At 42.6% G+C, this 115,343-nt stretch carries 99 protein-coding genes, 2 tRNA genes and 1 riboswitch (2 of these 102 running past the window's edge); of the genes, 37 read left to right on the top strand and 64 right to left on the bottom strand.

Annotated elements, in window-relative coordinates; genetic code table 11:
• Nucleotides 1-21, top strand: partial view of a thiol:disulfide interchange protein DsbA/DsbL gene (locus QL886_RS07945; protein WP_057757933.1) — the 3' end only. 600 nt of this gene lie to the left of the window's left edge; the window shows 21 of its 621 coding nt (coding positions 601-621); its start codon lies off the left edge, out of view; it ends in the stop codon at nucleotides 19-21.
• Between the two features lie 197 nt (nucleotides 22-218).
• Here QL886_RS07945 and yjgA read toward each other — a convergent pair whose 3' ends face one another.
• The 8 genes from yjgA to mazG form a co-directional block, all read right to left on the bottom strand.
• The gene (gene yjgA / locus QL886_RS07940) at nucleotides 219-731 is read right to left on the bottom strand and encodes a ribosome biogenesis factor YjgA (RefSeq protein ID WP_057757930.1); all 513 of its coding nucleotides are present in this window, start codon (nucleotides 729-731) and stop codon (nucleotides 219-221) included.
• A gap of 49 nt (nucleotides 732-780) precedes the next feature.
• A complete protein-coding gene (gene rapZ, locus QL886_RS07935; protein WP_165598081.1) occupies nucleotides 781-1,746 on the bottom strand; it encodes an RNase adapter RapZ in 966 nt (321 codons plus the stop codon).
• Nucleotides 1,747-1,797: 51 nt separating this feature from the next.
• The gene (gene panC, locus QL886_RS07930; protein WP_290178276.1) at nucleotides 1,798-2,700 is read right to left on the bottom strand and encodes a pantoate--beta-alanine ligase; all 903 of its coding nucleotides are present in this window, start codon (nucleotides 2,698-2,700) and stop codon (nucleotides 1,798-1,800) included.
• A gap of 66 nt (nucleotides 2,701-2,766) precedes the next feature.
• The gene (gene panB, locus QL886_RS07925) at nucleotides 2,767-3,567 is read right to left on the bottom strand and encodes a 3-methyl-2-oxobutanoate hydroxymethyltransferase (RefSeq protein WP_290178275.1); all 801 of its coding nucleotides are present in this window, start codon (nucleotides 3,565-3,567) and stop codon (nucleotides 2,767-2,769) included.
• Between the two features lie 126 nt (nucleotides 3,568-3,693).
• Nucleotides 3,694-4,215 (bottom strand): 2-amino-4-hydroxy-6-hydroxymethyldihydropteridine diphosphokinase, encoded by a 522-nt coding sequence (folK, locus tag QL886_RS07920; RefSeq protein ID WP_290178274.1) that lies wholly within the window; start codon nucleotides 4,213-4,215, stop codon nucleotides 3,694-3,696.
• 1 nt (nucleotide 4,216) lies between these two features.
• Entirely contained in the window at nucleotides 4,217-6,436 is a 2,220-nt protein-coding gene (gene pcnB / locus QL886_RS07915) for a polynucleotide adenylyltransferase PcnB (protein WP_290178273.1), read from the bottom strand.
• A 166-nt stretch (nucleotides 6,437-6,602) separates the two neighbouring features.
• Nucleotides 6,603-6,977 (bottom strand): ComEA family DNA-binding protein, encoded by a 375-nt coding sequence (locus QL886_RS07910; RefSeq protein WP_290178272.1) that lies wholly within the window; start codon nucleotides 6,975-6,977, stop codon nucleotides 6,603-6,605.
• On the bottom strand, nucleotides 6,961-7,827 hold the full coding sequence (mazG, locus tag QL886_RS07905; protein ID WP_290178271.1) for a nucleoside triphosphate pyrophosphohydrolase: 867 nt from the start codon (nucleotides 7,825-7,827) through the stop codon (nucleotides 6,961-6,963). The genes QL886_RS07910 and mazG overlap by 17 nt, the downstream gene beginning before the upstream one ends.
• A 138-nt stretch (nucleotides 7,828-7,965) precedes the next feature.
• On the opposite strand from mazG, the gene QL886_RS07900 reads away from it, so the two are divergent.
• Nucleotides 7,966-9,453: a phosphomannomutase CpsG gene (locus QL886_RS07900; protein ID WP_290178270.1), complete on the top strand. Its 1,488-nt coding sequence runs from the start codon at nucleotides 7,966-7,968 to the stop codon at nucleotides 9,451-9,453.
• 101 nt (nucleotides 9,454-9,554) lie between these two features.
• Here QL886_RS07900 and QL886_RS07895 read toward each other — a convergent pair whose 3' ends face one another.
• The 13 genes from QL886_RS07895 to sdhC form a co-directional block, all read right to left on the bottom strand.
• Nucleotides 9,555-10,940 (bottom strand): UDP-glucose/GDP-mannose dehydrogenase family protein, encoded by a 1,386-nt coding sequence (locus tag QL886_RS07895; RefSeq protein WP_290178269.1) that lies wholly within the window; start codon nucleotides 10,938-10,940, stop codon nucleotides 9,555-9,557.
• 37 nt (nucleotides 10,941-10,977) lie between these two features.
• Nucleotides 10,978-12,657: a glucose-6-phosphate isomerase gene (gene pgi, locus QL886_RS07890; RefSeq protein WP_290178268.1), complete on the bottom strand. Its 1,680-nt coding sequence runs from the start codon at nucleotides 12,655-12,657 to the stop codon at nucleotides 10,978-10,980.
• 3 nt (nucleotides 12,658-12,660) lie between these two features.
• Nucleotides 12,661-13,545 carry a UTP--glucose-1-phosphate uridylyltransferase gene (locus QL886_RS07885; protein WP_290178267.1) on the bottom strand — a complete coding sequence of 295 codons (885 nt, stop codon included), beginning with the start codon at nucleotides 13,543-13,545 and terminating at the stop codon, nucleotides 12,661-12,663.
• A gap of 80 nt (nucleotides 13,546-13,625) precedes the next feature.
• Nucleotides 13,626-14,699: a UDP-glucose 4-epimerase GalE gene (gene galE, locus QL886_RS07880; RefSeq protein WP_290178266.1), complete on the bottom strand. Its 1,074-nt coding sequence runs from the start codon at nucleotides 14,697-14,699 to the stop codon at nucleotides 13,626-13,628.
• A 77-nt stretch (nucleotides 14,700-14,776) separates the two neighbouring features.
• Nucleotides 14,777-15,652, bottom strand: a complete 876-nt coding sequence (sucD, locus tag QL886_RS07875) for a succinate--CoA ligase subunit alpha (protein WP_101204626.1) — start codon at nucleotides 15,650-15,652, stop codon at nucleotides 14,777-14,779.
• Between the two features lie 150 nt (nucleotides 15,653-15,802).
• Entirely contained in the window at nucleotides 15,803-16,969 is a 1,167-nt protein-coding gene (gene sucC, locus QL886_RS07870; protein WP_057757869.1) for an ADP-forming succinate--CoA ligase subunit beta, read from the bottom strand.
• Nucleotides 16,970-17,127: 158 nt separating this feature from the next.
• Complete coding sequence (lpdA, locus tag QL886_RS07865) at nucleotides 17,128-18,582, bottom strand: dihydrolipoyl dehydrogenase (protein WP_290178265.1); 1,455 nt, start codon at nucleotides 18,580-18,582, stop codon at nucleotides 17,128-17,130.
• A gap of 254 nt (nucleotides 18,583-18,836) precedes the next feature.
• On the bottom strand, nucleotides 18,837-20,084 hold the full coding sequence (gene odhB, locus QL886_RS07860) for a 2-oxoglutarate dehydrogenase complex dihydrolipoyllysine-residue succinyltransferase (RefSeq protein WP_290178264.1): 1,248 nt from the start codon (nucleotides 20,082-20,084) through the stop codon (nucleotides 18,837-18,839).
• Between the two features lie 155 nt (nucleotides 20,085-20,239).
• Nucleotides 20,240-23,116: a 2-oxoglutarate dehydrogenase E1 component gene (locus QL886_RS07855; protein WP_102092685.1), complete on the bottom strand. Its 2,877-nt coding sequence runs from the start codon at nucleotides 23,114-23,116 to the stop codon at nucleotides 20,240-20,242.
• Between the two features lie 915 nt (nucleotides 23,117-24,031).
• Nucleotides 24,032-24,742, bottom strand: coding sequence for a succinate dehydrogenase iron-sulfur subunit (locus tag QL886_RS07850; protein ID WP_055123743.1), 711 nt, complete (start codon nucleotides 24,740-24,742; stop codon nucleotides 24,032-24,034).
• Between the two features lie 223 nt (nucleotides 24,743-24,965).
• Nucleotides 24,966-26,816 (bottom strand): succinate dehydrogenase flavoprotein subunit, encoded by a 1,851-nt coding sequence (sdhA, locus tag QL886_RS07845; RefSeq protein ID WP_057757857.1) that lies wholly within the window; start codon nucleotides 26,814-26,816, stop codon nucleotides 24,966-24,968.
• Nucleotides 26,817-27,145: 329 nt separating this feature from the next.
• A complete protein-coding gene (gene sdhD, locus QL886_RS07840; RefSeq protein ID WP_057762261.1) occupies nucleotides 27,146-27,550 on the bottom strand; it encodes a succinate dehydrogenase, hydrophobic membrane anchor protein in 405 nt (134 codons plus the stop codon).
• A 2-nt stretch (nucleotides 27,551-27,552) separates the two neighbouring features.
• Nucleotides 27,553-27,939 (bottom strand): succinate dehydrogenase, cytochrome b556 subunit, encoded by a 387-nt coding sequence (gene sdhC, locus QL886_RS07835; protein ID WP_082624524.1) that lies wholly within the window; start codon nucleotides 27,937-27,939, stop codon nucleotides 27,553-27,555.
• Between the two features lie 1,017 nt (nucleotides 27,940-28,956).
• Here sdhC and gltA point away from each other — a divergent pair.
• Nucleotides 28,957-30,237 (top strand): citrate synthase, encoded by a 1,281-nt coding sequence (gene gltA, locus QL886_RS07830; RefSeq protein WP_057757851.1) that lies wholly within the window; start codon nucleotides 28,957-28,959, stop codon nucleotides 30,235-30,237.
• A gap of 132 nt (nucleotides 30,238-30,369) precedes the next feature.
• Here gltA and QL886_RS07825 read toward each other — a convergent pair whose 3' ends face one another.
• Both QL886_RS07825 and QL886_RS07820 read right to left on the bottom strand, forming a co-directional pair.
• Nucleotides 30,370-31,302, bottom strand: a complete 933-nt coding sequence (locus tag QL886_RS07825) for a hypothetical protein (RefSeq protein ID WP_290178262.1) — start codon at nucleotides 31,300-31,302, stop codon at nucleotides 30,370-30,372.
• A 205-nt stretch (nucleotides 31,303-31,507) separates the two neighbouring features.
• Entirely contained in the window at nucleotides 31,508-32,035 is a 528-nt protein-coding gene (locus tag QL886_RS07820; RefSeq protein WP_290178261.1) for a type IV secretion protein Rhs, read from the bottom strand.
• A 437-nt stretch (nucleotides 32,036-32,472) separates the two neighbouring features.
• On the opposite strand from QL886_RS07820, the gene QL886_RS07815 reads away from it, so the two are divergent.
• The gene (locus QL886_RS07815; protein ID WP_290178260.1) at nucleotides 32,473-33,762 is read left to right on the top strand and encodes a replication-associated recombination protein A; all 1,290 of its coding nucleotides are present in this window, start codon (nucleotides 32,473-32,475) and stop codon (nucleotides 33,760-33,762) included.
• Between the two features lie 345 nt (nucleotides 33,763-34,107).
• Nucleotides 34,108-35,220 carry a bifunctional 3,4-dihydroxy-2-butanone-4-phosphate synthase/GTP cyclohydrolase II gene (ribBA, locus tag QL886_RS07810; protein ID WP_290178259.1) on the top strand — a complete coding sequence of 371 codons (1,113 nt, stop codon included), beginning with the start codon at nucleotides 34,108-34,110 and terminating at the stop codon, nucleotides 35,218-35,220.
• A gap of 148 nt (nucleotides 35,221-35,368) precedes the next feature.
• Here ribBA and QL886_RS07805 read toward each other — a convergent pair whose 3' ends face one another.
• The 6 genes from QL886_RS07805 to QL886_RS07780 form a co-directional block, all read right to left on the bottom strand.
• Nucleotides 35,369-35,860: a thioesterase family protein gene (locus tag QL886_RS07805; RefSeq protein WP_290178258.1), complete on the bottom strand. Its 492-nt coding sequence runs from the start codon at nucleotides 35,858-35,860 to the stop codon at nucleotides 35,369-35,371.
• A 52-nt stretch (nucleotides 35,861-35,912) separates the two neighbouring features.
• Nucleotides 35,913-36,947, bottom strand: coding sequence for a hypothetical protein (locus tag QL886_RS07800; RefSeq protein ID WP_290178257.1), 1,035 nt, complete (start codon nucleotides 36,945-36,947; stop codon nucleotides 35,913-35,915).
• 60 nt (nucleotides 36,948-37,007) lie between these two features.
• Nucleotides 37,008-38,009, bottom strand: coding sequence for a uroporphyrinogen-III synthase (locus QL886_RS07795; RefSeq protein ID WP_290178256.1), 1,002 nt, complete (start codon nucleotides 38,007-38,009; stop codon nucleotides 37,008-37,010).
• Nucleotides 38,010-38,119: 110 nt separating this feature from the next.
• Nucleotides 38,120-39,154 (bottom strand): hydroxymethylbilane synthase, encoded by a 1,035-nt coding sequence (hemC, locus tag QL886_RS07790; protein ID WP_290178255.1) that lies wholly within the window; start codon nucleotides 39,152-39,154, stop codon nucleotides 38,120-38,122.
• Nucleotides 39,155-39,382: 228 nt separating this feature from the next.
• Nucleotides 39,383-40,120, bottom strand: coding sequence for a LytTR family DNA-binding domain-containing protein (locus QL886_RS07785; RefSeq protein ID WP_290178254.1), 738 nt, complete (start codon nucleotides 40,118-40,120; stop codon nucleotides 39,383-39,385).
• Nucleotides 40,121-40,448: 328 nt separating this feature from the next.
• Complete coding sequence (locus QL886_RS07780) at nucleotides 40,449-41,381, bottom strand: sensor histidine kinase (protein WP_290178253.1); 933 nt, start codon at nucleotides 41,379-41,381, stop codon at nucleotides 40,449-40,451.
• Between the two features lie 332 nt (nucleotides 41,382-41,713).
• On the opposite strand from QL886_RS07780, the gene argH reads away from it, so the two are divergent.
• Nucleotides 41,714-43,087 carry an argininosuccinate lyase gene (argH, locus tag QL886_RS07775; RefSeq protein WP_290178316.1) on the top strand — a complete coding sequence of 458 codons (1,374 nt, stop codon included), beginning with the start codon at nucleotides 41,714-41,716 and terminating at the stop codon, nucleotides 43,085-43,087.
• 316 nt (nucleotides 43,088-43,403) lie between these two features.
• On the top strand, nucleotides 43,404-43,694 hold the full coding sequence (locus QL886_RS07770) for an oxidative damage protection protein (RefSeq protein ID WP_057757820.1): 291 nt from the start codon (nucleotides 43,404-43,406) through the stop codon (nucleotides 43,692-43,694).
• 99 nt (nucleotides 43,695-43,793) lie between these two features.
• Here QL886_RS07770 and phoU read toward each other — a convergent pair whose 3' ends face one another.
• The 5 genes from phoU to pstS form a co-directional block, all read right to left on the bottom strand.
• Nucleotides 43,794-44,576 (bottom strand): phosphate signaling complex protein PhoU, encoded by a 783-nt coding sequence (phoU, locus tag QL886_RS07765; protein ID WP_290178252.1) that lies wholly within the window; start codon nucleotides 44,574-44,576, stop codon nucleotides 43,794-43,796.
• A gap of 119 nt (nucleotides 44,577-44,695) precedes the next feature.
• Complete coding sequence (pstB, locus tag QL886_RS07760) at nucleotides 44,696-45,454, bottom strand: phosphate ABC transporter ATP-binding protein PstB (protein ID WP_218870065.1); 759 nt, start codon at nucleotides 45,452-45,454, stop codon at nucleotides 44,696-44,698.
• Nucleotides 45,455-45,704: 250 nt separating this feature from the next.
• Nucleotides 45,705-46,610 (bottom strand): phosphate ABC transporter permease PstA, encoded by a 906-nt coding sequence (pstA, locus tag QL886_RS07755; protein ID WP_102078265.1) that lies wholly within the window; start codon nucleotides 46,608-46,610, stop codon nucleotides 45,705-45,707.
• 61 nt (nucleotides 46,611-46,671) lie between these two features.
• On the bottom strand, nucleotides 46,672-47,625 hold the full coding sequence (gene pstC, locus QL886_RS07750; RefSeq protein WP_191114511.1) for a phosphate ABC transporter permease subunit PstC: 954 nt from the start codon (nucleotides 47,623-47,625) through the stop codon (nucleotides 46,672-46,674).
• A gap of 209 nt (nucleotides 47,626-47,834) precedes the next feature.
• Nucleotides 47,835-49,001: a phosphate ABC transporter substrate-binding protein PstS gene (gene pstS, locus QL886_RS07745; RefSeq protein ID WP_101211185.1), complete on the bottom strand. Its 1,167-nt coding sequence runs from the start codon at nucleotides 48,999-49,001 to the stop codon at nucleotides 47,835-47,837.
• A gap of 292 nt (nucleotides 49,002-49,293) precedes the next feature.
• Nucleotides 49,294-49,438, top strand: a riboswitch (TPP riboswitch).
• 247 nt (nucleotides 49,439-49,685) lie between these two features.
• Here pstS and thiC point away from each other — a divergent pair.
• Nucleotides 49,686-51,800: a phosphomethylpyrimidine synthase ThiC gene (gene thiC, locus QL886_RS07740; RefSeq protein WP_290178251.1), complete on the top strand. Its 2,115-nt coding sequence runs from the start codon at nucleotides 49,686-49,688 to the stop codon at nucleotides 51,798-51,800.
• Nucleotides 51,801-51,929: 129 nt separating this feature from the next.
• Here thiC and QL886_RS07735 read toward each other — a convergent pair whose 3' ends face one another.
• A complete protein-coding gene (locus QL886_RS07735; RefSeq protein ID WP_290178250.1) occupies nucleotides 51,930-52,820 on the bottom strand; it encodes a fructose bisphosphate aldolase in 891 nt (296 codons plus the stop codon).
• A gap of 176 nt (nucleotides 52,821-52,996) precedes the next feature.
• A complete protein-coding gene (locus QL886_RS07730; RefSeq protein ID WP_290178249.1) occupies nucleotides 52,997-53,845 on the bottom strand; it encodes an EamA/RhaT family transporter in 849 nt (282 codons plus the stop codon).
• Between the two features lie 369 nt (nucleotides 53,846-54,214).
• Between QL886_RS07730 and QL886_RS07725 the strand changes: the two genes are divergently transcribed.
• From QL886_RS07725 to QL886_RS07715, 3 genes are all read left to right on the top strand, one after another.
• Nucleotides 54,215-56,131 carry an ABC transporter ATP-binding protein gene (locus QL886_RS07725; protein WP_290178248.1) on the top strand — a complete coding sequence of 639 codons (1,917 nt, stop codon included), beginning with the start codon at nucleotides 54,215-54,217 and terminating at the stop codon, nucleotides 56,129-56,131.
• An 81-nt stretch (nucleotides 56,132-56,212) separates the two neighbouring features.
• Nucleotides 56,213-57,103 (top strand): alpha/beta hydrolase, encoded by an 891-nt coding sequence (locus tag QL886_RS07720; RefSeq protein ID WP_290178247.1) that lies wholly within the window; start codon nucleotides 56,213-56,215, stop codon nucleotides 57,101-57,103.
• Between the two features lie 20 nt (nucleotides 57,104-57,123).
• Nucleotides 57,124-57,741 (top strand): alpha-ketoglutarate-dependent dioxygenase AlkB, encoded by a 618-nt coding sequence (locus QL886_RS07715; protein WP_290178246.1) that lies wholly within the window; start codon nucleotides 57,124-57,126, stop codon nucleotides 57,739-57,741.
• Between the two features lie 32 nt (nucleotides 57,742-57,773).
• On the opposite strand, the gene QL886_RS07710 is transcribed toward QL886_RS07715, so the two are convergent.
• The 4 genes from QL886_RS07710 to QL886_RS07695 all read right to left on the bottom strand — a co-directional run bounded on the left by QL886_RS07710 (nucleotide 57,774) and on the right by QL886_RS07695 (nucleotide 62,136).
• On the bottom strand, nucleotides 57,774-58,646 hold the full coding sequence (locus QL886_RS07710; protein ID WP_290178245.1) for an EcsC family protein: 873 nt from the start codon (nucleotides 58,644-58,646) through the stop codon (nucleotides 57,774-57,776).
• Between the two features lie 195 nt (nucleotides 58,647-58,841).
• A complete protein-coding gene (locus QL886_RS07705) occupies nucleotides 58,842-59,873 on the bottom strand; it encodes an NADP-dependent oxidoreductase (RefSeq protein ID WP_290178244.1) in 1,032 nt (343 codons plus the stop codon).
• Nucleotides 59,874-60,059: 186 nt separating this feature from the next.
• A complete protein-coding gene (locus QL886_RS07700; RefSeq protein WP_290178243.1) occupies nucleotides 60,060-60,815 on the bottom strand; it encodes an endonuclease/exonuclease/phosphatase family protein in 756 nt (251 codons plus the stop codon).
• A gap of 208 nt (nucleotides 60,816-61,023) precedes the next feature.
• On the bottom strand, nucleotides 61,024-62,136 hold the full coding sequence (locus QL886_RS07695) for a hypothetical protein (protein ID WP_191114503.1): 1,113 nt from the start codon (nucleotides 62,134-62,136) through the stop codon (nucleotides 61,024-61,026).
• A gap of 496 nt (nucleotides 62,137-62,632) precedes the next feature.
• Here QL886_RS07695 and QL886_RS07690 point away from each other — a divergent pair, with 496 nt between their 5' ends.
• The 4 genes from QL886_RS07690 (at nucleotide 62,633) to QL886_RS07675 (ending at nucleotide 66,405) form a co-directional block, all read left to right on the top strand.
• The gene (locus QL886_RS07690; protein ID WP_290178242.1) at nucleotides 62,633-64,858 is read left to right on the top strand and encodes a M3 family metallopeptidase; all 2,226 of its coding nucleotides are present in this window, start codon (nucleotides 62,633-62,635) and stop codon (nucleotides 64,856-64,858) included.
• Nucleotides 64,859-65,116 carry a YheV family putative metal-binding protein gene (locus QL886_RS07685; protein WP_290178241.1) on the top strand — a complete coding sequence of 86 codons (258 nt, stop codon included), beginning with the start codon at nucleotides 64,859-64,861 and terminating at the stop codon, nucleotides 65,114-65,116.
• A gap of 142 nt (nucleotides 65,117-65,258) precedes the next feature.
• Nucleotides 65,259-65,807, top strand: coding sequence for a hypothetical protein (locus QL886_RS07680; protein WP_290178240.1), 549 nt, complete (start codon nucleotides 65,259-65,261; stop codon nucleotides 65,805-65,807).
• 34 nt (nucleotides 65,808-65,841) lie between these two features.
• The gene (locus tag QL886_RS07675; RefSeq protein ID WP_290178239.1) at nucleotides 65,842-66,405 is read left to right on the top strand and encodes a hypothetical protein; all 564 of its coding nucleotides are present in this window, start codon (nucleotides 65,842-65,844) and stop codon (nucleotides 66,403-66,405) included.
• A gap of 119 nt (nucleotides 66,406-66,524) precedes the next feature.
• Here QL886_RS07675 and pnp read toward each other — a convergent pair whose 3' ends face one another.
• From pnp to tpiA, 14 genes are all read right to left on the bottom strand, one after another.
• A complete protein-coding gene (gene pnp, locus QL886_RS07670; RefSeq protein WP_101204658.1) occupies nucleotides 66,525-68,627 on the bottom strand; it encodes a polyribonucleotide nucleotidyltransferase in 2,103 nt (700 codons plus the stop codon).
• A 689-nt stretch (nucleotides 68,628-69,316) separates the two neighbouring features.
• Entirely contained in the window at nucleotides 69,317-69,583 is a 267-nt protein-coding gene (gene rpsO, locus QL886_RS07665; protein WP_045443035.1) for a 30S ribosomal protein S15, read from the bottom strand.
• Between the two features lie 382 nt (nucleotides 69,584-69,965).
• Nucleotides 69,966-70,142 (bottom strand): hypothetical protein, encoded by a 177-nt coding sequence (locus QL886_RS07660; RefSeq protein ID WP_290178237.1) that lies wholly within the window; start codon nucleotides 70,140-70,142, stop codon nucleotides 69,966-69,968.
• Between the two features lie 113 nt (nucleotides 70,143-70,255).
• Nucleotides 70,256-70,417, bottom strand: a complete 162-nt coding sequence (locus QL886_RS07655; RefSeq protein WP_166739220.1) for a hypothetical protein — start codon at nucleotides 70,415-70,417, stop codon at nucleotides 70,256-70,258.
• A gap of 93 nt (nucleotides 70,418-70,510) precedes the next feature.
• Entirely contained in the window at nucleotides 70,511-71,035 is a 525-nt protein-coding gene (locus QL886_RS07650) for a type 1 glutamine amidotransferase domain-containing protein (RefSeq protein ID WP_102091361.1), read from the bottom strand.
• A gap of 386 nt (nucleotides 71,036-71,421) precedes the next feature.
• A complete protein-coding gene (truB, locus tag QL886_RS07645) occupies nucleotides 71,422-72,513 on the bottom strand; it encodes a tRNA pseudouridine(55) synthase TruB (protein ID WP_290178236.1) in 1,092 nt (363 codons plus the stop codon).
• A 9-nt stretch (nucleotides 72,514-72,522) separates the two neighbouring features.
• Nucleotides 72,523-72,912, bottom strand: a complete 390-nt coding sequence (locus QL886_RS07640) for a ribosome-binding factor A (protein ID WP_102078739.1) — start codon at nucleotides 72,910-72,912, stop codon at nucleotides 72,523-72,525.
• Nucleotides 72,913-73,113: 201 nt separating this feature from the next.
• Entirely contained in the window at nucleotides 73,114-75,840 is a 2,727-nt protein-coding gene (gene infB, locus QL886_RS07635; protein ID WP_057757754.1) for a translation initiation factor IF-2, read from the bottom strand.
• A gap of 148 nt (nucleotides 75,841-75,988) precedes the next feature.
• Nucleotides 75,989-77,473 carry a transcription termination factor NusA gene (gene nusA / locus QL886_RS07630; RefSeq protein ID WP_057757751.1) on the bottom strand — a complete coding sequence of 495 codons (1,485 nt, stop codon included), beginning with the start codon at nucleotides 77,471-77,473 and terminating at the stop codon, nucleotides 75,989-75,991.
• Between the two features lie 135 nt (nucleotides 77,474-77,608).
• A complete protein-coding gene (gene rimP, locus QL886_RS07625) occupies nucleotides 77,609-78,109 on the bottom strand; it encodes a ribosome maturation factor RimP (protein WP_057757748.1) in 501 nt (166 codons plus the stop codon).
• Between the two features lie 450 nt (nucleotides 78,110-78,559).
• Nucleotides 78,560-78,636 (bottom strand) — tRNA-Met (locus tag QL886_RS07620).
• A 123-nt stretch (nucleotides 78,637-78,759) separates the two neighbouring features.
• Nucleotides 78,760-78,843: transfer RNA gene (locus tag QL886_RS07615), tRNA-Leu, on the bottom strand.
• Between the two features lie 141 nt (nucleotides 78,844-78,984).
• On the bottom strand, nucleotides 78,985-79,293 hold the full coding sequence (secG, locus tag QL886_RS07610; protein WP_191114493.1) for a preprotein translocase subunit SecG: 309 nt from the start codon (nucleotides 79,291-79,293) through the stop codon (nucleotides 78,985-78,987).
• Between the two features lie 214 nt (nucleotides 79,294-79,507).
• Nucleotides 79,508-80,320 (bottom strand): triose-phosphate isomerase, encoded by an 813-nt coding sequence (tpiA, locus tag QL886_RS07605; protein WP_290178233.1) that lies wholly within the window; start codon nucleotides 80,318-80,320, stop codon nucleotides 79,508-79,510.
• A gap of 374 nt (nucleotides 80,321-80,694) precedes the next feature.
• Here tpiA and pilB point away from each other — a divergent pair, with 374 nt between their 5' ends.
• The 4 genes from pilB to coaE all read left to right on the top strand — a co-directional run bounded on the left by pilB (nucleotide 80,695) and on the right by coaE (nucleotide 85,589).
• A complete protein-coding gene (pilB, locus tag QL886_RS07600) occupies nucleotides 80,695-82,410 on the top strand; it encodes a type IV-A pilus assembly ATPase PilB (protein ID WP_290178232.1) in 1,716 nt (571 codons plus the stop codon).
• A 220-nt stretch (nucleotides 82,411-82,630) separates the two neighbouring features.
• Complete coding sequence (locus QL886_RS07595; protein ID WP_290178231.1) at nucleotides 82,631-83,854, top strand: type II secretion system F family protein; 1,224 nt, start codon at nucleotides 82,631-82,633, stop codon at nucleotides 83,852-83,854.
• A 7-nt stretch (nucleotides 83,855-83,861) separates the two neighbouring features.
• The gene (locus QL886_RS07590) at nucleotides 83,862-84,761 is read left to right on the top strand and encodes an A24 family peptidase (RefSeq protein ID WP_290178315.1); all 900 of its coding nucleotides are present in this window, start codon (nucleotides 83,862-83,864) and stop codon (nucleotides 84,759-84,761) included.
• A 141-nt stretch (nucleotides 84,762-84,902) separates the two neighbouring features.
• Entirely contained in the window at nucleotides 84,903-85,589 is a 687-nt protein-coding gene (gene coaE, locus QL886_RS07585; protein WP_290178230.1) for a dephospho-CoA kinase, read from the top strand.
• On the opposite strand, the gene rlmB is transcribed toward coaE, so the two are convergent.
• Complete coding sequence (gene rlmB / locus QL886_RS07580; protein ID WP_290178229.1) at nucleotides 85,552-86,322, bottom strand: 23S rRNA (guanosine(2251)-2'-O)-methyltransferase RlmB; 771 nt, start codon at nucleotides 86,320-86,322, stop codon at nucleotides 85,552-85,554. The two genes, coaE and rlmB, sit on opposite strands and share 38 nt — an antisense overlap.
• Before the next feature lie 221 nt (nucleotides 86,323-86,543).
• Entirely contained in the window at nucleotides 86,544-86,879 is a 336-nt protein-coding gene (locus QL886_RS07575; protein ID WP_057757729.1) for a pyrimidine/purine nucleoside phosphorylase, read from the bottom strand.
• Between the two features lie 765 nt (nucleotides 86,880-87,644).
• Here QL886_RS07575 and recN point away from each other — a divergent pair.
• The 7 genes from recN to QL886_RS07540 all read left to right on the top strand — a co-directional run bounded on the left by recN (nucleotide 87,645) and on the right by QL886_RS07540 (nucleotide 93,118).
• Nucleotides 87,645-89,324, top strand: a complete 1,680-nt coding sequence (gene recN / locus QL886_RS07570) for a DNA repair protein RecN (protein WP_290178228.1) — start codon at nucleotides 87,645-87,647, stop codon at nucleotides 89,322-89,324.
• Between the two features lie 167 nt (nucleotides 89,325-89,491).
• Nucleotides 89,492-90,055, top strand: coding sequence for a YqgE/AlgH family protein (locus QL886_RS07565; RefSeq protein ID WP_101204671.1), 564 nt, complete (start codon nucleotides 89,492-89,494; stop codon nucleotides 90,053-90,055).
• A 50-nt stretch (nucleotides 90,056-90,105) separates the two neighbouring features.
• Nucleotides 90,106-90,687, top strand: coding sequence for a Holliday junction resolvase RuvX (gene ruvX / locus QL886_RS07560; RefSeq protein WP_290178227.1), 582 nt, complete (start codon nucleotides 90,106-90,108; stop codon nucleotides 90,685-90,687).
• Between the two features lie 86 nt (nucleotides 90,688-90,773).
• Complete coding sequence (locus QL886_RS07555) at nucleotides 90,774-91,268, top strand: hypothetical protein (RefSeq protein WP_290178226.1); 495 nt, start codon at nucleotides 90,774-90,776, stop codon at nucleotides 91,266-91,268.
• 92 nt (nucleotides 91,269-91,360) lie between these two features.
• Entirely contained in the window at nucleotides 91,361-91,687 is a 327-nt protein-coding gene (gene tusA / locus QL886_RS07550; RefSeq protein ID WP_290178225.1) for a sulfurtransferase TusA, read from the top strand.
• Between the two features lie 66 nt (nucleotides 91,688-91,753).
• Entirely contained in the window at nucleotides 91,754-92,692 is a 939-nt protein-coding gene (gene xerD / locus QL886_RS07545; RefSeq protein ID WP_290178224.1) for a site-specific tyrosine recombinase XerD, read from the top strand.
• Nucleotides 92,693-92,752: 60 nt separating this feature from the next.
• Nucleotides 92,753-93,118 carry a DUF3817 domain-containing protein gene (locus QL886_RS07540; RefSeq protein ID WP_290178223.1) on the top strand — a complete coding sequence of 122 codons (366 nt, stop codon included), beginning with the start codon at nucleotides 92,753-92,755 and terminating at the stop codon, nucleotides 93,116-93,118.
• A 27-nt stretch (nucleotides 93,119-93,145) separates the two neighbouring features.
• Here QL886_RS07540 and QL886_RS07535 read toward each other — a convergent pair whose 3' ends face one another.
• Nucleotides 93,146-93,451 (bottom strand): PH domain-containing protein, encoded by a 306-nt coding sequence (locus QL886_RS07535; RefSeq protein WP_290178222.1) that lies wholly within the window; start codon nucleotides 93,449-93,451, stop codon nucleotides 93,146-93,148.
• Nucleotides 93,452-93,830: 379 nt separating this feature from the next.
• Between QL886_RS07535 and QL886_RS07530 the strand changes: the two genes are divergently transcribed.
• Nucleotides 93,831-94,439, top strand: coding sequence for a methyltransferase (locus QL886_RS07530; protein WP_101204678.1), 609 nt, complete (start codon nucleotides 93,831-93,833; stop codon nucleotides 94,437-94,439).
• Between the two features lie 120 nt (nucleotides 94,440-94,559).
• On the opposite strand, the gene lptG is transcribed toward QL886_RS07530, so the two are convergent.
• Nucleotides 94,560-95,768 (bottom strand): LPS export ABC transporter permease LptG, encoded by a 1,209-nt coding sequence (lptG, locus tag QL886_RS07525; protein WP_290178221.1) that lies wholly within the window; start codon nucleotides 95,766-95,768, stop codon nucleotides 94,560-94,562.
• Nucleotides 95,768-97,081 carry an LPS export ABC transporter permease LptF gene (gene lptF, locus QL886_RS07520; RefSeq protein ID WP_290178220.1) on the bottom strand — a complete coding sequence of 438 codons (1,314 nt, stop codon included), beginning with the start codon at nucleotides 97,079-97,081 and terminating at the stop codon, nucleotides 95,768-95,770. Before lptF ends, lptG begins: the two co-directional genes overlap by 1 nt.
• Nucleotides 97,082-97,574: 493 nt before the next feature.
• On the opposite strand from lptF, the gene QL886_RS07515 reads away from it, so the two are divergent.
• The 4 genes from QL886_RS07515 (at nucleotide 97,575) to sstT (ending at nucleotide 102,075) form a co-directional block, all read left to right on the top strand.
• Nucleotides 97,575-98,192, top strand: coding sequence for a cysteine hydrolase family protein (locus QL886_RS07515; protein ID WP_290178219.1), 618 nt, complete (start codon nucleotides 97,575-97,577; stop codon nucleotides 98,190-98,192).
• A 225-nt stretch (nucleotides 98,193-98,417) separates the two neighbouring features.
• The gene (locus QL886_RS07510) at nucleotides 98,418-100,073 is read left to right on the top strand and encodes a leucyl aminopeptidase (RefSeq protein ID WP_290178218.1); all 1,656 of its coding nucleotides are present in this window, start codon (nucleotides 98,418-98,420) and stop codon (nucleotides 100,071-100,073) included.
• A gap of 7 nt (nucleotides 100,074-100,080) precedes the next feature.
• Complete coding sequence (locus QL886_RS07505; protein WP_290178217.1) at nucleotides 100,081-100,578, top strand: DNA polymerase III subunit chi; 498 nt, start codon at nucleotides 100,081-100,083, stop codon at nucleotides 100,576-100,578.
• Nucleotides 100,579-100,872: 294 nt separating this feature from the next.
• On the top strand, nucleotides 100,873-102,075 hold the full coding sequence (gene sstT / locus QL886_RS07500; protein ID WP_290178215.1) for a serine/threonine transporter SstT: 1,203 nt from the start codon (nucleotides 100,873-100,875) through the stop codon (nucleotides 102,073-102,075).
• A gap of 80 nt (nucleotides 102,076-102,155) precedes the next feature.
• Here the strand turns inward: sstT and QL886_RS07495 are convergent, their stop codons facing one another.
• From QL886_RS07495 to QL886_RS07480, 4 genes are all read right to left on the bottom strand, one after another.
• On the bottom strand, nucleotides 102,156-102,479 hold the full coding sequence (locus QL886_RS07495) for a chaperone modulator CbpM (RefSeq protein ID WP_102083164.1): 324 nt from the start codon (nucleotides 102,477-102,479) through the stop codon (nucleotides 102,156-102,158).
• Between the two features lie 100 nt (nucleotides 102,480-102,579).
• Complete coding sequence (locus QL886_RS07490; protein ID WP_290178214.1) at nucleotides 102,580-103,605, bottom strand: DnaJ C-terminal domain-containing protein; 1,026 nt, start codon at nucleotides 103,603-103,605, stop codon at nucleotides 102,580-102,582.
• 151 nt (nucleotides 103,606-103,756) lie between these two features.
• On the bottom strand, nucleotides 103,757-105,811 hold the full coding sequence (locus QL886_RS07485) for a DUF4105 domain-containing protein (protein ID WP_290178213.1): 2,055 nt from the start codon (nucleotides 105,809-105,811) through the stop codon (nucleotides 103,757-103,759).
• 128 nt (nucleotides 105,812-105,939) lie between these two features.
• The gene (locus tag QL886_RS07480) at nucleotides 105,940-106,431 is read right to left on the bottom strand and encodes a DUF3015 family protein (protein WP_290178212.1); all 492 of its coding nucleotides are present in this window, start codon (nucleotides 106,429-106,431) and stop codon (nucleotides 105,940-105,942) included.
• A 499-nt stretch (nucleotides 106,432-106,930) separates the two neighbouring features.
• Here QL886_RS07480 and QL886_RS07475 point away from each other — a divergent pair, with 499 nt between their 5' ends.
• Complete coding sequence (locus QL886_RS07475) at nucleotides 106,931-107,293, top strand: septal ring lytic transglycosylase RlpA family protein (protein ID WP_057757673.1); 363 nt, start codon at nucleotides 106,931-106,933, stop codon at nucleotides 107,291-107,293.
• A 72-nt stretch (nucleotides 107,294-107,365) separates the two neighbouring features.
• On the opposite strand, the gene QL886_RS07470 is transcribed toward QL886_RS07475, so the two are convergent.
• A complete protein-coding gene (locus tag QL886_RS07470) occupies nucleotides 107,366-109,387 on the bottom strand; it encodes an ATP-binding cassette domain-containing protein (RefSeq protein WP_290178211.1) in 2,022 nt (673 codons plus the stop codon).
• A 661-nt stretch (nucleotides 109,388-110,048) separates the two neighbouring features.
• Between QL886_RS07470 and erpA the strand changes: the two genes are divergently transcribed.
• The 5 genes from erpA to mpl all read left to right on the top strand — a co-directional run.
• Nucleotides 110,049-110,429 carry an iron-sulfur cluster insertion protein ErpA gene (erpA, locus tag QL886_RS07465; RefSeq protein WP_057757666.1) on the top strand — a complete coding sequence of 127 codons (381 nt, stop codon included), beginning with the start codon at nucleotides 110,049-110,051 and terminating at the stop codon, nucleotides 110,427-110,429.
• Nucleotides 110,430-110,782: 353 nt separating this feature from the next.
• Nucleotides 110,783-112,357, top strand: a complete 1,575-nt coding sequence (gene gshA / locus QL886_RS07460; protein ID WP_290178210.1) for a glutamate--cysteine ligase — start codon at nucleotides 110,783-110,785, stop codon at nucleotides 112,355-112,357.
• Between the two features lie 105 nt (nucleotides 112,358-112,462).
• Nucleotides 112,463-112,975 carry a disulfide bond formation protein B gene (locus tag QL886_RS07455; RefSeq protein ID WP_290178209.1) on the top strand — a complete coding sequence of 171 codons (513 nt, stop codon included), beginning with the start codon at nucleotides 112,463-112,465 and terminating at the stop codon, nucleotides 112,973-112,975.
• A 436-nt stretch (nucleotides 112,976-113,411) separates the two neighbouring features.
• The gene (locus tag QL886_RS07450; protein WP_290178208.1) at nucleotides 113,412-114,056 is read left to right on the top strand and encodes a copper resistance protein NlpE N-terminal domain-containing protein; all 645 of its coding nucleotides are present in this window, start codon (nucleotides 113,412-113,414) and stop codon (nucleotides 114,054-114,056) included.
• Between the two features lie 291 nt (nucleotides 114,057-114,347).
• Nucleotides 114,348-115,343, top strand: the 5' portion of a protein-coding gene (gene mpl / locus QL886_RS07445; protein WP_290178206.1) for a UDP-N-acetylmuramate:L-alanyl-gamma-D-glutamyl-meso-diaminopimelate ligase. Its footprint extends 486 nt past the window's final position; 996 of the gene's 1,482 nt are visible here — the first part of the coding sequence; the start codon lies at nucleotides 114,348-114,350; its stop codon lies beyond the right edge, outside the window.

The following is a 115,343-nucleotide window of genomic DNA, read 5'->3' as shown; positions in this document are numbered from 1 at the left end:
ACTCGCGCTGAAAAGAAATAATTCGAGCCATGAATACTTGAATAACTCACATGACGTACAGCATATCTATGTCGTGCACAAAAAAGCCAATCATAAATTGATTGGCTTTTTTGCATCTTAACCTTTTAGCTATACGTCTTTTAATTACTCATTTTTTAACTACTAATCTTTCAACTAATAAAATTCTAATTAATAGATTTCTAGCTTGGTTATAAATGTTATTTCTTCAGCTGCGATAAAATAGCCACTTCACGAATATAACTTGCCAAATCTGCTTTAGATTCTGCTAGCAATTCATCATCTTGCATATGTTTGGCATACTCTATCCACAATAATAACTGATACATACTGTGGTGCTCAGAAGCTTTATATTGCTTCACAAATTGCTTGAGCGTACCTTCATCATTGATATTCAGACGCTCGTACCAGCTCTCTATTTTTGAGACTTGCTCTTTAGGAAAAAAGGCATCAAATAGTGCCTTTATCAGCTCATGGCGATTTTCTTCAATCATCAGCTTGCCAACACGTTTGGTCTGACGGTTGCGAGCATTGGCGCTAGTAATATCAGCCAATGCCATTAGCTCCGCCATAAAATAATCACTGGCAGGTAAAGCTTTTAACTGTTTTTTCGATAAGCTAGCAAGCGGTATAGATAACTGCTGCAAGCGCTCATGGGCTTTTTTGAGTTCTGTGCGCGAAACGCGCATGTCCTGTTCTTTCCAGTCGATCATAAAAGCTTTCCAAAATAATAATTAATAAATTAAATAGTGTCTGATATCATTACCAACGACTTTTTTCACGGTGTTTTGCCAATACCTTCACGCCTTTAGGCATGGCCTCAGCAAGGCGGCGTTGTAGATGATCAGTGATAAAAACAGAGCGATGTTTGCCGCCCGTACAGCCTATGGCAACCGTGACCGTATGACGATTATTGTGCAAAAACTCTGGTAGCCAACGGGTCAAAAACTTATCAATATCACCCATCATTTCTGCTACTTCTGGATAATCTGAGAAGAATGCGCCTACCTCAGTATCCAGACCTGTCGAGTCACGTAACTCAGGGTTCCAATGCGGATTCGGTAAAATTCTAACATCGAATACAAAGTCAGCATCGATAGGGCTACCGTATTTAAAACCAAAAGACAGTAGATTGATGACAATCTGATTGTCCATGCCTATGTGTTCACGCAAACTGTCTTTTAACTGATGGATATTTAGGCTACTGGTATCAATCCTAATATCAGCATGACCAGCAATTGGCTCTAACAGCTCAACTTCTTTTTTGATAGCAGCAGGTAAATTAAAGGCAATATGCTTAGCGTTATCACTATCGATATCTTGTGACATTAGCGGATGTACGCGTCGCGTCGCATTGAAACGAGCTATCAGCGTACTCTCTTGTGCAGTCACATATAAAATCTGTACCGCATGCGACCCATAGGTTTCCTTAAGAGAGGCATACGTCACTGCAAAGTTAGATAAATCCGCACGTGGCGTTCGAATATCGACACCCAGCGCAATACGATGAATACCGCTTTCATTGACTAATTTATGAGCAGCATTAGGTAATAAAGACAGCGGCAAATTATCAATAGAGTAATAGCCTAGATCTTCTAAGATATTCAATACTGAGGTTTTACCAGATCCTGAACGCCCTGAGACCACCAATATACTGAGCTTATTCGTAGACGTCTGATCCGCTATCGTTGCTGCCGCATTACTATTTTGATCCTGACTTACACCCATGATCTACTCATCCAAGTCTATTGTATCTAGTCTACTGCTATGTCATAGAAGCTAATTTACCACTACCAATTGATTGTCCAACAAACGCGCTCGTCCTAGCCATGCTGCGACTAAAATAACGATATTTTTGTTTTCTGTATTAAAGGTTTTAGAGTCACTTACGACAGAACCTAACTCCTCAGTCTTTATTTCCAGATAATCAATAATAAAACCTGCGTCACTAATACGTGTCCGCGTCTCTACTAATAGCTTATCAAATGCTTGCTGACTAAGAGCCGTACTTTTCAAACTCTGCGCTAATTCTTGCAATGCTTGATGTAATACAGGGGCAGCTTGACGCTCATTTGCACTTAAGTATTGATTACGCGATGATAGCGCTAAGCCATCATCAGCACGAACAATAGGCGCACCAATGATATTAATTGGATAACTCAAGTCACGTACCAACTGCTTAATGATAGCAAGCTGCTGATAGTCTTTTTGTCCAAATACTGCCACATCTGGTTGCACAATGTTGAACAGTTTAGAAACCACAATACCAACACCATCGAAGTGTCCAGTACGTGATTGTCCACATAACTGATTGGCAATAGCACCAGCTAATACAGCAGTAGGTGGTGGTAATACTGGATACATCGTATCAATACTAGGTGCAAACACGTAATCTGCATCAACTGTCGCAAGCTTAGCCACATCGGCATCTAGCGTACGGGGATAGCTATCAAAATCTTCCCCAACGCCAAACTGAGTAGGGTTAACAAAGATACTGACCACCACTACATCCGCATGCTGTTTGGCAATCCTTACCAGCTCAAGATGACCGTCATGCAGATTACCCATCGTTGGTACTAACGCAATACGCTGCTGACGGCCTTGTTTGTTATTTTGCTGACCACGATAAGGCTGCAGCGCTTCACGTAGTGACGAGATATCATGATAAATAATTGGAGACATGATTACTTTTCTTCTATTCAAACGTTCTGTTGTTCAATAGCGTAAATAACTTTAATAACTTCAAAATCAGCTAAATTGGTGCTGCTCAGTCGGGAAACTACCTTCGCGTACTGACTGCTGATAGAGCGCAAAAGCACCTTCGATACTGTGTGCGCTATTACGCTCATCTGTTAAAAAGTCATGAATAAAACGTGGCACTCGGCCATGCGCCATACCTAGCATGTCATGCATAACCAATACCTGACCATCAGTATCGGCTCCAGCACCAATACCAATAACTGGCACGGCAACAGCTTCAGTAACGGCTTTTGCAAGCGCGGCTGGAACACATTCTAATACTAGCAGTGCGGCACCAGCATCGACGACTGCTTTGGCATCAGCAAGCAGTTTATCAGCCGCCTCATCACCGCGACCTTGAATTTTATAACCGCCAAACACGTTCACAGACTGCGGGGTCAAACCAAGATGTACACAAGTTGGTGTGCCTGCTTGCGCCAAGGTCGTTACCAATTCACAAAGCTCACTACCACCTTCGATTTTTATGACATGCGCCCCTGCTTGCATCAGCGTGCGGCTATTAGCAACGGCTTCTGGTAGTGTCACATAACTCATAAACGGTAGATCAGCCAATATCAACGCGTGTTTATTACTACGGGCAATATTGGCAGTGTGATAAGCCATATCATTGACTGTTACAGGTAGTGTCGAGTCATGGCCTTGTACAACCATGCCCAAGCTATCCCCAATTAAAATCGTGTCAATTTCGGCTTTTTCCATCATTCGTGCAAACATCGAGTCATAACAGGTCAAGCAAGTGAACTTGGTACCGTCTTTTTTAAACTTATTTAGAGTAGATAATGTCGTCATATGACCCTCAATTAATCTGCAATGCCTTTGATTATCAATATTGCTACTATAAGAGCTATGCTTGAAATACGTTAGACGAATCTTTCAAACATTTAATGTCTATCACTTAGCATCAGTTACTTATAATCAATCGCTTGATAATAATGTTAAACCTGTCCAATCGCGACTTTGTGAATAATCACTTATCAACTTACCTGCGATGGTTAAATTTGGTGCCAACTCTCGCAGTGGTATTAAGACAAAATTACGCTCACTTAAGCCAGCATGCGGTACTGTCAGTGTTGGATCGGTAATCTGTTTCTCGCCGTATAGCAAAATATCAACGTCCAGACTACGTTCACCCCAACGGCGCAAACGTGCCCGCTTGGCCATGCTCTCTAACTGCTGACAAAAAGCAAGCAATTCATAAGGGGCAAACGTTGTCTCAAAACCAGCTACTGCATTGATAAAATCTGGCTGATCTTGCGGACCCATCGGTGCTGAAGCATAAAAAGAAGAGACACTTACTTCACGTACCTGCTCATGTGCTCGCATCATTGCAAGCGCCTGCTGCAAATGATCGGTAGGCGAACCCAGCTCATTAGCGAGGTTGCTACCCAAACCCACATAACAGGTAACCCAGTTACTATTATCTGTACTGTTATCCATATTATGCGCTTTCAGTACTAGGCTGACGGCGGCGGCGCTTCGATGGTACAGGGCCTTTGTTATCAGTTACTTTTATAGCAGGTATCTGATCGCTCGTATCTTGCTTCGCTTTAGTAGCCTTTGTAGTAGTTGCTTTCACCGATTTCTTGGCTCTCGCAGGTGCAGCGGTTTTTGTAGCGTCTTTGCTATCTACTGCCTTGCTACCTACTTCCTTTACATTTTTAGTATCGCTTTTATCAGTCGATTCAACTGCAGGTTTAGGCGCTTTTTTCGCATACTTCGCTGCTGGCTGTGCTTTGCCATTACTGCCCTTCGAATTATTACTGCCTTGTACTTCGATATTGCTCGCACTATCTACAGTAGGTTGACGACGGCGACGCTTGTGCGGGATCGGCTCGTTATTCATACTGACTAGCGCAGGTGATCTTGCGATCGAGCGAGCTGGTCTAGCTGACGCTTGAGCTTCTGGCTGGTCAGTATTAGACGGCTGAACGTTATTTGAGCGTTCAGACTTAACCGCTTGCTTTGGTGCATCTTGATTGGTTGATGGTGACTTTCTTACAGGTGCTTTGCTGCGCTTCGACGTATTATCAGCTGACAGTTGCTTCTGCAATGGTGGCACAACGTTCTCGTGCTCGATAACAAATAACGGCTTAGGCTTTGCCTGTTGACCTGCCGATTGCTTGTTACTAGCAAGAGACAACTGCTGTAGCTGAGCAAGCTCGTTATTGTCTTGCTCTACTTGCTGCACGTTGTGTCTGCTACTGTCATTACGGCCAGCTTTAGACTGGCTGGCAGCGCGGCGGCGACGGGCTGGAATATTTGACGAATCATTTACCATTGTTTGATCATTTCTACCTTTTTCAGCACGGTCATCGGCTTTATCTTGCTTTGTACTGTTCTGATTAGGTGTTGCGTTATCAGTAGTCTGTGTTTTTGATTCTTGACGATTACGTCCGCGACCACGTTGCCCTTTTTTATAAGCACCTCGGCGAATATTTTCATCAAACTCATCAATCGCCTGCTGTTGCTCTTGTTCAGACAAGGTTTGATACGTCTGCCACCAGTCACCCATATCGTTGGTTGACTCTGATAGCGGATGCTCTGCATCGCCGCACTGCTCACGTAATAATAAAAAGTCAAAGCCAGCACGGAAACGTGGATGCTCAGATAGCTGAACGATTTGCTTGCTACGCGGGGCTGCAAGTTTTGGCTGCAATATCCAGATATCACGGATAAATTGCTCAGCAAATTTCGGAATAGCGGTTTTGATACGCTGACGGTCGATGACTTTACCAGCCGCATGCATTTGCGCTTCGGCAAAGGGCATATTGCGCTTCTTAGCTTTTGCCAATTGATGTAGGTAATTTTCCCACAGTAAGGCAGCATAGAAGAACGCAGGGTTGATACTCTTGCCCGCCGCAATACGCTTATCGGTATTGATAGCTACCTGATTGACTAAAGCACTTGGCTCAGACGGTGGATAGATAATGAGACTATCAATCGCACCTGATTCAAACAATAATGGCAATAGGGGTACTAAATAGCCACCAGTAAACATTTTTTGCGTTTCATCATAGAGACGATGCGGTGATATTTGCTCAAGCAGCGCCCAGTTTCCGTCATTAAATTGCGCGGACAATGCTTCATCAAAATCAAAACCTAACTTGGCTTTGAAACGTAAGGCACGGAGCAAGCGCACAGGATCTTCTTCGATACGTACTGGCGCATTGCCCAATAGACGAATGATTCTGTTATCAATATCATCAAGCGCACCGCAGAAATCATGAACGATGCCTTTGAGCGGTTGATAATAAAGCGCATTAATAGAGAAGTCGCGACGGGAGAAATCTTGTTGAATATCGCCCCAAACATTGTCGCGCAGAATCATACCGTCTTGATTGGTATTGGCATCACTGGTTGGTGGTCCACGGAAAGTAGCAACTTCAATCAACTCGCGACCTGAATACACATGTGCCAACTGGAAGCGGCGACCGATAATGCGGCAGCGCTTACCAAAGACATCTTTAATCTCATGTGGCTTGGCATCAGTGACGGCATCAAAGTCTTTCGGGCGCAGACCTAATAAAGTATCGCGCACCCCACCACCGACGATATACGCATCAAACCCAGCACGGGTCAATGTGGCAATCACTTCAGTAATGGAGTTGGGTAATTCAGATTTGTTCAGTTCTAACTGCTTGGCGGCACGCTCGGCCATGCATCTACTCCTCGCCGGTATTCTTTAACTACCCCTGAATAACACAGCGTTTATCAGGCGGATGTACCCGCTAGTTTAACAAATTTTGGACCTACTGGGGGTGTTATGACATTTACTTACATGCTATTTTGTCAATATTGGGGTTAATTAATGCAAAACACCGTCATTAATCGCGCACGCTTAAACGTCTTTGGTTTTTCTCGACAGTTTTTGCACCGATACCTTTCACCTTTGCTAACTCGCCCACTGTCTTAAAATCGCCAAACATATCACGATATAAAATTATCGCCTGCGCTTTACTACTGCCGATACCGTCTAACGAAACCAACTCGCCTTCATTAGCTCGATTGATATTGATGACTTTTTGCTCACGCGCTTGTGTGATAGCTTTTTCTCTTGCGATTAAATACTCATAGGCACGCTGAGGGTCGTCAAAACAAGGATCTGCATTCGCATTACTGAGTGCGACCACAGACAATAGGAGACTAAAAGCGGTGGTCGTCAGTAAGCTGGCAAATGAAAATTTACGATGAGCGTTCATGTTGTTTCGCTGCTTCCCACAGTGCATCCATTTCTGTTATATCGCTGTCTTCAATACGCTTGCCAGTAGCAGCCAATTGCGTTTCAATATAACCAAAGCGAGATTTAAACTTGTGCACGCAGGTTAAGGTAGCCACTTCTGCATCAAGGTTTAGTTTACGTGCAACATTTACGAGTGCAAACATACAGTCGCCTAATTCTTTTTCGACCTCTCTGATGTTAGCTTTTACCTCAGCTGTAGACTTATCTGTCAGCTCATGTTTTAGCTCAGCAATCTCTTCGTCTAACTTATCTACGGCACCTGCAATACCTTCCCAATCAAAACCTAACTTTGACGCTTGCTTTTGTACATCTTGCGCCTGCATCAATGCGCTACCCGCTTTGACTTGATCTAAGCGACGCTTTGATTTACCACGTGCTTCGCTTGCCTGCTGCTCCTCAAGCTTGATTTCGTCCCAGCGTACTTTTACTGCCGCATCGTCTTTGAGCGTTTCGGCTTCAAACACATGTGGATGACGGCGAACCAGCTTCTCTTGTAAGGTCGTAATAACATCGCTCATATCAAAGCGCCCTTGCTCCGCATACATCTGACAATGAAACACCACTTGCAGCAGCACATCGCCAAGCTCACCTTTGATGTCTTCATCATCTTCGCTTTGTACCGCTTCGCCTAGCTCGTAAGCCTCTTCAATGGCATACGGAATAAGGCTATGGTTGGTTTGCTTTTTGTCCCACGGACAGTCTGCCCTTAGTCGTGCCATCAACGCTAACAAATCATCAAGCTGGCCAGTAGCGTCTGGAGTTCCTTGCACGGGCTTGGGCACGGTAATTTTATTGTCTGAAATACTCATAAGGATGGCTCTTATCGTTTTATGTGTTGTTTGCTGATTCGTCTAATAGTTAGTGTATCATTGAACACAGCTTGGCTTATAATTGTGCTACTGACGACTTCATTTTACCACTGCTCATGCGAGAGGAATTTTATCATTATGCCCACTTCTGCGACCACCAACTATCAACCAGCTGCGACATTCGACCCTATTACTATCAGCTCATTCAAAGCCTATGACATTCGGGGTGAGCTTGGGGTCAATCTCGATGAAGAGATTTCCTACCGTATCGGGCGCGCGTTCGCACAGATTTTATATCAGCGTTATCAGGCAGCAGCTCAAACCCAAGCCGATGATGTAGCAACTCTAAAACTAGCTATCGTTATCGGTAGTGATATTCGCCACTCTAGTGAGCAATTGAAACAAGCCGCTATCAAAGGCATCGCTGATGCAGGCGTTGATGTGATTGATTTGGGCATGAGTGGTACTGAAGAAGTATATTTTGCTACCAGTCACTATCAGGCGTTAGGTGGTATCGAAGTGACTGCCAGTCATAACCCTATCAATTATAATGGCCTAAAACTGGTTAAAGAACATTCAAAACCAATCAGCGCTGATGATGGTTTGGCAGAGATTCAAGCACTGGCAGAATCTGGGCAATTCACTACGGACAACCAAACGGGCAAATTGCAGTTATTGACGGATAAAAGCGCGTACATCGATCATGTCGTGACTTTTATCGATACTGATAAACTAAAACCTCTCAAACTGGTCGTTAATTCAGGCAATGGTAGTGCAGGTCCTGTGGTCGATTTATTAGTTGATAAATTAGCACAAGCAGATGCACCGATTAAAGTCATTAAATTGCATCATACACCAGATGGTAGCTTTCCTAACGGCATCCCCAACCCAATGATTGAAGCCAATAGAGTGGCTACCCAGCAAGCCGTTTTAGAAAACAACGCGGATCTTGGCATCGCTTTTGACGGTGACTTCGATCGCTGCTTCCTATTCGATGAACGTGGCGAATTTATCGATGGTAGCTACATCGTCGGTATGCTTGCTCAAGCCTTTTTAAATAAATACCCAAGCGAGTCAATCGTCTATGATCCACGAGTAATTTACAATACCGAAGCAGTAATAGAGGAACACAACGGTAAGGCTGTCATTAGTAAATCTGGGCACTCATTTATCAAGCAAATCATGCGGAACTCAGGTGCTGTATATGGCGGTGAAATGTCTGCCCATCACTATTTCCGCGACTTCTTCTATTGCGATAGTGGCATGATTCCATGGTTATTGACCATTGAGCTGTTGTCTATCACCGGTAAAACACTATCCGAATTGGTCACAGGCTATATTTCCGCCTATCCTAGCTCAGGCGAATTAAACTTTCGTCTCACAACTCATGATGCACCAACGATTATTAGCGCAATTGAAGCTAAATTCAGCAACGAGCAACCAATTAAATCAACACTTGATGGTTTAAGTCTGAATTTCGGTGACTGGCGCTTTAATTTGCGAGCCTCGAATACCGAGCCACTTATCAGATTGAATATCGAAAGTCGCGGCGACCAACCGTTACTAGCTGCTAAAACCCAAGAGATAGAGCAGTGTCTAGCAACTCAAGGTGCCGTACCAGCATAAAGTGATTACCCCAGTAAAATAATTCTAATTGTCAGTCGAAAAAGGCTCGCTAATGAGGATTAGCGAGCCTTTTTTCTATACACAGAAAACCTTAAATCAAACTATTTAGTTCGACCAATACCCATATAGTCACCTACTAAGCTATTAATTTGCGAGCGTGTCAGTGCATTTTGCGCATCAAATACTGGCATGGCTTGTTGATTGATTTTGCCAATATCCAATTGATCTCGTGGTGACCAACTAACAATAAAAATAGCATGGGTATCGCAAAGCTGTTGATAGGGACTAGTAATCAGCTCAAGCAATGGTTGTTGCTGATAAAGCTCGGCAAGCTCGTGCTGTGCCTTGTCACTATAAACCAGTGTGCGAATATTATAAGACCACAGTAATGCTAATAACGGATGGATAGCTGAGCCAGCAGTACGTCCTGAGCCTGATTTATAACTACCGCCCCAAATCATGACTGTTTTATTATCGATAAAACCATCAAAATATTGCCAAAATTTACGGAATATCAGCTCTTTTTGATCTTCATTAATATGCAAAATAGATTGTAATAAAGGCATATCCAAACTGTGTGTAAGGCTTGATTGTTGCAATTTAGCCAGCTCAGTGGGCAAAGTATTACCACCGAATCCCCACCCTGCTTTTAAATAACTGCTGCCTACCCGCTCATCCAATCCCATAATGCGACTGACTTGACTGATATCGACATTTTGACTATCAGCCAAACGTGACATCTCATTCATAAAGCTCACTCTAGTCGCTAGCATTGCCATGATACTACTGCGAGCAAACTCTATCGTTGCGATATCAGCATGATGAGTAGCGCATGCATGCTGCATCAAAGGCTTCAACACATCTAATTGCTGGCTGCTACTTGCTGTCTTTTCGCCCAGTAGCCATAATGAAGGATTCAACATCGAGCTATAAGCATCGCCGTCTTGTAAGAATACAAATGGCACATAATAGACCCAAGCACGCTGTAAACGCTGAGCCAAACCAGCTACATGGCCTAATTGCTCAATGCCACTCATAATTACAGGTAACGCCTGCTGATGGCTTCGATTAAAAGCAGTAATCCAACTCTCTTCTGTCCATACAGGCTTAATACTGTCTAAAAACAACCAGTAAAGCGTCACCGTACTTTGAACATCAGTTTCATTATGACCTGCTGCTTCATAGCCTCTTATTAGCATGTCAGCACTAGCTGGTAATTCCTTACTGATAATGACCTGCTGCTGCTCATACATTTGCCACAGCGCTTGCAGATGATGCTCAAAACCATACTGTTGTATCTGCTGCGTCAGTAGCGCTTTGTCTGCGTAAAGATGCACACACTGACCGAGACTTGCCAGCACCACTGCGCTGGTAATTGCCTCTATGCTGTGACCAATAAGTACACAAACTGTAGAATCAGTTAATTGGTTTGGTTCAGATTTGTTGTTATATTTATTCATATGGCTACCATCTAAAGCCGTCTCCATGAGCGTGCTTTCCTATATTATTGACACACCACTATCGCTAAGACAGCTGTTTGATACGCTGTAGTAATTGGTCAGTAGACGTATCGAATAGACCTTGAGAATCTTGCTGGATATGCTGCATGGCATGGTGTACGGAGTCTGCCATTTGCTTGCCCATCTCGACGCCCCATTGATCAAACGGATTGATATCCCAGATACTGGCCATGACATAGACCTTATGCTCGTAGAGCGCTATCAATGCGCCTAAGCTATGCGGTGTCAGCTCATCAATCAGTAATGTGGTTGACGGTTGATTCCCACGGTAGTACTTATATTTGTCTGCTTCGGAAACTGTCTGTGGATCGACCAGATCTGTCACAGCAGCATTGCCAAATGCCAATACTCGACTTTGCGCCAAACAATTTGCTAAAGACAATTCGTGCTGTTGTTGCAATGAAGAGTTTTGTGCTTCATCACTATAGCGACGTACGCAAGCGATAAAGTCACAGGAAACCTGCTGTGTACCTTGATGTAGCAGCTGATAGAATGCATGCTGTGCATTTGAGCCAATTTCACCCCATAGAATTGGACACGTATCATAGTCAATATGATCCCCATTTCGAGTAACGGACTTACCATTACTCTCCATTTCTAGCTGGGTAAGATAACTCGGTAAATATCCCAATCGACCATCATAAGGCAATACGGTATGCGCATTTACTTGTAGAAAAGTACTGTTCCAAACAGCTAGCAAGCCTAGCAGTACGGGTAAATTATCGGCAAAGTCAGCTTGTGCAAAATGCTCATCCATACTATGAGCACCGCTTAATAAAGCCTTAAAGCCATTCATACCGATACGAATAGCAATGGCAAGGCCAATCGCCGACCATAGAGAAAAGCGACCGCCGACCCATTCCCAAAGCTGCAACTGATGCTCAGGATGAATTCCCCAAGCACTCATTTTTTCACTATTGGCTGAGATGCCGATAAAGTGTCGACGTAATACACTATCCTCTGTACCTGCACGGAGCTTTGCTGTTGCAAGTAGCCAAGATAATGCTGTCTTAGCATTTGATAAAGTATCAACCGTACCAAAGGATTTGGAAGAGATAATAAATAGCGTGGTCTCAGGATTTAAATGCTTGAGTAGATTATCAAGCTGCGTACCGTCCATATTGGAGACAAAATGCACTTCAATACTGGTATCTGCCCATTCGTCGAGCGCTGTAGTCGCCATGAGTGGGCCAAGATCAGAACCACCAACCCCGATATTGACAACATCTGTGATAGCCTTACCTGAAAAACCACGCCATGTACCACTACGAACTCGCTCAGATAGGCGTGCTACTTGTGCCAAACTATGATGTACATCAGCGACGATATTTTGTCCATCGACTTGTAATATCGCTGTCTCTGGCAAACGTAGCGCCGTATGCAACGCAGCACGCTGCTCGCTGGTATTTACCATCACCCCTTGCAGTAATGAATCAATACGAGCATCCAGCTCACAACTATCGGCCAAACTTAGCAAATTAGACAATACTGTCTGATCAATACGTTGCTTACTAAAATCCATATACAGCGCACCAGCCTGCACGCTAAAATGCTTGGCACGCTTATCATCTTGCGAGAATAGCTGTGCAAGCGACCATGGATGCTTTGCAAGCGTTTGTAGTTGCTGCCAGTATTTAGAATGTCGAGCACTACTATATGCCTTGTCGCCCTTTATTTCTTTCATCAGCTATTCACCATCTGCTAATTGCTGTTCGGCAAAGTAGATGAACGCCTGCATATACGAGCGCATATCGCCTGCATCGTAGCTATTGCCGCGCATAGTTGTGACATGGACACCATATTCACTAATGAGCGCATCAATCGCATCTGTCAGCTGAATCTCACCACCGACAGATGCTTTAGTATTGGCTAAGTAATCAAAGATATGGTTACTAAATACATAGCGTCCTACCACAGCCAGATTTGAAGGAGCATCATCTAAATTGGGCTTTTCTACAAAACCAGCCACTTTAAAGCTAGTATTAGTATTTATTTCTTCACCAATGTCATTAGTAACACTGAGCTTTTCATCTAGTTGAGCGATACCATACTTATGTACGTCTTCATCCGCTACTTGATCGACCAATATCTGTGAGTGACCATCTGTAGCAAAGGCATCTAGCATAAAGGCCAAATTATCAGCTGACATATCAGTGGTAAATGGATCAAGCACGACATCAGGCAACAATACGGCAAAGTCATGCTCACCAATGACTGGTCGCGCTGTCAGTACTGCATGTCCCAAACCTAACGCCTTACCTTGGCGTATCATCGATACCGTCACATCCGCTGGCAACCAATTTAAGTTATCAGCTAGCTCATCTTTACCTTTATGACGTAATTGATTGTCCAATTCCGCATTGATATCAAAATAATTTTCAATCGCGCTCTTTTGCGCATGACTGACCAAGACAATATGCTTGATACCCGCAGCGATGGCCTCTTCGACCACGTAATGGATGGCAGGACGATTGCCAAGCGGTAACAACTCTTTTGGTACAGATTTCGACAATGGCAACATACGAGTACCAAAGCCTGCGACAGGAATAACGGCGTGAGTTATTTTTTTCATAGTATGTTAGCTATATTAAGAAGGTGGGTGAAAATGAGTCAATCATAACGCATTATTAGGCAGTTGTAACGCCATACGATTTAAGAGACATCGTAGCCATTCGGGTTCATACTCTGCCAACGCCATGTATCTTGACACATATCAGCAATCGATAATTCAGCTTGCCACCCTAACAACGTTTTCGCTTTATCGGCACGGGCATAACAACTCGCGATATCACCTGCTCGACGATCTATAAACTGATAAGGAATAGTCTGGCCAGATACGTCAGAAAATGCAGATACCAATTCTAATACAGACGTACCTTTGCCAGTACCTAAGTTAATAGGTAAAAAACCTACTGAGTTTTGCATCGTGCTATCTTCATTTAGACTGATTTTTTTATCTAGATAATTTAGTGCAGCCACATGACCTTGAGCCAAATCAGTAACATGAATAAAGTCACGGACACCTGTTCCATCGACAGTAGGATAGTCATTACCAAAGATACTGAGCTTATCAAGTTTGCCGACGGCCACTTGAGAAATATAAGGCATCAAATTGTTAGGAATGTCATTAGGGTCTTCGCCAATCTGTCCTGATGTATGCGCGCCTACTGGATTAAAATATCTGAGAGCAATCAGGTTCCAACTGCCATCAGACACAGCTAAATCTTCCAAGATATGTTCAACTGTCAGCTTGCTCTGACCATAAGGGTTGGTACAAGAGCGCTTAAAGCTCTCATCGATGGGTAAGTATTCAGGATCACCATATACAGTGGCAGATGATGAAAAAACTAAATTCTTCACGTTATATTCTGCCATAACTTCTAATAAGGTAATGGTACCGCTGACATTGTTATTGTAATACAGTAATGGCTTTGCTACTGACTCCCCAACTGCTTTTAGTCCAGCGAAATGAATAACACCGAAAAAGTCATGTTCGGCAAAGACTTGTTTGAGTTTCTCAGTATCACGGATATCCCCTTCAATAAACTCAATCGGCTGATCGATCAGTATAGAGACACGACTAATCGCTTCTCGACTACTGTTAGACAAGTTATCGTATACAACAATATCATAGCCTGCGTCATGCAATGCTATACAGGTATGCGTACCAATATAGCCTGCACCACCCGTGACTAGTATTTTATTCTTCATAAAATTTTCAGGCATAAAAAAGACACCCCATTGTAGGGGTGTCTTATCAGTAATTCAATAGAGTTTTGGTAGTTAGCGGGCTTTTGCCTATTTTACCAACCAGTAACTTCTTTTAGCTTATCGCCAAGTTTAGACGGGTCACGTGTGTACGCGATACCAGCATCCTCAAACGCTTTAAACTTCTCTTCAGCAGTACCTTGACCGCCAGAGATGATAGCGCCAGCATGGCCCATACGCTTACCTTCTGGAGCAGTAACACCAGCGATATAGCCAACAACTGGCTTAGTCACATGGTCTTTGATATAAGCAGCAGCTTCTTCTTCAGCAGTACCACCGATCTCACCGATTAGGATGATAGCTTCAGTTTGAGGATCAGCTTCAAATAGCTTCAATGCGTCAATCTGGTTCATACCAGGGATAGGATCACCACCGATACCGATACAAGTTGACTGACCAAAACCAAGCTTAGTAGTTTGAGCTACAGCTTCGTAAGTCAACGTACCAGAGCGTGAGATGATACCCACTTTACCTGGCTGATGGATATGGCCCGGCATGATGCCGATTTTGCATTGACCTGGAGTGATAACGCCTGGGCAGTTAGGACCAACCAAACGTACGTCGCCAGCTTCTTCAAGATAGCGTTTTGCTTTTAGCATATCGATAGTCGGTACGCCTTCAGTGATCACAACGATCAACTTAACGCCAGCATCGATTGCTTCAACGATAGAGTCTAGTACAAATGGTGCTGGTACGTAGATAACAGAAGCGTCAGCTTGAGTCGCTTCCATTGCTTCCGCCATGGTGTTAAATACTGGTAGGCCTAGGTGCGTTTGACCACCTTTACCTGGAGTCACACCACCAACTACTTTTGTACCATATTCGATGGCTTGTTCAGAATGGAACGTACCATTTTTACCAGTAAAACCTTGTACCAATACTTTGGTATCTTTATCGATTAATACACTCATTATATTTTCCTTGTATTCGGTTGTCTTGTAATAGTGGTCTTTAAAGCTATTGTTATCGGATTTTGATAACCAATTTTTATTATAAAAACCACTACTACGATTTGACTACTATGCTTAAGCGTCTATCTCTAAACACTTATATTTAAAGACTTACGCTTTAACAGCATCGACAATTTTTTGAGCCGCGTCAGATAAACCTTGAGCTGAAATCAATTTCAGACCAGACTCTTCTAGAATTTGTGCGCCTAGCTCAGCGTTGTTACCTTCTAAACGAACAACAACTGGTACTTGTACGTCAACTTCTTTGATAGCAGCGATAATAGCTTCTGCAATCATGTCACAACGTACGATACCGCCGAAGATGTTAATTAGAACGCCTTCAACACTGCTGTCTTCTAAGATGATTTTGAACGCTTCAACAACGCGATCTTTAGTTGCGCCGCCGCCAACGTCCAAGAAGTTAGCAGGCTTGCCGCCATACAATTTGATGATGTCCATGGTCGCCATTGCAAGACCAGCACCGTTAACCATACAACCGATGTTGCCTTCTAGAGCAACATAGTTTAGGTCAAATTCAGCGGCTTTAAGCTCACGCTCATTTTCTTGAGTCTTGTCTTGTAGTGCTGCGATTTTTGGCAGACGATATAGTGCGTTTGAGTCGATACCGATTTTGCCATCAACACAAACGATTTCGCCATTTTCACGAACAGCTAATGGGTTGATTTCCATTAGAGCAAAGTCGTTTTCAACGAATGCTTTATAAGCGCCAGTCATCAATTTAACGAATTGATTGATTTGCTTGCCTTCTAGACCAAGTTTGAACGCAACGTCGCGCGCTTGGAAAGGCATCAAGCCAACTAAAGGATCAACATTTACTTTGAAGATTTTTTCTGGAGTGCTGTGTGCTACTTCTTCGATATCTACACCACCTTCGGTAGATGCCATGAAAGTTACACGACGAGTTGCACGGTCAACGACTGCGCCAAGATATAGCTCAGTTTGTACTGGATACATATCTTCTGCAACCAATACGAAGTTTACTGGCTGACCATCAGCATCAGTTTGGAACGTTACTAGGTTAGTACCGATCAGCTCTTCAGCAACTTGCTTAGCTTCTTCACGAGTTTTAACCAGTTTTACACCACCCGCTTTACCGCGACCACCAGCATGTACTTGCGCTTTAATTACCGCAATGTCAGTTGGGGTTTTATCAAAAGCTGCAGCAGCTTCTTCGCCGTTATGAGCGATGATGCCTTCTTGAATTGGCAAACCGTAGCTTTTTAATAGCTCTTTTGCTTGATACTCATGTAAATTCATTGATTGTATCCTTTATTTTTTACAATTAATAAAAAGTGAAATCAAGTGCGCACATACACATATTAATCATACGTCTGACGCACTCATGATTGTGGCATCACCAAAATAGCGATACCCCAATCAGGTTGTAAATCGATAATAACTAAACGAGCAACTACTTATTTCTTACGTTTTTTGCGCTGGATAGCGTGGATAGCACGGCCATCTGCAGATAGAGCAGCTTCATGCACTGCTTCTGAAATAGTTGGATGAGCAAATGTCATCAACTGTAAGTCTTCGATGCTAGACACAAACTCCATCGCGATCATACCTTGATGGACGATATCACCAGCACCAGCAGCGATAGCATGCATACCTAATAAACGATCTGTTTTTGCATCAGCAACTACTTTCACAGAACCTTGCGCTTCACTTTGCGCTAATGCACGACCGTTAGCAGCTAAGTTGAAAGAACCTGTTTTAACTTCATAGCCAGCTTCTTCAGCTTCTTGCTCAGTCAAACCTACCCATGCGATTTCTGGGTGAGTATAAATGACATTGATGATAGTGTCATAGTTAACTTGAGGTTTTTCACCATGAATACGCTCAACAGCCATCATGCCCTCTTCCATAGCTTTATGCGCAAGCATAGGACCACGGACCAAATCACCGATAGCATAAACGCCATCAAGATTGGTTTTGCATTGGTCATTAACATCGATAAGGCCACGTTCAGTCAACGTGATACCGCTGTCATCGCCAAGCAGCTTTTCAGAATAAGCACGACGACCAACACAGACGATTAGCTTGTCGAAGCTCTCCTCGCTCGATTCGCCTTTGCTTTCGCTAGTGACGACAACTTGGTCACCTTGAACTTCAGCATTGGTTACTTTGGTATCGACACGGATATCAAGACCTTGCTTCTTCAGCATTTTGCCAGCTTCTTTTGAGATGTCTTTGTCAGCAGCAGCTAAGAAACTAGGAAGTGCTTCATATACGACTACTTCTGCACCTAGACGACGCCATACTGAACCAAGCTCAAGACCGATAACACCAGCACCAATAACGCCTAAACGCTTAGGTACTGAGGTGAAATCAAGTGCGCCAGTTGAATCAACAATACGGTCGCCGTCAGTTTTGGCAACAGGAATCTCGATAGGCACAGAACCTGCCGCAAGAATCACATTCTTAGCAGTGATCGTTGTTTCGCTTTCGTCTTCTAGAGCAGTAAATTTGACTTTTTTGTCAGTGCCCGTGCCGTCGACCAATGTACCCCAGCCTTGTAACCAGTCAACACCATTGCCTTTTAGCAACGCGGCAACACCACCAGTCAACTGCTTAACAATACCTTCTTTACGCTCTATCATTTTTTCGATATTGATAGCAACGTCACCAGTACTGATACCGTGCTCGTCAAGGTCATGCTTAGTAGCTTCGTAACGATGTGAGCTGTCAAGTAGGGCTTTTGATGGGATACAACCAACGTTTAAGCAAGTACCGCCAAGTGCTGGCTCGCCTTTGTAAACGCGCTTTTCGATACAAGCAACACTCATACCGAGCTGGCCTGCACGAATAGCTGCTTCGTAACCACCAGGACCGCCGCCGATGACGACTAAATCATAATTGTCTTTCATAGTACGTTCCTATTTTTAATTGTATGTGTCATTTAAACTGGTTGTTATCTCGCTGATAGATCAGCGTTATCTACACTGGATAGTTAATACACTATATCAATGAGATAGACTCACTTATCAATAGCAAGTCACCATTATTAAATTCATTTAAATACAGTTATCAGCGCATCAAGTGATCACTGATTAATAAAAATCATTATCTATACCAAAGTTAAAAAGCTTGTATCAGCGGTTGCCAATACAAGCTTAAAAGCTTACAGGTCTAGTAGTAGCATTGCAGGGTCTTCGACCAACTCTTTGATAGTTACCAAGAACTGTACTGCTTCTTTACCATCGATCATACGATGGTCATAAGATAATGCTAAGTACATCATTGGTAAGATTTCAACTTTGCCGTCGACAGCCATTGGGCGGTCGTTGATCGCATGCATACCTAGGATAGCAGTTTGTGGTGGGTTCAAGATAGGTGTTGACATCAATGAACCAAATACACCACCGTTAGAGATAGTGAACGTACCGCCAGTCATGTCTTCTAGACCAAGCTTACCTTGTTGTGCTTTACCGCCAAACTCACGGATTGTGCTTTCAACGTCAGCCATGCTCATGCGATCAGTATCACGTAGTACTGGCACAACCAAACCGCGATCTGAAGATACTGCTACACCGATATCATAGAAACCATGATAAACAATGTCATCGCCATCTAGTGAAGCGTTTACTGCTGGGAAGCGTTTTAGCGCTTCTGTCGCTGCTTTTACGAATAACGACATAAAGCCTAAACGTACGCCATGACGTTTTTCAAACTTCTCTTTGTACTTAGCGCGCATGTCCATCAATGGCTTCATGTTCACTTCGTTAAACGTCGTCAACATCGCAGTATCTTGTGATGCTGATAATAGACGCTCAGCAACACGCTTACGAAGACGAGTCATTGGAACACGTTTTTCAGTACGCTCACCCATTGATTCAGCAACAGGACGGCCGCTATCAGACTTGATGCTGCTGTCTGATTTCAATGTTGGGTTAGCCATATCAGTTTTGGTTACACGACCACCGCGGCCACTACCTTCAACTTCTTTAGGATCTACGCCTGACTCTTTTGCTGCTTTACGAACTGCTGGGCTTTGATCTTTATGATCAGCTTCGCCTTTCTTATCTGTTGCTTGAACAGGCTCGCCACCACCAGCAGCTTGCTTTGCTTGAACTGGCGCAGCTGGTTGATCTGGATTTACTGCTGGCGCTTCTTCTGCGCTAGCACCAGCACTTGCACCGGCTTCAAACTGAGCGATAAGCTCATCAGACAATACAGTATCGTCAACTTGCTTTACGATTTTGGTCAATACACCATCATCAGGTGCCACAACTTCTAATACAACTTTATCAGTTTCAATTTCAGCCAATAGGTCATCACGATTAACTTGTTGACCTTCAGTGACGTGCCACTCAACGATTGTGCCATCGGCAACCGATTCTGGAAAAACGGGGGCTTTGATGTCAGCCATCGATATACTCCTTAGATTTGGATATTCATACTTATTATTAAGTCGTGATAGGCAGTCAGTAATCTTCTAATAACTTTGCTTATATTTTATTAAAAAACACTGACTGTCATCGCCTGATTCATTTATCTTCTATAATCTTTTGATTAGACAAGGTGTTACTGAGCTAATTCATCAACACTTATGCCAAGGCCACCAGCAATAAGTGCTTGCTGTTGTTGAGCATGCAGTTTCGGTGATCCTGTTGCAGGGGCTGCACTAGGAGGACGCGCTACTGGCTCCATGACTTTTGCTTTAGTTGGATGCGGTACGACAATACGGAACATGTGCGGTGCTAAATAGTACCAAGCGCCTTGGTTCAATGGCTCTTCTTGCGTCCATACGATTTCAGTTAGGTTGCTGTATTTTTCGATTTCAGCGATTAAGCGAGTCTCTGGCAATGGATACAATTGCTCAATACGAACGATAGCCACATGATCAAGACCTAATGCACGGCGCTGCTCTAACAAATCATAATAAACCTTACCACCACACAGAACCATACGAGTCACTTTATCTGCGTTGTGATCGTCCATCTCTGGCAATACCGTCTCAAACTTACCATTAGCAAGCTCTTCTAGATTAGAAGTCGCTAGCTTATGACGTAATAAGCTCTTTGGTGACATAACGATCAACGGCTTACGGATAGGACGTACTGCCTGACGACGTAATGCATGATAAATTTGCGCAGGAGTCGTTGGGGTAATGACCTGCATGTTGTCTTCAGCACATAGCTGTAAGAAACGCTCTAGACGTGCAGATGAATGCTCAGGGCCTTGACCTTCGAAACCATGTGGTAGCAACATCGTCAAACCACAAACACGCTGCCATTTGGTCTCGCCGCTTGAGATGAACTGGTCAATCACAACCTGAGCACCGTTAACGAAATCACCAAACTGTGCTTCCCAAACGATCAATGCGTTCGGTACGGTGGTCGCATAACCATATTCAAAGGCTAGTACCGCTTCTTCTGACAACAATGAGTTGTAAGTAGCAAAGCGTGCTTGATTTTCGCTCAGATGAGACAACGGTACATACATGCTACCATCATTAACATTGTATATTTCACTGTGGCGATGTGAGAAAGTACCACGGCCAACATCTTCACCAGTAATACGTACTAGTACGCCGTCATTATCAACCAATGATGCATAAGCCAATGTCTCAGCTGCACCCCAGTTAAGAGGCTCTTCGCCCGTTTGCATCGCTAAACGCTGCTCAACAACTTTTTGAACCTGACGTTGTAGCTTATAGCCTTCTGGCATTTCGGCCATACGGCGTCCATAACCTTTAAGCTTTTCGATATCAACGCTGGTATCCCAGTCATCAACCAAGTCATGACCTAGATAAGGTTTCCAATCTACAAATAACTGCTCGTTAGGCTCTTGAACCAATGAGCTAACAACATAATCACCACGGTCTAACGACTCACGATAATCATCTTCGTACTGTTTCTCTTCTTCGGCATTCAAGATACCTTCTGCAATAAGTTTTTGCGCATACAGAGTACGAGTAGTCGGAAGCTTCTTAATAACAGCATACATCAATGGCTGAGTTGCAGATGGCTCATCTGCCTCATTATGGCCATTACGGCGATAGCAGAACAAATCAATGATGATGTCTTTGTCAAACTTATGACGATAATCTAATGCTAACTGAGCAGCAAATACGACTGCTTCAGGATCATCACCGTTCACATGTAAGATAGGAGCATGAACCATTTTAGCGACATCAGTACAATATTCAGTTGAACGAACATCTTCTTGACGACTAGTAGTAAAGCCAACTTGGTTATTAATCACGATATGCACAGTACCGCCAGTGGTATAAGCACGGGTCTGTGACATTTGGAAAGTTTCTTGAACCACACCTTGACCCGCAAAAGCAGCATCACCATGAATCACGATAGGTAATACTGAATTACCACCAGTATTGTCTAGTAGTGGCTGATCGTTACGGCGTACTTGACGAGCACGTACTGAGCCTTGTAGTACTGGCGCGACAATTTCAAGATGCGATGGGTTAAATGCTAAAGCCAAATGCGCTTCGCCACCTGGTGTCATCACATTAGATGAGAAACCATTGTGGTATTTAACGTCACCTGAGCCTTTTTCTGGCTGTACTTTACCATCAAACTCATCAAATAAGTCTGCAGGGTTTTTACCTAAGATGTTGACTAGTAGGTTTAAGCGGCCACGGTGAGCCATACCAATGACCATTTCTTTGGTGCCATAACCACCAGCACGTTGAATGATTTCATTGATCGCAGGAATAAAGCTCTCACCACCTTCCAAACCAAAACGCTTAACACCTGTATATTTACGAGCAAGGTATTTTTCTAGACCTTCAGCAGCCGTTAAGCGCTCAAGAATAGATAAACGTTTTTCTTTGTCGAATTTGATATAACCTAGATTAGTCTCTAGGTATTCTTCCATCCAGCGTTTTTCTGTACTGGTGGTAACGTGCATATACTCGACACCGATATGGCCACAGTAAACACGTTCCATAATTTCGATGATTTCGCGCAATGTCGCTTCATCTTTACCAATAACTAAATCATTGGTCGGGAATACGGTATCGAGATCAGCTTCTGACAAATTATGATAAGCAAGCGTCAAATCTTCTACTTCTGCACGTGGATGCAGATCTAAAGGATCAAGCTTGGCACGGCGATGACCGCGACGACGATATGCTGAGATTAATTGCTGTACGCCCATCTGCTTAGGATCACAGTTGGCAGAGCTGCTAGAGTCGGTATCAGTACTGCTACTCTTATTTGCCGTTTGATTACGAGCAAGTAGTAAGAACTGATCTTTGATAGCGTTATGCTGAGCATCGTTCTGCGACTTATACTGTTCAAAGTACGTTTGCCAGTCAGTATCAACGCTATCAGGGTCTGTTAGGTATTGCTCGTAGAGAGCTTCTATATAGTTGGCGTTATCGGCAGCCAGTTCAGTATGTACTTGGCCAGATTTTTCTTTGGTTATACTATTCATAATAATCGTCTATTTGATAGATAAATGAATGGAATCGTGCTTATTATTGTGTCAGTCGTTGTATGCTCAGGTAGTTAGACAATGTGTCATATCCTGTTAAATACTATTCGATAAAACACTTTTATCCCTAAGTATTGCCATCACCATAGAATATTGCTGTCATTGTCTACAAGAGCAAGTGATGCTAAATAGTGGTAACAAGTCTTATTGCAATACCCGTCTAAAAATAAAACTATTTGTGAACGCTCAGTTTTCTTATCTAGCTCGTTTCACAACATTAATTTATATATACTTCTTTGAGTCATAACCAATCCATTAATGATAAGCTATTAATAGATAATTATATTTTCAGCTAGCCTATAAACTGGTTATTGATGCAGAATTACCCTAAATTTGCTGATAAACCCTGCCTTTTCAGACAGACATACATTGCTGTATAGATTATCATGCCCATTTTTTGCGACATAGTTTGTTTGTTCAATACTAGGTATTTATGTAATGAATATCTATCATCAATTATAAACGCATAATCATTGTGCGCATAGTATTTTAGCCCGATAATGTCATAATGTGTTCAAACGACACATATTAAGCGCCAAAAAGACGCTTTGATCATCTCATTAAATACCAAATACAATTATACCAAAATTCGACTATGTCTATATTTGATTATATAGGGTGATTGTCTATATATTATTTCTTCTTACATACGACCAACGTATTGACCATACAGTTTTACTCATAAATCATTTAATACCTATTTTTCAATAGGCTAAATTCATCATATTTTTTTAAATGACAAGTTAGCTGTAAAAAGTAGTAAACCTATATATCAGCTTTTTAACTAACAAAAACACCACCTAATGAATAGGTGGTGTTTTTCGTATGGTAACTATAAAGGTCAATTATTTATGCTTAACCAGCTTGGTCAATCAACATATTACGTAAATGACCGATCGCTTTGGTTGGATTCAAGCCTTTTGGACAAACTGATACACAGTTCATGATACCGCGGCAACGGAACAAGCTAAACGGATCGTCTAAGCGAGCTAAACGTGCTTGAGTATCACCGTCACGGCTATCGGCAACGAAGCGATAAGCATGCAGTAATGCTGATGGACCTAGGAACTTATCAGGGTTCCACCAGAAAGATGGGCAGCTGGTTGAACAACAAGCACATAGAATACATTCGTATAGACCGTTCAGTTTTTCACGCTGTTCAGGTGACTGTAAACGCTCAGTTGGCGGTGCTGGCTGATCGTTGATTAAGTATGGATGTACTTTTTCATACTGCTCATAGAACTGGTTCATATCAACAACCAAATCACGAACCACTGGCAAACCAGGTAGCGGACGAACCGTTACTTTTTCTGGTAGCGTGTTCATGTTGATTAGACATGCCAAACCGTTCTTACCATTGATGTTCATGCCGTCAGAGCCACAAATACCTTCACGGCAAGAGCGACGGAAAGTAAGCGTTTCGTCTTCTTTCTTTAGGCGTAATAGTACGTCAAGCAACATACGATCTGAATCAAGTAGCTCAATCGTATAAGTTTGCATGCGTGGCGCTGCGTCCAGATCTGGATCGTAGCGATAGATTTCGATGGTGCGAGTACCTCGGCTCATAATGCTAAACTCCACACGTAGGTGATGGCGGGCATACAAAGATTGCAACATATTTGCGCTAGCTATTAATCAGTACTGATAACCAATATCGGATACTAATTAATAGCGTAGTAGCGCTGGCATGAGCATGTAGCTAGCGGTCACCTTTTTAATAAATTAATAAGGGATAAAACGTTAACACTGCTGTTATCTATCAACTATATATAAAGTATGCAGTCTAGAATTAGTAGACGCGAACTTTTGGTTCGATATAATCAACGGTTAATGGCACTTTACGTACTGGCTTATAAATGATGCGATTGCCTTCAGAGTACCATAAAGTATGCTTCATCCAATCGTGGTCATTACGGCCGTTAGGTGCGTAATCATCATCTTCTGGACGATCATAATCGGATACACTGTGCGCGCCGCGGCTTTCATGACGCTTCGCTGCAGATATCATTGTCGCTTTTGCTACTTCATACAAGTTAGCAACTTCGAATGCTTCAATACGTGCTGTGTTGAACACTTGTGATTTATCGCCAAGATGAATCTTGTCGATCTTTTCACCTAGCGCTAAAATTTTCTCAACACCTTCGTCCATCATCGCTTGCGTACGGAATACACTAGCGTGTTTTTGCATCGTAGCACGAATCTCATCAGCCACGTCTTGCGCGTTGTAGCCTTCAGTAGACTGTTGCAACTTGTCTAAACGCTTCACTGTAAAATCAAGTACACGTGGATCAAGTGGCTTATAGTTATGATCGGCATGATGGAATTCATCAACGATATGCTTACCAGCTGCACGACCAAATACCAATAGATCTAGTAGAGAGTTCGTACCTAGACGGTTAGCACCATGTACACTTACACAAGCACATTCGCCGATTGCATAAAGACCTTTAACCACATTGCCTTTAGCATATAGGCCGTCTTCATCAGTACCTGCTTCTAGATCCGGTACAATCACTTGACCATGAATAGTGGTCGGAATACCGCCCATCATGTAGTGAATGGTCGGGATTACTGGAATTGGCTCTTTAGTGATGTCAACGTTGGCGAAGTTTTTACCGATCTCAAATACTGATGGTAGACGCTTCATGATGGTTTCAACACCTAGATGCGTCATATCCATTACGATATGATCAGCATTAGGACCACAACCACGGCCTTCTTTGATTTCTTGGTCCATAGAGCGTGATACTAAATCACGCGGTGCCAAGTCTTTCACGGTTGGTGCATAACGCTCCATGAACGCTTCACCATCCTTGTTACGCAAGATAGCACCTTCACCGCGGCAACCTTCAGTCAATAGTACACCTGCACCATGAACACCAGTTGGGTGGAACTGCCAGAACTCCATATCTTGTAATGGAATACCAGCACGTACTGCCATGCCAATACCGTCACCAGTATTGATATAAGCATTGGTAGAAGCTGCGAAGATACGACCAGCACCACCTGTCGCTAGGACAGTAATTGGTGATTGGAATACAGCAATCGTACCCGTTTCTTGCTCAAGCGCGACGACACCGTTGATGTTACCAGCTTCGTCTTTGATCAAATCAAGCGCGATCCACTCGATAAAGAATTCAGTACCCTGCTCTAGGTTTTTCTGATATAGCGTATGTAATAGTGCATGACCTGTACGGTCAGCAGCGGCACAAGCACGTTGTACTGCTTTTTCGCCATAGTTAGACGTATGACCACCGAACGGACGCTGATAAATCGTACCATCTTCGTTACGGTCAAACGGCATGCCCATGTGCTCAAGCTCATAGACTACTTTTGGCGCTTCACGGCACATATATTCGATAGCGTCTTGGTCACCTAACCAATCTGATCCTTTAACGGTATCATAAAAGTGAAAGTGCCAGTTGTCATTGCTCATGTTACCCAAACTTGCACCGATACCACCCTGAGCGGCAACCGTGTGCGAACGCGTTGGGAATACTTTGGTAAGGACTGCAACCTTCATGCCTGCTTCCGCTAAATGCAATGAAGCACGCATACCTGAGCCGCCGCCACCAACGATAACTGCATCGTAGTTTAGGGTCTTGATATTACTAATGGTATTGTCTTGTCTAGTTGCCATTACGGTTTTCCTAATGCCTGTTAATGCGTAAAAGTAAATCAAAGACTGTTTAAGACATCTCTATTGCAGCTATAAAGGCTTACTATTTGGCCATTTCTACGCTTATAAAATAAAGAGTCTTAATAGTCGTTAACCACTTAATTTGCATATCTATCGTTATACTGGATAAGCCTACTCAACTATAATCAGATTAGCTGATCAGTAATGCTAGTCCAATGCTATGACTATTCTTGGCTATCAACGGATGACTCTAAAATACTTTGCCAACTAATATATCAGTTGGATGCATCCGTCGTTATATATAGATATCAGAGCTTTTTATGAGATGGTTAAACGGCAGCGATACCGAAACCGTTACCCCAAAAAATCATGATGCCCCAAAATAGAAATACTAAAATAGCGATAATCATCAATGACTGTAGTACTAAACGTAAACCTGCTGCGCTTGAGCCCAGTTTGCCTGTTGTAATATAGTCAGTAAATACTGTCCACATCCCAACCCAAGCATGACCAGCTAGTGCAAGTACTGCAACCAAGCTGAATAGACGCATCGGTAGGCTGGTCATAAATGATGACCATTCAACGAAAGTGACATCGCCATGGGTCAAAAAGAAGCCTAGCAATACCACACTATAAACGGCTAAAACAACAGCACTAATACGCTGAATAATCCAATCACGTGAGCCTGAACCTGTCAGACCAGTAGCACTTTTGATTCCTGAATCATTTTTTATCATTAGAACATCACCCATACAAATGACGCGACAACTAAAATCGCTGCAATCACAAAACTGACCATAGAGGCAGTGCGGCCAGATTTTAGCTCTTCGTTCATACCCATATCAGCAAATAAATGTTTAATACCCATTACAAAATGATATGCAATGGCGGCAACAAATATCCATGCCAAAAAGCGCACGAGTACGTTGTCAAATACGGTCGCAAAACTCTCAGGCGATGCCAATGAGTTCTGTAGTATCCATAACATGACAGGAATCAATAAAAATAAAATAATGCCAGAGATACGATGCAAGATAGAGGCGATCGCGATCGGTGAGCGATTAACGCTAATCACTTGGCTTAAAGGCAGATCAATAGGTCGGTTGCTTTTCACAGCGGGCATCCTTTTGCGGTTATACTCCTGTATCTGCTATCAACGCCTGACATAAATAGTGCCAATTGAGCATTGAGCAACACACGAGACGAATAAAGTAAGGAAGAGCTAGCTGACTTCGTTTAGTTTGCGCTAAATATGAAGAAAGGATCATGTATATAAAGGTATTGATAGACTGTTCAATGTCGCTTGTCGAATCGACAGGCCTATCAAACAACCTATCTATTATACAACAAAGAGAATAAACATGAGTAACATCGACTAACCAGTCTATTTTAGAGGTCGTATGAATAGTAAGACAACGTTACTATGTCTTCTATATCAGAGCAGACCTTATATTAGGCACTTGAAATCTTGTGCTAAACAAATCAAAAAGATTGGTTAAGAAGAAAGTTCAAACCATAGAATGCGGTTTGGTCTATCGTAACACCAGACAATCGTAAATAAGCATGAATAGAAGACGCTCTGAACGACACTATAACATGGTCATTTATTAATTCGCGCAAAGCTAGTGCCAGTTAATTCCTACAATTATAAAATGCCTGAGCAATAATTACAAATTTATCCATTCAGTAAGAATATATACATATTTAATCAATAAATGAATGGATAAGAATAATACTGGTTTTAACAATGATTATTATGACAAACTTTAATCCGCTTACTAGGCATAGTCTGCCAGTTTTTGGTGTCATTATTTATGAGTTTTGTCTCTAAAATATATTTAGAAACCCAAAATATTGGCTCAATAATGCTGCTATAAACTTGCTCAAAAACAGAGGGATTTTAAGCAAAATAACCTGACAGACATATTTTGATACAAAAATTACAGCGAATAACTACCGCCACACCGCGCCAATTGGACACATGGTCCATAAAAGTTTTTTCAAATCATCAAGAATTGCTGCTAATATACCCTGCGTACTAAATGAGTTGAATGCACTTTTACCGTTCAACCGACAATGACGCGAGGGTATGCGTCTGTAGTAATTTATTCTAACAAGTCAAACCAATGGAGAGCAATTTATGGCTGATACTAATGCCAAACTAACCGTGAATGGTGAAGAATACGAACTTCCTATTATTAAAGGTACTTTAGGGCGCCCAGTTATCGATATTGCTGCTTTACAAGAATCAGGATTTTGGTCTTATGACCCTGGTTTTAAAGTAACTGCTCCTGTTGAATCAAAGATTACTTATATCGATGGTGGCAAAGGCGAGTTATTACACCGCGGCTACCCTATCGACGAGCTAGCGAACAATGCTGAATACCTAGAAGTTGCTTATGCACTTCTACATGGTGATCTACCTACTGCTGAACAAAAAGCAGAATTTTTTGAAAAAATCCGCGAGCATACTCCTGTTCATGATCAATTGCGTAAGTTCTTTGAAGGCTTCCGCCGTGACGCGCATCCAATGGCTATTATGGTTGGTGTTGTTGGTGCCTTATCAGCGTTCTATCATGAAGACCTAGACGTGAGCAATGAAGAACATCGCGAAATCACAGCTATTCGTCTGATTGCTAAAATGCCTACGCTTGCTGCGATGAGTTATAAATACTCACAAGGCGAACCGTTCATGTATCCGCGTAACGACTTTAACTACGCAGAAAACTTCTTATACATGATGTTTGCAACGCCTGCTGACGTAGACTACGAGAAAAACGACGTTATCACTCGCGCAATGGACAAAATCTTTACTTTACATGCTGACCATGAGCAAAACGCTTCTACGTCAACGGTACGTTTAGCTGGTTCTACTGGTGCAAACCCTTATGCATGTATCGCTGCTGGTATCGCAGCCCTTTGGGGACCATCACATGGCGGCGCGAACGAAGCTGTTCTTGAGATGTTAGACGAAATCGGTACTGTTGAGAACGTGCCTGAATTCATGGAAAAAGTGAAGAGCCGTGAAGTGAAGCTAATGGGCTTTGGTCACCGTGTTTACAAAAACTTCGATCCACGCGCTCAAGTAATGAAAGAGACTTGTGATGAAGTACTAGAAGCACTAGGTATCAACGATCCTAAGCTTGAATTGGCGATGGCACTAGAGAAAATTGCGCTAGAAGACCCGTTCTTCATCGAGCGTAACCTATATCCAAACGTTGATTTCTACTCTGGTATCATCTTGAAAGCCATTGGTATCCCAACGTCAATGTTTACCGTAATCTTTGCATTGGCTCGTACTTCAGGTTGGATCAGCCATTGGTTAGAAATGCACAGCGCTCCGTTCAAAATCGGTCGCCCACGCCAGTTATACACTGGTGAAACGCGCCGTGATTTTGTAAAAGTTGAAGATCGTAAGTAAGCAAAAATAATCGTTACCCAATAAAAAATCCCGCCATCGTGCGGGATTTTTTATTGTTTTAACTTTCTTTATTCGATACTGACTGTTTTATGAGAAATGATTAATTCAATCAGTTCATAAAAATATAGTCAGTTACTGAAACTCTTTTAACGTTTGCTCATATTTGGCAATCTGCTCATCGTATCCTTCGATAGTTTCATTAAACTTAGCCATTAAAGCTTCAAACTCTTGTTGCTGCTTCTGTTTCATTTGCTGCATATCAACCACTTGTTGGGCTTCTATTTGTTCCCATACTTGATGCTGAATAATTAAACGGGCAAGTGCCGGACTTTTTGCACTTACTCTACCAGCAATCTCTGCATGCTCAAATAACTGAGGAACCAAGGTTGCCACATTGATTAATGTATCAGAATCCTCTGCGCTCAGCGGTGTTGTCACCGGTTGATATAAGGCATCCATGGTTTGCTGATAGCGTTCTATGATTTGATCCTCGGTCAACATAACAGGTTTGCGCGGCTCAAGACTGATGCGTTTTAAAACCGTTAAGTCACGCTCACCAACTTCAGTGCTAGTATTGACGTCAACCTCTGCATCTACATTTGGATTGCTGTTTATCGGGGCGATATCGATATTCGATGACACCACTTCTTCAGAACTGGTAGCAGTAGTATTTGCAATAGGAGCGGTACCATCGGTCGCTACTTCGTTATTACTATCTGTATTTTCACTATTATTAGTATCCAGTAATAAAAGCTCCTCACTGTCTGACGCATCTGCCGCTTGCAATGACTCATATTCTGTTTGCAATCGTCTCTGTAAACTCTGCGCCTGTGCGACATATATCGGCTGAAATTGTTTTATGCGCGCAGCAGCTGAGTCGCTTTTTGGCATAGGCTGACTGTCTTCTACGCTTGTTTTTTCACTGGTTTGACTGTCATCAGCTACAGGCGATGTGTCAGACTGCTGACAGCCTGTCAAAAACAACACTCCTGACAGTGCGGCTACAAGCAAAGTCGGTTGGTAGCAGGTATCAATATTAGGCTTTACTGACAAAAATTTAAACATGAGAGTGCATATCCTTTGGTAAAGCAAAATTATTAAAGGGTAAATTACAATTGCGGTTCATTATTCTTTGATTTTTAGCAACACAACTGACTGTTAAATTGTCCAATATAGTTATCCAGTATTTATCCAACTGACCTGTGTTTCAGTTAATGTATCGTTCTATAGCTCGGTTATGACTTATCACAGCCAAGCTTAATCTTGAAAACTAGATGACTGATGGATCATCAGTATTTTTTGCCTTAATAGGCTGCTCTGTCAAAAATGGAATACAAGCTTCCCACTCTTTGCAGTTCTGACCACTCTGACAACGTACAAAATAGTCTTGTACCATACGAGCCTGCTGCTCAATACCATACTTAAAAAATGATTTGCCTGTTTCTAACACGTAGTCGTATTTTCGGTTGATGATCGCTCCGCGTACAACCTTTAAGCCTTGCTGTAACTGCCATACGTGCGTTAGCTCATGTATAAGCCAGCTCTGTTTACTCAGCGGAGCTTCGCTAAAATCCGTAATCCAATCAGCTGCATTAAAATAAATATTGCCATTAGGACTGACTGCATAATGTTTTAGTACCCACCATGCTGTCTTTAACTGCACTTCGTCGAGTTTGATACTATTACCAAATACTGAATACGCCAACGCTATCTCGCCAGATGTAAGATAACGTGACTGCTTGCCTGTATCACTACGCAAGTAACGATTGAATAAGCGTTTAAGAGTCGGTTCAGACATCGTTAATGCAATACCTTATATTTGATAAGCCATTCTTAATAGCTAATAGTCGTGATTGGCCGAATTGTCCCATCGATACGGTAGAACTGTTAATAGTAAAGCCGTTAATATAGATGAATAATGAAAACTAAAGTGCTCCGGACACAAGCTATACGCTTAGTTAGCTTTCATTAACATATTTTTGCGCTAACCTAGCGCGTATGACTTATAACAAGTACCGTCCTTATAAACTAGCTTACTTCTACTGCTCATGTCTAATACTCATTACTATTATAAAATTGCTGCGAAAATCATGCCAAACGTATATGAGTGTTGAAACCTTATGAGGACGGTGAAGTTAGCCTAGTATGCTGTTATTTGGATTTAACTATAGAGACTTTACCGTTACTACTTTTGCAGCTAGTAAATAGTTTTTTCATTTTTCGATAGAGAGTCTTATGCCACCTAACTTCCATGCCGATACCCCACTTGCTCAGCGTATGCGCCCTACTTCTCTTACCGATATCATTGGTCAAGAGCACTTGCTAGCAGCTGGTGCACCGTTACGACGTTTGGTAGAGCAAGGGCACCTGCCATCTATTATCCTGCACGGTGAAGCAGGTATTGGCAAAACAACCATTGCGATGTTGTTAGCCGATGCCGTTAGTCGACCTTTTCATGCGCTTTCCGCGTTAAATATTGGCGTTAAACAGTTACGTGACGTCCTAGATAATAAAGATTCATTGGTATTTGAATCACCTGTAGTCTTCATTGATGAGATTCATCGCTTTAATAAAGCACAGCAAGATGCACTTTTGGGCGCAGTAGAGTCTGGTGATATTACTTTGATTGGTGCCACTACGGAGAACCCGTCATTTAGTGTCAATAACGCTCTACTATCACGTTGCCAAGTATATCGTTTAGAGCCGTTAACACCTGAGCAGATAAGTGCCGTGCTGCAACGAGCCCTTTCGGAAGACAATATACTCAAAAGGTTGACCGTCGATTTACAAGCAAAAGATACCATTAGTCAGCTGGCTCACGGTGATGCTCGAAAAGCGCTAAACTTATTAGAGTTAGCCATTCAGACCGCTGATGCCAAGCAGTCGCCAGTGATTGTTGATGATGAATTGGTCAGCCGAGTGGCACAGACTGCTTTGGTAAGATATGACAAAGATGGTGAGCAGCATTACGATATTATCTCAGCGATGATAAAGTCAGTCCGTGGCTCAGATCCGGATGCGGCATTGTATTGGATGGCACGTATGCTGGTAGGCGGTGAGCCTGCAGATTTTATTGCGCGGCGCTTAGTGATTTTGGCCAGTGAAGATATCGGTAATGCCAATCCTAATGCCTTACTCCTAGCTGATGCGGCATTACGTAGTGTGCAATCTATCGGTATGCCAGAAGCACGTATTATTTTAGGTCAAGTTGTGGTGTATTTAGCGACCAGTGCCAAAAGCAATAGCACTTATAAAGCGATCAATGCTGCGATGGCGTTGGCTGAAAAAGATGCCTCTCCTGTACCGCTACACTTGCGCAATGGCGTGACCAAGCTGATGCGTAGTCAAGGCTATGGTCAAGGTTATGCTTACCCGCACGATTATCCTAACCATTACTATCCTCAAAGCTACTTACCAGATAATTTGGTTGGTACCAGTTTCTACGAGTTTGCAGATAATCAGCGTGAGCAGCACAGTAAGCAATTTATGGACTGGCTAAAAAGCCAAGCAGCGAGCAATGACTAACTGTGATATAGATTAATAAAAATATAACGTACAGATTTTTGAGCCAGTTTTAATGCTCATTGATAATATTTATGACTATTTTTGACATACTGAACGATATAGTGGGAAGATGGCGCAGCACGTGACGCTGAAAAGCGTTAAAATAACCTCATAATGATATATGCAAGCAATTAAACGAGTCACTTTTATATCAAATTATATTGCTTATAGCGCGACTTACTTGACCGTAGTAGCGCTTTGCTTGACCGTAACAGCGCTTTGTATTATCTACTGCTACAATAAGCAGATAGAGCCTTATATTCTAAATGACACCTATTTATAAATAATAAAATATTGAGATTTACTATGAGTTTAAATGCAATCCCTGAGATTATCGAAGACATTCGTGCTGGAAAAATGGTCATCTTGATGGATGATGAAGACCGCGAAAACGAAGGTGATATCATCATGGCAGCGACGCATGTGCGCCCTGAAGATATTAACTTTATGATTACTCACGCGCGTGGCTTGGTTTGTTTGACCTTATCACAAGCGCGTTGCCAGCAATTGGCACTGCCACTAATGTCAGATCGTAACGAGGCGAAGTTTAGCACCAACTTTACTGTCTCGATTGAAGCGGCTGAAGGCGTCACCACGGGTATTTCTGCTGGTGATCGTGCACGTACTATTCAGGCAGCGGTATCTTCATCAGCAAAGCCTGAAGACATCGTTCAGCCTGGACATATTTTTCCAATTATGGCACAAAACGGCGGTGTTCTTCACCGTGCAGGACATACAGAAGCAGGTTGTGATTTAGCACGTTTAGCGGGTCTAGAGCCTGCAGCGGTGATTGTAGAGATTATCAATGCAGATGGTACGATGGCGCGCCGTGACGACCTTGAAATATTTGCAAAAGAGCATGACATCAAGATAGGCACGATTGCTGACCTTATCAATTATCGTATCGCTAATGAGCAAACGGTAGAAGAGATTGAGTCACATCCTTTTGAAACTGAATATGGTACTTTTACGCTACATCGCTTCCGTGAATTTGGCGCTGAAGAAACACATTTAGCCTTGGTAAAAGGTGATGTCAGCGAAGGCGTCAGCACTGTACGTGTACACGGTTTCCACCCATTACGTGATTTGTTTGCGGCTAAAAACGATATGACTGGCCGTAGTGGCTGGAGCGTACAGTCAGCACTAGAAGAAATCAGTGCTTCAGATCGCGGTGTGTTGGTATGGATTGGTAGCAATCAGCCAGTTGATTTGGGTGATGCGCTGGACAAAGCCGCAGACAACGAGTCTCAATCAACCATTACGCAACAGCCATATCGTAGTATCGGTGTTGGTGCACAGATATTACGTCATTTAGGTGTCCGTGATATGCGCTTATTGTCATCGCCAATGAAGTTTTTTGCATTGTCAGGTTTTGATCTAAACGTGGTTGATTTTGTTCATGCACCGCAGCAAGACTAATATCTGTTTGCACCATTGAGTGAAAAATCAATGATAAAAAAGGCACGCTAGCGTAATATTAGCGTGCCTTTTTTGTTTTTAACTATCGACTTTCAACACACAAGGGTTTCTCTAAAAAACCTGATAATCACTTCATATAGAAATCAGCTTAACACTCAGGCGTATGACCAAATTTTGCTTCCAGTGCTAGTAGTCGCTGACGCTCCTCTGTTGTCCATGGCAATTTACCTTTCCCATCCCTATCAAGACGTACGACGACTGCCTCTGCCGTAGCAACGATTGTTTCTTGCGCGGTACTATAGTAACTATACTCCATCGCCATGCTGGTATTGCCTAAACGCTTGCAGCGGACGCCTAATAATAAAGTGTCTGGATAGGTGACTGGGCGTAAATACTGGCAGCTCGATTGTGCCAAGACCGTGACCATACTGCCATCAAACATACCTAGCGCATGCAAATAACTAATACGCGCTGACTCAGCGTAACGATAGTAAACCACATTATTCAGGTGATTGAAGGCATCCATCTCTCCCCACTGTATCGGCTGATGATGAATAACAGGATAATGAGCCAATAATTCAGGGCGGTGTTCGTTTGCTGTATCAGATATAGATGTTGAGCTTTCATTAGAATGGGTCATTGCTTACCTTACATTTTATATTTTCTGTATTAACTATTGTGACTAGCTCTCATTAACGTTGCGGTTTATCTAAAATTTCTGTCGTCAATAATGGCGTTGGTTTTGGTGCATGAGCAATCAATTGATTTAGCCATACAATTACTTCTGGTATGTCACTCGGCGCTTTCATTGTCTCAAGATTACTTTGACCATCGATTGGTTTTTTATCGGCTTGTACAATACCAATCGCGCCAGCTTGTGCTGACTTTTTATTGTCGCTAGTTGAAGCTTTAGGCACCAACGTTTTTAACTGTTTACGTGCTTGCGCCAAATAGCTGACCAGTTGATCCTGCTTACGCATATTGCTGGCTTGGCTTGCTAGATTCAACGTCATGATGACTTCATGGATAGTGAGCTGACGACGCGTTAAGTTTGTACCACTAGCCGCTAGGGCATCAGTGGCATTGGTTGCTTTAGGCTGCTGTTTATTTTCAATAGCTGCATCTACCAGCTCTCGACGCTGTAAATCCGTACCTTCATAGCTGCCAAGACGCTCATGACTGTGCAAAAACTCCTGAATGTTTTGAATCGCCAGATTTTGTATTTGCCACGGGCTTGGCTGCGAGCTTTGTGCCTGCAGACGCTCAATATCTTTTAGCAAACTTTGCTTAATAACGATAGTGAGCGCAGGCGCAATCTCATTACTGCTTTGCGATAACTGCCAATGTAGACCTCGCAATAACTCAATCGCGGCACTGTCATTACTATCCGCCAACAGTCTATCAGCAGCTTTGATTTGGATACGCAATAGGTCCAACTGATTCTGAGCTTGGCTACTCGCTTTAACTCTAGGTTCTGGCAGCGTCTGCTGACTCATGGCAAATAGACGATCGTCCATTTCGTTTAATCGACTGATTACTTGCTCATTGCTCTGCAAGCGATCGTTGACACTATGCTGAAAGCGCTGCTGACTAATATATAGCCACAATAATGCAGCGATCAGTAATAAGATAACCAGCCATTGCATCCGTAGCAGCAAAATATTTGCTTGCCGGCGCTGCTGAACAGTTGAAGGATCCTTAGATAAGGACTCAGAATTCATTGACATAAGGCAGTACCGTTATTGGTATAGATAAACATGTTTAAAGCAAATGGAAAGTTTAAAGTATTATATTTTAGAATGAATGGCTGAGAGAATCGTATCTGGCGATAAATCCTCTACTCGCCAGTAGCTTAACTGCTGTGCGGCAACCATATTGGCAAGACGCTCACCCAACACAACGTAGGAAAAATCTTTTAACATAAGCGATAGACGCTGTGTTGTATTAGCCACTGCATGCGTATTTTGCTTTTTGTCTGCTGTCTTTGGTTGTTCATCATTGACAATACTTGACCAGTGCTCAAAAGCTGCCGCACTGCTGATTACGACAATTGGCTTTGGCTGCTTCAGTAGGGCAATATCTGACGCAGTACTATGAGTAAGAAATGCTTGTTGCCACTGCTGATACTGAGTCAATGCATCGATAGGCATCGTACGCTCGTACCAAGCAATACTATCGATATGTACACCGCGCGCCTGCAATGTATCAACCAATAATCGTCGACCACCAAGCCCGCGCCATATCAGTAATTTATCGCCTGCTTGTAAGCTATCGATTTCAGGCATTGCTAGCATGCCCTCATTATTGGCAGTCTCAGGCTGAAGTATTTGATAGCTCGTTGTATCTATACGCACCTGACTAAACTCTGCCGCTGTTGCTTCACCAACTGCAATTAGAGGACTAGATAGTAACAAACCTTCTGATAATCTCTGCACATACTTGTCATTACTGTCTGTCGTTTTGTATTTACGCTTTTCATGTTCAAGTGATTGCCAAGCGACTAGCCCTGAAGCTGCCGCAGTTGGACTTACGATAACAAGCGCTTTGTACTCCCCCGCCATCCACTGATGCATTAATGCAATATCTAGATCAGTTGTTTGACGTGGTCGTAGCGTCAACATTGGCATCTCAACCACTAACAATCCTGCCGCTTGCAAATGCTGAGTCAATGGTGCTGCTCGCTCTACTGGGCGAGTATTGATGACAACTTGCGGCATTACTTTTGACTTCTCATTAGCATAATTCTTATGAGAAGTTATGTATGTAGATTGAATTGGCATTGATGACATAGGTCTACCATGACAAAAAACGAATGAAAAAGGCTTAAGTCTACAAAAATGGCTAATGCTTAGATCAGCCTATCTTACGGTTAATTAAACCTATAGCGACTGTACTTTTACTACTCAGGCTGATAGATCGCTGACAAAATAGCTCCTGCGCCATCAGCAAGTAGCATTTCTGCGACATCGATACCCAATTGGTTGGCTTGGGCTTCTTGCTCGGCTTGCGTCCCAACCAACGTAGCTCGTTTCTCTGCCTTCAACAATTCGCTACCATCGGCTTGACCCACTCGACCGCGTAGCCACAGCACATTCCCACTATCGTTATTGCCGTTATCACCATTGTTATCATTATTAACACTAGTTTCTTCAGCTGTCTGCAGAACTGCATAAGCGGCGATCGGTACTTGACAACCGCCCTCTAAATGACGGTTCAGAGCACGCTCAGCGATAAGTCGAATACGGGCTTTATCATCATTGAGTGGTGCAAGTAATTTAAGTACTTCCTCATCACCTTCACGGCATTCGATTGCTAAAGCACCTTGCCCAACTGCAGGTAAGCAAGCTGCAATATCAAGTTCGCCACGTATTCTCTCGTCCAGCTCAATACGTTGCAAGCCGCTCGTTGCCAGAATAATGGCATCGTATTCACCAGCATCTAGCTTGCCCAAACGAGTGCCAACATTGCCGCGCAAGGTGTTGATTTGCAGGTCAGGGCGATAGGCTTTGATCTGGCATTGACGACGTAAACTCGATGTCCCAACGACTGCACCTTGTGGTAGCTCATCAATACTATTATAAGTGTTTGAGACAAAGGCATCTGTTGGTGAGGCGCGTTTACAGTAGACGCCTAAGGTCAGGCCTTCGGGAAGCTGCATGGGCACATCTTTTAGCGAGTGCACTGCAATATCAGCTTGTTTATCATACAGCGCTTGTTCAAGCTCTTTTACAAACAGTCCTTTACCACCGATTTTGGCCAAAGGTGTGTCCAAAATCTTGTCACCCTTAGTGACAATTTTTAGTAAATTAATCGTCAGATTAGGATACAGCGCTAATAAACGATCACGAATATGCTCAGCCTGCCATAAGGCTAGCGGACTTTGACGTGTAGCGATATTTAGAGTAGTCAAAACAGGTTGCTGCGGATTGCTCATAAAGGGCCTCAATAAGTTCGATACTAATACTATAGTGGCTATAGTCCCAATGTCAGTACTGTTCATATTTATACTGAGTAATATCGATATTACTCGATAGGGCAAGTTTGCCAAAGCATAGGCGACTCAAATGATTAATAGTAGATGCTGACGCAAAAAAATACCCCTATTTAAGCATAAATAAGGGTTTGATGATATGGAATGATTGGTCGCTATCAGGACAGCCTATTACATGCTTTGGATTTTATCACGTAAGGCAGGTAAGTGACGACGACTGACCGCTAGCGTCTCATCAATACCTTTAAATCGTATCTGATACTGGCCTGCATCCAAAGTTTCTAAAAAGTCCAAATAACTAAGGTTGATGATGGCATTGCGATGTACTCGGAACAGACGATCATCAAACTCTTGCTCTAACTCTTTTAGCGTTTCATCAATCAATACCATGCCATCTTTGTGACGCACTTTGACGTATTTTTGATCTGCTGCAAAATAGTAGATATCCTTTAGCTTAATCAGTTCAACACCGCGATGCGTACGAGCAGCGATATGTTCACGTATCGGACGTGCTGTCGGGTCTTCAAGCTTGCGAATTTCATTTAGTTGAGCAGCATTTAGGTTCTTTGCTTTGTTTAATGCCTCTAGTATCTCATCTTTGTTTGCAGGTTTCAGCAAATAGCCAATTGCATTGGCTTTTAACGCTGCGATCGCATAATGGTCGTATGCCGTCACAAAGATAATCGCTGGTGGATGCTCAAGTTTGGCAAGCTCTTGAGCACAGCGCACGCCGTCCATTTCAGGCATTCGGATATCTAATAATATAATATCTGGCTGCTGGGTTTTTACAGCGACGATGGCTTCTGCACCTGTTGTGGCTTGAGCAACTACCTCATGGCCTGACTCCTGTACAATTCTCACCAAGCGCTCACGCGCTAGGGGCTCATCATCACAAACTACGATACGCATGCAAACTCCCATCCAAGGACATACTTAATATTTTTTTCAATAGTATTACGGCTATATTAGCACTCATTATCAATCACTTAGAATATAAAATCTAAATTATTTAATAAGATTTTGACAAAAACTACCAATTTTTATAGCGGACAATATACTCCTGCTATCGGTAGATTTTATATGGTGTAATTGTGTTTCACGGTAGTTATGATATTACTGATTCGTACTCATTATTTATCAAACATAAATTATGACGTCTATACATGGTGATGCAATAAGTATGCCATATAGGCTTTTAGGAGTTGAAAAAGAGAGAAAGCTAATGAATAACAGTAGGTTATAAACCGACGTCTTGTAGAGGATAGTCGATGATGGTGATAATTTGAGTACTGGCTACCGAACTTTGAATGTCAGCACTTTGTCCAAAATGGGCGCGCAAACGATCAGCTTGAATATAGAAATTCATATGTTGGCGCAAATCATGGTTGATAATTAGTGTCTTTTTGGGAAGCGCAACATCAATCATGATTTTGACTCGGTGTTGTTCCCACGTGACTTCGATATTAATACAGATAGTTTCCGTGGTCATCTCTACCACATTTAGGAGTATTTTTTCTAGCACGCTCTGTAGCGTTAGCGCAGTGATAACCATGTCGTACATGATATCTTCTTCAGGCAACTTCCAATTGACTTCGAGCTTGTCCGCTAAACGACTAGATTCGATTGCCAAATAATGCTCACAAAGGTCAACCTCTTCTTCAAAGCTAATCTCACGTGTACCACTAAAACTAGCACGGAACAATGCAGAAACGTGCTGTAATAAATCAGCGGCTTTGGGCGGGTTCGATTCAATCAGTGAGACAAGTGTATTGATAGTATTAAAGAAAAAATGCGGAGCCGTACGTGCTTTTATTAGATCATTTTGTGCAGTCAATTTATATTCAAAGGACAGCTTAAGTGCATTAAGCTCACGGTAGCTACGCAAAAAATATAATAAAAATACAGTGGTAAAACCGCCCGCCAACACTGTATTGAGCACAATATTCAATACAAACGTGCGACTATCATATGTTAGCCAACCGAAATTAATCATAGATAATGTGACTAACGCCATCGAAACTGCAGCAGCAAACATTAGTAACAATACAATCCGCATACTTACACTAAGAATACTGGCATTTTTGAATACAGGGCGTAGGTAGTCAACTAAATACAGTGAGGGGATAACTGTCAGAGCGTTTTGAATGAAACTACGTAGAAACTGAATCATGAAATCTGACCAAGTGGCTAAGCTATGGCGCTCCATTACCGTTAGGAACAAGGACCAAAAAAAGATATATGTCAGCCACTGCCAAGGCCTCATGATTTCCATGAGTTTAGGAATAAAAAACTCTAAGCGTGTAGCTAGTAAGGCAACCTCATCATTTGCTATACTCGAGTTCTTATTCTTTTGACTTGTCTTGTAACGATATGAACGCCAATTCTTCAAAACCTAGTAATCCTGAATCAAGTAAAAGTTCATCTGTCTCTGATTTTAGCACAGATGGTTCTACAACAAACGTCCCAACACAAAACAGCGCTGCAAGTGGTCAAGGCCAACAAATGTGGGGCGGGCGCTTCAGTGAGGCGACAGATAGCTTCGTTGCTGCCTTTACTGCCTCTGTGGGCTTTGACCAACGCTTTGCTCGTCACGATATTCAAGGCTCGATTGCGCATGCAACGATGCTAAAAGAATGTGACATTTTAACTGCTGATGAAGTTGCCACTATTATTGATGGCTTGCAGCAAGTATTGCGCGAGATTGAAGCGGGTGAGTTTAACTGGTCGATCGCCCTTGAAGACGTGCATATGAACGTCGAGTCACGTTTGACTGACATCATAGGTGCCGTTGGTAAAAAGCTACACACTGGTCGTAGCCGTAACGATCAGGTAGCCACAGACATTCGCCTATGGTTGCGCGAAGAGACTGATAATATTATTGAGTTATTAGTACGTTTACAAAGTGGTTTACTTGATTTGGCTGAGCAACATACTGATACTATCATGCCAGGCTTTACTCATTTGCAAACAGCACAGCCTGTTAGCTTTGGGCATCACGTGATGGCATGGTTTGAGATGTTGTATCGCGATACTGAGCGTCTTGTCGATGCACGCCGCCGTATCAACCAGATGCCACTTGGTAGTGCAGCGCTTGCTGGTACAACTTTCCCAATCGATCGTACCATCACTGCTGAATTGCTAGGTTTTGAAGGTATTTGCCAAAACTCACTCGATGCTGTTTCAGACCGTGATTTTGCGATTGAGTTTACTTCAGCAGCATCTATCCTGATGATGCATATGTCGCGTATGAGCGAAGAGATTATTCTTTGGATGTCAGCACAATTTAATTTTGTGCAGATACCAGATCGCTTCTGTACGGGCTCATCGATCATGCCGCAAAAGAAAAATCCTGACGTACCTGAGTTGGTACGCGGTAAAGCGGCACGCGTCTTTGGCCAGTTGATGACTTTGCTTAGCCTGATGAAAAGCCAGCCACTCGCCTACAACAAAGACAATCAAGAAGACAAAGAGCCGTTGTTTGACTGTGTCGATACCTTAACAGGTTCGCTATTAGCGTTTGCTGATATGCTACCAAACATCACACCAAACAAAGAAAGCATGCGTGCTGCGACGATGAAAGGCTATGCGACTGCGACTGACTTGGCAGATTACCTAGTACGTCAAGGCGTGGCATTCCGTGATGCTCATGAAGTCGTTGGTAACGCTGTTGCTTTAGGCATTAAAGAGGGTGTTGATCTAAGTGATTTGTCATTGGCACAGCTACAGCAGTTTAGCGATGCCATCGGTGAGGATGTCTTTGATTATCTAACGTTAGAAGGCTCATTAGCAGCTCGTGACCATTTGGGTGGCACTGCGCCAAACCAAGTCAAGCAAGCGGTGGTCAATGGCCGTGCTCGCTTAAAAGCTTTTGCCTAACCAGTACTTTTGAATAAAAGCTAACCTGCTAATATAAATTTAACACCCGCTACTTATGCGGGTGTTTTTATTTGTCCTATGACCTTTACCGGTTTAGCTAATGTCATTTTCAAAATGTCACTAGTTTTAAGAACTTAAATAAAAAAATTAAACGTAGACAATATTTGTTATAGACCAACTACCAGAGACTTTATAACAAATGGATAGAGGCTTGACGGTATACATTAGTACCCTTTGCTAAATCTACCAAGACCGTTATCATAGACTCATATGATATTTGATTTAACCACTTAATATAATGAATAAGGAATGCCTTATGACTGAGACTTTTAACCCTCAAGCAAATACTGTGTTTTGTCGTAAATATAAGCAAGATTTACCAAAGATGCCGCATCCACCCTTCCCTAATAAAAAAGGTCAAGAGCTGCAAGAGACCGTATCTGAAAAGGCGTGGAAAGAATGGCTTGAGCATCAAACGATGCTTATTAATGAGAATCATCTCAGCATGATGGACCCTGCTGCTAAAAAGTTTTTAACAGAGCAGCGTGATAAGTTCTTAGACAACGAAGACTATGAGCGCGCACAAGGCTGGACACCAGAAAGCTAGTATTTACTCACTTTCTACTAGCTACATTTAGTAGTTATAAAAAAACGCGCTTACTATAGCGCGTTTTTTGTTATAAGGTAAAAAGCATAGTTCTTCGTATCAGCCTTCATCACTATCTGACGTTTCAAGCTCATTGCCTGACAATGTACTAACTTGACGAGCAGCTAAGCGATCATTGGCTTCTTGTACCGCTTTTTCGACCATGGCATAGTCTGAATGACGTACGTCTTGTCCACTGATATAGTTAATCACTAGCTCTGCGACATTTTGTGCATGGTCACCGATACGTTCTAGCGATCGCAATATCCACATGATATTGATGACTTTTGATACATGGCGCGAGTCTTCCATAATATAGGTCATCAAAGCACGAATGGCTGACTGATATTCGGTATTGACCGCGCTGTCATTACGCATCACTTCAAACGCTTGTTCCGCATTCGATTGACTAAAAGCTTCTAGCGAGTTGTTTAGCATCAGACGAACTTGATTGCTCAGATGCTGAACTTCAGCGTAGCCGTATGCTGATTTACCTTCTGCCGCTATTTTGCTAGCCATTCGCGCAATTTTTACCGCTTCATCGCCGATACGTTCCAAATCAACCACACCTTTACTGATTGACATGACTAAGCGCAAATCACTGGCTGCTGGCTGGCGTTTGGCGACCAATAATAAAATGTGCTCGTCGAGTTCGACTTCCATTCGATTGATATCGAAATCCATATCGATGACTTCTTGCGCCAGTGTTTCATCTTTATCGATAAGAGCATGGATGGCTTTGGCCACTTGGTTAGCCGCGCTATCACCCATGTATAAAAATAAACGGATGGCTTCATCAAGATCTTGGTCAAAACTTTTGGAGATATGCTTATCACTTTGCATGAGAGGTATTCCCTAGAATCTATATTTTAATAGCGCGGTGTGCTTGTGAAGTTAGAAAGTCGGCTTATGACATGCTAATCAGCTTTGTCTGCTTGTACCGATTTCAATCTCAATCAATGTTAGCCATAACGACCTGTAATATAGTCTTCCGTCGCGGTTTGAGTAGGTTTGGTAAATATTTGATCGGTCTCACCCATCTCAATCATATCGCCTAGATACATATAGACCGTATAATCAGATACGCGTGCTGCTTGCTGCATATTGTGAGTGACGATAGCGATCGTGTAGTCGTTTTTCAGATCTTCGATCAAATCTTCGATAGCACCCGTCGAGATAGGATCCAGTGCTGATGTCGGCTCATCAAGCAGTAATACTTCAGGCTTGGTAGCTACACTACGTGCGATACACAGACGCTGCTGCTGACCACCTGATAACGACAGTCCTGATGCTTTTAGCTTGTCTTTCACTTCTGGCCATAGCGCTGATTTTTTCAGTGCCCACTCGACGCGATGATCCAGCTCGTCTTTGCTTAATTTTTCATACAGTCGTACGCCAAAGGCGACATTGTCATAGATTGACATTGGGAACGGCGTTGGCTTCTGAAAAACCATACCAACTTGTGCACGCAGTAAGTTCACATCGATATCTTTACCCAAGATATTTTTGCCATCTAAATTGATATTGCCCTCTGCGCGCATACCTGGATATAGATCGTACATGCGGTTAAAGGTACGTAGTAGCGTAGACTTACCACAACCTGAAGGACCAATAAAAGCGGTCACTTTTTTATCGGCGATATCGATATTGATGTTTTTTAATGCCTGAAAATCATCGTAATAGAAGTTTAGATCTCGAACTTCCATTTTTGCAGCAGGCATGTTCTTGGGAATATCTTGAATCGTTTGCTTATTAAAATCAGCAGTGTTTGGTTGCTGTGCTTGGGCGCTAGTAGACATGGGTCTATTTAATAGGCTGCCTGTTGCCGTATTAAAGTTGTCAGCAGTCGTGTTCGTACGGACGTTGCTTAGGACATCATTCATAATATTTCAACCTAGCTCAATTAATTTCATATAAGTTTAAGTAAATGCTTAGCGTGCAGCGTACTACAGTCTGGTCTGCTCTCAGCCCTTATTTGGGCTGACCTCTACCACCGATAAATCTTGCCAAAATATTCAATACTAGGACAGACGCGGTGATAAGTAGTGCTGCCGCCCAAGCCAATGTATGCCAGTTGTCATAAGGACTCATCGCAAACTGGTAAATGGTATTGGGTAAGTTAGCAATAGGCTGACCCATATCTGTACTGAAGTATTGATTGTTAAGTGCGGTAAATAGTAACGGTGCTGTCTCACCAGTGATTCGAGCAAAAGCCAATAGCACACCTGTGGTCAGTCCCGCGCGCGCAGCTTTCACAGTAACCTGAGTGACCAGTTTCCATTTAGGAGTACCTAGCGCATAGGCCGCTTCGCGTAGACTATTAGGTACCAGATTCAGCATGTTTTCTGTCGTACGCACGACCACTGGAATAACAATCAGTGCCAATGCTAACGCGCCCGCCCAACCAGAGAAACTTTGACCTTTTACCATCAGTGCATAGATAAATAGACCGATGACAATCGATGGTGCTGACAATAGAATATCATTTAAGAAGCGAGTGACCTTGCCCAGCATACTGCCTTTAGAAAACTCAGATAAGTAAATACCTGTCATAAGACCAATAGGTGCACCGATAAACAAGCCTGAAAACGCCAACATGACCGAACCAACAATAGCATTGCGTAAACCGCCTGCACTCATCGGTGGCGGTGTATCAGCGGTAAAGATTGGCAACTGCACCATGCCTTGGAAGCCTTCAACAAACAAAGTCACCAAAATCCATGACAACCAAAATAAGCCAAAAACCATCGCTGACATCGCAAAGCCTAAACCTAGTTTATTGGTCAAACGACGCTTGTTATACAGACTTTGGTTGTAGCGGGTAGCGCCGTTTGGCTTAGTAGGTAGTGGTGCATTGATCGCATTGTTAGCAGGCATAATATTTATTTCCCATATCTTTTATCAATATCTATCAAGGTTCAATAAATCGGTAACAGACTTATCGATTACCTGCTTTGTGATCCATGCGCATGAGCATCAGTTTTGCTAAAGACAGCACAATGAAGGTGATAACAAATAAGATTAAGCCTAGATGTAGTAGAGACGCAAGATGTAGCTCACTAGACGCTTCAGCAAACTCATTGGCCAAGGCCGAGGTAATTGTCACACCAGAAGTGAATAGGCTTGGACTGATATTAAACGCATTACCAATCAAGAAAGTAACTGCCATCGTCTCACCCAATGCTCGACCCAGTCCCAAAATTACGCCGCCAACGACACCAGCTTTGGTATAAGGCAGGATAATTTTGAACATGACTTCCCAAGTCGTCGCGCCCATGCCATATGCTGACTCTTTCAGTAAATCTGGTACGACAGAGAAAACATCGCGCATGGTGGCAGCGATGAACGGTATGATCATAATGGCAAGTACTAGGGAAGCGGTAAACATACCCAGTCCCATAGGTGCACCTGCAAACAGCTTACCGATAATAGGCAAAGGACCGACGTGCTCAATGAACCATGGCTGAATATGATCACCAAAGAACGGCGCAAATACGAACAGTCCCCACATGCCATAAATGATAGATGGGATACCAGCCAACAACTCAATGGCGATACCAAGTGGCTTTTTGAGGAACTTAGGACACATCTCGGTTAAAAATATCGCAATACCGAAACTGACTGGAACCGCGATAATAATAGCGATAAATGAGGTGACTAAGGTACCGTAAATAGGCGCTAATGCCCCGTATTCATTGGCGACTGTATCCCAGTTATTGCTGGTATAAAATCCCAAACCAAACTCTTGAATACTCGGCCATGCTCCAACAATTAGAGACACCAAAATGCCCCCTAAAGATAGGAGGACGAGTATGGCAAACGCTTTGGTAGAGTTCACAAATAAAGCGTCGTAACGTTTTTGTTTAGCCAGTTGGGACCTTAAGTCTGTCATAAGTGTCTCAGCATTGAATGGGATGAATCGAAATATTAAAAAGATGTATATCAGGTCTTAACACAACAAACTTAAATGGTATGAGTAACTATATCTATCGAGATGTATTCATCAAATTTACTGTGTTAAAACCTCTCAAACAACTACCGGAGAATAGTTATTCGAGAGGATAACTTGTCAGTTGCTAAATAGTATTTAGCAAAAACAAATTACTGAGCTGGCTTGTAGACAGGCTGTCCATCGCTACCTTTCACTTCGTTCCACTTCTCTTTGAACAAGGCCACTGCCGTGTCAGAGAATGGTACGTAGTCTAGTTCCATGGCGCTGTCATCACCTTGGGTATAAGCCCAGTCAAAGAAGTTCAACACGCCAGCGACTTGCTGAGGATTTTCTGGTTGCTTATGTACCAAGATAAAGGTCGCAGCAGCGATAGGCCATGCTTGGTCAGTTTCAGAGTTGGTGATGACCTTATAAAAGCCTTCTTGTTGTGACCAATCGATATCACCTGCCGCAGCAAACGTCTCAGCAGATGGCTGTACGATGTTACCAGCTGCGTTTTTCAGCGCAGTATGTGACATCTTATTTTGCTTAGCGTAAGCATACTCAACATAGCCGATAGAGTTTTTCATGCGATTTACGTAGCTTGAAACGCCTTCGTTACCTTTACCGCCTGCACCAGTAGCAGAAGTCGGCCACTTGACAGTTTTATCAACGCCAACAGTGTCTTTCCAGTCTGGTGAAACCTTGGCAAGATAGTCAGTAAAGTTAAACGTCGTACCTGAACCATCTGAACGGAATACCGTTGTGATTGCTGCATCTGGTAAGGTCAAATCTGGGTTCATCGCCTTAATCGCAGGGTCATTCCAGTTACTGATTTTACCCAAATAGATATCAGCCAACGTTGTGCCGTCTAGCTTCAATGCACCAGGCTCGACACCATCAATATTGACGATTGGTACAACACCACCGATGACTGTTGGGAACTGAATCAAACCTGCTTCGTCTAACTCTTCAGGCGTCATCGGTGCATCAGAAGCACCAAAATCTACTGTTTTTGATTGAATTTGTTTGATACCACCAGATGAACCAATCGACTGATAATTGACTTGGCCACCGGTCGCAGCATTGTAGTCATATGACCATTTCGCATAGATAGGCTGCGGGAACGACGCACCTGCACCTGTAATATTCATAGCGATATTTTCAGCAGATTTAAAATCTGACGTAGCAGAAGATGCTGTCTGAGAGGTTGTTTCAGCTGTTGTCACAGCGCTACTGCTAGTATCAGCAGTTGGCTCCGCCGTATCTGTTGACTTATTACACGCCGTAAGCATTAATGTACAACTGACGGCCACTGCTAATAACGAATAACGCATGTAGGACTCCTGAAGTTTAACAACGGTATAAAAAAGCATTGCTTGTGATATGCGTGTTATCTTGCCAAATCTTTATGACAGTTTAATGACAACTTCTAGAATCCTTCATTCGCTTTACATAATATTTGAATAATTTGTCTACAACCTAGTAATACTAAGTATCTTCATTTATTAACACTCAAAAAATTATTCACGAAAATATTGAACCGTGTGTTTGACACAGAATATTTGTATCCAAATACTATTAGCCGTTGGTACAGAATTTTGTTAGTATGAAGGCTGATTTACAACACTGACAGACTCGGGGTGCGGTGTATTTTTGGCTCACTTTATTAAACTTGCTTTATTAAAGTAGTCGCCTTAATACATTCGCTGAGAGATCACCCGCCGAACCTGATGCGGTTAGTACCGACGCAGGGAAGTCTTAAGCACTTTGTTATTTATGACAAAGGGCGCGTAGAAATACATTTTTATCGTCACTACTGTCTTAATATGCGTGATGCATAACCAGATAAGAAGAGAGGATATAAAGCTGCGTCCAATATTTGATGAGCACCATGCGCGACGATATTTTTGGTCGAAGTTGTGGGTTCATGATATAAATTTGTCTAGATGATGGATGCCTACCCCCGCAGATACTGGCGGTGTTGATTTTATTTAAAAACCAACACGCTAGGACAGCATATGACTACTGCAGACACCACCTCAATTGCACCGAAAGCCCAAACGCATAACCCAGCCGACAACTCAACGTTTGCTTCAAATGCTGCTGACACGACTAACGTCAAAGCAGATAAAAAAGCAGATGCATTAAAAACCCCTGCTCACCGTGCCGCAAGCGATGCCCGTTTCGAAGAAGATGCGCGCGACTTACACCGTATTTTACCTGCCTCAAGAAAAGTCTATATCGAAGGCTCAAGACCTGACATCCAAGTACCAATGCGTGAAATCAGCTTGGCTGATACGCCTGTTGGCGGTACTGGAGATAAAGACGGTGAGCATAATCCGCCGTTTTATGTGTATGACACCTCAGGTGTATATACCGACCCTAATGTCGATATCGACCTAACACGTGGATTGCCAAAATTGCGTGAGAACTGGATCGCAGAACGCAATGATACCGAGCAATTAAGCGGCCTATCTAGCTCATACGGACAAGCACGTGCTCGCGATATCAGCACTGCTAACCTTAGATTTGCTCATATTGACAAACCACGTCGCGCCAAAGCAGGACAGAACGTTACGCAAATGTACTACGCGCGCCGTGGCATCATCACGCCTGAGATGGAATATATCGCCATACGCGAAACGCAAAAGCAGCATGAACTGACCGATATGCGTCAACATGATGGCGAAAGCTTCGGTGCCAATACGCCTCAAATCATCACCCCTGAATTTGTCCGTGATGAAGTAGCGGCTGGACGCGCAATTATCCCAAACAACATCAACCACCCTGAATCTGAGCCGATGATCATCGGGCGCAATTTCTTGGTGAAAATTAATGCCAATATCGGTAACTCAGCGCTGGGTTCGTCTATCGATGAAGAAGTATCCAAAATGACGTGGGCCACGCGTTGGGGTGCGGATACCATTATGGATTTATCAACGGGCAATCATATTCATGAAACCCGTGAATGGCTAATCCGTAACTCTCCTGTGCCGATTGGTACGGTACCGATTTATCAAGCATTAGAAAAAGTCGATGGCGTCGCTGAAGACCTAACGTGGGAGATATTCCGTGATACGTTGATCGAGCAAGCAGAACAAGGCGTAGATTATTTTACTATTCACGCCGGCGTACTATTACGCTATGTACCGCTCACCGCAAAACGTCTGACAGGTATCGTCTCACGCGGCGGCTCTATTATGGCGCAGTGGTGTCTAGCCCATCACAAAGAAAGCTTTTTATACACGCATTTTGAAGACATCTGTGAGATTATGAAACAGTACGATGTGGCATTTAGTCTAGGTGATGGCCTACGCCCTGGTTGCTTGCAAGATGCCAATGATGAAGCGCAGTTTGGCGAGCTACGTACGCTTGGTGAATTAACAAAAGTGGCATGGGAGCATGATGTACAGGTAATGATCGAAGGCCCTGGACACGTCGCGATGAATCGCATCAAAGAAAACATGGACTTGCAGCTTGAGCTTTGTGCGGACGCGCCTTTCTATACTTTAGGGCCATTAACCACAGACATCGCGCCAGGTTATGACCACATCACCAGCGCCATCGGAGCTGCAATGATTGGTTGGTTTGGTACAGCGATGCTGTGCTATGTCACGCCAAAGGAACACTTAGGCCTACCAAACAAAAAAGACGTCAAAGACGGCATTATTACTTATAAAATCGCTGCACACGCTGCTGACCTTGCTAAAGGTCATCCGGGAGCGCAGGCACGTGACAATGCGCTATCTAAAGCACGTTTTGAATTCCGCTGGGATGATCAGTTCAATCTGGCGCTCGACCCTGATACTGCACGTGAATATCATGATGAGACGTTGCCAAAAGACGCACACAAATCGGCACACTTTTGCTCCATGTGTGGTCCTAAGTTTTGTTCAATGAAAATCACTCAAAACGTGCGTGAATATGCAGCAGGACTGGATAAAGATGCTGCTAACCAAAAAGTAACGCCGCAAACAGGCGACCTAACCGATGCTAGTCATCTAATCAAAGAGGTAGATACAGAGCTCGTCGGACAAGTTGGTGAAGCCACTGCTGAGGAAATTCGCCAAGGCATGGCCGAGATGACTAAAAGATATAACAACGAAGGACGTCAGTTATATAAAGAGGTGTAGGGTTAATAACCGATACTTTGGAATAAGAAAAGCCCTACTATTTAAGTATTGGCGTACTTATACTTATCTAGTAGGGCTTTTTTTGGCTTATTTACTCATAATTTATGTGCGAATTTTTATTTACTACGTTTAAACTTTTGACGCTTCATAAATCTCTTCAATTGAAGCATTAATGGTCTCAGCAAACTCGCTATCGCTTTGTTGCTTACTCAAGCCTTCAGTAAAGGCACGTGAGAAGCTCGCAATCATACCTGGGTTTTGTTTGAGCTTGGCGCAAGCATCGCTACGACTATAGCCACCAGATAACGCCACAACTTTTAACACTTTAGGATGGTCAATCAGCTCCTGATAAAACCCTGCTGCTTCTGGCAGGGTCAGCTTGAGCATCACTTGATGTTCGTCATTCAAGCGTTCCAGATTGCGCAGAATATCTGCCTTTAGTAGTAGCTCGCACTCATGCTTTTGAGTGCTTTCAATATTGACCTCTGGCTCGACGATAGGCATCAGACCTTTTGAAATAATTTGCTTAGCCACATCAAACTGCTGTTGTACCACAAGCTCAATACCATCGACATTTGGCTCATAGATAACTGAGCGCATTTTAGTACCGAATACAGGATAGTTTTTTGCTTTATCTAATAATAGATCTAGATTCGGAATCGGCTTCATGACTTGTACGCCGCTCAGCTGCTCAGCCAGACCTTTGTCTACCTTTAAAAATGGTACGATATTTTTATCTTCCCAGAGGTAATTGGCCGTCGACTTGCCGTTGACTTCGCGCTCCATGGTGTCTTCAAATAAGATTGCACCAAGTACACGCTCACTATCAAAACAGTCACACGTCATGATACGAGCACGCATTTCATGAACCAAATCAAACATGGCCTCATCATTATCATAGTCGTCGCTGTTGACACCATAAGTCTCTAACGCTTTCGGTGTGCTGCCGCCACTTTGATCAAGCGCAGCAATAAAACCCGAACTATTTTTTATACGCTGTAATTGCTTATCGTATTCCATTGAGCCTGTATCCTATTTTTATTGGTTAAGTTAAATATCATAAACTAAGCTTTTTTATTCCATACAAGCCGTGTTATTTGTAGATAACCTTATCATAGGATGATTTATATGCCTATATAGGATACGTGACAATATAGCCCAAAAATCATGAAACCAATACTTTTGGACAGTGCGCTTTACGCCAAAAATAGTACCCCTACACAGCAGACTGCCAATACTAACCCTATTATATTGATACGGTTTAGCTGCTCTTTAAACACACCTACGCCGATCAATGTCGCTACGGCAATAACACCGACATTCATACCAGTAAAGACGATGCTAGGAGAATCATGCAGCACTTGGTGTGCCCGCACATAAGCATAAATATTGCCCATGTTTAATGCGCCGAGCAGTAGACCTGTCATAAGCGCTTGTTTTTGCCAACGTACTCGCGTGACAAGTAAATAGACTAAAAGCAATACACCTGCTACGCCAAAACTTACCAGTAGAGTTAACGGAAAGGCCGCACCTTGTTTGGCAACTTGTTTGAACAAGATATCAATAATGCCGTAGCCTGCCCATACCCCGAATAACCATAATGGCGTATGCTTTGTTTGGCGATTAATATCGTTATGCTGTGGTCGATAGACGAGCGCACCTAATGCTAGAAAACCCAATGCCAGTCCAAGTATACGTGTACCAGTCAGCACCTCACCGAATAGCAAGAAAGCCGCTACGATAGGAATAATGAGTGATAAGCGCTGAGACGCGTCGGTTGCTACCATCCCCACCGCTTCAATGGCTCGTCCGAGAATAATAAATACAGCAGGCAATAGTACCCCAAGCGCGATGATGATGCTCCAAGCGCTATCAAGCGCATGAATGGCACCTATATCAGGTTTTAGTAATACCCAAGTCAGTAAAAAAGCCACAGGATAGCCTGCCACGATGGTCTGACGAATATCTATATTTTTCTGGCGCAATATTTTCAAAAGTACTGAGACGGCGACGCTACATAGCACCGCTATTATTAAATACATCATTCACTGCTACCTTTTGAACTTCAATGTTGAGTTATTACTGTTCGTACATTTATAAAAACCATTAGATAAAATGCCTGCTAATCAGCTGATATTTGCAATAAAATCATACTTATAAAAGCAATATTTAAACTATGAATAAGTTTGGATATAGAATGTAACAAAATATGTTTTCTACAGCAATCTATTTATTATGGTTATAACTGAAGCTTTCAAAACCTAGCTATTCTTAAGCTAATTACAATTAGCATGCAGGTATGATTAGTAATTTTGCTAAAATAGCACCTAATCCCAATCACAAAAGTAAAGATTCTAGATAACGAGTCCTCTCGTTCATCTTGACGTACTGCTATTGATGTTTTATTACTGCCTATGAATGCTTTATTTCGCTTTTTTGAAAACCGCCTACCCGCCTTTCCAGACACCCCTATGCCATTGCCATCACCTCGCGATGGTATGCTGAAATTTTTGTGGGCATGCACCAATGGCCTACGCGGCTGGCTACTAATCTTTATGATTTTGTCCGCTGGTATCGGTATCTACGAGGCCATGCTGTTTGCTTGGATAGGTAATATCGTCGATTGGTTGGGTATTTATACACCGCAAAACTTATGGGTAGAAAAAGGCGACATGTTGCTCATCATGCTCGCTGTCATGATAGTAAGCCCATTGTGGATTGCCTTGTCATCGTTTATCCACTTTCAGACCTTGCAAGGTGTGTTTCCTATGCAGATGCGCTGGCGTTTTCATCAGCGCATGCTTGGGCAATCCATGCAGTTCTATCAAGATGAATTTTCGGGACGTGTCTCAGCTAAAGTAATGCAGACAGCCCTAGCAGTACGCGATACCGTGATGACTGTCACCGATATGTTTATGTATGTCTCTGTCTACTTTATCACCTCAGGGGTGATTTTGTTTAATTTAGACAGCTTACTACTTATTCCATTTGTCATTTGGCTGGTCTTGGTTGCCATCACTATTTGGTACTTTATCCCTAAGCTCAAGGAGACAGCGATTGTGCAAGCAGATGCTCGTGCCTTGATGACAGGGCGAATCACTGATGCTTATGCCAATATTATGACTGTTAAGCTATTTAGCCATTCTCGTCGTGAACTTGGCTATGCCAAAAATGCCATGGGACAGTTTCTAGGTACGGTTCATGCGCAGATGCGCTGGGTCAGCTATTTAGAAGTATCGACCCATCTTATTAGCGTGATTTTGGTCAGTAGTACGGCAGGTATTGGATTGTACTTGTGGCAACAAGGCGCAGTTGGTGTTGGTGCCATTGCTGCTGCGACAGCTATGGCATTACGTCTAAATGGTTTGACGCGTTGGATTATGTGGCAGACAGCCAGTTTGTTTGAGAGTATCGGTACAGTTCAGGACGGTATGCGTACGTTGTCAGCACCGCAGACGATCATTGATAAACCTGACGCGCCAGCGCTAGCCGTCACGGACGGACGTATCGTGTTCGACCATGTTGACTTCAGTTATGAAAATGACGAAGAATACAATGGACAAACTGGCGAGCCTGTCGATGGTACTAGCATCGCTAAGCGCGCTCCTAACTCATATATCAAACTGTTGGACAACTTCCACTTAGATATTAAGCCAGGTGAAAAGATTGGTTTGGTTGGGCGTTCAGGTGCTGGTAAATCGACCTTGGTCAATTTGCTACTGCGCTTCTTTGATGTCGATAGCGGTAAGATTCTAATTGATGGTCAGGCTATTGATGCGGTTACGCAAGAATCATTGCGTCAACAGATTGGTATGGTGACTCAAGATACGTCATTGCTACATCGCACCGTGCGTGAAAACATCGCTTATGGTCGTCCTGATGCTACTGACGAAGAGATTATGATCGCTGCCAAACAAGCTCAGGCATGGGATTTCATCAAAGATCTGTACGATGATAAAGGCAATACAGGACTTGATACCCAAGTGGGTGAACGCGGAGTCAAACTATCTGGTGGTCAACGTCAGCGTATCGCTATCTCACGTGTTATGCTAAAAAATGCGCCGATTTTACTTTTGGATGAAGCAACCAGTGCGCTAGATTCTGAGATCGAATATGCCATTACCGAAAGCTTAAATGACATCATGACCGGCAAGACCGTTATTGCTATTGCCCATCGACTGTCTACTATTGCTGCACTAGATAGACTGGTCGTTATGCATCAAGGCCGTATCATTGAGCAAGGTAGTCATGATGAACTGTTAGCATTGAATGGTGTCTACGCTCGACTGTGGCAACGTCAAAGCGGTGGCTTCTTAGGTGAAGATAACTAGGATTCATTAAGTCAACTCAATCATAAGAAGACAAACTGCAAAAAAATCACTCAAAATAAGTCACAAGGAAGTGTTTATTTTATGGAAGCATTCACAAACCGTATTAATCTTGGCGGAAAACAAGCACGTTACTATGACCTTAGCCAGTTTAATCAGCCGCTAGATTCAAGATCTACTCCCCGCGCGCCAGCACATTTTTATAGTGGTAATAGTTTTACCGTTGGCACTTATACACCACTATTGAGCAAGCTAGCCACTGAATTTGATATCAGCTCACTTGCCCTGCGTGGCTACTGGTATGATAAGCCGCAAAGCCGTCGTCTGACGCGCGAGCAAGATGCCGATATGCTGATTGAGTTTTTAGAAAAGACCCAAGATAAGCCTGTCGTAGGTATTGGTCACTCGCAAGGGGCTACGGCTACAGCGATGGCAGCTGCCAAACGTCCAGAGCTTTTTTCGCAGTTGTACTTGATTGAGCCTGTCACATTTACCAAACACCAAGCCACCTTATATAACCTTTTGCCACGCTCTGTCCTACTGAGCCGCGAGCCTTTCAAAAGCACGTTAACCAAGCAATCTACTTGGCCAAGTACCCATAGTTATTACGAAAGCCTACGTGCGCAGCGTGCCTATAAGCGTATCAGCGATGAGCACTTGCAAATATTTGCTGAGCAAAGTTTGAGCAAAAATACAGATGGTAGCTATACGCTTATATTTGCACCAGAACAAGAGCTGGCCAATTATTTTGGCGCACCTCATATCGATGCCGCACTCAAAAAACTACGCTGTCCCTACACCTTGATTACAGGCAAGCCTACCCTGTTCATCAATGACAAAGTACGAAAACAATGGAAGAAGTTTGTCCCAGATAGCAGTCTTATTTCGCTGACAGATCATGGTCATCTATTACCAATGGAAGCGCCTGAACTATGCGCTCAAATTATTAACGAGCACTACCAAAGCAGTAAATAAGGATTTACAACGACTAAATTATGACTGACCTCTTTGCTCCTGCACCCACGGATAACTTACTACCCTATGATGGTAAGGTGAATGATCTAGGCATTATTATCGACGATGCCACTGCCCTTTATAACACTCTACTAAATGAGCAACCTTGGCAGCCAGACATCGTGACGTTATTTGGTAAGACCCATATAACCACTCGGAAAATTGTCTGGATGGGAGATACAGATGCAGACTATCAATACTCAGGACATGTGCGGCAAACTGTTCCATGGTCAGATAAAGTGTTTCACGTGAAACAGAAAATCGAAAAAGCTTTAGCAGAGATTGGTGTCACTGCCAATTTTAATACCTGCCTGCTTAATTACTATCCTTCTGGCGCTGATGGTATGGGCTATCACGCTGATGACGAAAAAGAGCTCGGTCATCAACCAGTCATCGCCTCCTTGTCGCTTGGTGCCACACGTAAATTTGTTTTTAAACATAAAAAAACTCAAGACAAAGTTGAACTTCATCTTGAGTCTGGTCAGCTCGTTGTGATGCACGGTGATACACAAACCTTTTGGAAACATACGATCACTAAGACAAAGACGGTCGATACTGGACGAATCAGTCTAACGTTTCGGCATATGCTTACATCTTGATACTATCACTGACTTAACGAGTCATCTAATTCTTACGCGAGACGATCTAAAAAACGCTCACGGTAACACTGATAAGCAGCTTCACACACATTGGCAGTGTAGCTAGCATTAACACCACCTGCGACTACTGCGCCTACCGCTGGAATAATTTGCGCCGCTTTTGTCTTAACGATGTTAGTGGCTACTTTAGTCGCTGTTTGACGCAGTACACGAGACATGACCTCTTCATTGATCTGATTGAATGCTTGAGTTTCTGGATCTTTAATCATCCCCTGAGTGTCATCTAACGCCGCTTTACGCTCCTCAACAGAGGCAGAAGTTGCTACAGCCAATAAAGACATCGCAAATAGTTGTTCGCCTTCATTATTGATATCAAAGCCATAGTACGTTGCATATTCTCCAATCGCACGTAGGTTGGCCGTAATAAGTCCAACGACATCAGCAGGGATACCTGCCCAGCCTACAACCCCTGTAGTCACCCCTTGCGCACTGGTTAGCGCTACATATTTGCTTTTAAAAAGCTTAACTTGTTTATCTACAACCGCAATAGGTAGACGTTTAATGTCACCAAGCGTTTTGATAGAGGAATCGTTAATATCTACTTCCTCTTGATAGCTATCGATAACGTCTTGAGTATCTAGTGTCCAATTGGCTGCATCACTCAAAGCACTAATCGTTTCCTCAGTTGCTTTTTTTAGAGAATCACCAAATTGTGGAGCTTCCATCAGCGCATCACCGGCTGCTACCACAGGGGTATTAAACACTGCTAGCGTTTTATCCAAAATTCCTTTATCAGGGTTCTTCCATGCTTCTATCTCTGCACGGACTTTAGACTCATAGGCAACCTGGTCATCTGTTTTTTCATTGCTGGTCTTATTGTTGATAGCCTTATCGTTGATAGTCATATTATTTCCTTTATTAGTATCGTTCGCTTTCTATCCTATGATAAACAAGCGAAGACTACAGGGACGTTCTGTTGTTCAAAATAAAACTTTTGTATGATTTGTTAAGTCATCAGTTAAGTTTACTGGGTTTCAACAGACATCCCTTTACTAATAAATCCTACCAAACACTATCTAATAATTAGGCAATCTTGATATTCACTCAGCAGCGGCCAAGATAATCTTGCCAAAAGCATCGCCTTTTTGTAGCTCGTGGTGTGCTGCAACAACTTCTGAGAGTGAATAGGTTTTTTGAATTTTTAAAGTTAACTTACCATCGGCCACTTCCCGTAAAACACGCGCCATATCTTGACCACTACGCTGCGCTTTATAGCCTGCTACTACTAAGTCTTTTCGCTGACTGGCTTCTTTGAGCTTATCAACCCAGATAGTTGGCAACACATTTACTCGGGCACCTGATTTGAGAACGCTAAGCGCACGGACACCTGCATCATTACCGACTAAATCAAGTAGCACGTCGGCTTGCAGGTCAGGGAACGCTTCATCTTTGGTATAATCTATCCAACCCGCCAGCTTAGATGCGTTTATCAGCTCATCAAGCTTGGCATACTTTTCTGGCGAGCAAATTACCGTTACCTTAATATTATCTTGCGCCACTTTATTCATGAGCAGTTGAATTAGTAAATGACCAACACCACCTGCTGGTGCATTAATCACCACATGCTCACCTGTTTTTATATCAGCAAAATCCACAAATTGTAGCGCCGTTTGTCCGATACAAGGCAAAGCACCTGCCTGCTCTAAAGTGACATTGTCTGGTACTTTCGCAAGCAACTTGGCATCTACTGCCACATATTGCGCGTAGCCACCACCGCTAAAGGTCAAAGCCGCTACTCTATCGCCGATAGCAAATTCGTCGCTATTGCTGCTGACTACTTCGCCTGACACATCGAATCCTAAAATAGCTGGCTGATCATTCTCAAACTTGTCTTTACGAATGTTCTCTGCACCCCAGCCTTTACCTTGGCGGGTTTTATAATCGACAGGGTTAATTCCAGCATAGGCAATTTTTACCAGTACTTGATCATCCTGTAGCTCAGGGACATCAGCACCATCTTGGTATTTCATTACTTCAGGCTCACCAAACTCGCGTATGAGTACGGCGTGCTGTGTCTTAGGTATGTTGTGGTTAGCTTGTTGATTATTATCAGTAGTAGACGCTGTTGCCATCGTAGAATATCCTTATATTTTGTTTATTAGGCTGTACTTGTTATTCACTTTATTGAAACGTTGTACTGTTAATAGCACTTTCAATCGAGAACATGGTTAATCAATAAGATGATCAATAAAGACAATTGTTCATATATCGATAGATTGCCAATATAATACATTTAGACGAATTATTATAGTTAGGTATTAGGGCAGCATCAGTTCTGCACTAATGGGCAGATGATCTGATAGCGATGACCAAGGTTTTCCAGTGTGTACCCAAGCATCCTTCACAAGCAAATTGCGCACGTAGATACGATCTAAACTAAGCACTGGCAGTTTTGCGGGAAAGGTTGGCAACAGCTTGCCATGACAATACTTGAACGCTTCTATCATACCGAGATCTGATGCCAGTTTGTCACAAGACATCTTTTTCCAATCATTAAAATCGCCTGCCAAGATAAGCGGCTGATCTGGTGCAATCTCATTTCGAACATAGTCACTAATCGCTTGATACTGCTTGATACGATCACGCTCAAATAAATTTAAATGTGCACACAGCACCACAACAGGCATCTCCCAACCGATAGGCTGTACCTCACAGTGCAAGACACCGCGCTGCTCAAGCTTGTTGACCGTAATATTTACATTGTGTTTGGGGTCTAGCGGAAAGCGGCTTAATACTGCATTGCCGTGGTGGCCGTTTTCGTATTCGGAGTTTTTACCGTAACTATTTTGCAGATCTAAAAACTCGCCGAACCATTCATGCTGTGATTGATCTGGGTACTCGTTATATTGCATATTACGTTTAAGGTTTTGGCCTTGTACTTCTTGCAAACACAAGACGTCTGAACCCACAGACTCTAGCGCCTGAGCAATACCTTGCATCTTCACTTGGCGATTCAGCGGTGACATGCCTTTATGAATGTTGTAGCTAGTTAAAACAAAAGAGGTGGTAGTCATAGTTTGGTTAGTTGTACGCTCATTATTTATGGAGTAAAGATCAATAGCTCAGCTACGATAGCATCCATAGTGATGGTAATGACAGACATAAAAAGAGCACTGGCTCGTATTGAACCAATGCTCTCATATTACACCTATGTATTATTAATGGCTAATTCATAAATGGCTGATTCATAAATGAACATCGCGTATAGGTGTCATCGTCAGATTAGTAGCGAGTTACTAACGCTATTGGTTGATCTTCACCCATGATGTCTTGTGGCATAAATACAGCTTCGCCGCCATTATGAATGACGTGTTCGATGATTTCACCGATTGCATCATCTGTGATGCCTTCCGTAGTAGCATCATTGGCAGGGCTTAAAGTTTGTGCCTTTTCATCAATCTTAGCGGATTGTATATAGCCACGGCGTACATAAAGCGTCTCGCCAGCCCCTTGGAAAGCGCTGCGATATACTTCCTGCAAATCTGTCTGCAACATATTCGCACCACGAGCTTTATCAATTTCACCCAATGCAGCTTTATGTAGTGAAGTGCGATACTCTTCTACGGCTTCTTGCACACTATCTACAATATGCTGAGCACTACCATCTTCTAGGTTGGTCGCATTCGATACTGTAGCGATGATATTGTCTGGACGATCACAGACTTCTTTATAGTAGCCAATATTTTTTGCATCACCAACTATGACAAGAGGCATTTTATGCTCGCCCCATAGTTCTTGGACACTTTTATCAACTTGGTTAAAGAATTCTTTTAAGTGACTGCTTTCGTTGTTTGATGAACGATCTGAGCCACCGTCACCTGTTGTGTATAGTCCGTTGTTTTCGACAGGGAACTGAATGTTCTCCATATTGTTTTGTGCATCGTCATCTTTGTCGAATTCTCTCACAACACGGTCATTAGATGCTTCGATCAAACGAGCATTGTCACGGGTTAAGACCACAGTATAATAATGAACCGCACTTGCCATATCACGAACCAAGTCACGCGTAGCAAACCTATCTGAGATCACAACACGTTCCGTTGTATCAATTGGCATACGAATAACTTGCACATCATCTGTACTAGCAAATATAGCTAAAGTATCGAGGTTATAATTGTGATTGAGCTCACTGATTTTATTTTGAATATTATCTAGAATAGTGGTCGCTGTGCGTTTATCGTACTCTTTCGTCAGACGATCTTCGGCAACCTTCAATTGGTTTTTTAGAGCGATAGGATCTTGCTCGTTAGCTGGATGTTCACGATGCGTTTTAACAAAGATACTTACTGCAGGATTCGCTTTAGTTTCACGTAAACTTTTAAGAGTCGCTTTCATATATTGCTCCTTGTTTTATTATCGTTCATTTTTAACTTTATGTATTTCTTCACTCATATACTGTTATAAGCGTAGAAATTTCTATCCGTGTTTTCCTTGCATCCTGTCGATGCATAATATTTAAATTCCATTATCTTGATGCTAACAGCTATACCCCACTCCCTGTAGGGTTAATTTGCAAGCAAATGATAGCGCTTTGTAAGTAGAGCACTCTATATTGTTAAAGAACTGCTTTAACGAGCATAGCTACATATTTGGATAATTATCTTGAGAAGTTGAATCTAAGTATCAGAATTTCGATATTTACTTCCAGATTGCTAGCACTGTCCTAATTACTTGAATCGTATAAAAGTGCTTAGGTTGTATTTTTACCAAACGAACCCATCTTTTATATAATCTATATATAAAATAAGAACACACTGTATATTTCAATAGTAGCCAGACTTTTCTCATTCTCGTTTTGATTAATAATAATTCATTGATATCGGATACCTATATGACACCTTCTCCTTTAGATTTACGCCTTGTCGATTTTGCCGACACTGCGCCACATACCTTACAAAACCATGTGATTGACGCCATTGATGCTGCCAATACTTTTTTAGATACTTTAACCGTGATAGAAAGCGACAGTGCTGAAAAAACAAGTGCTGAAAAAACAAGTGCTGAAAAAATAAGCGCTGAACAAGCTTTGGCAGATGTGATGAGCTTTGACCATATTAATTTGGCATTAGATCGTAGCTGGGGTATTTTGTCGCATCTCAATAGTGTGATGAGCAACGATGAGATTCGTCATGTTCACCATGAACTGCTACCAAAGCTGTCTGCTTACGGTACGCGAGTTGGACAACATCAGCCGTTGTTTAATCGCTATCAAGCTATCGTCAATGACACAGATTTCTTTGCTACGTTAGAGCCTGCTCGTGCACGTGCAATTGAACTGGCATTACGTAGCTTTGAGTTATCAGGCGTTGCGTTACCTCAAGCTGAGCAAGAAAAATTTGCCGCTATCCAAAGTGAATTATCGACCCTGTCTGCAACTTTCTCGGACAATATCTTGGATGCGACGCAAGCATTTGCCCTACCTTTAGAAGACTCTCAGTTAAAGGGGTTAACAGAGAGTGGTTTGGCACTATTGGCAGATGCAGGTGAGCAATACAAGGCGCGTGAGCTTGCTAGCGGTGCTCTTGGCCAAGCTGATATAGATGCACTTCCTACTCCTTACTATGTGGCCAGTTTAAATATCCCTGTATATCTAGCGATCATGACTCATGCGGACGATCGCAACCTGCGTGAGACGCTGTATCATGCTTATGTCACACGCGCCTCTGAGTTTGATACGCATACCAATGCAAAAGGCAACTCATTAAATAACGCTAACAATATGAGTCAAATCCTCTCATTACGTGAACAAAAAGCTAAGCTACTTGGTTTTGCAAATTATGCTGAAGTATCGCTATCGACCAAGATGGCAGACAGCGTCTTAGAAGTTGAAACATTCTTACGTGACTTAGCAACGCAAGCCACCCCTGCTGCCAAAGCAGATTTGGCACAGCTACAGAAATACGCTAGCGATTATGGCATTGACGAGTTACAACCGTGGGATAGCGCCTACATCGCTGAAAAAGTAAAACAAAGTGAGTTCAGCTTATCGCAAGAGGAGATCCGTCCATATTTCCCATTACCTAAAGTGATTAATGGCTTGTTCACTATCGTTGAGCGTCTATACGGTATTAAAGTACAAGAGCAAAGCTATAAAGGTACAGAAAGTGACTCAGTCTCTCGCTGGCATGACGATGTAAGCTTTTATCAATTATTCGATGCTGATGATCGCTTGCTCGGTGGCTTCTACTTTGACTTGTTTGCACGTAGCGGTAAGCGTGGCGGCGCATGGATGAGTGGTTTTCAATCTCGCTATAGCTACGAAGAACAGAACCATCAGCAGCTGCCCGTTTGCTTTATGGTTGGTAATTTCACGCCAGCACTTGATGGCAAACCTAGTTTATTGACTCATGATGAAGTATTAACTTTGTTCCACGAGTTTGGTCATGGGTTACATCATTTATTAACCCAAGTGACGGTCGGTGATGTCGCTGGTGTCAATGGCGTTGAATGGGATGCGGTCGAGCTTCCTAGTCAGTTTATGGAGAACTGGGCTTGGGATGCTGAAGGTATTGCCCTTATCAGCAGTCACGTTGAGACTGGCGAGCCATTGCCTAAAGACAAGCTCGATGCACTACTGGCAGTGAAAAATTTCCAAAGTGGTATGCAAACGCTGCGTCAAATTGAGTTTGCCCTATTTGACCTGCTCATTCATGCTCATACGCCAGCACTGAGTTACGATGGCATTTTAGAGACGCTCAATACTGTCCGTAATGATATCTCCGTTATGCAAACACCTGACTATAACCGCTTTGCTAATGGTTTTAGTCATATCTTCGCGGGTGGTTATGCTGCAGGTTATTACTCATATAAATGGGCGGAACTGCTATCAGCGGATGCGTTTAGCAAGTTTGAAGAAGACGGTATTTTCAACCCAGCGACAGGCAAAGCGTTCCGTGAATCTATCTTATCTGTTGGCGGCAGTTTCCCAGCGAAGACCAACTTTGAAAACTTCCGCGGTCGTAGCGCCAGTATCGATGCCTTGCTACGCCATAATGGTTTCACTGATGTTAAAAATATTGATGCCGCAAATACTCAAACGACTCGCGAGGTCATTTAAATGCGTTATCAATCATCTAGTCCCAAGCGCCGATTTTTAGCAGGGGTACGTTGTCCAAAATGTCAGGAGATGGACGCTGTGGTGCAAGTCAATATCGTAACCCCTGCCCCAGATGAGTATATTGAATGTACTCAGTGCGGACACACAGAACACCGCCCCGATCCTGATGCCATTAGTGCAAAGAACCATCTAGAAGATCAGATGGCTCGTGATGCGATGGCGATTGGCACCAGCGGCACTGTAAAATTTAAGCCTTAGTTATTTAGTTTTCATATCTAAAAACAGATTAAATCCTTTATTATTTAATGGTCTATTAAGCCTATCTATCAATAGATAGGCTTTTTATTTTGAGTTTGCTATAGTATGGCTACTTATATTCTTGACATGAATCGATCACAATATGAAACCAGACAACATCCGGCCTTCATCAACCCGCGCTTCTAAGAAAAAACAGACTACATCACGTCAGAAAATTTTGGCAGTACTTATCTCCATATTGCTACTTATCGTCATTGTCTACCTTATCGTAGGAAGGTCTGGCACTCAGTCCACAATCCCTGTAGATAACGCTACTTCAGCACCAGTAACTGAGCAAACGCCGACAGAGTCAACAACAGACAATATATCTGAGACAACAGATGACTCTGTGATTAACAATAGTGTGCTCATGGATGAAAACTCTGGAGCAGCCAATAATGACAGTACCGCGATACCAAATCCTACTGCTATATTAGATGCACCTCTACCAGAAAATGATAGCTTGGCTAAAGAAGAGATTGATCGTTTAGAAGATGAGCGTCAGCGACTGGCCGAACAAGAAAAGTTAGCAGCGGAACAAGTGGCTATGAATAAGCAATTGACTGATATGAAGGCAGAACAAATTGCGCTACTCGAACAACAAATTGCTCAGTTAGAAGCAAACGACTCTAATAAAGCGACGGTTCAATAACCGTATACTTGATTTGGTTATTGAGAGGCTTACGATGGCGATTTTGCAATTCACACATGCCTCTATTTTAAATAGCAATGCACAGTTGCTTATTTTACCTGTCAACAATGCTGGTGTCGTTTTAGATCCTGTACTCACACGAGCGAAAACTCTATTTCCTGATAATTATAGTCGCTATCATCGTGCGTGCCGCGATGGTAGTCTGAACGTTGGTAGCTGCTTACTTAATAAGCGCACACGTGAGCAAGTCGGACTTGGTATCAGTAGTAATGGGAATCAGCCAAACTACATTGCCAACCTTGTGATATCAAACCATCCTTATCATCCAGCGCGCACACGTTGGCTGACTGCTGCTTTGATTGATTTACAACAGCAAATGATGCCGCTTATACGTTACCAAGGCATACGCAGAGTTGCATTGTTTGCGCGGCCGCTTATCTCAGGCAAACCACGTGATATCTTATTCAATGAAAGTAATACAGCAGATACCCTGCCCTTAGACTGGCATGCTGATACTTTGCCATTACTGACTGAGTACTTACAAGACCTACCAAAACTTCGTATCGATATACATCTGCCTAAAAGCATTGAGTTATAAATGGCCTTTTAGCTAGCCAGTCATCATCTTTTTGAGCACATAAAAAAACCGCCCTGAATACTCATAACGAGCATTTCAAAGCGGTTTTTTATTACTTAAACTACATCAGATATTGAGTATTAGTTCTGCTCAACACCTTTCATAGTTAGTTTGATACGACCACGGTTGTCAACGTCTTGTACGAGTACTTTAACGACCTGACCTTCTTTTAGATAGTCTGATACATTCTCTACGCGCTCTTCTGCGATTTGTGAAATATGTACTAGGCCATCAGTGTTTGGCAAGACATTTACAAATGCACCGAAGTCGACGATACGAGCAACGGTACCTTCATAAGTTTTACCAACTTCAACTTCAGCAGTTAGTGCTTCGATTTTGCCAATAGCTGCCTTGGTCGCTGCTTTGTTTTCACCAAAGATACGGATAGTACCTGCATCATCGATATCGATAACCGCGCCAGTTTCTTCCGTTAGCTGACGGATAGTTGCGCCGCCTTTACCGATAACGTCACGAATCTTGTCTGGGTTGATTTCGATAACCGCGTAGTTTGGTGCATGAGCATTGATTTCAGTACGGCTCTCAGGCAATACTTGGTTCATTGCTTCTAGGATATGGATACGACCAGCATGGGCTTGTTTAAGCGCTTGCTCCATGATATCAGGGGTAATCCCTTCGATTTTGATATCCATCTGTAACGCAGTGATACCGTTCTTAGAACCGGCCACTTTAAAGTCCATATCACCTAGATGATCTTCATCACCCAAGATATCTGACAATACAGCAAAACGATCGCCTTCTTTAACCAGACCCATCGCGATACCAGCAACTGGTGCTTTTAATGGTACGCCTGCGTCCATCAATGCCAAGCTTGCGCCACAAACAGAAGCCATAGAAGACGAACCGTTAGATTCAGTGATTTCTGATACCACACGAATCACATACGGGAAGCGCTCGCTATCAGGTAACATCGCTTGTACACCGCGGCGTGCTAGACGACCATGGCCGATTTCACGACGTTTTGGAATACCTTCACGGCCCGTTTCACCAACTGAGAAATGCGGGAAGTTATAATGCAGCATGAAATGGTCACGAATCGTGCCACCTAGTGAGTCAATCATGTTGACGTCACGGCTGTTACCAAGTGTGGTAGTAACCAATGCCTGCGTCTCACCACGTGTGAACAGTGCTGAACCATGCGTATATGGCAATACACCAACTTGTACGTCAAGCGCACGAACTGTCTCAGGGTCACGACCATCGATACGCGGCTTACCTGACAAGATGTTGTCACGAACAGTACGATATTTAAGGTCGTTATAGATTTCTTTAAGCTCAGATACGGTATCAGCATAAGTTTCTGACTCAGCATCACCAGCAAGTGCATCAATAATTGATTGCTTGATTTCATCAAGCTTGGTGTAACGTGCTTGCTTATCAGTAATGGTATAAGCGTCAGCAACTTGCTCGCCGAACTGCTCTTTCATGCTGCTGGTAAGGGCTTGGTCACGCTCAGGAGCAGAGTATTGCTGCTTAGCAGTACCGATTTCTTCAGCCATTGAAGCAATGTTATCAATAACGATTTGTTGTTGCTGATGGCCGTACAATACTGCACCTAACATCTGGTCTTCTGACAACTCTGCCGCTTCAGACTCAACCATTAATACCGCAGACTTAGTACCAGCCACAACCAAATCTAGATCACTAGTTTCAAGCTGCTCAGACGTTGGGTTTAGAACGTATTCGCCATTAATGAAACCAACACGAGCGGCAGCAACAGGACCATTAAATGGTGCATCAGAAATAGCCAATGCTGCTGAAGCACCGATTAGTGCAGCGATATCTGCAGACTGAGTTTTATCTGATGATACAACTGTTGCGGTAATTTGGATTTCGTTTACGTAGCCTTCTGGGAATAGCGGACGAATCGGACGGTCAATCAAGCGTGAAGTTAAAGTTTCAAATTCGCTCGCACGGCCTTCACGTTTGCCGTAAGCACCTGGGATTTTACCCGCTGCATACATTTTTTCTTGATAATTAACCGTTAGCGGAAAGAAGTTTTGACCTTCTTTAGCTTCTGATTTTACGACTGCTGCAACTAATACTGTTACGCCGCCCATGTGTACTAAAATAGAGTTTGCTTGACGGGCAATACGGCCTGTCTCGATAACAACCTGCTGGTTGCCATACTGAAATTCACGCTTAATGGTGTTGAACATTGTCATATAATCTTCCTAATGTTGACTGACAAAACTGATATCAGCGTCAAAAAAAGCTGATACCTGTCATTAAAATTCTGTGTATATGGCTATCAGTTGACATGTTTTCTATTAAAAATCATCGCAACCAATGCCAATAACGTTACTTGGTTATCTCATATATTTGCCTGAGTTAGACATCGTACTATTATGTATATTCGGTCGTGCAATTTTGGCTTTACTATAAATACTATCAAAAAGACATTAAGTCAAAAGACTTCGATGCTAAAAACCCTACAGGCTATTTTCTAGGTTTCAAATATCAGCTATCTGCGCCGATTACCAAGCCAAATAATAAGTATTTTATCAATAATCGCCATATCTGTAGCAGATGCGCTATCAAACTCACAAGGCATTATTTTACAGTGATTTATAGCCATTGACCAATTAATTGCACAGTAGCGCAATTATCGTCAGAAAATGTCGCATTTGAGGCTTGATTAGTACAGTTTATACCAATATTCCTCTTAGCTATTTTATAGAAGGAGTTATAGCTCTTACTATTTGAGCACTGTATCTAAAACGAATAAGCATAAAAAAACGGCGTGAAACTATTCCACACCGTTTTTGGAAAAATCTATTTTATCGATAATAACAAACAAGTTCCAAGCGATTTAGCGAAAAATTCAGCATCCACTCGTACTATTGTCGTTAGATTAACGACGTAGACCTAACTGGCTGATTAGAGTAGTGTAACGACCAAGGTCTTTACCTTTTAAGTAATCAAGCAGTTTACGACGCGTGTTAACCATACGGATAAGACCGCGACGGCTATGATGGTCAGCTTTGTGTGCTTTAAAGTGGTTCTGCAAATCATTGATACGAGCACTCAACAAAGCTACTTGAACTTCTGGAGAACCAGTGTCATTTTCGCCACGTTGGTATTGAGCGATGATTTGTTCACGATCGGTATTAGTTAGCATAAATATCTCCGGCAATGCTAAAAACTTTAAATACAGGCTGCAATTTGAGTCAGTATTAAAGCAATAGAATAATAAATAAAATAACCTGTACGCCATTCAGGACAACCCTGCATTACTAGAGTTGACCTAGTGTACGACAAGCTCAGTTAACAACCATTTAGTATGTTTTGAATCGTACATTGCATTTAGCTATAGCACTACTTAATCAAAGTAATGGGCTAACTACAGTACATCATCCAAAACCTAATTTAAATGTGGGGGTAATTATAACAAAAAACTGCTGAACTAGCAGCAGTTTTTCATAATACTTGTAAAGCGACATTCAATTTCTAGTAGCTAGTATTTGATAGATAATTATCTATTGAGATCCTACCTAAGCAGACTACTTATTAACATCAGCTTCTTTCGCATTGCCGCCTAGCTCATCATCTTCAAGAGGCGTGGCAGTAGTCACTTCCGCTAGACTTTCTGGGGCAGTATGCTCACTTGGATTGATTTCTTCTGCAAGCTTTTCAATCTCTTTTTCCTGCTCGTCCATATTGTTCGGTGAATTACTCATATTAGCTCCTGAATTATTATTTTGTGGACTAACTTTAATTGCACTCATCGATCATAAGACGTGCAAACTATAAACATATTAATGCCACCTATTACAGGTGGCATATTAAAAACCTACTTGTCTTCTTTCGCATTTTCTAAGTTAGCTGCGATACGTTCTGCTGCTGCTTCACTATTTTCATTATGATTGTCTTCAGTTTGACCTTTAAGCGCCGCTTCTGCTGAATCAGAACGTTGTTGCTCAAGCTTAGTATCATTTGGGTTAGAGTTTGACATAGTATTTTCCTTAGTTATGGTTATAAATATTAGTTGTATAGAGTTGAAATCTAATAGTACTTAATTAAAAATTTTTAGTTAGAGTTCAAAATCCTAAGATAATGCTTTATCTATAGCATCAACAAAATTGGGTATATCATCTGGGTTACGCGAAGTAATAAGATTACCATCTACTTGTACTGTCTTATCTACGTAGTTTGCTCCAGCATTTTCTAAATCTAGTTGCAAAGTAGGATAAGCGGTAAGGGTCTTGCCTTTAGCAATACCTGTATTGATGAGAACCCAAGGAGCATGGCAAATAACAGCTAATGGCTTTCCTGCTTCATTAATAGCATTGATAATTTGATGAGCCTTTTCATTACCACGAATAGTATCAGCGTTCACAGTACCACCTGGTAACACCAATGCATCATAGTCAGAGACGTTGGCATCTTCCGCAAAGATATCAGCAGTAAAAGTATCACTCTTATCTACGTCCTGCTGCATGGCTTGCACTTCTTTCTTATCATTTGTTGTTATGAGAAGTGTTTTATAGCCCTTATCTTTTAGCTGATTATTGACGTCTTCGTACTCTGCTTGTTCGAAGTGATTATGTAGTAAAAAAGCGATCGTTTTCATAACTTTCCTTCTTCTTATCTATTATTTTTTGTGAGTCAGTATATTTTTATAAGTTAGTTTTATTATTGTTCGGTAGTATATTTTCCTTTGAACTATTTTATTTTTATTTAAATGCATCCTTTTGGCATCGGTTTTTACTTCTAATTGTCTATTATTTTAATTATTTGCTTTATAGCAATTTCTTATTCTTATAATATTTATCCGTTTTATTTTTTAACTCAGCATTCCCTATCTGATGAATCTAGAATACAAAAAAAACAGGTGTCACCATAGGCGAAACCTGCAATAAAATGTGACGGTATGTGATTAGTGTAAACTATTAGTAAATCAGGCCAACGTTAGGTGGTAGTTTCTCTATTTAAGTAACATTGATGAAAACGTCACTATTAGCGCTGAATCAATTTCTTAGGTTGTAAACGTCCGTTTAAGCTCACAGACCCCAAACCAAGAAATTCTCCTTGCTCATTAAGTAAACGTATATCAACTGGTATTTCGTGCTCTAGGAGCTGAGGCGCATCAAGATCAGTATCAGTTTTACCATTGATACTAGCGTCACCATCAATACCGACAGAACTATCATTAGACAGCTGGTTAGAAACCATATTAACAACATAATCTTTGAGCTTACCTATTAGCTCATCAAATACGTTTAAGCGCTGTCCCATATGTACACGGGCGCATTGCTCCTCTGTCAGCGTTAGTTCAGCATCGATATCAATACAAGCATCGATAGGCAGCAGCCAAGACTGACGCTCCTCTAGACCATGCTCTTCTAATGATGATAAAGCAAGCGCATCATCAATGCTGAAGTTCCCTACTTGTGTACGACGTAATGCCGTCAAATGTCCTAGCGTACCTAGCTGCTTCGCAATATCTTCCGCTAATACACGTACGTAAGTACCTTTCGTACAAGTAACCGTTAGATTAATCTGGGTATCATCTATCATCTGTAGATTGATTGCTTTAATCGTAATATCTCTAGGTGGTCTATCAACCTCAATGCCCGCGCGGGCATATTCGTACAGTTTTTTGCCATTTTTTTTTAGCGCTGAGTACATCGGTGGTATCTGCTGCTGAGTACCCAAAAACTGCTGTGCAATAGTCGCTAATGATGCTTCGTCAAATACTGGAATAGAAGCCTGCGTTACGATTTGGCCATCAGCATCACCAGTATCGGTTTGACTACCTAACAAGATAGTCGCTTGATAAGATTTATCAGCATCCAGTTGATAATGGCTAAACTTGGTGGCTTCACCCAAGCAAATAGGCAACAGGCCAGTTGCCATCGGATCAAGCGTTCCTGTATGTCCTGCCTTTTTACTATCGTGTATCGGTGATTTAAATAAATACTTCACTTTTGACACGACTTGCTGCGAGGTCATACCTTTGGGTTTATCCACCAATATGACACCTGAAACTTTTACTTTTTCAGGTACTTTATTGGCTGGTTTATCAACTTGCTTAGACGCTATAGACATAATAATAATTTACTCGTCATTCTCGTTTTGCTCAGTTTTAGTCACGGCCTTACTAATCAAGTCCATCATGTAGTTACCACGAGCAGTCACTTCATCATAATGAAAACGTAAGCGCGGCGTAGTACGTGTCTTTAAGCTATGGCTTAGTTCCGTACGTAAGAATCCTGCCGCTTTATTCAATACTTTGATGCTTTCTTCATGATTGGTCTTGTTCATAGCATCATTGAGCTCAGGCTCCATGATAGTGACATAGACGTCCGCATAACCTAAATCTGGGCTAACTTTGACACTAGAGATCGTGACAAAACCAGTTAGACGAGGGTCATTGACTTCATCGCGAATAAGAACAGCAAGCTCACGCTGAATCTGATCCGACAATCTTTGTAAACGTTGGTTCATGTTGTTACCTTACTTTAATGGGCTTATTTTATTACTGTATAAGTCTGCTGATTAATATATGTTGCACTGATATGTGCTAAAAAAGGCCTAGCAGGATGTACCTGTTAGGCCTAAGTACAGCTGAATATTAGCAAAGTATCTAAACAGCTCAGCGAATTGCGCATATTGCATTAATACATACTCTGCTATCGGACAGCAGCTTTAGATAGTACGTGCGAACTCTTGGATTTCAAAGACTTCGATCTTATCGCCAGCTTCAACATCATAACCACGAACGGCCAGACCACATTCCATACCAGTACGTACTTCATTAACGTCTTCTTTATAGCGACGTAATGATTGCAATTGACCAGTAAAGATAACTTGGTCATCACGCAATACGCGGATAGGTTTGTTGCGATAGATTGTACCTTCAACAACCATACAACCAGCAGCAGCACCGAACTTACTAGAACGGAATACTTCACGAACGTCTGCAACACCAAGGATTTTCTCACGATGTTCAGGAGCAAGCATACCGCTCATTGCTGATTTAACATCATCGATCAAACCATAGATTACGCTATAGTAGCGAATATCCATGTTAGCAGTGTCTGCTTTGCGGCGTGCGGTAGCATCTGCACGAACGTTGAAGCCTAACAGTACCGCTTCACTAGACTCTGCCAGGGTTACGTCGGACTCAGAGATAGGACCAACGCCTGAACTGATTACTCTGACTTTTACTTCATCAGTAGACAATTCATTTAGAGCAGCTAGTAGTGCTTCTAGTGAACCACGTACGTCTGTTTTTAGTACGATATTCAAGAATGACACATCGCCTTGGCCCATCTGGTCAAACATGCTTTCTAAACGCATGGCATTCTGACGCTCAAGTTGACGCTCACGCTCACGGTTGGTTCTAAAGTCCGCAACTTCACGAGCTTTTTTCTCATCCGTTACAACTAGGAATTCGCTACCAGCAGCAGGTGTTTCAGGCAGACCTAAAATCTCTACAGGAATAGAAGGACCAGCTGACTTGATACGTTGGCCATGCTCATCAGTCAATGCACGAACTTTACCATAGTGCTCACCAGCTAGAACCAAGTCGCCTTGTTTCAATGTCCCTTTTTTCACTAGGACACTAACGACAGGGCCACGACCTTTTTCAAGTCTTGACTCAATAACCACACCCTGAGCAGCTCCGTCTAGTGGCGCTTCTAGTTCCATTAACTCAGCTTGTAAGCTAATGAATTCTAGTAAGTCTTCGATACCTTCGCCTGTTTTGGCCGAGATACGAGCCATTGGTGTATCGCCGCCCCATTCTTCTGAAACAACTTCTTTCGTCGTTAATTCATTAAGAACACGGTCAGGATCAGCACCTGGCTTATCCATTTTGTTGATAGCAACAATGATTGGCGTACCCGCTGCACGTGCATGATCAATTGCTTCTGCTGTTTGTGGCATCATGCCATCGTCAGCTGCAACAACCAATACAACGATATCAGTCGCTTGAGCACCACGTGAACGCATTGCGCTAAACGCTGCGTGACCTGGAGTATCAAGGAAAGTAATAACGCCGCGATCAGTTTTTACATGATAAGCACCGATATGCTGTGTAATGCCGCCCGCTTCGCCATTCGCAACTTTCGTTTCACGAATTTTATCTAGTAGTGAGGTTTTACCATGATCAACGTGACCCATGATAGTCACTACTGGTGGACGAGTCTGGATGTTGCTACTACGCTCATCAACTGCGTACTGTAAGTCGTCTTCAACTTTAGTATCACTAACTGGTACTGGGTTGTGGCCCATTTCTTCAACAAGCAAGCTTGCGGTTGCTTGATCAATCGTATCTGACTCACGAGCCATTTCACCCATTTTCATGAGTAATTTGGTTACTTCGCGAGCTTTAACCGCCATACGCTGTGCAAGATCGGCAACTGAAATTTGCTCACTAATCTCGACATCATAAACGATTTTTTCAACAGGTTTTTCAAACTTATGCTGTGATGCTTGAGTTGAACGCAAACCGTTTTTGCGGTTTTTTATTTCACGCTCATCTTGGTTCTTACGACGACGACCACGAGTACCAGTACTGTTCGAACCACGTTTGATTTCGCGACGCTCTTTTTCGAAAGACTCTTCTAGTGCATCACCAACCAAACCTTCAGCCAATGGCTCATCTTTACGTACTTCAGTAACAGGTTCACGATCTGTATATTTACCAGCCATTTTGCGCATTTGCTCAAGTGTACGCTTTTGCGCTTCTTCAGCTTGTGTGCGGCGGGTTTCTAGTTCGATTTCACGCAGACGCGCTTCTTCTTTCTCACGAGTCTCGCGAGCTTTACGTTCAGCAGCGGTTTCAACTTTAGGCTTAGTTGCAGCAACCTTTTTCTTCGGCTGCTCTTTAGGCTTAACTTCAGCCGTCGCTTTACCGCCTTTTTTGACAACAACTGATGTAGAAATATCATCATTTTTGTCGTCTGATTTTTTGCTAGAGCCTAAGCTTGCGCGCATTGCTGCTAGCGTTGCTGCTTGACGCTCTTCCGCTTTTTTCTTAGTAGCGGCGCGTTCTTCAGCTTCTTTTGCTGCACGTTCTTGAGACTCAATTAGAGCTTGCTCACGAGCGGCTAACTCTTCAGCCATTTTTTCTGGATCAGGCTTTTCAAATACTTTCTTTTTACGCACTTCTACATTGACGCTCTTAGATTTACCAGAAGAGCCAGTCACACGTGCAGTACTGGTCGTCTTAGACTTAAGACTAATACGACGCTTTTCTTGTTGACCATGACTTTGCTTTAAATACGTCACCAGCTTTTCTTGCTCAAGCTCGGTGACTAGGTCATCCTCTGCGCGAGCAGGCAGGCCAGCATCTACTAATTGCTGCTTTACAGCATCTGTAGTTTTGCCTACCATTTCTGCTAGTTCTTTGACGGTCTTATCTGCCATTTATTATCACCTACTGTCTATTATTTGCTATATGTTCAATTCAGTTGTTGGCTACAAATGATTGGGTTAAGGCTGATACTTATAAATAGATATCAGCGCTTTATTCTCAATAGCATATCACCAAAAGACAGCGATATGCAGTTACCGCTTATTCATCGAACCAAGATTCCCGAGCTTTCATGATGAGTTTTCCTGCAGTTTCAGAGTCTAATCCTTCGATATCTTCTAGATCGAAGACGGCTTGTTCTGCCAAGTCATCAACAGTAATGATGTCTTTTTGCGCCATTTTATAAGCCCAACTGACTGTCATACCTTCAAGCTCTTGAAGCTCTTGACTTGGCTCTTTCATGTTCTGTTGTTTGACCAGTTCATCAGCGATGACGACTTCTTTAGCACGCTCTTGAATCATATCAATCGCTTCATCGTCTAGACCTTCGATATCATAGAAAGTCTCAACTGGTACATAGGCCACTTCTTCAATACTGGTAAAACCAATATCAACCAATGCCTGTGCTAAATCTTTATCTACTTCTAGGCGCTCATAGAATAATTCAATAAACGCTTTTGATTCGTTTTGTTGACGTTGCTGATACTCTTCTTCGAGCATCATGTTCAGCTTATAGCCCGTCAATTCAGACGCTAAACGTACGTTTTGGCCTTGTGAGCCAATAGCACGCGCCAATTGATCATTGGTGCTAAAGATAATGTCTGCTGTTTGCGTATCTTCATCTAAAATGATACTGCTTACGTCAGCAGGCTCTAGAGAGCTGATGATGAACTGGGCAGGATCATCTGACCATACCACCACATCAATACGCTCACCGTCTAGCTCTTGCTGTACTGCTTGGATACGTGTACCACGCATACCGATACAAGCGCCAACTGGATCAATACGATGATCGTTGGTCTTCACAGCTATTTTAGCACGGGTACCTGGCAGACGAGCGACGTTACGAATTTCGATAATTTGTTCTGCAATCTCAGGCACTTCTTTTTGCATCAATGCTGATAGCATTTCAGGATGCGTGCGAGATAACAGTAACTGTGCACCGCGGTTTTCACGGTTTACATGGTACAAGATAGCGTTGATACGCGATTTTGCACGGAGTTGTTCGCGTGGCAACATTTGATCACGTGACAAATAACCTTCGGCATTGTCACCCAAATCGATGATATAGCCATCACGAGTCTGTTTTTTGACTTCGCCATACATCATCTCACCAACACGTGGCTCGAAAGCGTCTGCAACTAATGCACGCTCAGCTTCACGTATCTTTTGGATGATGACTTGTTTGGCTTGAGTAGCAGCAATACGACCAAATTCGATTGATTCAATTTGCTCTTCTTTAATATCACCAATTGACCATTCTTCCTGATCAAGATCGGTGATAGCAAGCTGACAAGCTGGCATTTCATGGTCTTCATCTGCAACCACTGTCCAGTAACGATAAGTATCGTAATCGCCAGTTGCACGGTCGATTGCTACCCGTACAGCCACTTCTGGCTGCTCGGTATATACTTTCTTTTTAGTCGATACCACTAAAGCGTCTTCAATTGCTTCAAAGATATCTTCAGGATTTAAGCCCTTTTCATTACTGACAGTTTCTACTACCGTTAAGATTTCACGACTCATGCTATACCTGTCCTATCATTTTTTAATTGACTTAAATTTTATAATTTGGGTGCTGCTATTATATAGTTGCTATAAGCCACATAAGCTATTGGAAGATAAAACTGTCTATCTATAAACAGTTACCCTAGTAAAAATCTAGGCATCTTCATAAATCAAATTGGCTTTATCAATATTACTTAATGCAATCTCAAACTGCTCGCCATCACTTGACGTCAGTTTTAAAGAGTTTTCATCAATACTATCTAAAGTACCTGTGGCTTTACGACGTTTTTGATCGCCTGTACCGATAGCTTGAATCAGACGCAAGCTCACAGTTTGACCAACATACGCATGCATTTGCTCATCTGAGAAAAACGCACGATCAAAACCAGGTGAAGATACTTCTAAGATGTACTCACCAGCGATAGGATCATGAACTTCTAAGATACCGCTTACTTGATGGTTTACTGCCGCGCAGTCTTCAATCGTTACTTGTTTATCTTGGGCTTGCTCTTCTGGCAATGCCTCAATATAGATACGTAGTAAAGAGCGACGACCTTGTGGCGCAAACTCAATACCCCATAATGACACATCACAAGCGGCCACGGCAGGGGCAATAATATTAGTCAGTTCTGCAACTTTAGTCGAAAGCTTCATAATCTCTTTGTATTTTCCTATTCACTTATCTATCGTACTTAGTAAACCGTATTAAAGATTGACTCTTATCTATATAGCAATCTTATAATGATAAGAATCACGGTCAGTATATAATTTTAAATCACAAATATATGATACATATTGTGCATTTATATAGGGACGAGCGTAAAAAACATCAAGCTCGGCCAGACAATGCTTTTATTATTTATAAAGCACTACTATCGATAAAAGTATGAGGAATAAAAGATAGTGTTGCTTAAGAAGCATCGTGCCGGTAGCGGCCGATGATGACCAGTGACGAGTAATATCGTACTCTATAGACTTAGAGCTTAGCATAAGTAGGATAGATACCGCGATAACACTGACCTTCAGATACAAAAAAACCCACAAACATAATGGTGGGCTAATCGGTACTGACAAATTTAGTGTACAAAACATCAGTATAAAAAGTGGTAGCGGGGGCTGGATTTGAACCAACGACCTTCGGGTTATGAGCCCGACGAGCTACCAGACTGCTCCACCCCGCATCAATCTAGAACGCATATTATAGGGAGGTTTCGTAGAAGTGTCAATACTTTTTTTAAATTAATTATAAAATAAGTATTATCTGCTAAAAATCCAACCTGAAGTTATGCTACGTCTGTAAAACTTGGTGCGATTGGGGGGACTTGAACCCCCACAGCTTTCGCCACCACCCCCTCAAGATGGCGTGTCTACCATTCCACCACAATCGCATTGTACTGCTCTGTCTCTATCGTCCAGTCTATAATCAATGATGCTTAAGGTAGGCATCTATAGAACAGGAGTTGCGAAAACAGGAAAGCATTGTAAATCTAACCTACCAAAATAGCAAGCGCTGCCTACTTAAAAGAAGCTTACTCGGAATGTTGAGTCATTGGACGCGGCGTTTGCGGTGCTGAAACTGGCGCATCTAGACGAAACTGATCTTCTGCTTGCTTACGCGCATGAACAGCAAGCGTCATACTCGTAATAAAAAATATGACCGTTAGTACTGCCGTAGCACGCGTCAAGAAATTAGCAGTACCTGCTGCGCCAAACACGGTACCTGATGAACCGGCACCAAAAGAAGCTCCAGCGTCTGCCCCTTTACCATGCTGTATCAGAATCAAGCCGATCATGGCAATGGCCACAATAATATGCAGGGCTAATATAAACGTAAACATGGTGGCCTCTTTTGCCGCGTAATGACGACTGATAACGGAAAATAAAACGTAAGGTTAATAGAATGACAATCGGCATGATCAAATGCCAAATCGACTATATAAATAAGGCGCATTGTACACGATTGCAAGGGCAGTGTTAAACCTACTTTTACCAACCGATAAAACCATACTCTCTATAAGCTATGATCTTGATATCTGAGCGTTATTTATTCATTTAAGCATTGGCTTGGTTAAATGCGTCGGCAATCGCTAGAAAGCTCTCTGCTTTTAACGAAGCGCCGCCCACTAACGCGCCATCAATCATAGCGTCAGAAGCAAAGCTATTGGCATTATCAGCATTAACACTACCGCCATACAATACGGTAATCGTATCTGTTATATCAGCAAAGCTTGCAATCGTCTGCTTGATATACTCATGAGTTTTACTCACTTCTGCCACAGTAGGCACTTTACCTGTACCAATTGCCCATACAGGTTCGTAAGCGACGAGCAGCTTTTCAGATAACGATGAGGCTAAATCTGGCTGTTGAGTCAGTAAATCCTTAATAACTGAGAGTTGCTCATTGATAACGTCGAGTGTTTGATCATTGTCATACTGTTCTTGTGTTTCGCCGATACAAAATACCACACCTAAGTTCTGAGAAAACGCATGAAACAATTTGCTTATCAGGCAATCATGAGACTCTTTGTGATATTGACGACGCTCAGAGTGGCCAAGTAGCGTCCAAGTAGCACCTGCATCTGCTACCTGCTGTGCTGAGCAGTCACCCGTATAGGCTCCTGTACTTGCACTATAGGTACTGACGTTCTGTGCTGCACAGAGTATTGAGCTATCTGCTAGACGTGTACTCACTGTACTTAAATGAACACAACTTGGTGCTACCATTAATTTACAGCGGTCTTTTAATGCCTGCGAGTTGGCTTGTTCTTCAGTATTAACTTTAGTCAATAAGTCGTCCAACAGTGCATTGACAGCACTGTTAGTCGCAGGATTCTGTTTCCAATTGCCAATTACCCAAGCTTGCATACTTATTTACCTTGTCTCATGTATTCATGCCAATTCGGCTCATATGCGCGCCAGTATAACAAATAATTCGTAAGTGCTATAGTAGCGTGCCACCATGAGCAGAATCACTTCTGCAAACTTATCTGCAGACAATACTTCAATAGACCGTTATTTTTACGAGCTAGTCGTCTAATGGTATATATAAATTTTTCAAACTAAAGTAAAGTTCTATACTACAGAGTTTATAAAATCAAATATTATTGCTAGTTCTATATATAGATATACAGGTAGATAGGATAAACAAAGCAAGACAGTTATCAACTAGCAACGACGAATATATAGCGTGTAATACCAAGCATTTCTACAGAATATTTTGCATCAAAGGAGAGGTTACAATGTCTATCGCAACTAGTAAGTACGGTGGTCTAGCGCAGCAACTGATTAGCGACGGTGTCGTTAGCGAAGCGAACATGAAGACGGCACAGATTGAGTCGCAGCAGCAGCAAATAGGACTGGTACCTTATCTGGTAGACAATAAACTGGCCGATGCTTATCAGCTTGCCCAAATGCTATCCCAAGCTTTCGGCGACCCTCTATTCGATCTCGATGCATTAAACATTGATGTTATTCCAAAAGACTTGGTTGATGAAAAAATCGTTCGCAAGTTTAATGCTTTACCACTCTTTAAACGAGGACAACGTCTATTTGTCGCACTAAGTGATCCCACTCGCGTTGATGCCATTGATGCGATTGCCTTTAATTCTCGACTGTCGATAGAAACCATTGTTGTCGAAGAAAATAAGCTTAAAAAGCGTATTGAAAGTGTATATGCAGATACGATGCAAAGCTTTGATAGCTTCTCTGATAGTGATTTAAATGTTGGCTTTGAAGACGGTGACGAAGATAAGGAAGATGGCGAGACTCAGCTGAACGACGGCGTTGATGAAGCACCTGTTGTAAAGTTCGTCAATAAAATGCTAGTCGATGCGATTCGTATGGGCGCTTCTGATTTACACTTCGAGCCATACGAAAAATCTTTCAGAGTACGATTTCGTGTCGATGGCGTCATGCAAAAAATGGCCAGCCCACCTGTTCAACTTGCGAATAAAATTGCAGCACGTCTAAAAGTCATGTCGCAAATGGATATCTCAGAACGCCGGGTACCGCAAGATGGGCGTATTAAACTAAAAATTTCTAAAAATAAAGCGATTGATTTCCGGGTAAACTCATTACCGACGTTATTCGGTGAAAAACTTGTTTTGCGTATCCTTGATCCATCCTCAGCCATGTTAGGTATTGATGCATTGGGGTATGAACCAGATCAGCAGGAAATGTTTTTAGAGGCATTACACAAACCACAAGGCATGTTGCTTATCACTGGTCCTACTGGTTCTGGTAAGACGGTCTCCCTTTACACTGGTATCAACATCTTGAATACTGGCGCAACCAATATTTCAACGGCTGAAGATCCAGTTGAAATTAACCTTGAAGGAATTAACCAGGTCAACGTTAATGCCAAAGTTGGTCTAACGTTTGCCAATGCGCTCAAGTCTTTTTTACGTCAAGATCCTGATATTGTCATGGTTGGTGAGATTCGTGATCTTGAGACTGCTGAGATCGCGATTAAAGCGGCGCAGACAGGTCATATGGTTCTTTCTACTTTGCATACTAACTCGGCACCTGAAACATTAACGCGTCTACGTAACATGGGTGTGGCCTCTTTCAATATTGCCACGTCAGTCAACTTAGTCATTGCCCAACGTTTGGCAAGACGACTATGCAAGAACTGCAAAAAACCTATTAACATCCCGCGTCAGAGCTTATTAGAGATTGGTTTTACTGATACTGATCTGGATAACACTGATAATGTTATTTATGAACCAGTCGGCTGTAATGAATGCCGTGAAGGTTATAAAGGTCGTGTGGGCATCTATGAGGTAATGAAAGTCAGCCCTGATATTTCACGCATTATTATGGAAGATGGTAACGCAATAGACATCAAAGATGCTGCTATTAAAAACGGTTTCCGCGACCTACGTCGTTCTGGAATTTTAAAGGTGTTGCAAGGTGTCACCAGTATTCAAGAGATGATGCGAGTAACTTCTGAATGATAAGTAAAATTTATAGAAGATGTACGATGCGTTTTTTTATTCTAACTGCTAATCATTAAATAACTTATAAATCTGTAACTTTCACTATCAGATACTTTTAAAAATAAAACAGATAGACACTGGTTTTTTGCGCTAAAATAAAGTATGCCTGACTGGTATTTAAGTCTGGTATTCTATTGTAAATTTACAATTTATATTGGACAATTTTGAGGGTAGTAACATGGCAAAAGCTAAGACTGATATGTTGTTAGATTTTGTTTACGACGGTGTGAATCGACGCGGACAGAAAGTTAAGGGCGAAACTACCAGTCGTAGTTTAGAGCTAGCGAAGGCAACTCTACGTAAACAAGGTATCACGGTTAAAGGAATTAAGAAAAAGCCAAAACCACTTTATACTTTCAAAAAAGCCATTAAAGCCATTGATATTGCCATTTTTGCTCGACAGTTGGCAACAATGATGAAGGCAGGCGTACCGTTAACCCAGTCTTTTGAGATTGTCGCCGACTCCCTCGATAATCCAAGTATGAAAGACTTAGTGCTACAAATTAAAGCAGATATTGAAGCAGGTGGCACCTTTGCCTCTTCTTTGCGCAAACATCCTCGCTATTTTGATGATTTATTCTGCTCACTCGTCGAATCGGGCGAACAATCGGGTGCACTTGAGACGATGCTTGAACGAGTCGCTACTTACAAAGAAAAGAGTGAGCTACTAAAAGCAAAAATCAAAAAAGCAATGAAGTACCCTATTGCCGTTATCGTGGTTGCTATCATTGTCACCATGATTCTATTGATAAAAGTAGTACCTGTATTCTCTGATCTATTTGAATCATTTGGCGCAGAGCTGCCTGCCTTTACACAGATGGTAGTTAGCATGTCTGAATGGATGCAAGCATGGTGGTTCATCTTAATTATTGCTATCGGTGGTGCAATTATCGGTTTTTCAGAAGCTAAAAAACGATCTAAAAAATTTCGTGACTTTTTAGACCGTGCTGTCTTAAAAGCTCCCATATTTGGCAACATCGCCTATCAAGCGATTATTGCACGTTTCTCTCGTACACTATCTACAACTTTTGCGGCTGGTGTTCCACTTATCGATGCCCTAGACTCTACTGCCGGTGCGACTAATAATGTTGTATTTTACAATGCAACTCAACAGATCAAAAATGACGTATCTACTGGCCAGCAATTACAGTTTTCCATACGCTCCACCAATTTATTCCCGAGCTTAGTTATTCAAATGGTTGGTATTGGCGAAGAGTCTGGTAGCTTAGAAGAGATGCTAGATAAAGTCGCTGTCTACTACGAAAACGAAGTCGACAATGCAGTTGATGGTTTAACCAGCTTGATGGAGCCAATGATTATGGCAGTTTTAGGTGTATTAGTTGGTGGCCTAGTCATCGCCATGTACTTGCCAATCTTCCAAATGGGCTCAGTAGTAGGATAATTATTTGATGCAATTTATACAGTTACTACAAGAGAACCTTATCCTAGCTTTATTCGTGTTTGGCCTATTAGGTCTTTGTGTTGGCAGTTTTCTAAATGTCGTGATTCATCGCATACCATTGATGATGGTGTATGGTTGGAGACAAGAGTGTAGCCAGTTTATGTCTGAACAGGCAGATATGCCACGCGAGCATACGCTACCCATAGCAAATATTGTCGCTACTGACCAACCGATTACTTTAAGTCGCCCTGCCTCACGCTGCCCTCATTGCGCACATAAAATTAAGTGGTATGAAAACATCCCTTTAATAAGCTGGCTATTACTACGCGGACGCTGTTCAAGCTGCAAAGCGGCTATTGGACTGCGTTATCCTCTCGTTGAGCTAGTAACTGCCCTCCTGTCCGTGTTAGTAATATATAAGTTTGGGATAAATACTACAGGCTTGTCCGCATTGGTTTTAGTATGGACACTGGTTGCTCTAACAGGTATCGACTTTGACACACAGCTACTACCTGATCGTCTAACTTTTCCTTTAGCAGGCTTAGGGTTAGCGGTAAACTCACAGAGCTGGTTCGTCTCACCGACACAGTCGATATGGGGATTACTATTTGGGTTTTTATCACTATGGATAGTAGTCAAAGTGTTTTACTTAATTACTAAGAAACATGGAATGGGTCAAGGGGATTTTAAACTACTAGCAGTATTAGGTGCTTGGCTTGGACCTATGATGTTACCTTTGATTATTCTACTATCATCTTTACTTGGATCTATCGTTGGATTGATCTTGATGAAAAAACAAGGTGAAAGCCGACCTTTTGCCTTCGGACCTTATATCGCTATTGCAGGTATTGTTGCCCTATTATACGGCTCAGATATCGTCAGTTGGTATCTTGGTATGTATGTCTAATAACTGATAGCGTACCCTAGATTATTGTAGTAAGTATTATTGTAGGAAATTTCCGGCAGTGACTCATAAATAAAGCCTTAAAAGGCCGGTTGTGAGTTTAAAGCTGCATTCATTGTTCTATCTGTTAGATAAGCCATTATTATGTCAAAAAATACATCACACTCTTATTCACACCAGCCACAAACTACGCAACCAAAAAGCAATAAGCTCGTAGTTGGTTTGACGGGTGGTATCGGTAGTGGTAAATCTGCCGCTAGTGCTTGGTTTGCTGAGCAAGGTATCGATATTATTGATGCAGACGTGATCGCTCATGAGATTGTCGCTAAAGGCAGCGTCACTCTGCAGAAAATCCAGAAAAAATTTGGTGATTGGATACTGACGGATGAGGGTGTCATGGATAGGGCTGCTGTACGCACACACGTATTTGCAAATCCTGAAGCGCTGATTGAGCTTGAGGCTATCACTCATCCAGCGATACGTGAGACAGCAAAAGCACAGCTAGATGCTAGTACTTCACCGTATGTAATCTTGTCTGCGCCCCTGCTTATAGAGGCGGCAGAAGCAGGACTAGCCAATTTATGTCAACGTATTTTGGTCATGGATGCGACCGAAGACACGCAGCTTGCACGTGCCAGTCAGCGTGATGATCAAAGCATACAAAAGATTAAGGCCATTATGACCAATCAGCTGAGTCGTGAAGAGCGTAATCGTCATGCAGACAATGTCATACTCAATGAGAGCGACCTTGCCTCTCTATACCTACAACTAGAACCTTTACATCAAGAGTATCTTACGCTTGCCCAGCAGCTAAAGTTCGCTGGCGATTAACCTCATACAACGCCATGCCAGTAGCAACACTCACATTTAGGCTCTGTAGATTACCATGCTCGTTTCCTGACATTGGAATATAAACCAACTCATCACAGCTTTCCATTGTCAGGCGACGCATACCCTCTCCTTCTGAACCCATAATCATAGCGGTCTTGCCAGTTAGGTCAGCGGCATGTATTGGCTTAGCCTCTTCACTAAGTGCCGTACCAAATACGAAAACGCCTGCATTTTTGATTTGCGACAACGTGCGTGCCAAGTTCGTAACGCTGACGATCGGCATCATCTCTGCTGCGCCAACTGATACTTTAGCCACTGTTGGCGTCAGACTCGCTGCATGGTGTTTTGGACAAACCACTGCATCCACACCCATAGCCACGGCGGTACGTAGGCAAGCGCCAAAGTTATGTGCATCTGTGATTTGATCTAGTACCAATAACAAGCACTGTTCACGGCCAATAATAGTATCAAGCAAACCTTCATCAGTGAAACCTAACGGACGAGCATTGAGCACCACGCCTTGATGCTGCGGACTGCCACATAATTGCGTTAGCTTGTCTTTTTGGGTAGGTTGAATACTAATGCCGTTTGCTTCCGCTTCAGCCATGATAGCTTGTACATGACTGTCACTCTCACGTCCTTGCTGCACAAATAAGCTAAGACCATCAAGAGGACGATGTTCAAGTAACGCATCGATTGCATGAATGCCGTAAAAATAAATGGGTTTTGCCATAATAGGCCTACTAAATATAAAGTGGATATCGCACTAGGCGACGGGATAAAAGAAGATAACGTAGATTTTACGTGTCATAACCCATTGATGATGAGAGAACAGTAAACCAAACGTTAAAAAAGAAATAAACAATACCAATCCGATATTGTTTATTTTCTCGAAACACTAATGTGTGATAGAACAGGCGCTAGAATGAGAGCTCAAGCGCCCTATTAATAATATCAGCCTTCTAGATGACAGACATATTGAACAATTTCTTCAGTACGTAGGTTAAAACCGCTATTGCCTTCAACGACAAATGATTGACCTGCACGGTAGTAGCTGAATTCATCATCACCATTGATCTTCACTTCACACTCACCACTGGTGATTTCGATACGCTCAGAGGTGTTGGTGCTAAAGTGATAATGCTCAACCAAGTTGTCGCAAGGTAAGATCACGCCTAGCGTTTTATGGCGACCATCCTCAAACATAATGGTATGGCTTGAGCAGCGACCATCATAAGATACTGTCGCTTGGGCATTAACTGTTACGTTAGTAAATTGCGCCGCTGTCATAGTGGCTTCCTTATCAAATAATTATGGCAAAACTAAAAAATAAGTAACGGGTTAAAGTACCGACAGAGTTGCACTGGGCTTCAAATACGCAACCAGTAAGCAAACACGCCTGCTTTAGGCACCTTATCCCTCTATAGTAGATATCTGCGCGCTAAAGATAGCCACAGGTTCTATGAAAACGCTTTTGAATAATGATCGAGTGGCATGTTTTTTACCACTATACGCCTACAATTTTACAAAATTATGACTCGTTATTAGGTTGCATCGCGCATCAAACGCGTAAGAAGAGTTTATCATTATGTGAGATTATGCTACCACATTATATCTATAAAGTTTGTTAAAGCGACTAGGAAAATTCTATTCGATGGCAAGTATCTACCCGTTCGTTTAATATTCATTTGGTATTTTTCTAGGCGGATACTAGACCATTATTTTAGGTATATTTTTATCATTATCAGTCAAAATACTTCTTCGCATACTATGCTTATCTTTAGATATCCAATGACCCTAATGATTAACATCATAGATATTATGTTGATGATTTATTGTCAGTTTTTAATAGTTTTATGGTAATCTCCCAATAATAAATTCTGTTATACCTCGTCTTAAAGTTTGTATTTACGCACATTTAACACCATACTATTTGCCTACAATATTTATCTAATTAGCAAGTTTAAATAGATATTTTCACTTCCTTATTTACCCTATTTATAGATGGCTTCCTAAGATTTATATGATGTCCATTGTCTGTCCTGAGAGGCGTTGATGCTAGTATCGTTAACTTTACATCAGTTTGCGTTGATTGCTCAGCATGAGCTGAGCGTGGCTGAAGGTTTTAATGTCATCACTGGTGAAACAGGTGCTGGCAAGTCGTTATTGCTAGATGCACTATCACTGTGTGTCGGTGAGCGAGCAGACAGTGCGATGGTCAGGCATGGCGCCGTGCATGCAGATATCTACGCTCAATTCGATGTAGAAAATAACAGCGTCGTCGCTGAGTGGTTTGCTAAAAATGAGCGACCGCTAGAAGAGCCTGAAGTACTTATTCGTCGACAATTAAGCAATACTGGTCGCTCAAAAGCATGGCTAAATGGTTCACCGGTTAGCTTAGCGGAGCTAAAGAGTTTAGGCACTTTACTGGTCAATATACATAGCCAACATGCTCAGCAAGCATTGCTCAAGCCGCAATTTGTGGTGCAATGGCTTGATGAGATGGCACAGATAACATCGCTAGCCACCCAAACTGCCAGTAGCTATCAAGCCTATCAGCAGCTAAAACGTCGCGCGGACGACATCGCAAGTCGCGAAGCCCAGCGTCAAGATCGTATTCAGTTGTTGCAGAGCCAATTAGCAGATATTGCGCCGTTATTGGCTGTGGATTATGCAGAAGTTGAATCTGAACACGAAGAGCTCTCCAATATTGAAGCCTTAATGCAAGAGGCCAGTCATGGTCTGCACTTGCTCGACAATGATACCGATGAGCCAGACGTCATGACCTTACTCGGGCAAGCGATTAAACTCTGTGACAACCAAGTAAGCGTCAGTCAAACGTTTGAACAAGCTTCTGAACAGCTCCATCTAGCACAGCAGCAAATCACTGAGGTGACTGCCCTGCTATCAGATTACGCCGAACAGCAGCTACCTGATCCTGAACGTTTGCAAACATTAGACAACCTAATCAGCTTGGGACATCGTCTGTCACGTAAGCATAGCTTGCCAGCAAGTGATTTAATTGATGAAGCAAAAGGTTGGGAGGCGCAATTAGAGCAGCTAGAGAACGAGCCAAGCAGTGATGCAATGGCAGCGCAAATTGAGCAGGCTTGGCAAGACTATCTCGCTCTGGCGACACAGTTAAATAAAGAGCGCACAAAAGCTGCCCCGGTAATTAGTAAGCAACTCATCAAACAATTACAACCGCTTGCGCTACCTAATGCTCGCTGTGAATTTGTCTTTACCAAAAAAACCGAACCTAGTCAGTACAATGCCCAAGGTTGTTTTGATATTGACTTATTATTCAGCGCCAATGTCGGTATGCCAATGCAGCCTCTACACAAAATCGCCTCAGGTGGTGAACTTTCACGTATGGCGCTCGTGATGCAAGTACTACAAGCGACCAATGCTGATAACAATGCCGCCAAGCCTATGTTGGTATTTGATGAAGTTGATGTCGGTATCAGTGGCGGTACTGCGCAAGTGGTTGGCGAGCTGCTACGCTCACTTGGGCAAACGCAGCAATTGCTAGCCATTACACACCAAGCACAAGTCGCGGCGCAAGCGCATCAACATATCTTGGTACAAAAGCACCATCAAGAACAGACCGAAAGCGAGCTACTCATACTGACCAATAGTGCGCAAGTAGACGAGCTAGCGCGTATGTCTGGTGGTGTCATTATCACCGATGTCACGCGCGATCATGCCCGCAGCTTATTATCCGATGTTAAATAACTCTCTACCTGACCTATCTGCCGTTAAATAATCATTCGTTTTCATCAAAACGGATAGTTATTTGAGTCTGTATGATGGTCAGTAGCAATTAGTGCGAATCTTGCTTTTCTATTGATTATCACCATATAGTGGTCTTTCACCCTTATTATTAGGTTGCGTTTGTTTCTATGTCTAAAACCAATTTGACCCATCATTTTTTGATTGCAGCACCAGAGCTGTCAGACCCGAGGTTTGAGCAGGCACTTATATATATTTGCCGTCATGACAAGCATGGTGCGCTAGGTCTGATGGTCAATCGCCCGCTTGAGCAATCTCGCGTAGGTAAGTTGCTAGAAGATTTGGATATTGAAGTGACCAATCCACAGGTGATGGAGGATGTGGCATTAGAAGGCGGCCCTATGTATCCTGAGGTTGGCTTTGTGCTGCATACTGGTCAGCCGGAATGGGCGTCTTCTTTTGCTATTTCAGAGAACGTTTGCATCACAACTAGCCAAGATATTCTAAAGCGTATCGCCGCAGGGCAAGGTGTTGGTCACTATCAGCTGTGTCTAGGTCATGCCAGCTGGGGCAAAAAACAGCTAGACCAAGAGCTGAGTAATGGTGACTGGTTAGTCTGCCCTGCTGATCTGAATTTATTATTTGATACACCGTTTGAAGAACGCTGGCAAATTGCAGCCGACAAAATCGGAGTCAACTTTGACTACCTTAGTAGTGACATAGGTCATGCGTAATCTCATACGCTCTGCGAATTTAGATAAAGACATAAAGGACACCCATTACTATGGTAGATAGCACTTTTACAGCCAATAGCACAGACCCTATAGATAATGACATTGATATTGGTGTTGATACTCTCGATAACGATAGCAATAGCACTACTGAAACTATTGAGCCAGAAGTAAAGCCGCATCTTATCTTGGCGCTAGATTACGGCGTCAAAAAGATGGGTATGGCGCTCGGTAATACCATTACGCAGACAGCGCGTGCCTTTGACATATTGGCGATGAATAACGGTCAGCCAGATTGGGACAATCTAATTGGTATCATCAAAGTCTGGGGCGTGGCACAAGTCGTGGTTGGTCTACCGCTTAATATGGATGGCACTAGCTCTATGCTCTCAAAACGAGCGCACAAATTCGCTCGTCGTCTGGCCCATAGAGTGATGGAGCAACATCTACCAGTGATCGTATCACTGTGTGATGAGCGGCTAACTTCAATCGAAGCAAGAGAAATCGCATGGGACAATGGTTGGATCAAAAACGAACGCGACCCAATCGATGATATCTCCGCTTGTATTCTGATATCGACCTATTTTGCTGATCCTAATAGCAGTATCGCTATCGATGCAATCAAAGCAGAATAAAGCAGCCAAATAGGTAAAAGACACGTGTGCGGCTATAACGCCACTTCGATACATCGTACCTCTTAACGGATAAATGACTGATTACTATGACCACTGTCTCAGACCAACCCTCGCAACATACGTCACAGCATGGTTTTGCTCCACTTGCTATTGCCCGTATTAAAGGCGCACAGCGTGCCAACCAAATAGCGATCTATCTCATTTATGCGGCTATTTTTGCATTTGTGGTCTTTGGCACGATTGCTAGTATCAAAGCATTCCATGATAACCAGCTGCTTTATCAGTTATTTTATAATTTACCCTACGCCCTCGTAGCCCTCACGATACCCATTACTATTTATGATGCATTGGTCGTTTATCGTTATCGCTTAAATCAACCGTCGATGATTGCCATGAGTATTGGCGTATCGACCCTTATATTGGTTGGCGGATTAATTTTTGCCGATACTGCATGGTTAGGGCTATCTTGTTGGCTGGGCGTGGCATTTTTATTTAAAGTAAGCTTTAAGCGATTTTTTAACTTTTTAGAAGTAGCTGATGTACCTGAAGTCGACGAAGAGGCTGAAAGTACTGAAGCATAGAAGACATACAAAGTACGCCATGATAAGTACTTAAGCAAACTACTTACCCTACTCGTCCTCCAACCCACTTATTTAGCTTTACGATAATGACTATGACCACTTCGATACCAGACACGCCTATCCACCATCATTTAGATACTCAAGGGCTGATCTGTCCTGAGCCCGTCATGATGCTACATCGCGTCATTCGCAAAGCAGATGGCGGTGAAGTGATTGAAATATTGGCGACAGATCCGGCTACCACGCGCGACATTCCGAATTTCTGTCGTCATTTGGGTCATGAGCTAATCGGTCAAGAAACACTGGCTGAAAACGTAAGCTTAGACGCTGATTCTGACGAAATCACCATCGATAGCGATGATGATACGCCTGCAAGCGTGACGCTATATCGTTATCTGGTTAAGAAAAAAATGGCATGATAAGTTTGACGTTATATTCATAACTTTCTGTCATTGCTAACTTAACCCCTACCTGAGTATCGTCCTATGAGCCGTGATCGTGCCGTGCAACAGCGTCAACCTAAAGCATTAGCGGTCGATGATGAGCCAGCTTATATGACTGAGTTTCGTCAAGCCATGCTGGCACGCGGTCTAGCGACGCGTACTCGTAATGCGTACGTCCGTGACCTACGCTCTTGTGAGCTGACCAATTCTATCGCCCTGACACGTTGGCAGCCTGATGATGTGCTGCATTGTCTGTCGCTCGTTGCTCAAGATGGCAAAACTCCACGTACCCAAGCACGCATGCTCTCAAGCTTGCGTCAGTTTTATCTATGGATGATTGCCAGTAATCTGCGTGAGGACAATCCTTGTGAGCGTATTAAAAGCCCAAAACTCGGACGTCCGCTGCCAAAAGACTTAGCTGAGGCTGACGTCGATAATCTACTTGCCGCACCTGATACCAGTACGGCACTCGGACTGCGTGACAAAGCAATGCTAGAAGTTTTATACGCCTGCGGCCTGCGAGTGAGTGAGTTGATTAACCTCTCATTAGAGCAAGTGAATCTAAACTCAGGCTGGTTACAAATCACGGGTAAAGGGAATAAAACGCGACTGGTGCCCCTCGGCGAATATGCAGCGGATGCATTGGAAGATTACCTGTCTCATGGGCGTGGAGACTTGATTGCTCATTTAAAATCGGGCAATTGCCAAGCGGTATTTTTGACGGCGCAAGGTGGCTATATGACGCGGCAGAACTTTTGGTATCTACTTAAGAAGTACGCCAAAGTTGCCAGTATCGATAAAGAATTATCCCCGCATACGCTACGTCACGCCTTTGCCACACATTTGCTCAATCATGGTGCAGATTTAAGAAGTGTGCAGTTATTGCTAGGACATAGCGATTTGTCCACCACGCAAATCTATACTCATGTAGCAACGGCAAGATTGCAGAAATTACATGCGGAGCATCACCCACGTGGGTAGCCTTGCCATATGGGCAGCATTGAAATCTAATATTATTGATGATTGTAAAAGGAATATATCGTGTCGCAAGCTCAACCGTCTACCTTAACAAAGAGTCAAAACTCTGCACTTAGAAACCTCACTATCATGGGTTATTTAGAAGGTACATCTTTTCTATTGTTACTTGGTATCGCGATGCCACTCAAGTATATGTTCGATATTCCAGAAGCAGTAAGCTATGTCGGTCCAGTGCATGGGGTATTATTCGTTGCTTATGTCATGGTATTAATCATCACCGCGAGCAGAATAAAAATGCCACTGTGGGCGCTACCTGCGGGGGTGCTCGGCTCGTTTTTGCCATTCGGACCATTTATATTTGATCATTTATTAAAGAAGAGTTTGGGGGAGTGGTTTCAAAAAAAACTCAATATCAGGAACGATGTATAACTGAATCCGGCTAACGATAATACCATTCTATTCGCCTGCTGTATCTATCACTATTTTGGGATTACGTGCTCGTATTTCTTGATAAAAACTTGCTCTATCTTTCGGTGATATCAATACTTCTTTGTTCCGATATTCTATTTTAATTCTATCCAGTGATAGTGCTGGCGCAGAACTCATACTTCGAGTCGGCGTAATATAGGTGATATCTGTAATCTCAATTTTTTGAACAGAGAACCCACTATCTACTTGTAGTTGGTCATTCGTTAATATGTACTTAGTACCGAAAAAAGGGATGAGCATTAGTGCTGCAAAAGGTATGAGAATAACCGTCATTAATATAGTTTGTATGAGGGATTTGTGAGCACCTCGCTTCCACTGCCATAATGGAACAGACACAGTAAATAAACTCAAACTCCAAAGTAACAGTGCAAGCCAGAAGTCTACTTTGGATACGAATATAATGTCTGGCATAAATAATACTTAGAGACTATTAGGTTAAATTCGATTCTATATCAAGCGATGCCTCTTATCTAATATCTCTAGCATTTTTTCTTAAAAATTTTTGCGATACAGCAAAATGCAGTTCTAGAAATAGATAGCTGCAAACCCATCCTTTTCTCGTTACAATACCCTTATTAAAGTGCGTCATGATATACATGCTGCCTAAATGGGCTGCGCACTACCTTTTACCTATCTATTATCCGAGAATCCCATGAGCCATAGACCACCTGCTGACCTATTAAAAAATGCCGAACACTGGCGCGAAGACATTAACTTTCGCCAAGAAGTGCTGGGTAAGCCGTTTGATTTTGCGACCACATGGGGCATTTTTTCACCGCAAAAACTCGATGACGGTAGCTTGATGCTGCTTGATTATGTGGATTTTGAGCAAGATGATGACTCGATCGATTTGGGCTGTGGTTATGGCGTACTTGGTATGACGGCAGCACGTGAATGTCCAAATGGTCAGCATACGCTGATTGATAAAGACTTTATGGCGGTAGAATACGCACGCCGTAACTGTGAAAAAAATGGTCTAAACAATGTCGATGTACATTTATCAAATGGCTTTAATCATGTGGCAAAAGACAAAGACTTTAGCCTTGTGATGTCAAACTTGCCAGCCAAAGTGGGTAAAGAGCAGCATTATTTATACTTCCTCGATGCCTATGCACGCATGCGTAAAGGTGGCCGTTTTTATGTCGTCACCATCAACGGCCTGCGCCAATTTGTGAAACGCTCGTTTACCGAAGTATTTGGTAATAGCGACAAAATCAAACAAGGTAAAACCTATACAATTACGATGGCGACCAAAGACTAGTTTTAGCTTTGCCTGATTGAGTTTCGGCCATTTAAACTGAAGCTTAAATTGAAATCGACATAAAAAAGCACACTAAATTAGATTTAGCGTGCTTTTTATTTTGTATGATTAACTATCATCTTACATCTGGCGTTTTATCAAATATCCGCCTAATAGCGCGCTGCCGATAATCGGCAATAGAACCATAAGCATTGGTGAAAAGCCTGTCGCCAGCGATACAAATCCGACTAAGTCCTGAATATAGCTAAATAGTAGACCAAACAACAACGCCACGACGATACGCAAGCCTAAGCTGTGCGTCCGTAGCGAGCCAAAGACAAACGAGCAAGCAACAATCACCAGCGACAATATCGATAATGGCGATAGTAGCTTTTGCCAAAATGCGACTTCATGATCTAAAGAGCGATTGCCCTGTTGGCGCATAAACGTGCGATGCTCATAAAGCTGCGTCAATGACAAATCCTCTGCCTTACGCGTCAGCAGATACACAGACTCTGGGGCAAAGGGTAAGCTTAACGTATCTGATGGTGAAATGGCTTGGCTACTCTCAAAGCCCTGATTGATGGAAAGCTTGACCATATCATTTAGCTGCCACTCGTAACGATACTGCTCGCTTGGCTTTTCACTGTTCACATCAATTGGTTCACGGCCAGTATATTTCCCACCTTCCGCATGGACAGCAGTTTGTAAATTACCGTTGTTGTCCAAATGCCAACGTTTCACCTCGCCAATATTGCCCGCGACATCAGCATAATCGATATATAAAACATCGCTACCATCAGGTTTAGCACTGCCATCTTCTGCGGTTTCGAATCGTGGCTGTATCGTCCAGTAGCCGCGTACTGATGTGACCAGTGAGGTACTGTCTTCATCATTAATCTGTTTTGCCAACTGATTAGAAGACGGTAAAACGAACTGGTTGATAGCTAATGCCAACAGTACAAATATCAAAGCGGGCTGCAATACCCAACCGACGATACGATAAATACTGACCCCAGCCGCGCGCATGACGACCAGCTCGCTTTTATTGGCCAGCAAACCTAACCCTATGACAGCACCAAGTAATGCACCCGTTGGGATAAATTGCTCTAAAAAGTAAGGCGAACGATAAAAGATATATTTGAGCGCCTCGCCCATGGTGTAGTTATCATCTAACGAATCAAGCTCTGATAAGTAAGAAAAAATCAGCTGCAACGCCCACAAACCAATGACAGCAGCGATAATAGCCAATAGAGCGTTGAGTTTGACATAGCGACTAAGGACTTTTAGATTGGCAGGTTTTTTGGCCAATTGATTAGACTTGGCTGACTTAGCAAATAAAGAGCGCATTAAGACTGCCCTCCTTGTGAGCTGTTGTTCTGATTATCTATGTCGCTAACTGAATTAGTGGCAGCGGCTAGCCTGTTTTCTTGTTTGCGAAAGCGCAGTCGATGTTGCACGCGGCTGCCCCAATTCATATAAAGTGCCAATGCCATAAATCCTAAAATAAGCCATGCATATGCCCATACGCTGATGCTGTCTTTGCTCACTGCGTTTTTGAGCGAGATGATACCTAATGCACAGCTGACAAATAATAAGATAGAAGGAAACAAGCGCAGCCAACGTCCTTGACGCGGACGCACTTGCGCCAGTGGCACGGCCAACATAGGCGCGATAATCATTAGCCATGGTAGCGCCAAACGATAGCCAAGCTCACCTTGTGCAGCACGCATTGCACTATTCGTGCCTGATGGTGAGCTACTCGTAGCGGCTTGCCATAATGGTTCAATCTTTTGCGTTTCAATATTGTCTTCGGTGATAACTTCCTGTGAAGACTCAGTCAAGGTAATGCGATAACGATCAAAAGCGACTTGATTATATTTGAGACTGCCTGCGCCAACTTCGTAACGACGTCCTTGGAACAAATCCAACTGAGTCACGCCGCTATTGCCAGTATCTACTTGCTCAGCACGCTTAGCCAGCGTGATAGTGTCTTTGCTAATGTCCTTTGCACCACTATTTATAATGTCTTTTGGGATATCAGAAATGCCAATTTGTTCGGCCGTCTCGCTGTCAATCGTATTATTCATATCAGTAGCAGTGGCACTAGCATCGACATCTTCAGCAGTACTACCTTTTTTCGCAGGTTCAGATTGGATCAAGATCACATCTTGCAGTTTTTTCTTATCATCGCTGAGACTACCCACGTATAAATGATAATTACCGCTACTAATAAACTCGTTCGGACGAATCAAATCAAACGCACTGGTCAATGCTTGCTGCTGCCAGACAGCTTCAGACGAGCGAACGCCCCAAGGCTTGCCGACGATAGATAGTGCCGCCTCACCAACGAACAGCGCCAATATTAATGGTGTCATCAATCGAGCAAGCCTACCTCGAGACACGCCACTAGCATTGATCACTGCCATTTCTTGATCAACATACAAGCGACCAAATACCAGCATCAAAGCGATAAAGAATGCTAACGGTAAAATGAGCTCTAAAAAATACGGTAGGTTATACCCAATGATAGTAAACAGTAGGCTGACGTCCAAACGACCTTCAGCAGCGATGCCAAAATAGCGTATCAAACGACCGCCAAGCATCATCACTACCAAAAACCCCAACACTAAGGCAGTGGTCGAGGCAACTTGTTGTGTCATGTAGCGGCGTAATATCACAATGGGTACTCTTAAACGGTTGGTATGCGCGCGATTGATGATGAGCTTATTGAATATTTAGGTCATACGAAGACATATCATCAGCATGATATGGGTCATTTACATACTCAAATAACGGTAAACGTTACTAAGCGACTGGTTAGTCATACTCAATAAACACAAGCGACAGATATAACCGCTAATGCTAGCATGTTTTGCCCAAAAATGGCTGTGAAATGTGTTTGAAAACATTACCTACACCTTGCTGAGAGCGCATTATTGACAGTAAGTAACAAATATAGCAAATATTGGATAAACAATTGATAAAACCTTAAATTACATCGAATTGATAGCATTTATAGCGTTAAGTTTTTGCTTTATTTATTTTAGAAAGGTTTGTTTGTCATTCGTATCATCGAACATTTATCTCTGTTATTAATTGCTAGACTGACTGATAGAAAAATATACTTATATAGTCAAACGGAGAATAATACTAATGAATAAAACGACCTCTACACCTTCTACCCTACTTGAACTCGCTGGCGGCACATTCGATGCGCTTGACTGGTCAAATAGCGCGCTTGTTCTTATCGACTATCAAAATGAATATGTCGATGGTGCTATGCCATTAGGGGACGCTGGGGCAAAAGCCATCGCCAATGCACGCCTAGTACTCGATAAAGCACGTCAGCAAGATTTACCTATTTTCCACATTACCCATCATGGCGCAGAGAATGGCAATGTCTTTGACCCTTTATCAGCTAACGTTGAGATCGTCGAACAGCTGCAGCCGCAAGATGGCGAAACAGTAATTGCCAAAAAGCATCCGAATGCCTTTTATGATACGCAATTACAATCATTAATCTCAGCAGCAGAAAAAAAGCAGATTATTTTTGCGGGTTTTATGAGTCATATGTGCGTCAGCTCAAGCGTCCGCGCCGCATTTGACCTAGGTTTTGATAGTTTTGTCTGCCATGATGCCTGTGCCACTCGCGACCTACCTAGCGCTACTAGAAAACCGATAAGCGCTGAAACCATGCATGATACTGCCATGGCAGCACTACAAGACAGATTTGCCGCGATGGTAACGACCGATGAATTGGTCAATGGTTAGTATGTTGGCCTCATCGAAAAATGATAATGTAACCGCTAAACCATAGCGTAAGTTAGCACAGCATAATAATTCAAACGTATTACCTAAGCCTTGCTAACTGCGCACGATTATCGCAATATGCTACACTACTGTGATTGCTCGATAGACCAAATAATTTAATAATCTGACAGGTATAAGCAGACATACAAATCCTGCAATTTTCATAACTCTAATAAGGATAACTATATGAATATCAAATTATCTCAGCATTTACCAAAGACCCATACGCAAAAAATCCTGAAAAAAGAAGCCAAAAGTAAAGACGATGCTTGTCTGGTTGTATTGGTCGATGACAAGAAAAACATTCTGGCTGAATCTGTGCTGACCGAATATACCACTCGTATTGAGCAGCTGATTGAAGTATCACATTTTAAGGGTACTACCTGTGAGACTGTTGCTGACTATGCGCTGGCAGGTGATAAAAAAACCACTAAGCAAAACCCTGTACAATTGCTGTTAGTCGGTGTGGGTAACACTGATAAGTTCAACAACACCGTACTGCAAAAAATCGCCAATACTATTTATAGCAGCACTCAAAAACGTGTGTCTTCTATCACTGTTGCCTTGGGTGATGCACTAGAAGAAAATCATTTTGGTCAATTTGCCCTTAATCTGTTGGCAGCGAGCTACCGCTTTGATAAATATAAATCTGAGCAAGCCACGCCTGTATTGACTGATGTTTACCTGTTAGCTGATGAGTCACTACAGCCTGCACTTGCCTTTGCTCAGTCAGTATTTGCTGGTCAGAGCCTCACTCGTGATGTGGCCAATGAGCCTGGCAATATCTGCTTCCCAGCTTATATGGCTGAACAAGCTCAAGAACTTGCAAAAACGTATCCTGACCTATTAACCGTGAAGGTACTAGGTGAGGACGAGATGTCAGCGCTAGGTATGCATTGCTTCTTGGCCGTTGCACAAGGCTCTACCAAAGAAGGTAAGCTGGTGCTCATGGAGTACCGTGGCAAATCAGAATTTAGTTCAGATGCAGGCACTACCGAGCAAACCACTAGCAACGCAAAAGCGAGTGGTCTAAAGGCATTGGCGGATAAACTACCAACCAAAAAGTCAGCTAAAAATACAAGCAAAAATAGCAATGACAATGCACAAGCGGCCAATGACGACGCACCTATTGTATTAGTCGGTAAAGGCGTGACCTTTGATTCAGGCGGTATCTCAATCAAGCCAGGTGCGGCGATGGATGAGATGAAGTTTGATATGGGTGGTTCGGCATCAGTACTTGGTACAATCAAAGCGTTGTGCGAAGCGCGTCTACCAATCAACGTCGTTGGTGCGCTAGCCTGTGCTGAAAACATGCCATCAGGTGATGCAACGCGTCCAGGCGATATCGTTAAAGCAATGAATGGTAAATCAGTTGAAATCTTGAACACTGATGCTGAAGGCCGTTTAGTACTAGCAGATACCTTGTGCTATGTGCAGCGTTATCAGCCAAAAGCCATCATCGATGTTGCCACTTTGACTGGCGCTTGTGTGGTTGCACTAGGCCATGTTCGTTCAGCTGTATTTAGTAATGATGAAGATGTGCTGTTTGATTTAGAAAATGCAAGTAACCTATCAGGCGATCTTATCTGGCATATGCCTTTAGATGATGAATATCAAGCTCAGCTTGATTCACCAATCGCTGATATGCAAAACATTGGTGGTAAAGGTGCTGGTGCGGTAACTGCCGCTTGCTTCTTATCGCGCTTCATTGAAGAAGGTCAAGCATGGGCGCATTTAGACATCGCTGGTACTGCATGGAATTCAGGTAAAGATAAAGCAGCCACTGGCCGTCCTGTACCATTGTTTATGCAATATCTAAAAAACAGCGCAGAGATGGCTTAATCCATTTATGAAAATTAGTTTTTATGTATTAAGTGAAAGTAAGGCCCAAGATTTCTTGGGCTTTATTTGTCAGCTGACTCAGACGGCGCTTAACAAAAGCGCTCAGTCTTTGCTGATTTTAATTGAAGATGAGACATTACTAGCAAATCTAGATACGGCGCTTTGGGCACAAGAGTCCACGAGTTTTATACCGCATCAGTGTCTTTCTGATAATGACCATAAAAGTACCAATGATAGAGGTACTGATGATAGCAACATCAACATTGTTACTCATAAGTTATTAGCGCCTGTACTGCTAGGCAATCATATGCCAGCAGATTTTAACGGTATCGTGCTCAATACGACGACACGTCCCGTCAACGATTTTATGGCTGCTACTAATAATTCAAAACCCTCTCGAGTCCTTGAGCTGATCCAACCTGATGCCACAAGTACACAAGAAGGTCGCAATAAATATAAGGCTTACCAGCAATTAGGTTACGAGCTGACCCACTTTAAAGTATAGCTTTACCGTTTATTTTCCTCTTACCTTTTACAGCGAAATCTCTTCCTAACCTATATATTACTACCTATATCGCTGCTTTTACTCTCCTATAAATGAGGTATTCTGAGTAGCGAGCCCTTGCCTATAAGTGCTGCATTCTTTTTATACTAGTTGTATAACTCTACTACCCCTCTATTTGCACGCAACAGCTACTGCTATGAGCGGTATGCGAATATGTCAAAAAATGCTACCATCCTTCGATAAATTTTCTGTTGTGACAATTCACTTACTTTTAACGGACTTGAGGGTGTACAGATGCGTTCATTAATTGCGATGTATCAGCGTATAGGGCTGGTGCCGCTTATTATTATTGGTTTGGTGTTAGGGGTATTGATTGGTTGGCTAGCGCCAAGTGTCGGCACCGCCATAGGGTTGCTTGGTACACTCTTTGTCGGCGCACTAAAAGCAGTCGCTCCCATCCTAGTATTTATTCTGGTTATGGCAGCCATTAGTCAACATCGCAGTGGCAATGAAGTCTACGTAAAGCCGGTGCTTATCATGTATATGTTCGGCACTTTTTTGGCAGCGCTAACAGCAGTCGGTGCTAGCTTTTTGTTCCCGACAGAGCTGGTCTTGATCAACGCCGATATCGCACAAGTACCACCTGCCGACTTAAAAGAAGTTTTGACAAACTTGCTCATGAACTTGGTTGCTAACCCTATCAATGCAATCGCTGAAGCCAACTACATTGGTATCTTAGCATGGGCAATTATTATTGGTTTTGCACTGCGCCAAGCCAGTGATACTGCTCGCAATGTCGTTGGCGATTTCGCTGATGCCATCTCACAAGTGGTTAAATGGATTATTGCTTTAGCCCCATTTGGTATCTTAGGCCTAGTCGCTAGCACGGTTGCTGAGACAGGCTTTGCTTCTTTGGCAGGCTACGCGCGTATCTTAATGGTATTAATCAGCTGCATGTTATTCATTGCGTTGGTCGCAAATCCGCTTATCGTTCTTATTAAAACCGGTAAAAATCCTTATCCACTCGTGTTCAGATGTCTGCGCGAATCAGGAATTACTGCCTTCTTTACACGCAGTTCAGCGGCCAATATTCCAGTCAACATGAACCTTGCCCGTAAGCTTGGATTGCATGAAGACACTTATTCAGTGACCATTCCACTAGGTGCCACCATTAACATGGCGGGTGCTGCGATTACAATTAACGTCTTAACGCTTGCTGCTGCTCACACATTGGGTATCGAAGTGACGTTTGCATCAGCGCTGCTACTCAGTCTGGTTGCTACGATTAGTGCTTGCGGTGCTTCTGGTGTTGCTGGTGGTTCGTTGCTATTGATTCCACTTGCTGCTAGCTTATTTAGTATTCCAAATGATATCGCGATGCAAGTGGTTGCGATTGGCTTTATCATCGGTGTGATTCAGGATTCAGCTGAGACTGCCTTGAACTCTTCTACTGATGTATTATTTACAGCAGCAGCTGATCCGACGTATTCGCGTTAATTTCTGCTGAAGTTTTTTATATAGATATAAAAAAAGGGCCTTTAAAGGGCCCTTTTTTATACGGTATTTTACTGTTTTGGTTACTTTAGATTGTCTATATCGACTTCGATGACTGGTGTTTGCTGCTCTATCTGACGTTTAAGTTGGCGAAGTTGCTCAACCTCATCTAACAACTCAAGTATCAAACCAATTGCTGGTACGCTGGCTTCAAAATCACGACTCAATCGCGATGCACGGCGCACTGTCGTCAACTGATAACCAGTAAATTTTTCATGCTCTGGTACATCATATTCAATGATATTTTCTTCGATTAATTCGATGACCCATTGGCGCTCTTGGCCACAGGCAGAGACCAGTTCATCTAAGCTCATGATGATGTCTGTAAATTCAGTCGAGTGGTTCATAGCTATTATCCTCGTGTTCTCTTTATTTCATCGGTATCGTGTTCATCTCTGCTATTCGTCTATTACTTCAGTAATAAGTAACGGTTATTCATAATCTCGTCTAACGACTAATATTGATATCAGCAAAGGCTTGTTTTAGCTGCTCATAAGCCTGTATCGACGCATCACTACTGACATCAGGATTGACGATATTTAGAGTTAGATACAGGTCACCTGCTTGCTTGGCAGGGATACCTTTTCCTTTGAGACGTAAATTACTACCGGACTTGCTGTTCTTAGGAATGGTCACACCAAGCGTACCTGCTGGCGTACTGACATTGATTTTTTCACCCAACGCCGCTTCCCACGGTGCAATATTCACAGTTTGATAAACGTCTGCGCCTTCTATACGAATATTGGCATCATGACGAATTTTAACTTTCAAAAACAAATCGCCATTTTTACCATTACTGCTACCAGCAGCACCTTGCCCTGCTAAACGAATTTGCTTACCATCAGTGATACCTTTAGGAATTTTGATCTTAAGGGTTTTATTGTCGTAGTCGACATTGCCATTGGGCTGACGAACAGGGACGTTTAACTTAATGCTGTAGTCGTCGCCACTATAGACTGAAGATAAATCAACGGTAATCTCGGCATGCTGATCTTGACCTTTGCTATCTTGCGTCCCAAAGCCGCCACCAAATTGATCGAAGCCGCTGCTTTGAGAGCGACTGCCGGTTTGCCCACCAGTTGACCCACGTGCGCCGCGACCAAATGCTGAAAAAATGTCATCGAAGCGAAAACCACCATCACCAAAAGCCTCACCGTCACCAAACTGATCTTTGATATCTTCCCAGCGAAAACCACCTTGACCCGCACCAGTTTGCCCATTGCTCCCAAACCCACTTGATCTACTTTGACCCGCGAACGGATTATTGAGCATAGCGTCATATTCAGCGCGCTTTTCTTTATCTCTGATCGTTTCATAAGCGTTGTTTATTTCTGCAATTTTATTATCAGCGTCTGGATGATCACTGACATCGGGATGGTATTGACGAACGAGCTTACGGTATTTTTTTTTGATATCAGCGTCTGAGGCGTCTTTTTCGACCCCTAAAATGTCATAGTAGTTTTTCTCTGCCATGTTATTTTCCCCAAAATAAAAACATATTAGTGGTATCAGTCTGCCAATTTCAAACGATACGGTATAAACGGCTACTAGATTCTGCTATAGCAGTTTTTGTAGCCTACTTATCATCATAACAATAATTACAACAAACACCGTTATATAAATATTACCAGTAGTGATGCCAAGCGACTGCAGCATCGATCTTATCTGAATCACCTATCACTACGCTATTATCGGCCATCACAGTGTCTGAATATGTCATTATAAGTCTGGCGTCGTTATTCTTTGATAGCTGCTGGCGTAATGTCAATTTGGCAACATCAATAGCAGCACGCCCTTCTCGCTTTGAAGTGATGTAAGACAATTCAGCACTTTGGTTATTACGTTTCATACGTAAGCCAAGCTCAATACCGATATCTGCGTGTTTATCTTGATCATGGACCGTCGCATTGACCATACTATAGCCAAGTATATGCTTACCAAACTTAGCGCCTGCGCCAACGCTAGCTTGTGCGTAAGGGCTATGTCGATTGCCAGTAAACATGTCTGTACGAGCGCCTGTTTTTAGTTGCCAAGACAGTTTAGGTTCGCCTGATAATGGTTGTCTAAGATCTTCAATCTGCTGCATGTCTAAAAATACGAAATCCGTCAATGTCCATTGATGCGCATCAAAGCTATAACCCAGTGACGCTTTTACGGCTTCAAAACGTTTATCAATATCCGTATGAGCGTTAAGTGGGTCTTTTACAAATAGCGATAAACCAACTTCTGCCCTCTCCTCAGATAAAACGACGGTAGTCTGCGTGGTTTTATTGCTCAATGCTGGAGAGGGTTTGTTCGGTACAGTTAGCTGAGCCAAACCATTGCTAGCTGGTAGCGCAAAACGCTGACTGAGCAATTCGCTTTTGAGAGCTCGCTGCTTCGGTGTATCGTCTTGGGTGATTTTATAAGTACGGTGCAAGATCAAAAAATCAAGCGCAACCGCTCTATCGTCTGAGTTTAAAGTAGCAAGCGGGGCAGTGTTTTCTGTACGAATGACAGAGTTTATGATGGCTTGTATTGGCTTAGATAATTGTACAAACTTCTCGCGCAGCTGCGTTTGTTCAGAGGGCAAATAGCGTACTGAAGACACTAATGAATCATCGCCGTTGTCGTGTTCTAATAGCTGATCGAATACATAATCTGGCGCATACCAAGGACCTACTCGCTCAGTCGTTTTTATGTCGCTTATCAGCTCAAGTATCTCTCCTGAGCGATAACCACAATTTTGTTTGATAAAGTAATAGTCAAATCGAGCAGACTTTGCTTCGTACAAATGATAGTTCAATAATTGTGTTTCAAAGGTATCTAGATTGAGCACGTACTCCCACATATCACGTTGCTCGTTCTTGGAGTATACCGCGTCTTGTTTAAAAAATTCCGTCTCTGAAAATCCAGCATCATAAAACCCAAATAGTCCTTTTAGCGCGTACATCGCACCGTTCTCATTTTCTGGAATACGAGCGCCGAAGTTGTATGAGTTATTAAGTAAGTCCTCGCTAGATAGCTCTCTGACATCACTGTTCGTATTATTTGCATTGTTTATAGGCGTATTGGTTTTGACCAGTACATGACCAAATGAAGAAGCTGGGTTTTTTAGATAGCTGCTTACTAGGATCAGGCTTATTTCTTGATTTGCATCGGGTAATTTTGAGCAGTTTTTGAGATCGACGTTCAGCTCTGGTAAATGATGATTAAGCCATAAATATCTGGCTGGATACTTACAAACTACGCCCTCATTATTTATTTGCTCTATCGTTGCTATAAGCTCTGCATAGGGATCAAAATTGCGTTTCGAACGAGGCTTAGGATTGGTTAAATAAAAATCTGGTGAGATGACTTCAGCCTTGCCATTTTTATAAAACAATAAATGTTGCCATTGGGAGTGCTTAGCCAATGATTTTAGTTTTATGGGGTCAATAGCGGTATCTTTTTGAGAGTTCCGGTTTTGCTCTTGTATCTGCGAGTCAGTGAGTCGTTGTACGCTTGGCTCAATATCTGGCAAGTTCTCGCGATCACTTGAAGTCATATCTACTGCGATAGACGAAGCATTACTAGAAGAGAATTTATTTTCTTTATCTACTGTTACTGGATCTGAAGCATAGGCATTCGTTTCATCAACTTCCGCATTGCAAATAGTCGTTGCAGCCAAGCAAGCCACCCATAAAAACATTTTTTGCATTTTATTTAGATACCATAAATACATGAGCAATAAAAAACACGTAAGCACTAGGTTTACGTGTTTTTATCATTAAATTATCAAAATTTTGAGTATTAAACTTAATACTTAATACCTAATACTTTCAATATTTAGATAGTACAGCTTTGCTTAACGATGCTAAATAGCGTCTCAGCATTTTGATCTTGCGTAGCAGTACGATAGGCAGAAGTCTGAGTATATTGACCATACTGTGCGCGTACGCTAGCGGCTGAATCACAGTTAGCAACACTTTGTAGTGCAGATAAATGAGCACCTTGGCCTGAAGCTAAGTCTTTTTCCACACTTGGGAATGCTTCTTTGATCAAAACAGCCGCTTTAACATTGCCACCTTGGCAAGTTTCAGGAGACATAGAATTAGAAGTCGCAGCGGTAGTACCCCAATCCCAAGTCACGTTAGAGATAATAGCAAGGATAGGACTTGAATTACCGAACAAAGCACCACCAATACCACATTCTTTGTATACTTGCTCAATCGTACGACCAGTCTCTACTTTTTTAAATTTAGAGCCAAGATCAGCATTCGCTGTACTAAACGGAATCATTGCCGCGACAACTGAAGCGAACGCAATTTTTTTCAACATAAAACTTCCTCGAAAGACGATAAAAAATAGATTATTTGATAAAAGATCAAACTTATCATGAGTACATTTGATAGATACTCTAGAATAATGTTTAACCTTATGCATTCTACAAAATAGTAAGAATATAGCAAGGTTTTTTTACATTATATTATCTATTTCTGAATAGCGTTTCGTAACGATAATTATGCTATATCGATAGATTTGGTCTTTATATATTCCCTATTTATATTACGTTGTTAGCTTTCCGATATTTTGTCGACTTCTTTATGAGAATCACTCTTTATAAGACTAGTTTTAGTACCTACGTCATCATTATTCTTGCTAAAAAATAGCTATTTTCCCTTAAAAAACAGGTATTTGACCTCATGAGTTTTTTACACGGCAGTAATAATATGACAAGCTAGCTCTTGTAGAATCCCCTATTATTCATACTCATAGGGAGTATAGATAACGTAGGCAAGAGCATCTGTCTATTTTATTAATTGCTTAAAGGTATTAAATGTCTTATTTAATCAAGTCTTTGGTTGTCACTTTATCGCTACTACTTAGCACCACAGTTTTTGCAGCCAATACCAGTTATTACGGTAGTAAGTTCCATGGCAAGCGCACAGCGAGTGGCAGTATCTTCAACATGAACTCTTTAACCGCTGCACATCGCACGTTACCGTTCGGCACGAAGGTACAAGTAACCAATCAAAAGACAAAGCAGAGCGTCGTTGTAAAAATCACGGACAGAGGACCTTTTATTAGAGGTCGTATCCTTGATTTATCAAAAGCCGCTGCTGGTGAAATAAACTGTCAGCTTTGTACGACCACGATGGAAATACTGTCGTACGGTGATGGCAAATATCGTAAGGAATAATGTAATAAAAAAGGGATGGCTTATGCCATCCCTTTTTTATGTCTGCTTATATCACTAACTAACTATAACGCTTTATGCAAACTTAGCTTCCATCTCTTCTAAAGTCGTCATTGACAGTAGTAACTTCTCTTCATTATCACTATGCTGCTGCTGTAGCGCTGTTTGCTCATTGAGCAATATAAGCAAGTCAGACTTACGGCTCTCTTCGTACAGATCTGTATCAGCCAGTTTTTCTTCAAGCGTGACAAGCTGCTTATCAATCTTAGCTAGTGTCTTTTCTGTTTCCTCTATCTCACGGCGGATAGGTGCTGTCATTTTACGCTGTTCAGCCGCTAGCTTACGCTGCTCTTCTTTACTAAGTGCAGGCGTCGCAGCTTTACTATTTGACGAGTTATCAGATGCTTTATTACTTGCTTGACTATTATCTGTTTCACGTGAAACAAACTTCTTACTCTCTTTTTTACTTTTTTTCTTACCGGCATTCTTATCTGATGCGTTCTCTTGCTTGCGCTTCTCTGCTAGCCACTTACCATAGTCACCAATGTCGCCATCGAACTCTTCGATGATGCCATCATGTACCAGATACAGCTCATCACAGACATTGGCAATTAGTTCTCGATCATGCGAGACCAGTACCACTGCGCCCTTAAAACCTTGTAAGGCGATAGTTAATGCTTGACGCATTTGTAAGTCTAAATGGTTAGTAGGCTCATCGAGTACAAGGACGTTTGGACGTTGCCAAACGATCAGTGCCAAGGTCAAACGCGCACGCTCACCCCCTGAGAATAGCTCGCTTGGTGTATCAATACGCTCACCGCGGAAGTCAAAGCTACCCAAGAATGAACGTAGCATCGCATCAGAGGTTTTACCTGCGAGGCGACGTAACATCTCTATAGGCGTTGCTTTGGCATCTAGGATATCCATTTGATGCTGATTGAAATAGCCAAGCTTTAAGGTATCCGAAACACGATACTTTCCTGTTAGTACGCCAAGCTCACCGACTAATGCTTTAATCAGCGTTGATTTACCAGCGCCATTCATACCCAATAAGCCAAGACGGGTGTCAGGGGTTACCTGTACATTGGCATTGTGTAGAAGCGGTGTCTCACCATAGCCAATATCTGCGTTGGTCAGCTCAATCAGCGGTGAGCTCATGTTTGCAGGCTCGTAGAACTGGAACGAGAAAGGATTGTCAGCCATCATTGGTGATAGCTCTGCCATGCGCTCTAACTGCTTAATACGGCTCTGTGCTTGCTTAGCTTTACTGGCTTTAGCACGGAAACGACGAATAAAGTCATCCAAATGAGCCTTTGTCGCTTCTTGCTTTTCAAACGCTTGCTGCTGCTGCGCCATACGCTCGTGACGGGTACGAATAAACTGCTGATAGTTACCAGTATATAGAGTAATTTTTTGCTGCTCTACATGCAAGATATGACCGACGGTTGCATCTAGAAATGCCTGATCATGCGAGATGACGATGACCAGACCCATATAGGCATTGATCCATGTCTCAAGCCACAGGATAGCATCCAAGTCCAAATGGTTGGTTGGCTCATCGAGTAACATCAAATCAGCACGGCTCATCAAGGTTTTGGCGAGGTTTAAGCGCATACGCCAACCACCAGAAAACCCTTCTACTGGCAGTTCATGCTGGCTAGTCTTAAAACCAAGACCTGCCATAATTTGTGCCGCTTTGGTCGGCGTACGATATCCGTCGATTTCATCGAACTGCTGGTGTAGCACACCAATTTGCTCATCACTGACACTGCTCAAATCATTTAGCGCAGCATTAATTTCATACCACTGCTCATCACCGCTCAATACATAATCGATTGCAGACTGCGTCGTAGCACCAACTTCCTGTGCCATGTGCGCCACATGCCAGCTATCAGGAATACTGACTTCACCTTTATCAAGGGTGACCTCTGTATCGCCTGTACCCATCTGCGTCAGTAACAGCGCAAATAAAGTAGATTTGCCTGTGCCGTTGTTGCCCGTCAGTCCAACTTTGTGACCTGGATGAAGCTGAAAGCTTGCACCTGCAAACAATTCACGACCATCACGGCGAACACCAACGTCTTTAAATTCGATCATATAATTTCTTCATCTCAACAATAATATAGATATAGGGCAATAAGAAACACACATAGGGTATGCCAACTGGCGGCTATTATTTCAAACGCTTGCCCCATAGGCAAACAATTAAATAACTATTTCAAAACTAAGTATTTATTATGCTAAACCCCTTAAGTTGCACAAGCGACTCTTGAGCTCATACATGGTTGTTACTATTATAAAGGTTATGGCCGTAAAATACCGTAATATGACTAATAAGCTTTAAGACTGTCTAATATTATTAAGTAGTGTTTTATATAGTCACACGCTATTATTTTTTAGTCTGGTTATTGGTTTAGCCCATTGACGCAGTTATTTTAAAAAGCACAATATCAAAAATGGAACACTGCTATTCGTTAGTAAAATTCAGTAGTTGCATCACTCTTGACAAACGAATCAGCACCCCCATTATGTTATACTGCTAAAAGATAAGTGCCCACTATCAATAGAGCCAATAAAATATTGTGGTGGCATAAATACTATTTTGAAATTGTACAAACAGCTTATAATGCACCAATAGCTTTGCCATAATGACAGCACCCAATTAAATCAAACGCCGTGCGTATCTTTATTTGCAAGTATCCTATTGCAAACCCAAACAGGACGACGACCGCATTTGATCCTAGCAACTGAGGTAGATATGAACGAATCAGCCAACCAATTTAGCCCAAGCTCAAGCCAGCCAGTAGACCCAACCGTATTAAGCCTAACCGATAGTGCGGCGCAAAAAGTACGCCGTCTACGTGAAGAAGAAGGCGATAGCGATCTTATGTTACGTGTCTATGTGACAGGTGGCGGTTGTTCTGGTTTCTCTTACGGGTTTAACTTTGCCAACGATCTAAACGAAGACGATGCCAATTTTGATAATGGAGATGTGACGTTAGTCGTCGATTCGCTAAGCTATCAATACTTGCAAGGCTCTACCGTTGACTATACCGAAGGTCTGGAAGGGGCACGTTTTGTGGTGACCAATCCAAATGCCACCACCACGTGCGGCTGCGGTTCGTCATTCTCTATATAAGATAAATAGACGCGGTCGCGCTATGATTATCAAGATAATGTGATAGTGTGCCAATACTATGTCAAATGGCTTGTAGGCATAATGAACAAAGCATCTATCTCTCAGGTAGATGCTTTTTTTATCAAACTGTCTGGCTAGAATAACGCTATATTCGAGATGAATTTGTATCAAAAATAAGGTCAAAATCCTCACAAATCGCGTTGCCTAAAGCTTATCGTATTTGTAATTGTCCGTGGTTTTCAAGACAGCTTTGAGCTAAACTGACGGAATTATTGACCTAACATTTACCTATTTTATGGACAAACGCTTATCGTGTTTTGATCCGCCATAATAAATAACAATAGATGACTATTATGAGTAATTTTGCGAGTAGCTTTGTTAATTTCGAAATCCCTAATTGGTTTGATAGCCAACACTTAACGGGTATGCTCCGCGGTATTGAAAAAGAGGGCCTGCGCGTAAAGCCTGATGGTTTCTTGGCACAGACTCCGCATCCAGCCAAACTTGGGTCAAAACTTACCCACCCTTTTATTACTACCGATTACTCAGAAAGCTTGCTTGAGCTCATCACCGAACCAAAGTCCTCACCAAAAGAGACCCTCAATATGCTGCGCCAATTGCACGTATTAGTCTATCAGGGTATACCTGAAGGTGAGCTAATGTGGCCATTATCGATGCCATGCATGTTGTCTTCTAAAGACGAAGATATCCCACTAGCTGATTATGGTAGCTCTAATACGGGTAAGCTAAAAACTTTATATCGTAGTGGCCTTGGTATCCGCTATGGTCGCCGCATGCAGACGATTGCTGGTTTACATTACAACTTGTCTTTTGGTGATACGTTGTTTGAGACGTGGCAAGCCAAAACGCCGACCGCACAAAGCCAAACGCTGACAGAGTTCAAAAACGAAAAATACCTAGGGCTGATTCGCAACTTTAAACGTCTAACCAGCCTTGTTTTATATTTGCTAGGTGCCAGTCCTAGCGTTTGTCCTTGTTTCTTGGCAGGGCGTGAGCACGATTTAGAATTGCTTAATGGTTCAACCTATTACAAACCTGCTGCGACTAGCCTACGTATGGGTAAGCTTGGCTATACCAATAGCGTGCAAGAGCAGCTTGATATCCGTTATAACTATTTGCCAGAGTATGTCGATGGTCTGCGCCGTGCCATTCAAACACCGCACGAAAGCTTTGCTAAGCTTGGCTTAGAAGACGAAGATGGCAACCCGATTCAAATTAACAATCATATTTTACAGATAGAAAACGAGTACTACAGCCCTATTCGTCCTAAACAAATCGCAATGAGCGGTGAAACACCAACCGAAGCGCTTGAGCGTCGCGGTATCGCCTATGTCGAGTTCCGTGCTATCGATCTTGACCCATACAGTGACGTAGGTATTCGCCTCTCTAGCGCTTGCTTCTTGGAAGTGATGGCGCTGTATTGCCTGTTCAGTGATTCACCAGACCTGCTACCTGAAGAAGAAGACACGCTCGCTATCAATCTTGAGCGTGTGGTCAATGAAGGTCGCCGTGATGACTTGCATATTATCAATAATGGCCAAGAGCAGTCACTCGAAAGCTGGATGCTAACTCATCTAGAGCGTATGCAGCCGCTTGCTGCACTGCTTGATGCTCACTACGGTGGTAATGATTACCGTGCAGCTGTAGCACTAATGCAAGGCAAAGCAGGACACTCTGAGTCGACTATCTCTGCACAAGTAAATTCCGATAGCAAACGCTTAGGCAGCTTATGGCAGCTTGGATTCACGTTGGCTCAGCAGCATCGCGAGTCTTTATTACAGCAGACACTTAGTCCAAATACTCAAGCTAAATACGAGGTATTAGCAGAAAAATCTATCTTACAGCAAGCTGAAATTGAGCAGTCTGAAACAGAAGACTTTATGGAATTTTTACAGCAGTATCGCTAAGTTGCTAGTTATTAATTGCTAAGTACTGACTGTAAAATTTTGACTGCTTAATCTTGACTGCTACCCTACATCTATTATAGATAAACCCATAAGAGTAACCGCACAATGCGACAGCTAACCACTTACCGTAACCTGCAAGTATTTTTGGTGATAATGGCCATCATAGGCATGAGTTTTGCGCTGTTTTATTTACAGCGTCATTTAGGGCTTTCACCTTGCCCGCTCTGTATTTTTCAGCGTGTTGGTCTAATCGTCATGGGCGGATTTGCCCTGATATCAGCGTTATTTAATCCTAAGTCTAAAGTAATAAGACTACTGCTATGGCTTGGTAGTTTAGTAGGTATTGGCTGGGCAACTGCAGTAGCAGCGCGCCATGTATGGCTGCAACACCTGCCTGCTGACCAAGTACCTTCTTGTGGTCCAGGACTGAACTATTGGCTTGATACCCTCCCTATCTTACAAGTATTCGAAGAAGTTTTTGCAGGATCTGGCGAATGTGCCTCTGTTGATTGGACGCTTATGGGATTAAGTATCCCTGAGCAGTCGTTGATTCTATTTAGTATGCTGCTGATCGTACATGTCTTGATATTAATGCGTATCGTAAAATCTGCCAATTAGTATCTTATGACTTAATAAAACGTTAGGTTTCTTTCCTAGTTTTGCTTTTAAAACAGACATTGCTATCTTCGATACAATGTCTGTTTTTTTATCTACTATTAACCCGACCTTACAATCCATATTAGCGATACCTATAGGACTTTCTACTACCAACTCATGTCTTTTAGATATGAGGCCAACAACAAAAAGCCCACAGAGATATTTTCAAGCCTTTGATATCTTTAGTCAGCTTACCTTATAAACGGATAAGCATTAGATATTTGTCGCTTTCTACTCATAAGCTATCTGTATTTTGAATATAAGATAATGCTGTCAAGTTCTTAATTTATATTATTACTACGCGCCCATGCCTTATTATCCTTATCTTTGACAATGGCTTTACGTTGTCGATAGTATAGATGAGCTTGAAAAATACTTGTTAAAAACTGTTTTTGGTATGACCATGATATATTTTGCTCCCGTTCGCTCTACCACGCTTGCTATCGTAAAACGGTGGCGTCCTTCGTTACTTGTAGCGTCACTATGCGTGCTACTCGTAGGCTGTGATAGTGCCTCGTCCAATACCGATAAAGAAATGGTATCTACGTTCGCGTCGACTGGTTCTGAGTCGCAGGAGGCTTCACAATCATTGCAAGATGACAATGCTAGAAATGCTGAGCTAGCGAATGATGATGAGACAGGCGAGATGGTTGAAGGGCAATCATTAATTGCTGCTGCTCAGTCAAATAAAGATACCTATGCAGACAGCTCTATGGAACGATCAGAAGCAAAAAGCAGTATGCTGAAAGCAACATTGATGGGCGATTATGGCGGCATGGTCTCTTGTACAGATTGCGACAGTATCGATGTCACATTGAACTTATTCGCCGATGGTTCCGTACTAAAAGCAAGTTATTATCATAATCCTGAAAAACCAAAAACACCCCTACTCGAATCCGGTATTTACCGACAAGACAATGACAAAATCACTATTGTCTATGAAGGAAAAAATATTGAGACCTACCATATCCAAGACAACCACTTGATACGGATCGATGAGCACGATAATTTAGAGGATGACTATACGTTATCTCGCAAATGATAGGCGCATCAATAAGAATCACTTAAATAAAAGCGTCATCATGCTGACTGTTAGTTGGCGTATCGCTGCATACTAAAACAGCCAAACTGTATTAGCTACATAGCGCCTACTTGTTAGGCGTTTTTTATTGGTCATCGAACAGGGTTTACTTTACAATGATTGCTTGTTTGCCAAGCTGATATATTGGTCGTTGTTTATCAAAGTGGTTATTTTTACTGATGACAGCTAGGCACTTCACATTTTATTTTATCAGCTCTCTATTCTTTTCATTCAAGCGCGTACGGAACGTCTATGCATATTCATATCCTTGGTATTTGTGGTACTTTTATGGGCTCACTGGCATTGCTAGCACGTGCGCTTGGGCATACGGTTACGGGTTCAGATGCCAATGTCTATCCTCCTATGTCCACTCAGCTCGAAAATGCTGGCGTGACTATCGAAGAAGGCTATCTGGTAGAGCACTTGCAACCAACGCCAGACTTAGTGGTCGTTGGGAACGCGATGAAGCGCGGCATGGATGTGATTGAGTACATGCTAGATAATGGCTTGCGCTATACCTCAGGTCCGCAGTTCTTATCTGAGCAAGTATTGCAGTCACGCCACGTAATCGCCGTTGCAGGGACACATGGTAAGACCACAACCACGACTATGCTTGCGTGGATATTACAATATGCTGGTATCGATGCAGGGTTTTTGATTGGTGGTGTACCACTAGTTGATACAACTGACGAGCACTTACAGCAAGTGTTTGCACATAGTAGCTATTTGGGTGCTGATAAAAGCGCTTATGATAAATCTGGCTACTTTGTGATTGAGGCAGATGAGTACGATTCTGCGTTTTTTGATAAGCGCTCAAAGTTCGTTCACTATCGTCCGCGCACTGCTATTTTGAATAACCTTGAGTTTGATCATGCAGATATCTTTGCGGATCTCAATGCAATACAAACTCAGTTCCACCATATGGTGCGTATGATTCCAAGCACTGGCAAAATTATTATGCCAGCCGCGACCATTAGTTTAGAAGATACGCTAGCGAAAGGGGTTTGGACACCTATCTGGCGTACTGCCGTCATCGACTCTACTTTAGCTGACACCAGCGAAAACGCGCGTGCTCTAAAAGATAGTAGCGATTGGCAGGCTGAGCTAATTCAAGAAGATGGTAGTAAGTTCAAAGTCAGTTTTGCCGCTAATGAAGATGCCTCTGCTATCGTAAACTGGTCAATGAGCGGTATCCATAACGTCAATAACGCTTTAGTTGCTGTGGCTGCGGCCTATGATGTTGGCGTC

Source organism: Psychrobacter sp. APC 3281 (assembly GCF_030407815.1).
Taxonomy (GTDB): Bacteria; Pseudomonadota; Gammaproteobacteria; order Pseudomonadales; family Moraxellaceae; genus Psychrobacter.
This window is presented reverse-complemented; position numbering and strand designations above follow the sequence as displayed.

Bases quoted from the DNA above. Each gene is read 5' to 3' on its own strand.
- yjgA (WP_057757930.1), bottom strand. From the start codon at position 731: ATGATCGACTGGAAAGAACAGGACATGCGCGTTTCGCGCACAGAACTC.
- rapZ (WP_165598081.1), bottom strand. From the start codon at position 1,746: ATGGGTGTAAGTCAGGATCAAAATAGTAATGCGGCAGCAACGATAGCG.
- panC (WP_290178276.1), bottom strand. From the start codon at position 2,700: ATGTCTCCAATTATTTATCATGATATCTCGTCACTACGTGAAGCGCTG.
- panB (WP_290178275.1), bottom strand. From the start codon at position 3,567: ATGACGACATTATCTACTCTAAATAAGTTTAAAAAAGACGGTACCAAG.
- folK (WP_290178274.1), bottom strand. From the start codon at position 4,215: ATGGATAACAGTACAGATAATAGTAACTGGGTTACCTGTTATGTGGGT.
- pcnB (WP_290178273.1), bottom strand. From the start codon at position 6,436: ATGGCCGAGCGTGCCGCCAAGCAGTTAGAACTGAACAAATCTGAATTA.
- QL886_RS07910 (WP_290178272.1), bottom strand. From the start codon at position 6,977: ATGAACGCTCATCGTAAATTTTCATTTGCCAGCTTACTGACGACCACC.
- mazG (WP_290178271.1), bottom strand. From the start codon at position 7,827: ATGAGTATTTCAGACAATAAAATTACCGTGCCCAAGCCCGTGCAAGGA.
- QL886_RS07900 (WP_290178270.1), top strand. From the start codon at position 7,966: ATGCCCACTTCTGCGACCACCAACTATCAACCAGCTGCGACATTCGAC.
- QL886_RS07895 (WP_290178269.1), bottom strand. From the start codon at position 10,940: ATGGAGACGGCTTTAGATGGTAGCCATATGAATAAATATAACAACAAA.
- pgi (WP_290178268.1), bottom strand. From the start codon at position 12,657: ATGAAAGAAATAAAGGGCGACAAGGCATATAGTAGTGCTCGACATTCT.
- QL886_RS07885 (WP_290178267.1), bottom strand. From the start codon at position 13,545: ATGAAAAAAATAACTCACGCCGTTATTCCTGTCGCAGGCTTTGGTACT.
- galE (WP_290178266.1), bottom strand. From the start codon at position 14,699: ATGCCTGAAAATTTTATGAAGAATAAAATACTAGTCACGGGTGGTGCA.
- sucD (WP_101204626.1), bottom strand. From the start codon at position 15,652: ATGAGTGTATTAATCGATAAAGATACCAAAGTATTGGTACAAGGTTTT.
- sucC (WP_057757869.1), bottom strand. From the start codon at position 16,969: ATGAATTTACATGAGTATCAAGCAAAAGAGCTATTAAAAAGCTACGGT.
- lpdA (WP_290178265.1), bottom strand. From the start codon at position 18,582: ATGAAAGACAATTATGATTTAGTCGTCATCGGCGGCGGTCCTGGTGGT.
- odhB (WP_290178264.1), bottom strand. From the start codon at position 20,084: ATGGCTGACATCAAAGCCCCCGTTTTTCCAGAATCGGTTGCCGATGGC.
- QL886_RS07855 (WP_102092685.1), bottom strand. From the start codon at position 23,116: ATGAATAGTATAACCAAAGAAAAATCTGGCCAAGTACATACTGAACTG.
- QL886_RS07850 (WP_055123743.1), bottom strand. From the start codon at position 24,742: ATGAGCCGAGGTACTCGCACCATCGAAATCTATCGCTACGATCCAGAT.
- sdhA (WP_057757857.1), bottom strand. From the start codon at position 26,816: ATGGCAACTAGACAAGACAATACCATTAGTAATATCAAGACCCTAAAC.
- sdhC (WP_082624524.1), bottom strand. From the start codon at position 27,939: ATGCCCGCTGTGAAAAGCAACCGACCTATTGATCTGCCTTTAAGCCAA.
- gltA (WP_057757851.1), top strand. From the start codon at position 28,957: ATGGCTGATACTAATGCCAAACTAACCGTGAATGGTGAAGAATACGAA.
- QL886_RS07825 (WP_290178262.1), bottom strand. From the start codon at position 31,302: ATGTTTAAATTTTTGTCAGTAAAGCCTAATATTGATACCTGCTACCAA.
- QL886_RS07820 (WP_290178261.1), bottom strand. From the start codon at position 32,035: ATGTCTGAACCGACTCTTAAACGCTTATTCAATCGTTACTTGCGTAGT.
- QL886_RS07815 (WP_290178260.1), top strand. From the start codon at position 32,473: ATGCCACCTAACTTCCATGCCGATACCCCACTTGCTCAGCGTATGCGC.
- ribBA (WP_290178259.1), top strand. From the start codon at position 34,108: ATGAGTTTAAATGCAATCCCTGAGATTATCGAAGACATTCGTGCTGGA.
- QL886_RS07805 (WP_290178258.1), bottom strand. From the start codon at position 35,860: ATGACCCATTCTAATGAAAGCTCAACATCTATATCTGATACAGCAAAC.
- QL886_RS07800 (WP_290178257.1), bottom strand. From the start codon at position 36,947: ATGTCAATGAATTCTGAGTCCTTATCTAAGGATCCTTCAACTGTTCAG.
- QL886_RS07795 (WP_290178256.1), bottom strand. From the start codon at position 38,009: ATGTCATCAATGCCAATTCAATCTACATACATAACTTCTCATAAGAAT.
- hemC (WP_290178255.1), bottom strand. From the start codon at position 39,154: ATGAGCAATCCGCAGCAACCTGTTTTGACTACTCTAAATATCGCTACA.
- QL886_RS07785 (WP_290178254.1), bottom strand. From the start codon at position 40,120: ATGCGTATCGTAGTTTGTGATGATGAGCCCCTAGCGCGTGAGCGCTTG.
- QL886_RS07780 (WP_290178253.1), bottom strand. From the start codon at position 41,381: ATGATTCAGTTTCTACGTAGTTTCATTCAAAACGCTCTGACAGTTATC.
- argH (WP_290178316.1), top strand. From the start codon at position 41,714: ATGTGGGGCGGGCGCTTCAGTGAGGCGACAGATAGCTTCGTTGCTGCC.
- QL886_RS07770 (WP_057757820.1), top strand. From the start codon at position 43,404: ATGACTGAGACTTTTAACCCTCAAGCAAATACTGTGTTTTGTCGTAAA.
- phoU (WP_290178252.1), bottom strand. From the start codon at position 44,576: ATGCAAAGTGATAAGCATATCTCCAAAAGTTTTGACCAAGATCTTGAT.
- pstB (WP_218870065.1), bottom strand. From the start codon at position 45,454: ATGCCTGCTGCAAAAATGGAAGTTCGAGATCTAAACTTCTATTACGAT.
- pstA (WP_102078265.1), bottom strand. From the start codon at position 46,610: ATGCCTGCTAACAATGCGATCAATGCACCACTACCTACTAAGCCAAAC.
- pstC (WP_191114511.1), bottom strand. From the start codon at position 47,625: ATGACAGACTTAAGGTCCCAACTGGCTAAACAAAAACGTTACGACGCT.
- pstS (WP_101211185.1), bottom strand. From the start codon at position 49,001: ATGCGTTATTCGTTATTAGCAGTGGCCGTCAGTTGTACATTAATGCTT.
- thiC (WP_290178251.1), top strand. From the start codon at position 49,686: ATGACTACTGCAGACACCACCTCAATTGCACCGAAAGCCCAAACGCAT.
- QL886_RS07735 (WP_290178250.1), bottom strand. From the start codon at position 52,820: ATGGAATACGATAAGCAATTACAGCGTATAAAAAATAGTTCGGGTTTT.
- QL886_RS07730 (WP_290178249.1), bottom strand. From the start codon at position 53,845: ATGATGTATTTAATAATAGCGGTGCTATGTAGCGTCGCCGTCTCAGTA.
- QL886_RS07725 (WP_290178248.1), top strand. From the start codon at position 54,215: ATGAATGCTTTATTTCGCTTTTTTGAAAACCGCCTACCCGCCTTTCCA.
- QL886_RS07720 (WP_290178247.1), top strand. From the start codon at position 56,213: ATGGAAGCATTCACAAACCGTATTAATCTTGGCGGAAAACAAGCACGT.
- QL886_RS07715 (WP_290178246.1), top strand. From the start codon at position 57,124: ATGACTGACCTCTTTGCTCCTGCACCCACGGATAACTTACTACCCTAT.
- QL886_RS07710 (WP_290178245.1), bottom strand. From the start codon at position 58,646: ATGACTATCAACGATAAGGCTATCAACAATAAGACCAGCAATGAAAAA.
- QL886_RS07705 (WP_290178244.1), bottom strand. From the start codon at position 59,873: ATGGCAACAGCGTCTACTACTGATAATAATCAACAAGCTAACCACAAC.
- QL886_RS07700 (WP_290178243.1), bottom strand. From the start codon at position 60,815: ATGACTACCACCTCTTTTGTTTTAACTAGCTACAACATTCATAAAGGC.
- QL886_RS07695 (WP_191114503.1), bottom strand. From the start codon at position 62,136: ATGAAAGCGACTCTTAAAAGTTTACGTGAAACTAAAGCGAATCCTGCA.
- QL886_RS07690 (WP_290178242.1), top strand. From the start codon at position 62,633: ATGACACCTTCTCCTTTAGATTTACGCCTTGTCGATTTTGCCGACACT.
- QL886_RS07685 (WP_290178241.1), top strand. From the start codon at position 64,859: ATGCGTTATCAATCATCTAGTCCCAAGCGCCGATTTTTAGCAGGGGTA.
- QL886_RS07680 (WP_290178240.1), top strand. From the start codon at position 65,259: ATGAAACCAGACAACATCCGGCCTTCATCAACCCGCGCTTCTAAGAAA.
- QL886_RS07675 (WP_290178239.1), top strand. From the start codon at position 65,842: ATGGCGATTTTGCAATTCACACATGCCTCTATTTTAAATAGCAATGCA.
- pnp (WP_101204658.1), bottom strand. From the start codon at position 68,627: ATGACAATGTTCAACACCATTAAGCGTGAATTTCAGTATGGCAACCAG.
- rpsO (WP_045443035.1), bottom strand. From the start codon at position 69,583: ATGCTAACTAATACCGATCGTGAACAAATCATCGCTCAATACCAACGT.
- QL886_RS07660 (WP_290178237.1), bottom strand. From the start codon at position 70,142: ATGAGTAATTCACCGAACAATATGGACGAGCAGGAAAAAGAGATTGAA.
- QL886_RS07655 (WP_166739220.1), bottom strand. From the start codon at position 70,417: ATGTCAAACTCTAACCCAAATGATACTAAGCTTGAGCAACAACGTTCT.
- QL886_RS07650 (WP_102091361.1), bottom strand. From the start codon at position 71,035: ATGAAAACGATCGCTTTTTTACTACATAATCACTTCGAACAAGCAGAG.
- truB (WP_290178236.1), bottom strand. From the start codon at position 72,513: ATGTCTATAGCGTCTAAGCAAGTTGATAAACCAGCCAATAAAGTACCT.
- QL886_RS07640 (WP_102078739.1), bottom strand. From the start codon at position 72,912: ATGAACCAACGTTTACAAAGATTGTCGGATCAGATTCAGCGTGAGCTT.
- infB (WP_057757754.1), bottom strand. From the start codon at position 75,840: ATGGCAGATAAGACCGTCAAAGAACTAGCAGAAATGGTAGGCAAAACT.
- nusA (WP_057757751.1), bottom strand. From the start codon at position 77,473: ATGAGTCGTGAAATCTTAACGGTAGTAGAAACTGTCAGTAATGAAAAG.
- rimP (WP_057757748.1), bottom strand. From the start codon at position 78,109: ATGAAGCTTTCGACTAAAGTTGCAGAACTGACTAATATTATTGCCCCT.
- secG (WP_191114493.1), bottom strand. From the start codon at position 79,293: ATGTTTACGTTTATATTAGCCCTGCATATTATTGTGGCCATTGCCATG.
- tpiA (WP_290178233.1), bottom strand. From the start codon at position 80,320: ATGCAAGCTTGGGTAATTGGCAATTGGAAACAGAATCCTGCGACTAAC.
- pilB (WP_290178232.1), top strand. From the start codon at position 80,695: ATGTCTATCGCAACTAGTAAGTACGGTGGTCTAGCGCAGCAACTGATT.
- QL886_RS07595 (WP_290178231.1), top strand. From the start codon at position 82,631: ATGGCAAAAGCTAAGACTGATATGTTGTTAGATTTTGTTTACGACGGT.
- QL886_RS07590 (WP_290178315.1), top strand. From the start codon at position 83,862: ATGCAATTTATACAGTTACTACAAGAGAACCTTATCCTAGCTTTATTC.
- coaE (WP_290178230.1), top strand. From the start codon at position 84,903: ATGTCAAAAAATACATCACACTCTTATTCACACCAGCCACAAACTACG.
- rlmB (WP_290178229.1), bottom strand. From the start codon at position 86,322: ATGGCAAAACCCATTTATTTTTACGGCATTCATGCAATCGATGCGTTA.
- QL886_RS07575 (WP_057757729.1), bottom strand. From the start codon at position 86,879: ATGACAGCGGCGCAATTTACTAACGTAACAGTTAATGCCCAAGCGACA.
- recN (WP_290178228.1), top strand. From the start codon at position 87,645: ATGCTAGTATCGTTAACTTTACATCAGTTTGCGTTGATTGCTCAGCAT.
- QL886_RS07565 (WP_101204671.1), top strand. From the start codon at position 89,492: ATGTCTAAAACCAATTTGACCCATCATTTTTTGATTGCAGCACCAGAG.
- ruvX (WP_290178227.1), top strand. From the start codon at position 90,106: ATGGTAGATAGCACTTTTACAGCCAATAGCACAGACCCTATAGATAAT.
- QL886_RS07555 (WP_290178226.1), top strand. From the start codon at position 90,774: ATGACCACTGTCTCAGACCAACCCTCGCAACATACGTCACAGCATGGT.
- tusA (WP_290178225.1), top strand. From the start codon at position 91,361: ATGACCACTTCGATACCAGACACGCCTATCCACCATCATTTAGATACT.
- xerD (WP_290178224.1), top strand. From the start codon at position 91,754: ATGAGCCGTGATCGTGCCGTGCAACAGCGTCAACCTAAAGCATTAGCG.
- QL886_RS07535 (WP_290178222.1), bottom strand. From the start codon at position 93,451: ATGACGGTTATTCTCATACCTTTTGCAGCACTAATGCTCATCCCTTTT.
- QL886_RS07530 (WP_101204678.1), top strand. From the start codon at position 93,831: ATGAGCCATAGACCACCTGCTGACCTATTAAAAAATGCCGAACACTGG.
- lptG (WP_290178221.1), bottom strand. From the start codon at position 95,768: ATGCGCTCTTTATTTGCTAAGTCAGCCAAGTCTAATCAATTGGCCAAA.
- lptF (WP_290178220.1), bottom strand. From the start codon at position 97,081: ATGACACAACAAGTTGCCTCGACCACTGCCTTAGTGTTGGGGTTTTTG.
- QL886_RS07515 (WP_290178219.1), top strand. From the start codon at position 97,575: ATGAATAAAACGACCTCTACACCTTCTACCCTACTTGAACTCGCTGGC.
- QL886_RS07510 (WP_290178218.1), top strand. From the start codon at position 98,418: ATGAATATCAAATTATCTCAGCATTTACCAAAGACCCATACGCAAAAA.
- QL886_RS07505 (WP_290178217.1), top strand. From the start codon at position 100,081: ATGAAAATTAGTTTTTATGTATTAAGTGAAAGTAAGGCCCAAGATTTC.
- sstT (WP_290178215.1), top strand. From the start codon at position 100,873: ATGCGTTCATTAATTGCGATGTATCAGCGTATAGGGCTGGTGCCGCTT.
- QL886_RS07495 (WP_102083164.1), bottom strand. From the start codon at position 102,479: ATGAACCACTCGACTGAATTTACAGACATCATCATGAGCTTAGATGAA.
- QL886_RS07490 (WP_290178214.1), bottom strand. From the start codon at position 103,605: ATGGCAGAGAAAAACTACTATGACATTTTAGGGGTCGAAAAAGACGCC.
- QL886_RS07485 (WP_290178213.1), bottom strand. From the start codon at position 105,811: ATGCAAAAAATGTTTTTATGGGTGGCTTGCTTGGCTGCAACGACTATT.
- QL886_RS07480 (WP_290178212.1), bottom strand. From the start codon at position 106,431: ATGTTGAAAAAAATTGCGTTCGCTTCAGTTGTCGCGGCAATGATTCCG.
- QL886_RS07475 (WP_057757673.1), top strand. From the start codon at position 106,931: ATGTCTTATTTAATCAAGTCTTTGGTTGTCACTTTATCGCTACTACTT.
- QL886_RS07470 (WP_290178211.1), bottom strand. From the start codon at position 109,387: ATGATCGAATTTAAAGACGTTGGTGTTCGCCGTGATGGTCGTGAATTG.
- erpA (WP_057757666.1), top strand. From the start codon at position 110,049: ATGAACGAATCAGCCAACCAATTTAGCCCAAGCTCAAGCCAGCCAGTA.
- gshA (WP_290178210.1), top strand. From the start codon at position 110,783: ATGAGTAATTTTGCGAGTAGCTTTGTTAATTTCGAAATCCCTAATTGG.
- QL886_RS07455 (WP_290178209.1), top strand. From the start codon at position 112,463: ATGCGACAGCTAACCACTTACCGTAACCTGCAAGTATTTTTGGTGATA.
- QL886_RS07450 (WP_290178208.1), top strand. From the start codon at position 113,412: ATGACCATGATATATTTTGCTCCCGTTCGCTCTACCACGCTTGCTATC.